The 114,017-nt window shown below is 61.7% G+C and carries 101 protein-coding genes and 1 pseudogene (2 of these 102 cut by a window edge); 56 read left to right on the top strand and 46 right to left on the bottom strand.

What is annotated here, in order from left to right:
* Positions 1-10 carry the 5' portion of a DUF2863 family protein gene (locus tag KI610_RS15340; RefSeq protein WP_226495832.1) on the bottom strand. The gene continues 1,163 nt to the left of window position 1, outside the view, so 10 of the gene's 1,173 nt are visible here — the first part of the coding sequence; its start codon is at positions 8-10; its stop codon lies beyond the left edge, outside the window.
* A 416-nt stretch (positions 11-426) separates the two neighbouring features.
* Here KI610_RS15340 and KI610_RS15335 point away from each other — a divergent pair, with 416 nt between their 5' ends.
* The 5 genes from KI610_RS15335 to eutC are packed head-to-tail and all read left to right on the top strand — an operon-like array spanning position 427 to position 4,808.
* Entirely contained in the window at positions 427-972 is a 546-nt protein-coding gene (locus KI610_RS15335) for a YbhB/YbcL family Raf kinase inhibitor-like protein (RefSeq protein WP_226495831.1), read from the top strand.
* 48 nt (positions 973-1,020) lie between these two features.
* On the top strand, positions 1,021-1,833 hold the full coding sequence (locus KI610_RS15330) for a helix-turn-helix transcriptional regulator (RefSeq protein ID WP_226495830.1): 813 nt from the start codon (positions 1,021-1,023) through the stop codon (positions 1,831-1,833).
* Between the two features lie 32 nt (positions 1,834-1,865).
* Positions 1,866-2,636: a peroxide stress protein YaaA gene (gene yaaA, locus KI610_RS15325; protein WP_226495829.1), complete on the top strand. Its 771-nt coding sequence runs from the start codon at positions 1,866-1,868 to the stop codon at positions 2,634-2,636.
* A 1-nt stretch (position 2,637) separates the two neighbouring features.
* Positions 2,638-4,026 carry an ethanolamine ammonia-lyase subunit EutB gene (locus KI610_RS15320; RefSeq protein ID WP_226495828.1) on the top strand — a complete coding sequence of 463 codons (1,389 nt, stop codon included), beginning with the start codon at positions 2,638-2,640 and terminating at the stop codon, positions 4,024-4,026.
* Entirely contained in the window at positions 4,023-4,808 is a 786-nt protein-coding gene (gene eutC / locus KI610_RS15315) for an ethanolamine ammonia-lyase subunit EutC (protein WP_226495827.1), read from the top strand. The genes KI610_RS15320 and eutC overlap by 4 nt, the downstream gene beginning before the upstream one ends.
* Before the next feature lie 109 nt (positions 4,809-4,917).
* On the opposite strand, the gene KI610_RS15310 is transcribed toward eutC, so the two are convergent.
* Genes KI610_RS15310 through KI610_RS15300 form a run of 3 tightly spaced genes read right to left on the bottom strand, consistent with a single transcriptional unit; the run spans position 4,918 to position 10,482 of the window.
* Positions 4,918-8,040, bottom strand: a complete 3,123-nt coding sequence (locus KI610_RS15310) for a hydrogenase maturation protease (protein WP_226495826.1) — start codon at positions 8,038-8,040, stop codon at positions 4,918-4,920.
* A complete protein-coding gene (locus KI610_RS15305) occupies positions 8,033-9,550 on the bottom strand; it encodes a nickel-dependent hydrogenase large subunit (protein WP_226495825.1) in 1,518 nt (505 codons plus the stop codon). Before KI610_RS15305 ends, KI610_RS15310 begins: the two co-directional genes overlap by 8 nt.
* Positions 9,547-10,482 carry an NADH-quinone oxidoreductase subunit B family protein gene (locus KI610_RS15300; protein ID WP_226495824.1) on the bottom strand — a complete coding sequence of 312 codons (936 nt, stop codon included), beginning with the start codon at positions 10,480-10,482 and terminating at the stop codon, positions 9,547-9,549. The genes KI610_RS15305 and KI610_RS15300 overlap by 4 nt, the downstream gene beginning before the upstream one ends.
* A gap of 262 nt (positions 10,483-10,744) precedes the next feature.
* Here KI610_RS15300 and KI610_RS15295 point away from each other — a divergent pair, with 262 nt between their 5' ends.
* Positions 10,745-11,701, top strand: coding sequence for an esterase/lipase family protein (locus tag KI610_RS15295; protein ID WP_226495823.1), 957 nt, complete (start codon positions 10,745-10,747; stop codon positions 11,699-11,701).
* A gap of 102 nt (positions 11,702-11,803) precedes the next feature.
* On the opposite strand, the gene KI610_RS15290 is transcribed toward KI610_RS15295, so the two are convergent.
* A complete protein-coding gene (locus tag KI610_RS15290) occupies positions 11,804-12,223 on the bottom strand; it encodes a putative toxin-antitoxin system toxin component, PIN family (RefSeq protein ID WP_226495822.1) in 420 nt (139 codons plus the stop codon).
* A gap of 183 nt (positions 12,224-12,406) precedes the next feature.
* On the opposite strand from KI610_RS15290, the gene pgm reads away from it, so the two are divergent.
* Positions 12,407-14,044: a phosphoglucomutase (alpha-D-glucose-1,6-bisphosphate-dependent) gene (pgm, locus tag KI610_RS15285; RefSeq protein WP_226495821.1), complete on the top strand. Its 1,638-nt coding sequence runs from the start codon at positions 12,407-12,409 to the stop codon at positions 14,042-14,044.
* Between the two features lie 251 nt (positions 14,045-14,295).
* On the opposite strand, the gene KI610_RS15280 is transcribed toward pgm, so the two are convergent.
* A complete protein-coding gene (locus KI610_RS15280; protein ID WP_226495820.1) occupies positions 14,296-17,040 on the bottom strand; it encodes an HD domain-containing phosphohydrolase in 2,745 nt (914 codons plus the stop codon).
* A 380-nt stretch (positions 17,041-17,420) separates the two neighbouring features.
* Between KI610_RS15280 and KI610_RS15275 the strand changes: the two genes are divergently transcribed.
* From KI610_RS15275 to KI610_RS15265, 3 genes are read left to right on the top strand one after another with little or no spacing between them, the layout of a single operon-like run.
* The gene (locus tag KI610_RS15275; RefSeq protein ID WP_226495819.1) at positions 17,421-18,380 is read left to right on the top strand and encodes a tRNA dihydrouridine synthase; all 960 of its coding nucleotides are present in this window, start codon (positions 17,421-17,423) and stop codon (positions 18,378-18,380) included.
* The gene (trmB, locus tag KI610_RS15270; RefSeq protein WP_226495818.1) at positions 18,377-19,057 is read left to right on the top strand and encodes a tRNA (guanine(46)-N(7))-methyltransferase TrmB; all 681 of its coding nucleotides are present in this window, start codon (positions 18,377-18,379) and stop codon (positions 19,055-19,057) included. The genes KI610_RS15275 and trmB overlap by 4 nt, the downstream gene beginning before the upstream one ends.
* The gene (locus tag KI610_RS15265; protein WP_226495817.1) at positions 19,054-19,377 is read left to right on the top strand and encodes a YkgJ family cysteine cluster protein; all 324 of its coding nucleotides are present in this window, start codon (positions 19,054-19,056) and stop codon (positions 19,375-19,377) included. The genes trmB and KI610_RS15265 overlap by 4 nt, the downstream gene beginning before the upstream one ends.
* A 90-nt stretch (positions 19,378-19,467) precedes the next feature.
* On the opposite strand, the gene KI610_RS15260 is transcribed toward KI610_RS15265, so the two are convergent.
* From KI610_RS15260 to KI610_RS15250, 3 genes are all read right to left on the bottom strand, one after another.
* Positions 19,468-19,881: a DUF3568 family protein gene (locus KI610_RS15260; protein WP_226495816.1), complete on the bottom strand. Its 414-nt coding sequence runs from the start codon at positions 19,879-19,881 to the stop codon at positions 19,468-19,470.
* 92 nt (positions 19,882-19,973) lie between these two features.
* Complete coding sequence (locus KI610_RS15255) at positions 19,974-21,146, bottom strand: vWA domain-containing protein (RefSeq protein ID WP_226495815.1); 1,173 nt, start codon at positions 21,144-21,146, stop codon at positions 19,974-19,976.
* Entirely contained in the window at positions 21,147-21,992 is an 846-nt protein-coding gene (locus tag KI610_RS15250; RefSeq protein WP_226495814.1) for an AAA family ATPase, read from the bottom strand.
* Between the two features lie 468 nt (positions 21,993-22,460).
* On the opposite strand from KI610_RS15250, the gene acnB reads away from it, so the two are divergent.
* The 5 genes and pseudogenes from acnB (at position 22,461) to KI610_RS15225 (ending at position 29,029) form a co-directional block, all read left to right on the top strand.
* Positions 22,461-25,049: a bifunctional aconitate hydratase 2/2-methylisocitrate dehydratase gene (gene acnB / locus KI610_RS15245; protein ID WP_226495813.1), complete on the top strand. Its 2,589-nt coding sequence runs from the start codon at positions 22,461-22,463 to the stop codon at positions 25,047-25,049.
* Positions 25,050-25,276: 227 nt separating this feature from the next.
* Positions 25,277-27,091, top strand: coding sequence for a hypothetical protein (locus KI610_RS15240; protein WP_226495812.1), 1,815 nt, complete (start codon positions 25,277-25,279; stop codon positions 27,089-27,091).
* Complete coding sequence (locus KI610_RS15235; protein WP_226495811.1) at positions 27,088-28,026, top strand: hypothetical protein; 939 nt, start codon at positions 27,088-27,090, stop codon at positions 28,024-28,026. The genes KI610_RS15240 and KI610_RS15235 overlap by 4 nt, the downstream gene beginning before the upstream one ends.
* 49 nt (positions 28,027-28,075) lie before the next feature.
* Positions 28,076-28,393, top strand: a pseudogene (locus KI610_RS15230) (aconitase family protein); the annotation flags it as partial.
* A 219-nt stretch (positions 28,394-28,612) separates the two neighbouring features.
* On the top strand, positions 28,613-29,029 hold the full coding sequence (locus KI610_RS15225; RefSeq protein WP_226495810.1) for a hypothetical protein: 417 nt from the start codon (positions 28,613-28,615) through the stop codon (positions 29,027-29,029).
* A gap of 27 nt (positions 29,030-29,056) precedes the next feature.
* Here the strand turns inward: KI610_RS15225 and KI610_RS15220 are convergent, their stop codons facing one another.
* A complete protein-coding gene (locus KI610_RS15220; RefSeq protein WP_226495809.1) occupies positions 29,057-29,509 on the bottom strand; it encodes a YaiI/YqxD family protein in 453 nt (150 codons plus the stop codon).
* A 162-nt stretch (positions 29,510-29,671) separates the two neighbouring features.
* Here KI610_RS15220 and KI610_RS15215 point away from each other — a divergent pair, with 162 nt between their 5' ends.
* Positions 29,672-30,958: a right-handed parallel beta-helix repeat-containing protein gene (locus KI610_RS15215; RefSeq protein WP_226495808.1), complete on the top strand. Its 1,287-nt coding sequence runs from the start codon at positions 29,672-29,674 to the stop codon at positions 30,956-30,958.
* Position 30,959: 1 nt separating this feature from the next.
* On the opposite strand, the gene asd is transcribed toward KI610_RS15215, so the two are convergent.
* Positions 30,960-31,808, bottom strand: a complete 849-nt coding sequence (asd, locus tag KI610_RS15210; RefSeq protein ID WP_226495807.1) for an archaetidylserine decarboxylase — start codon at positions 31,806-31,808, stop codon at positions 30,960-30,962.
* An 84-nt stretch (positions 31,809-31,892) separates the two neighbouring features.
* Positions 31,893-32,312 carry a VOC family protein gene (locus tag KI610_RS15205; RefSeq protein ID WP_226495806.1) on the bottom strand — a complete coding sequence of 140 codons (420 nt, stop codon included), beginning with the start codon at positions 32,310-32,312 and terminating at the stop codon, positions 31,893-31,895.
* Positions 32,313-32,408: 96 nt separating this feature from the next.
* On the opposite strand from KI610_RS15205, the gene KI610_RS15200 reads away from it, so the two are divergent.
* On the top strand, positions 32,409-33,104 hold the full coding sequence (locus tag KI610_RS15200) for a helix-turn-helix transcriptional regulator (RefSeq protein WP_226495805.1): 696 nt from the start codon (positions 32,409-32,411) through the stop codon (positions 33,102-33,104).
* On the opposite strand, the gene rlmF is transcribed toward KI610_RS15200, so the two are convergent.
* Positions 33,101-34,105, bottom strand: coding sequence for a 23S rRNA (adenine(1618)-N(6))-methyltransferase RlmF (gene rlmF / locus KI610_RS15195; RefSeq protein ID WP_226495804.1), 1,005 nt, complete (start codon positions 34,103-34,105; stop codon positions 33,101-33,103). The genes KI610_RS15200 and rlmF overlap by 4 nt on opposite strands.
* A 164-nt stretch (positions 34,106-34,269) precedes the next feature.
* Between rlmF and KI610_RS15190 the strand changes: the two genes are divergently transcribed.
* Positions 34,270-35,976 carry an AAA family ATPase gene (locus KI610_RS15190; RefSeq protein ID WP_226495803.1) on the top strand — a complete coding sequence of 569 codons (1,707 nt, stop codon included), beginning with the start codon at positions 34,270-34,272 and terminating at the stop codon, positions 35,974-35,976.
* A gap of 72 nt (positions 35,977-36,048) precedes the next feature.
* Here the strand turns inward: KI610_RS15190 and KI610_RS15185 are convergent, their stop codons facing one another.
* A complete protein-coding gene (locus tag KI610_RS15185; protein WP_226495802.1) occupies positions 36,049-36,513 on the bottom strand; it encodes a tetratricopeptide repeat protein in 465 nt (154 codons plus the stop codon).
* A gap of 83 nt (positions 36,514-36,596) precedes the next feature.
* Between KI610_RS15185 and KI610_RS15180 the strand changes: the two genes are divergently transcribed.
* On the top strand, positions 36,597-36,902 hold the full coding sequence (locus tag KI610_RS15180) for an antibiotic biosynthesis monooxygenase family protein (RefSeq protein ID WP_226495801.1): 306 nt from the start codon (positions 36,597-36,599) through the stop codon (positions 36,900-36,902).
* Here KI610_RS15180 and KI610_RS15175 read toward each other — a convergent pair.
* A complete protein-coding gene (locus tag KI610_RS15175; RefSeq protein ID WP_226495800.1) occupies positions 36,899-38,059 on the bottom strand; it encodes an NnrS family protein in 1,161 nt (386 codons plus the stop codon). The genes KI610_RS15180 and KI610_RS15175 overlap by 4 nt on opposite strands.
* Before the next feature lie 164 nt (positions 38,060-38,223).
* Between KI610_RS15175 and KI610_RS15170 the strand changes: the two genes are divergently transcribed.
* From KI610_RS15170 to KI610_RS15155, 4 genes are all read left to right on the top strand, one after another.
* Positions 38,224-39,468, top strand: coding sequence for a nitronate monooxygenase (locus KI610_RS15170; RefSeq protein WP_226498559.1), 1,245 nt, complete (start codon positions 38,224-38,226; stop codon positions 39,466-39,468).
* Positions 39,469-39,542: 74 nt separating this feature from the next.
* The gene (locus KI610_RS15165; protein WP_226495799.1) at positions 39,543-40,769 is read left to right on the top strand and encodes a hypothetical protein; all 1,227 of its coding nucleotides are present in this window, start codon (positions 39,543-39,545) and stop codon (positions 40,767-40,769) included.
* 4 nt (positions 40,770-40,773) lie between these two features.
* Positions 40,774-41,211, top strand: a complete 438-nt coding sequence (locus tag KI610_RS15160; protein ID WP_226495798.1) for a hypothetical protein — start codon at positions 40,774-40,776, stop codon at positions 41,209-41,211.
* A 165-nt stretch (positions 41,212-41,376) separates the two neighbouring features.
* Entirely contained in the window at positions 41,377-41,814 is a 438-nt protein-coding gene (locus tag KI610_RS15155; protein ID WP_226495797.1) for a CBS domain-containing protein, read from the top strand.
* Here KI610_RS15155 and KI610_RS15150 read toward each other — a convergent pair.
* The 3 genes from KI610_RS15150 to KI610_RS15140 form a co-directional block, all read right to left on the bottom strand.
* On the bottom strand, positions 41,811-42,536 hold the full coding sequence (locus KI610_RS15150; protein WP_226498558.1) for a tRNA pseudouridine(65) synthase TruC: 726 nt from the start codon (positions 42,534-42,536) through the stop codon (positions 41,811-41,813). The two genes, KI610_RS15155 and KI610_RS15150, sit on opposite strands and share 4 nt — an antisense overlap.
* 34 nt (positions 42,537-42,570) lie before the next feature.
* Positions 42,571-43,554, bottom strand: coding sequence for an HpcH/HpaI aldolase/citrate lyase family protein (locus KI610_RS15145; RefSeq protein ID WP_226495796.1), 984 nt, complete (start codon positions 43,552-43,554; stop codon positions 42,571-42,573).
* 77 nt (positions 43,555-43,631) lie between these two features.
* Positions 43,632-44,618 (bottom strand): malate dehydrogenase, encoded by a 987-nt coding sequence (locus KI610_RS15140; RefSeq protein ID WP_226495795.1) that lies wholly within the window; start codon positions 44,616-44,618, stop codon positions 43,632-43,634.
* A 197-nt stretch (positions 44,619-44,815) separates the two neighbouring features.
* On the opposite strand from KI610_RS15140, the gene KI610_RS15135 reads away from it, so the two are divergent.
* The 14 genes from KI610_RS15135 to KI610_RS15070 all read left to right on the top strand — a co-directional run bounded on the left by KI610_RS15135 (position 44,816) and on the right by KI610_RS15070 (position 59,785).
* Complete coding sequence (locus KI610_RS15135; protein WP_226495794.1) at positions 44,816-45,571, top strand: GntR family transcriptional regulator; 756 nt, start codon at positions 44,816-44,818, stop codon at positions 45,569-45,571.
* Positions 45,572-45,709: 138 nt separating this feature from the next.
* Complete coding sequence (gene sdhC / locus KI610_RS15130) at positions 45,710-46,096, top strand: succinate dehydrogenase, cytochrome b556 subunit (RefSeq protein ID WP_226495793.1); 387 nt, start codon at positions 45,710-45,712, stop codon at positions 46,094-46,096.
* The gene (gene sdhD, locus KI610_RS15125) at positions 46,093-46,440 is read left to right on the top strand and encodes a succinate dehydrogenase, hydrophobic membrane anchor protein (protein ID WP_226495792.1); all 348 of its coding nucleotides are present in this window, start codon (positions 46,093-46,095) and stop codon (positions 46,438-46,440) included. Before sdhC ends, sdhD begins: the two co-directional genes overlap by 4 nt.
* A 2-nt stretch (positions 46,441-46,442) precedes the next feature.
* Positions 46,443-48,227, top strand: coding sequence for a succinate dehydrogenase flavoprotein subunit (gene sdhA / locus KI610_RS15120; protein ID WP_226495791.1), 1,785 nt, complete (start codon positions 46,443-46,445; stop codon positions 48,225-48,227).
* Positions 48,228-48,239: 12 nt separating this feature from the next.
* Positions 48,240-48,950 carry a succinate dehydrogenase iron-sulfur subunit gene (locus KI610_RS15115; RefSeq protein ID WP_226495790.1) on the top strand — a complete coding sequence of 237 codons (711 nt, stop codon included), beginning with the start codon at positions 48,240-48,242 and terminating at the stop codon, positions 48,948-48,950.
* Positions 48,950-49,195 (top strand): FAD assembly factor SdhE, encoded by a 246-nt coding sequence (locus KI610_RS15110; RefSeq protein ID WP_226495789.1) that lies wholly within the window; start codon positions 48,950-48,952, stop codon positions 49,193-49,195. The genes KI610_RS15115 and KI610_RS15110 overlap by 1 nt, the downstream gene beginning before the upstream one ends.
* An 83-nt stretch (positions 49,196-49,278) precedes the next feature.
* A complete protein-coding gene (gene gltA / locus KI610_RS15105) occupies positions 49,279-50,577 on the top strand; it encodes a citrate synthase (RefSeq protein WP_226495788.1) in 1,299 nt (432 codons plus the stop codon).
* A gap of 105 nt (positions 50,578-50,682) precedes the next feature.
* The gene (locus KI610_RS15100; RefSeq protein ID WP_226495787.1) at positions 50,683-53,517 is read left to right on the top strand and encodes a 2-oxoglutarate dehydrogenase E1 component; all 2,835 of its coding nucleotides are present in this window, start codon (positions 50,683-50,685) and stop codon (positions 53,515-53,517) included.
* 24 nt (positions 53,518-53,541) lie between these two features.
* Positions 53,542-54,765 (top strand): 2-oxoglutarate dehydrogenase complex dihydrolipoyllysine-residue succinyltransferase, encoded by a 1,224-nt coding sequence (gene odhB / locus KI610_RS15095; RefSeq protein ID WP_226495786.1) that lies wholly within the window; start codon positions 53,542-53,544, stop codon positions 54,763-54,765.
* Between the two features lie 75 nt (positions 54,766-54,840).
* Positions 54,841-56,265, top strand: a complete 1,425-nt coding sequence (gene lpdA, locus KI610_RS15090; RefSeq protein ID WP_226495785.1) for a dihydrolipoyl dehydrogenase — start codon at positions 54,841-54,843, stop codon at positions 56,263-56,265.
* Between the two features lie 95 nt (positions 56,266-56,360).
* The gene (zapE, locus tag KI610_RS15085; protein ID WP_226495784.1) at positions 56,361-57,476 is read left to right on the top strand and encodes a cell division protein ZapE; all 1,116 of its coding nucleotides are present in this window, start codon (positions 56,361-56,363) and stop codon (positions 57,474-57,476) included.
* 4 nt (positions 57,477-57,480) lie between these two features.
* Positions 57,481-58,728 carry an HD domain-containing phosphohydrolase gene (locus tag KI610_RS15080; RefSeq protein ID WP_226495783.1) on the top strand — a complete coding sequence of 416 codons (1,248 nt, stop codon included), beginning with the start codon at positions 57,481-57,483 and terminating at the stop codon, positions 58,726-58,728.
* 26 nt (positions 58,729-58,754) lie between these two features.
* Positions 58,755-59,543 (top strand): hypothetical protein, encoded by a 789-nt coding sequence (locus KI610_RS15075; protein WP_226495782.1) that lies wholly within the window; start codon positions 58,755-58,757, stop codon positions 59,541-59,543.
* Entirely contained in the window at positions 59,540-59,785 is a 246-nt protein-coding gene (locus tag KI610_RS15070; protein WP_226495781.1) for a hypothetical protein, read from the top strand. The genes KI610_RS15075 and KI610_RS15070 overlap by 4 nt, the downstream gene beginning before the upstream one ends.
* 9 nt (positions 59,786-59,794) lie before the next feature.
* On the opposite strand, the gene KI610_RS15065 is transcribed toward KI610_RS15070, so the two are convergent.
* The 6 genes from KI610_RS15065 to KI610_RS15040 form a co-directional block, all read right to left on the bottom strand.
* Entirely contained in the window at positions 59,795-60,727 is a 933-nt protein-coding gene (locus tag KI610_RS15065) for a chitosanase (protein ID WP_226495780.1), read from the bottom strand.
* Positions 60,728-60,829: 102 nt separating this feature from the next.
* Positions 60,830-62,005: an iron-containing alcohol dehydrogenase gene (locus KI610_RS15060; RefSeq protein ID WP_226495779.1), complete on the bottom strand. Its 1,176-nt coding sequence runs from the start codon at positions 62,003-62,005 to the stop codon at positions 60,830-60,832.
* 34 nt (positions 62,006-62,039) lie between these two features.
* On the bottom strand, positions 62,040-63,041 hold the full coding sequence (locus tag KI610_RS15055) for an LLM class flavin-dependent oxidoreductase (protein WP_226495778.1): 1,002 nt from the start codon (positions 63,039-63,041) through the stop codon (positions 62,040-62,042).
* A complete protein-coding gene (locus KI610_RS15050; RefSeq protein WP_226495777.1) occupies positions 63,038-63,952 on the bottom strand; it encodes a DMT family transporter in 915 nt (304 codons plus the stop codon). Before KI610_RS15050 ends, KI610_RS15055 begins: the two co-directional genes overlap by 4 nt.
* A gap of 62 nt (positions 63,953-64,014) precedes the next feature.
* Positions 64,015-65,097: an alkene reductase gene (locus KI610_RS15045; RefSeq protein WP_226495776.1), complete on the bottom strand. Its 1,083-nt coding sequence runs from the start codon at positions 65,095-65,097 to the stop codon at positions 64,015-64,017.
* Between the two features lie 107 nt (positions 65,098-65,204).
* On the bottom strand, positions 65,205-65,789 hold the full coding sequence (locus tag KI610_RS15040; protein ID WP_226495775.1) for a TetR/AcrR family transcriptional regulator: 585 nt from the start codon (positions 65,787-65,789) through the stop codon (positions 65,205-65,207).
* A 266-nt stretch (positions 65,790-66,055) separates the two neighbouring features.
* Here KI610_RS15040 and KI610_RS15035 point away from each other — a divergent pair, with 266 nt between their 5' ends.
* Entirely contained in the window at positions 66,056-67,009 is a 954-nt protein-coding gene (locus KI610_RS15035; protein ID WP_226495774.1) for a toll/interleukin-1 receptor domain-containing protein, read from the top strand.
* 95 nt (positions 67,010-67,104) lie between these two features.
* Here KI610_RS15035 and KI610_RS15030 read toward each other — a convergent pair whose 3' ends face one another.
* From KI610_RS15030 to lysS, 4 genes are all read right to left on the bottom strand, one after another.
* Positions 67,105-68,376 (bottom strand): O-acetylhomoserine aminocarboxypropyltransferase/cysteine synthase family protein, encoded by a 1,272-nt coding sequence (locus KI610_RS15030; RefSeq protein WP_226495773.1) that lies wholly within the window; start codon positions 68,374-68,376, stop codon positions 67,105-67,107.
* A gap of 117 nt (positions 68,377-68,493) precedes the next feature.
* Complete coding sequence (mnmC, locus tag KI610_RS15025) at positions 68,494-70,428, bottom strand: bifunctional tRNA (5-methylaminomethyl-2-thiouridine)(34)-methyltransferase MnmD/FAD-dependent 5-carboxymethylaminomethyl-2-thiouridine(34) oxidoreductase MnmC (protein WP_226495772.1); 1,935 nt, start codon at positions 70,426-70,428, stop codon at positions 68,494-68,496.
* On the bottom strand, positions 70,428-70,919 hold the full coding sequence (locus KI610_RS15020) for a hypothetical protein (protein ID WP_226495771.1): 492 nt from the start codon (positions 70,917-70,919) through the stop codon (positions 70,428-70,430). Before KI610_RS15020 ends, mnmC begins: the two co-directional genes overlap by 1 nt.
* A 123-nt stretch (positions 70,920-71,042) precedes the next feature.
* Positions 71,043-72,548 (bottom strand): lysine--tRNA ligase, encoded by a 1,506-nt coding sequence (gene lysS, locus KI610_RS15015; RefSeq protein WP_226495770.1) that lies wholly within the window; start codon positions 72,546-72,548, stop codon positions 71,043-71,045.
* A gap of 757 nt (positions 72,549-73,305) precedes the next feature.
* Here lysS and KI610_RS15010 point away from each other — a divergent pair.
* From KI610_RS15010 to KI610_RS15000, 3 genes are all read left to right on the top strand, one after another.
* Positions 73,306-74,244: a nucleoside recognition domain-containing protein gene (locus KI610_RS15010; RefSeq protein WP_226495769.1), complete on the top strand. Its 939-nt coding sequence runs from the start codon at positions 73,306-73,308 to the stop codon at positions 74,242-74,244.
* A gap of 11 nt (positions 74,245-74,255) precedes the next feature.
* The gene (locus KI610_RS15005; protein WP_226495768.1) at positions 74,256-74,594 is read left to right on the top strand and encodes a hypothetical protein; all 339 of its coding nucleotides are present in this window, start codon (positions 74,256-74,258) and stop codon (positions 74,592-74,594) included.
* Between the two features lie 207 nt (positions 74,595-74,801).
* Positions 74,802-75,983 (top strand): acetylornithine transaminase, encoded by a 1,182-nt coding sequence (locus KI610_RS15000; protein WP_226495767.1) that lies wholly within the window; start codon positions 74,802-74,804, stop codon positions 75,981-75,983.
* 153 nt (positions 75,984-76,136) lie between these two features.
* Here KI610_RS15000 and KI610_RS14995 read toward each other — a convergent pair whose 3' ends face one another.
* The 3 genes from KI610_RS14995 to prfB all read right to left on the bottom strand — a co-directional run bounded on the left by KI610_RS14995 (position 76,137) and on the right by prfB (position 78,842).
* Positions 76,137-76,469, bottom strand: coding sequence for a cupin domain-containing protein (locus KI610_RS14995; RefSeq protein ID WP_226495766.1), 333 nt, complete (start codon positions 76,467-76,469; stop codon positions 76,137-76,139).
* Positions 76,470-76,471: 2 nt separating this feature from the next.
* Positions 76,472-77,719 (bottom strand): hypothetical protein, encoded by a 1,248-nt coding sequence (locus KI610_RS14990; protein WP_226495765.1) that lies wholly within the window; start codon positions 77,717-77,719, stop codon positions 76,472-76,474.
* A gap of 18 nt (positions 77,720-77,737) precedes the next feature.
* Positions 77,738-78,842 (bottom strand): peptide chain release factor 2 gene (prfB, locus tag KI610_RS14985; RefSeq protein ID WP_226495764.1). Its coding sequence is split into 2 segments (ribosomal slippage): positions 77,738-78,760 and positions 78,762-78,842, totalling 1,104 coding nucleotides; the frame shifts between segments, so codons are not numbered across the junction.
* A gap of 203 nt (positions 78,843-79,045) precedes the next feature.
* Here prfB and nifJ point away from each other — a divergent pair.
* The 4 genes from nifJ to KI610_RS14965 all read left to right on the top strand — a co-directional run bounded on the left by nifJ (position 79,046) and on the right by KI610_RS14965 (position 85,563).
* Complete coding sequence (gene nifJ / locus KI610_RS14980; RefSeq protein WP_226495763.1) at positions 79,046-82,681, top strand: pyruvate:ferredoxin (flavodoxin) oxidoreductase; 3,636 nt, start codon at positions 79,046-79,048, stop codon at positions 82,679-82,681.
* A complete protein-coding gene (locus KI610_RS14975) occupies positions 82,674-83,684 on the top strand; it encodes a dihydroorotate dehydrogenase-like protein (RefSeq protein WP_226495762.1) in 1,011 nt (336 codons plus the stop codon). Before nifJ ends, KI610_RS14975 begins: the two co-directional genes overlap by 8 nt.
* A 219-nt stretch (positions 83,685-83,903) precedes the next feature.
* Positions 83,904-84,800 carry a PEP-CTERM sorting domain-containing protein gene (locus KI610_RS14970; RefSeq protein WP_226495761.1) on the top strand — a complete coding sequence of 299 codons (897 nt, stop codon included), beginning with the start codon at positions 83,904-83,906 and terminating at the stop codon, positions 84,798-84,800.
* Positions 84,801-85,164: 364 nt separating this feature from the next.
* A complete protein-coding gene (locus KI610_RS14965; RefSeq protein WP_226495760.1) occupies positions 85,165-85,563 on the top strand; it encodes a DUF995 domain-containing protein in 399 nt (132 codons plus the stop codon).
* A gap of 60 nt (positions 85,564-85,623) precedes the next feature.
* On the opposite strand, the gene KI610_RS14960 is transcribed toward KI610_RS14965, so the two are convergent.
* The 5 genes from KI610_RS14960 to KI610_RS14940 are packed head-to-tail and all read right to left on the bottom strand — an operon-like array spanning position 85,624 to position 88,092.
* Positions 85,624-85,881 (bottom strand): hypothetical protein, encoded by a 258-nt coding sequence (locus KI610_RS14960; protein ID WP_226495759.1) that lies wholly within the window; start codon positions 85,879-85,881, stop codon positions 85,624-85,626.
* On the bottom strand, positions 85,878-86,429 hold the full coding sequence (locus KI610_RS14955) for a 3'-5' exoribonuclease domain-containing protein (RefSeq protein WP_226495758.1): 552 nt from the start codon (positions 86,427-86,429) through the stop codon (positions 85,878-85,880). Before KI610_RS14955 ends, KI610_RS14960 begins: the two co-directional genes overlap by 4 nt.
* Positions 86,426-86,893 (bottom strand): nuclear transport factor 2 family protein, encoded by a 468-nt coding sequence (locus KI610_RS14950; protein WP_226495757.1) that lies wholly within the window; start codon positions 86,891-86,893, stop codon positions 86,426-86,428. The genes KI610_RS14955 and KI610_RS14950 overlap by 4 nt, the downstream gene beginning before the upstream one ends.
* Before the next feature lie 9 nt (positions 86,894-86,902).
* A complete protein-coding gene (locus KI610_RS14945; RefSeq protein WP_226495756.1) occupies positions 86,903-87,520 on the bottom strand; it encodes a pyridoxamine 5'-phosphate oxidase family protein in 618 nt (205 codons plus the stop codon).
* A 29-nt stretch (positions 87,521-87,549) separates the two neighbouring features.
* Entirely contained in the window at positions 87,550-88,092 is a 543-nt protein-coding gene (locus KI610_RS14940) for a carboxymuconolactone decarboxylase family protein (RefSeq protein ID WP_226495755.1), read from the bottom strand.
* Between the two features lie 125 nt (positions 88,093-88,217).
* Here KI610_RS14940 and KI610_RS14935 point away from each other — a divergent pair, with 125 nt between their 5' ends.
* A complete protein-coding gene (locus KI610_RS14935; protein WP_226495754.1) occupies positions 88,218-89,126 on the top strand; it encodes a LysR substrate-binding domain-containing protein in 909 nt (302 codons plus the stop codon).
* 97 nt (positions 89,127-89,223) lie between these two features.
* Here the strand turns inward: KI610_RS14935 and recJ are convergent, their stop codons facing one another.
* Together recJ and KI610_RS14925 are read right to left on the bottom strand one after the other, a co-directional pair.
* Positions 89,224-90,912 (bottom strand): single-stranded-DNA-specific exonuclease RecJ, encoded by a 1,689-nt coding sequence (recJ, locus tag KI610_RS14930; protein WP_226495753.1) that lies wholly within the window; start codon positions 90,910-90,912, stop codon positions 89,224-89,226.
* Positions 90,909-91,946 (bottom strand): hypothetical protein, encoded by a 1,038-nt coding sequence (locus KI610_RS14925; RefSeq protein ID WP_226495752.1) that lies wholly within the window; start codon positions 91,944-91,946, stop codon positions 90,909-90,911. Before KI610_RS14925 ends, recJ begins: the two co-directional genes overlap by 4 nt.
* 69 nt (positions 91,947-92,015) lie before the next feature.
* On the opposite strand from KI610_RS14925, the gene KI610_RS14920 reads away from it, so the two are divergent.
* The 3 genes from KI610_RS14920 to KI610_RS14910 all read left to right on the top strand — a co-directional run bounded on the left by KI610_RS14920 (position 92,016) and on the right by KI610_RS14910 (position 96,031).
* Positions 92,016-93,263, top strand: coding sequence for a lipoprotein-releasing ABC transporter permease subunit (locus KI610_RS14920; protein ID WP_404827414.1), 1,248 nt, complete (start codon positions 92,016-92,018; stop codon positions 93,261-93,263).
* Positions 93,256-93,933, top strand: a complete 678-nt coding sequence (gene lolD / locus KI610_RS14915) for a lipoprotein-releasing ABC transporter ATP-binding protein LolD (protein WP_226495751.1) — start codon at positions 93,256-93,258, stop codon at positions 93,931-93,933. Before KI610_RS14920 ends, lolD begins: the two co-directional genes overlap by 8 nt.
* 82 nt (positions 93,934-94,015) lie before the next feature.
* Positions 94,016-96,031, top strand: a complete 2,016-nt coding sequence (locus KI610_RS14910) for a methyl-accepting chemotaxis protein (RefSeq protein ID WP_226495750.1) — start codon at positions 94,016-94,018, stop codon at positions 96,029-96,031.
* Here KI610_RS14910 and KI610_RS14905 read toward each other — a convergent pair.
* Positions 96,021-96,557 (bottom strand): DUF2062 domain-containing protein, encoded by a 537-nt coding sequence (locus KI610_RS14905; protein ID WP_226495749.1) that lies wholly within the window; start codon positions 96,555-96,557, stop codon positions 96,021-96,023. The two genes, KI610_RS14910 and KI610_RS14905, sit on opposite strands and share 11 nt — an antisense overlap.
* A gap of 17 nt (positions 96,558-96,574) precedes the next feature.
* Between KI610_RS14905 and KI610_RS14900 the strand changes: the two genes are divergently transcribed.
* Genes KI610_RS14900 through KI610_RS14890 form a run of 3 tightly spaced genes read left to right on the top strand, consistent with a single transcriptional unit; the run spans position 96,575 to position 100,557 of the window.
* Positions 96,575-98,902: a DNA internalization-related competence protein ComEC/Rec2 gene (locus KI610_RS14900; RefSeq protein WP_226495748.1), complete on the top strand. Its 2,328-nt coding sequence runs from the start codon at positions 96,575-96,577 to the stop codon at positions 98,900-98,902.
* A gap of 24 nt (positions 98,903-98,926) precedes the next feature.
* Positions 98,927-99,781 carry an alpha/beta fold hydrolase gene (locus KI610_RS14895; protein ID WP_226495747.1) on the top strand — a complete coding sequence of 285 codons (855 nt, stop codon included), beginning with the start codon at positions 98,927-98,929 and terminating at the stop codon, positions 99,779-99,781.
* Positions 99,778-100,557: an alpha/beta fold hydrolase gene (locus KI610_RS14890; RefSeq protein ID WP_226495746.1), complete on the top strand. Its 780-nt coding sequence runs from the start codon at positions 99,778-99,780 to the stop codon at positions 100,555-100,557. Before KI610_RS14895 ends, KI610_RS14890 begins: the two co-directional genes overlap by 4 nt.
* Here the strand turns inward: KI610_RS14890 and KI610_RS14885 are convergent.
* The 3 genes from KI610_RS14885 to KI610_RS14875 form a co-directional block, all read right to left on the bottom strand.
* On the bottom strand, positions 100,513-102,561 hold the full coding sequence (locus KI610_RS14885) for a PAS domain-containing hybrid sensor histidine kinase/response regulator (protein WP_226495745.1): 2,049 nt from the start codon (positions 102,559-102,561) through the stop codon (positions 100,513-100,515). The genes KI610_RS14890 and KI610_RS14885 overlap by 45 nt on opposite strands.
* A 134-nt stretch (positions 102,562-102,695) precedes the next feature.
* Positions 102,696-103,466 carry a M90 family metallopeptidase gene (locus KI610_RS14880; RefSeq protein WP_226495744.1) on the bottom strand — a complete coding sequence of 257 codons (771 nt, stop codon included), beginning with the start codon at positions 103,464-103,466 and terminating at the stop codon, positions 102,696-102,698.
* The gene (locus tag KI610_RS14875; protein ID WP_226495743.1) at positions 103,463-104,347 is read right to left on the bottom strand and encodes a DMT family transporter; all 885 of its coding nucleotides are present in this window, start codon (positions 104,345-104,347) and stop codon (positions 103,463-103,465) included. Before KI610_RS14875 ends, KI610_RS14880 begins: the two co-directional genes overlap by 4 nt.
* 97 nt (positions 104,348-104,444) lie before the next feature.
* On the opposite strand from KI610_RS14875, the gene KI610_RS14870 reads away from it, so the two are divergent.
* The 3 genes from KI610_RS14870 to KI610_RS14860 all read left to right on the top strand — a co-directional run bounded on the left by KI610_RS14870 (position 104,445) and on the right by KI610_RS14860 (position 107,822).
* Complete coding sequence (locus KI610_RS14870; RefSeq protein WP_226495742.1) at positions 104,445-106,667, top strand: RelA/SpoT family protein; 2,223 nt, start codon at positions 104,445-104,447, stop codon at positions 106,665-106,667.
* Between the two features lie 16 nt (positions 106,668-106,683).
* Positions 106,684-106,863 carry a LiaI-LiaF-like domain-containing protein gene (locus KI610_RS14865; protein ID WP_226495741.1) on the top strand — a complete coding sequence of 60 codons (180 nt, stop codon included), beginning with the start codon at positions 106,684-106,686 and terminating at the stop codon, positions 106,861-106,863.
* Positions 106,864-106,928: 65 nt separating this feature from the next.
* Positions 106,929-107,822, top strand: coding sequence for a hypothetical protein (locus KI610_RS14860; RefSeq protein ID WP_226495740.1), 894 nt, complete (start codon positions 106,929-106,931; stop codon positions 107,820-107,822).
* An 82-nt stretch (positions 107,823-107,904) separates the two neighbouring features.
* Here KI610_RS14860 and ppk1 read toward each other — a convergent pair whose 3' ends face one another.
* From ppk1 to KI610_RS14845, 3 genes are all read right to left on the bottom strand, one after another.
* Positions 107,905-109,986, bottom strand: a complete 2,082-nt coding sequence (gene ppk1, locus KI610_RS14855; protein ID WP_226495739.1) for a polyphosphate kinase 1 — start codon at positions 109,984-109,986, stop codon at positions 107,905-107,907.
* Between the two features lie 125 nt (positions 109,987-110,111).
* Positions 110,112-111,452, bottom strand: a complete 1,341-nt coding sequence (locus KI610_RS14850) for an isochorismate synthase (protein ID WP_226495738.1) — start codon at positions 111,450-111,452, stop codon at positions 110,112-110,114.
* Positions 111,449-112,714, bottom strand: coding sequence for a class I adenylate-forming enzyme family protein (locus KI610_RS14845; protein WP_226495737.1), 1,266 nt, complete (start codon positions 112,712-112,714; stop codon positions 111,449-111,451). Before KI610_RS14845 ends, KI610_RS14850 begins: the two co-directional genes overlap by 4 nt.
* A gap of 123 nt (positions 112,715-112,837) precedes the next feature.
* On the opposite strand from KI610_RS14845, the gene KI610_RS14840 reads away from it, so the two are divergent.
* The gene (locus KI610_RS14840; RefSeq protein ID WP_226495736.1) at positions 112,838-113,377 is read left to right on the top strand and encodes a TlpA family protein disulfide reductase; all 540 of its coding nucleotides are present in this window, start codon (positions 112,838-112,840) and stop codon (positions 113,375-113,377) included.
* 13 nt (positions 113,378-113,390) lie between these two features.
* Here the strand turns inward: KI610_RS14840 and KI610_RS14835 are convergent, their stop codons facing one another.
* Positions 113,391-114,017, bottom strand: partial view of a hypothetical protein gene (locus tag KI610_RS14835; RefSeq protein WP_226495735.1) — the 3' portion only. 60 nt of this gene lie beyond the right edge of the window; the window shows 627 of its 687 coding nt (coding positions 61-687); its start codon lies beyond the right edge, outside the window; its stop codon occupies positions 113,391-113,393.

Here is a 114,017-nt window from a genome sequence, read left to right as displayed (position 1 = left end):
TGCGTTTCATCGGGTGTCCAGAAAATTCAAAGTTGGGATTTTAACAGGGGGGCGGGGTAGCGTCGCAGGATCGATGGTCGGGATTTCATCCTAGAAACCGCAGTTGACCGCTTTCCCATCCTTTGAGAGCCGCATGAAATCTGACGTTTGTGCCTTTGCTGTGATTCATCCATTGGGTGACAGCGCTACGTGGCCGCTGGCACATTTGGTCGGGCGTCCGGCTTTGTCGCTCCTTCTTGCAGGCATGAGCCTGCCGCGGCGTCGCTTCGCGCCGGCCATCCCGCCCAAACGCACCAACAGCCACGTCCAACTGAGGTTTCTAGGATCATCGTGAGCGAATCGGGACAATCCTTGCGCGCCACGAAGCGGCGTCGAAAGGGCCGGGCGGGCAGACTGATGGCTCCCGTCACTGCAAGGAGCCTTTTCATGAAAACCTTATTTCGCGTCACGCTGGTTACCGCCCTGTTGGCCTGCGGCCTGGCCCGTGCCGATGATTTTCGCCTGGTCGTCGAGGCCGGACCGGATGGTCGGCTGGCGCCGGCGCATTACGCCAATGTCTTCGGCTGCAACGGCGGCAACGTCTCGCCGGCCTTGAATTGGTCGGGTGCGCCGGCCGGGACGCGCAGTTTTGTCGTGACCATGTACGACCCGGATGCACCGACCGGGTCTGGCTGGTGGCATTGGGTGGTCGCCAACCTGCCGGCCGCTGCCGATCATCTGGATCCGGCGGCCGGCAATCCCGGCGGCGCACTGCCGGCCGGCGCCCGCGCCATCGCCGGCGACAACGGGGAGTCTGCTTATCTCGGCAGTTGCCCGCCGGTCGGCCAGACGCACCGCTACGTCTTCACCGTGCATGCGCTCAAGGTCGACAAGCTTGATCTGCCGGCCAATGCGACGCCGGCACTGGTTGGCTTCATGGCCTGGGCCAACGGCCTCGGCAAGGCAAGCGTGACCCTGCTCGGTTCGCGTTAACATGGGCGAAAAGGCCGGCATGCCGCCGGCCTTCCCGGAGAAAAAAGCATGCAGCCAACCATAGTCCAGCGCGCCGGTATTGCCGTCTCGGGCAGCATCGTCCAGCGCCAGCCTTTGCAGTTCCGGCGGCTGTGGATCGACCTGCCGACGCTGGTCCTGGTCGAATCCGGCTACAAGATTCTGCACGGCGAGGCCGGCACCTTCCGCGTCGAGGCCGGTCAGGCGGTGGCGTTGGCCGGTGGCCAGTCGTTTGACATCACCAATTATCTCGGCGAGGCGCCGAGCTATCGCGCCCGCTGGCTGGCCTGGGAGCGCGGCCTGCTCGAACGGTGGCGGGCGCCGACGGCCGGCGAACGGCCGCAGTCGGTGGTGACGCTGGGCAAGGTGGCGCCGGCCTTTGCCGATGCTTTCACGGCATTGACGCAATCATTCGACGATGCGGCGCTGCCGGATGCGGTGGTCGCTCATCGGGCGCTGGAAATGCTGGTCTGGCTGGAGGGTGCTGGTCGCCTGTTGCTCGACGACGCGAGCCTGGCGCCGCGCGTGCGTCGTCTGCTCGCTGGTGATCCGGCGCATGACTGGCGTTCGCCCGAAGTGGCTGGCCATTTCGCCATGAGCGAGGCCAGCCTGCGCCGCCATCTGGCTGCCGAGGACAGTTCGTTGTCCGAAATCCTGCTCGACGTGCGCATGTCGACGGCGCTCACTCTGCTGCAGTCGACCGCGCAGCCGGTGACGCGCATCGCCGGCGAGGTCGGCTACCAGTCGCCGTCGCAGTTCGCCGTACGCTTTCGCCGCCGTTTCGGCTGTTCGCCCAGCGACATCCGCCGCGACAGTCCGCGTGGCCGGGTCGCCCTCGCGTAAAATCGAGGCATTGCCAACCCGCGCCAACGACCATGCTGATTTTCCTGTCCCCCGCCAAATCGCTTGATTACAAGACCCCGCCGCACGTCGCCACGCACACGCAGCCGGCTTACCTGAAGCACTCGGAAGCCTTGATCAAAAAGCTGCGCAAATTGTCGCCGGCCGATATCGCCAATTTGATGGACCTCTCCGATCCGCTGGCGTTGCTCAATTTCAACCGCTACGCCGACTGGTCGCTGCCCTTCACGCCGGAAAACGCCAAGCAGGCAGTGCTCGCCTTCGACGGCGATGTTTACGATGGCCTGGCGGCGAAAACGCTGGGCGCCGAGGATCTCGACTTCGCCCAGCAGCGCGTGCGCATCCTGTCCGGACTCTACGGCATCCTCAAGCCGCTCGACCTCATGCAGCCCTACCGGCTGGAAATGGGCACCAAGTTCGCCAACAAGGCCGGCAAGGATCTCTACGCCTACTGGGGCGAGCGTCTGCTCGAGGCGATCAATGCCGAGTTGGCCGACATGCCGCGACCGGTCGCGGTCAACCTCGCTTCCGAGGAGTATTTCAAGGCCGCCGTCGGCCGCAAGATCAACGGCACGGTGATCCAGCCGGTGTTCGAGGACTGGAAGAACGGTAAGTACAAGATCATCAGCTTCTACGCCAAGCGTGCGCGCGGCTTGATGACGCGCTACGCCGTGTTGAACCGGCTGAGCGAGCCGGAAGGGCTCAAGGATTTTGATAGCGACGGCTACGCTTTCGCGCCCGAAGCATCCGACGACAAGAGCTGGGTGTTCCGCCGGCGTCAATGACATGAACTATCGGGCCAGCGTCGGTTCGCAAGGTTATCGCTTCGCCGATCTGCGCGAGGTAATGGCCAAGGCCAGCCCGGCCCGTTCCGGCGACGCGCTGGCCGGCATTGCCGCGCAGAGTGCGGCCGAGCGGATGGCAGCCCGGCTGGTGCTGGCCGATCTGCCCTTGCGCTGCTTTCTCGACGCGGCGCTGATCCCCTACGAAATCGACGAAGTCACCCGGCTGATCGTCGATAGTCACGACGCCGCGGCCTTCGCGCCGGTCGCGTCGCTGACGGTGGGCGAATTCCGCGAATGGCTGCTCGACGAGACGACGGGGGAAGCCGAACTGGCCGCGCTGGCGCCCGGCATCACGCCGGAGATGGCTGCTGCCGTCAGCAAGCTGATGCGCAATCAGGATCTCATCGCGGTGGCCCGCAAGTGCCGGGTCGTCACCGCCTTCCGCGACACCATCGGCCTGCCCGGCCGGCTAGCTGTGCGCCTGCAGCCGAATCATCCGACCGACGACGCCAGCGGCATTGCCGCTTCGATGCTCGACGGCCTGATGTACGGCGTCGGCGACGCGGTGATCGGCATCAACCCGGCTTCGGACAGCCTGCCGGCGCTGGCCAGCTTGTGGCGCATGCTCGACGAACTGATCGGCCGTTTCCAGATTCCGACGCAATCCTGCGTGCTGACCCATGTCAGCAGCCAGATCCGCGCCATCGAGGCGGGACTGCCGGTCGATCTGGTCTTCCAGTCCATCGCCGGCACCGAGGCGGCCAATGCCGGCTTCGGCATCAATCTGGCCCTGCTACAGGAGGCGCGCGAGGCGGCCTTGTCGCTCAAGCGCGGAACGGTCGGCGACAACGTCATGTATTTCGAAACCGGGCAGGGCAGCGCCCTGTCGGCCAACGCCCACCACGGCGTCGACCAGCAGACCTGCGAGGCCCGCGCTTACGCCGTGGCCCGGCATTTCAAGCCGTTGCTGGTCAATACCGTGGTCGGTTTCATCGGCCCTGAATACCTCTACGACGGCAAGCAGATCATCCGCGCCGGGCTGGAAGACCATTTCTGCGGCAAGCTGCTCGGGCTGCCGATGGGCTGCGACATCTGCTACACCAACCACGCCGAGGCCGATCAGGACGACATCGACAACCTGCTCGTGCTGCTCGGTACGGCCGGGGTCAATTTCATCATGGGCGTGCCGGGGGCCGACGACATCATGCTCAATTACCAGAGCACCTCCTTCCACGACCAGCTGTTCGTCCGTCAGGCGCTCGGTTTGCAGCGGGCGCCGGAATTCGAAGCCTGGCTGGCGAGCATGGGTTTGACCGACGGGGCCGGGCGCCTGCTGCCAGCCAGTCCCGATCATCGACTGCTGGCCGACCTGCGGCGGCGCCTGCCATGAGCCGTCCGGACCCCTGGCAAGCGCTGGCGACGCTGACCGCTGCCCGCATCGCCCTGGGCCGTGCCGGCAACAGCCTGCCGACCGCCGCCGTGCTCAGTTTCGATGTCGCCCATGCCCTGGCCCGCGACGCCGTGCATCAGGCGCTTGATGTCGACGGGCTGGTTACCCGCTGGCGCCAGATGGGCGGGGCAGAACCGCTCGTTGTCCATAGCCGGGCCATCAACCGCCACACCTATCTGCAACGCCCCGACCTCGGCCGCAGTCTCGACGAGGCCAGCGCCGCGATGCTTCTCGCCCAGTGCCTCCCCGAGGTGCCCGATGTGGCCATCGTGATCGCCGACGGGCTCTCGGCAACCGCCGTACATGAGAACGCCTTGCCGCTGCTGGGCGCCCTGCTGCCCCTGCTCGACGGCTTGCGTATCGCGCCGCCGGTCATCGCCCGCCAGGGCCGGGTGGCGCTCGGTGACGAAGTTGGCGCTGTGCTGCGGGCTCGGCTGGTCCTCGTCATCCTGGGCGAGCGACCGGGCCTTTCATCGCCGGATAGCCTCGGCGCCTACCTGACTTTCGCGCCGAAGATCGGCCGGCTCGATGCCGAGCGCAATTGCCTTTCCAACATCCGCCCGGCCGGGCTGACACCGGCCGCCGCTTCAGTCAAGCTGGCCTGGCTGATTCGTGCCGCCCTGGCTCGGCAATTGACCGGCATCGGTTTGAAGGATGACAGCGAAACCCAGGCGCTGCCTGCGGAGCCGGTGTTTTCGCCATGCCTGAAAGCCGAGCGCTGAGGCAGGAAGCAGGCGAGGTGGCCGGCGCGCCAGCCATTTCAATTTTGGCCGTTTTTTCCGGTTGACCGTGGCAAACATGGCCAAGCGCCGGAATCATGGCCTGCGTCGCTTATTGCCCCAGTTTCTGCAGCAAGCTCGCAATTCGGGCTGTTTCGGCGAACAAGGGCTCGAGCATGGACGGCAGCCGGTCGCTTGTCGGCTCCTTCAGTTCGGCCTCGACCGTCGCGGCGAGATTGCCCAGGTGTTCCATGCCCAGATTGCGGGCGATGCCTTTGAGCGTATGGGCCAGACGTAGCGCGTCGACCTGCTGGTTTTTGCCAAGGGCGGTGCGCAGGTTCGTTTCGAAGCGGATGCCATGGCTGTCGCGGAATTTGATCAGCATGCTCCGATAAAAATTGACCTTGTTGCCCATCAGTTTTAGGCCGTTTTCGATGTCGATGCCCGGCAGGTCGAGCATCCAGGCGGGTTCCAGCGTCGGTTCCGCCCTCGGCGTGACGGGGATGGCGGCATTCATCCCGGGCTGGAGCAAATCGCTGATCAGGTGCAGCAGCTTGTCGAGATCGACCGGCTTGGTAACGCGGGCGCTCATGCCGGCCTCCATGCACTGCAGGCGGTCGTGTTCGAGGGCGCCGGCGGTCAGGGCGATGATCGGCAGGTCGGCGTATTCCGGCTCGGCGCGCAACAGGCGGGTGGCGGTGAAGCCGTCCATGATCGGCATCTGGCAATCCATCAGGACGAGGTCCGGGCGTTTCTGGCGAATGGCAGCGATGGCCTGCTTGCCGTCGCAGGCCAGGCGGATCTTGAGGCCGGCCATGCCGAGCAGTTCCTGCATGAGATCGCGGTTGAGGTCTACGTCGTCGACGACGAGGATGTCGGCGCCGCGCAGGTGGGGGACGCTGGCAATGTCGGGCAGGCCGTTCGCCGGGGGCAACACCGGGAGCGCCGGCAAGTGCAGCGGCACGGCCAGCGCTGAATAAAGGCTCCGGAGGCTGGCTGGCTTGTGCAGCACGGCGTCGGCCACGTGGTTTTCCATGAAGGGCAGCGTGGCGCTGTTGTGCGGTGCCAGGAGGATCAGGGCCGGCGCCTGCGGGCCGATGGTCTGGCGGATGGCCGTGATGGTTTCGACGCCGCTCATGCCGGAAGGCAGCTGCCAATCGATCAGCACTGCCAGGTAATCGGCTGATGGTTCGCTCAATTGGCTCAGCGCGGCTTGACCGCTGGCGCAGGTTTCTGCCTGCAAGCCCAGTTGCAGTACCTGTTTGCCCAGCGTTTCGGCCAGCAGCGGGTTGTCGTCGACGATCAGCACTGTGCGCCCGGCGTGGGCGGCCAGGCGCGTGGCGAGTTCGGCCGCCGGCTGCGGGGCGTTCGGCACGCTCTGAAGGCTGGCTGTGAAGTGGAAGGTGCTGCCGCGCCCGGGTTCGCTGTCCAGCCAGATGCGGCCGTTCATCAGTTCGACGAGGCGGCGGGATATGACCAGGCCGAGGCCGGAACCGCCGTAGCGCCGGGTTGTCGAGGTATCGGCCTGACTGAAGGCGGAAAACAGGATGTCCTGCTCGGCCGGCGAAATGCCGATGCCTTCGTCGCCGACCGAAAAACGGAGCCGGGACAGCGCATCGTCGCCGGACTCAAGCCGGCATTCGAGGCGCAGGGTGCCTTTTTCCGAAAACTTGATGGCGTTGCCGAGCAGGTTGATGATGACCTGCTTGAGTCGCAGCGGATCGCCGACGAAACTGCCGGGCACCTCGGGCCCGATATCGACGCAGAGTTCCAGCCCCTTTTCTTCGATGCGCTCGATGAGCAGGTCGGTGATTTCGTCGATCAGGGCGGGCAGTTCGAAAGGCACCTGCTCGATGTCCAGCTTGCCGGCCTCGATGCGCGAAAAGTCGAGGATGTCGTTGATGATGCCGAGCAGGTGGTGGGCGGCCAGGCGAATCTTGGCCAGATACTGTCCCTGCTGGACGTTGAGCGGCGTGCGCAGGCACAGGTCGGAAAGACCGAGGATGGCGGTGAGCGGTGTCCGCACCTCGTGCGACATGTTTGACAGGAAATTGCTCTTGGCCTGGCTGGCCTGCTCGGCTTGTTCCTTGGCCGTACGCAGATCGTGCGTTTGCTCATTGACCATCGCCGTCAGATTGTCGCGGTGATCGCGCAGGTCTTGGGCTGTTTCGTGGAGCAGGCGCTCGTTGTCGCGCAGGGCCTTTTCGCGGTCCTTGAGCACGGCGATATTGCTTGCGACGACGACGGCGCCCTCCAGTTTGCCGGCCTGGCTGTGGATCAGGCTGGCGTGGACGAGATAGGGCAGCGTCTCGTTTTTGTCATCGGCCGGCGTCTCGGCTCGGCGGAAATTGAGTTCGGCTTCAAAGCGCCCGCCGGCGGCGCGAATGGCGTTGAGCAGCAGCGGCGTGCCGCGATTGGCCGGCAGCATCCGGCGCAACTGCTGGCGGCCGGGTTCGGGCAGGCAGTCTTCGAAATAGTGGCCGACCAGGGCGTCCGACGCGTAGCCCAGTTCCTTGGTGAGCAGGCTGTTGGCGCGGATGACCCGGCCGTCCGGGCCGAGCATGACGAAAATTTCGGCCATGGTGCCGATGGCCCGCTCCAGCGCGCCGTGCAGCTGGGCCAGTTCCTGCGAGCGAAGCTGCAGTTCGTCCTGCTGTCTTTCCTGTTCGGCGATGAGCAGTTCGAGCGCTTCGGTGCTTTTGATCAGCTCGCTTTCCAGCGCCAGATTGGCCTGGCGCAAACTGTCCAGTTCGTCTGCCAATTCGCAGTTCTGGCCAAATGCCGCGGGTGCCTGGCAAAGGCGAATGACATCGGTGGCTTCGGCGACGGCCGCGGCAACTTCCAGCGACAGGCCGGGCGAAAAGGTTTTAACCGGGCCGATCTCGACGGCAATGACCTCAATCACCGGTGGCTTCGCAATCATCTCGCGGACAGCCGCCAGCAAGTAGCCGACGCCAGCGCCATGGCCGCCGCTGCCAGCGTTTTCGACTGGTACGTTGCGGGCATTCAGGAGGCGCAGCTTGCCGGGATTGGCTCCGGCCATGGCGTCTACGATGACTACGTGGCCGCAGTCTTCAAACAGGTGCAGGGCATCCAGCCCGCGCGTGCCGCAATCGATGACCCTGACCTCCGGTGGCAGCTTGACCCGCTTGAGCGCCAGGCTGACGGCCGGGCCGAAGCCGTCGTCGCCATGCAGCGGGTTGCCGAAGCAGAGGATGCGCATGCTTTCAGACATTGAAATGCGTTTTTTTGTGGCTGCCGATGAAATGCACGGTGCACACCAGGCACGGGTCGTGGGAGCGGACGATGTGGCCGATCTCCACCGGATTTTCCGGGTCTGCTACCGGCAGGCCGATGATGCTCTGTTCCCAGTGGCCGTGGCAGCCGGCGCTGTCGCGCGGCGAGGCGTTCCAGGCGGTCGGCGTGACGATCTGGTATTTGTCGATGAGCCCATCCTTGATGCGCAGCCAGTGGCCGAGCCCACCGCGCGCCGCCTCGACCAGGCCATAACTTTCGCCATCCGGCCAGACATCGATTTTCGGGTCGATGAAATGCGGCTCGTCCAATTTCATTTTTAGCTGTTTTTTCGTGTTGACCGTAGCATTGAGCAGCCAGCCAGCCCTGCGCAGGCGGGCGAACTGGCGCAGCCAGGTGTTGTCACCCTCGCTGGCCAGCAGGTCGGTGATGAGCGGCTCTCCGGCGATGCGCAGCTCGGCCAGCGGCCCGGTCTGCACCACCTTGTCGCCATAGCGCGGCGCCTTGGCCCAGGTGTAGCGGTCGCTGCCCGGCTGATGATCGGGGATGGTTTCGCCGGCCCACGGGTGGCGCCCGCCGGGGTAATCGAGGAACCAGCTGTGGCGGACGTGTTCGTTGATCTGCAGGTGGTCGAGCGGCTCGACCTGCTGCGTGTCGGCGTTGAAAAAACCGGCCGGCAATTCGCTGCCGGCGCCGTCGGGCCGATGATTGACGCCGTAGCTTAGCAGGTGGCCAGTGCCGGCGCCGAGCTTGTGCAGGCCGATGTCGCGGCCGAAACGGTTGAACAGGCCGAGGGCGCTGCGCTGCCGCGCCGGGCTGGCGGCCATCCAGCGGAACAGCGCTTCGCCGGAATCAAGCGCCAGCCATTCGTCGAGGTCGCCGCCGATTACGGCCTGCTCGAACCACGCGCGCACGCTGGCCAGAATGTCGCGCGTATCCATCAGCCGGCGGGCATTGGCCGGCTGGGTGATGCCGCCGGGCAGCATGTAGGTCGAGTGCGGCCACTGGCCGCCGAAGATGGCGACGATGCCGATCATTTCGCGCGTGCTCTTCAGGCAGCCGCGCACGACGCTGCCCTTGAGCGGGGCGAAAGCCTCGGTCAGTTCAGCCGCCAGCGGGTGGCCAGCGTAGAGCGGGTTGCAGAAATCCGGCGTGAAAAACAGGAAACTCTGGCGCAGGTCGCTTTGCAGCGTCTCGGCCATCAGGCACAGGTTGCGAACGAGCACGGCGTGGGCCGGCGGCGTGATGTTGGCGATCTGTTCCAGCGCCAGCGTAGCCGCATAAAGGTGGGCGGTGCCGCAAATGCCGCAGACGCGCGGCGTGATGACCAGCGCGTCACGCGGCGCCCGGCCGATCATGATCTGCTCGAAACCGCGATACAGCGTGCCGACGCAGCGCGCGTCGACGACCACGCCGTCTTCAAGGTCGAGCTGGAATTCGAGGTCGCCCTCGACGCGGTTGAGGTCGATATCGACGGTGACGCGGGTCATGGTTCCATCTCGCGCTTGACGACCCGCTCGGGTGCTGCAGCGCGGGCCAGATTTTTGTAGGCCATGTACTTGGCTCGGGCGACGCCGAGCGGCAGAAATTTCGGCACGGCGCCGATTTTGGGCGTCACGAACAGGTCGCGGTTGGCCGGGAAATCGGGGGAAGTGCAGCCGAAGCAGGGCACACCAGCCCGCGTCTTGCTGCTGTGGCCGTTCCACAGTTCGGTATTGCACGGCGCCAGGGTTTGCGGGCCGCGGCAGCCGAGGCTGAAGAACATGCAGCCGCGGCCGCCGAGCACTTCGTCCTCGATGTCGTACTCGTGGTACTCGTTGCGTGTGCAGCCCTGATGGACGAGGCTGGCGAAGAAGGCGGCCGGCCGGTTGAGGGTGTCGAGCTGGAGCGCTTCGCCCTCGGCCAGCATGGCCAGCACCTTGGTCATCGTGTTCGGGTGGGCCGGGCAGCCGGCGACGTTGATGACGGGCTGGCCGCTGCGCGCCCGCCAGTCGGCGCCGAGCAGGCCGCCCGGCTGGTCTTTGAGGAATTGCAGGCCGGTGCAGTCGGTCGGGTTCGGCCCGGCAGCATGCACGCCGCCGAAAGCGGCGCAGGTGCCCATGGCCACGACATGGGTGGCCAGCGGCGCCAGCTCGCGAATGATGTCGATCTTGGCGCGGCCTTTCCAGGTGTCGTACTGGCCGCTGCCGTCCGGCCCGGTCATCAGGCTGCCTTCGATGCACAGGATGTCGAGTTTTTGGCGGCCGCTGGTGATCGCCTCAAGCACTTGTCCGAAGCGCGTATCGGCGGTCAGTGACGGATGCCAGAGCAGGTTCAGGTCATATTGCTGGAGCAGGTTTTCCAGGCTGGGCCGGTCGGCGCAGAGCAAGGCCATGCTTTCGCCGCTGCAGGCACCGGCTTGCATCCAGACGAGATTCACCATGCTGACTCTCCTTTCGCCAACAGACGCTTGCGCGGGCTTGTCGACGGGTAATTCCTGTTATAGGCCTAAAGATATAACATTATTGTTAATACCGGCAAAAACTAAATTGTTTCTGCTCCTTTGCGTCAAGTCGCCAGCAAGAGCGATGCTGCCACCGCTCCTTGTTATTCCATTTTGCCAGCCGCAAAATGCGCTGCCGGATCGAGCTTTGCCACCGCGCAGTTCGATCGTTCATCCCCGCCCTATCAGTCAGGTGTCCAACATGGTTCGCATCGCTTTCTTCATGGTCGCCGTCAGTCTTCTCGGTGGCTGCGCGACGCGCCAGGCGATCACTGCGCTCGATCTCGAACCCGGCCGCCAGCCGCCGCCCAGCATCACCGTCAACATTCCCGGCCTGGGCCCGTGCACGGACAACCCGGACCGGCGCTTGCATTTTGATGCGAGCCAGCCGATCAACGTGCTGGTCCATGGCTGTTTCGGTTCGTCGGGCCAGTTTCGCGGCCTGGCCCAGGTACTGGCCTTCCACGGCCAGCAATCGGCCTGCTTTACCTACGATGACCGCGCCAAACTGGCGCACAGTGCGGCTGCATTGAGGACGGCAATCGAGCAACTGGCCGAGCAATCGCATGTGCCGCAGGTGACGGTGATCGGTCACAGCCAGGGCGCGCTGATCGCCCGCGGCTCACTGACCGCATCGACCCGTACGCCGCACGTCGATTTGCGCCTAGTCACCGTCTCGGGTCCATTTTCGGGAATAGAGTCCGCCCGCACCTGTGGCAAATCCTGGTTGTACCCGCTGACGCTCGGGCTGCTGCCCTTGAGTTGCTACGTGGCGACCGGGCCGAAGTGGGCAGACATCACGTACTCGTCGCGGTTCATTCGCGAGCCGGGCGCATTGACCGATCAAGTCGCCAGCTATCTGAAAATCGATACCGATGAGCGCGATACCTGTCGCCATGAGGAGAACGGCCGCTGCATCGAGGACGACGACATTTTCTCGCTGGCCGAGCAGCGCAATGCCATGGTTGAAGACGATCATCGGTTAAAGCGCGTCGAAGTGCAGGCCGGACATGTCGAGATCGTTGGTGACAAGCGCGTTGCGCCAATGAAATTGATCGCTGTCTTGCAGGAGTATGGCGTCGTTCGTCCGACCGAGCCGGCGCGTACCTCGGCATTCAACTTGCTGCTCTCGCGGATATATGAAATTGACGGGAAGTAGCGCCAACTCGAACCGCCCCTGCATTTCCCTTTTTGATTTTTGCCATTTTTTCCGGTTGACCGTGGGATTCTGTACCGGCGCCCACCCGGGGCTAATTTTGTCTCACGTTGCCAGCAATGCCGATGCCGCTGCTGGTTTGACGATCTGGAAACCAAGGCTAGTCCGTCCGCGCAATCTGAGCAGCGCCTTGTCCTTGCTGACCAGCAGGTTGGCGCCGCAGCGGGCGGCCAGTTCAAGGAACTTCTGGTCGTCCCTGTCCTTGCAGCGCGGCAGCTTCGGCGCTTCGCCTGCGGGGAAAACCTCGACCAGCCCGGTGTAGCGTGCATAGCGCTCGGCCATCATGTCCGGCGTCAGCTTGAGTTGCGGATAGGTCAGCACGCGTTGCAGCTCATCAAGCGTGCGGGCGTCGACGACGCATTGAATCCGCCCAGCCTCCAGCGCCGCCATGATCGGCACGGCATCGGTGTTGCCCCAGTGAAAGAGGTCGAGGACGACATTGGTATCGAGAACTAAGCGCAGCATGGGGCGGGATTATATGCGCCAGGGCACAGTTCCTGCCGGCGGTTAGGTGCAGAATCCAGCCGCCGGTCGTCCCGTTGTTGAGCGCGAAATACTTGCCGGTCATAAACCTTTGTTACCATGTCGTCCCCGCTGCCGGCAGATGCTCGGCAAGCGGCCTGAAATCCTCCACCACAGGACATCACCATGGCGCATCCCCTTGCCGGCCAGCCGGCCCCGAAATCCAGCCTGACCGACATTCCCGCCCTGCTGGCAGCTTACCGAAATCTGCCGGACGCCAGCGATCCGGCCCAGCGCGTCGCCTTTGGCACGAGCGGCCATCGCGGCACGGCCTTCAATGGCAGTTTCAACGAGGCGCACATTCTCGCCATCGCCCAGGCCGTCGCCGAATACCGCGCCCAAGCCGGCATCCGCGGCCCGCTCTTCCTCGGCAAGGACACCCACGCGCTGTCCGGCCCGGCCCAGCAGACCGCCCTCGAAGTTCTCGCCGCCAACGGCGTGCTGACGCATCTCCAAGCCGATGACGGCTACACGCCGACGCCGGTCATTTCGCGCGCCATCCTCGTCCATAACGCCGGCAATCCGGCCGACCGTGCCGACGGCATCGTCATCACGCCCTCGCACAATCCGCCGCAGGATGGCGGCATCAAGTACAACCCGCCGCACGGCGGCCCGGCCGACACCGATGTCACCGGCTGGATCGAGCAGCGCGCCAACGCCCTGCTGGCCGACGGCAATCGCGGCGTCAAGCGGCTTCCCTACGCACAGGCCCTGGCCGCACCGACGACCCGGGCGGTCGACCTGGTGACGCCCTACATCGCCGAACTCGGCGAAGTCATCGACATGGAGGCGATTCGCCGGGCCAAACTGCGCATCGGCGTCGATCCGCTGGGCGGCGCGGCCGTCGCCTACTGGCTGCCGATTGCCGAGCTATACGGCCTCGACATCGAGGTGGTCAATCCGGCGGTCGATCCGGCCTTCGGCTTCATGACCCTCGATCACGACGGCAAGATCCGCATGGACTGTTCCAGCCCCTACGCCATGGCCAGCCTGGTTGCCCTCAAGGACCGTTTCGACATCGCCTGGGGCAACGATGCCGACGTCGACCGCCACGGCATCGTCACGCCCTCGCTAGGCCTGGTCAATCCCAACCATTACCTCGCCGTCGCTATCCAGTACCTGCTGTCCCATCGGCCGCAATGGTCGGCGGCCTCGGCGGTCGGCAAGACCCTGGTGTCGAGCGGCCTGATCGACCGCGTCGTCGCCGGCCTGGGGCGCACGCTCTACGAGGTGCCGGTCGGCTTCAAATGGTTCTCGGCCGGCCTGCTCGACGGCAGCATCTGCTTCGGCGGCGAAGAAAGCGCCGGCGCCAGCTTCCTCAAGCGTGACGGCACGGTGTGGACGACCGACAAGGACGGCATCATCCTCGGCCTGCTCGCCGCCGAAATCACCGCCGTCACCGGCCAGGACCCGGGCCGCCATTACCAGGAACTCGCCGCGCGTTACGGCACGCCGTACTACACCCGCATCGACGCCCCGGCCAGCTGCGAACAAAAGGCCGCCTTCAAGCAACTGACCGGCGACAAGGTCAGCGCCGCCAGCCTGGCCGGCGAAGCCATCACCGCCCGCCTGACCACAGCCCCCGGCAACGGCGCCGCCATCGGCGGCCTCAAAGTAAGCACCGCCAACGGCTGGTTCGCCGCCCGCCCATCGGGTACCGAAGACATCTACAAGCTCTACGCCGAAAGCTTCAAGAGCGCCGAACACCTCGCCGAACTGGTCTGCGAGGCGCAGGCCATCGTTACGGCAGCGCTGGCGGGGTAAGGGGGGGCGGACTGCTTCGTGCCCTTTGCGGACGTAGCCAGATTTAGCAAGCGGTCTTTCAGGAACGTAGAGCTAACCGGTGCTGCGCGGCTTTATCGCGCAGCGTCCAGCGACCGCAGGGTTAGGCACGATTCCTCCTGAGGCGTGTTATCAGTAAGCGGCTGCCCGTCGCTCACTGATAATGCGCCCTAGGGTGGCGTCCGCAGCTCCCTGTTGGCGGGGGCTGGCTCAATCGGATACGCACGGTTTTGCTAGGCTGGTCTAGCCTGCCTCGTAGCCAGGAATTGCGACGCATAGCGGGCTGGAATCTCCGACTGGGCGAACAACTCAAACAGTTCGACGTCAAGGTGCCCTCCTTGTGCCATATGGCGCATGATGTCCAGTGATTCATCGATGCTTTTCCCCTGTTTGTAGGGGCGGTCGGTTGCAGTCAGTGCTTCAAATACGTCAGCAATGGCCATCATGCGCGCCGGGATGCTCATGGAAGCGGCCGGGATGGCTCTGGGATAACCCTTGCTATCGGTCCGCTCGTGGTGACCGCCGGCTATTTCCGGCACGGCCTTCAAGTGCCGAGGGAAGGGCATGGCTTCCAGCATTTTGATGGTCAGTACGATGTGCTCGTTGATCTTGTAACGTTCTTCGTCGGTCAATGTGCCTCGTTGGATGGCTAGATTCTTCACTTCGCCATGGTCGTAGAGCAGTTCCGGCACCTGCATCCGGAACCCCCACGGGTTGTCATCGGCAAATGATTGTCCTTGCGGACGCGCGATTTGATGCTCGGGTTGGTCGCTGAGCAGATATTCCCGGGTTGGCAATGATTCGCTGCTCCTGCCGCAACGGCGGCGCATTTCATCGTGCGACAGGCCGAGGCGGTCGTCGATGGTCCGTGTCCAGGTTCTTGTCGCGATCTGCCTGATGCGTGCAAGAGCATCGTCTGACATCTTTTCACTGCCCAGATTGCACTCGGCGACAAACGCAAAATCCTCATCCAGGGCATTTAATTCGACGGCGAGTTGCTCGGCTTCGATGGCGGGCAGTCCTTGCGGGTATGCCGCTTTCCAGTGAGTCAGTTCCGCCTCCCGTTTGCAAACCTCGAAACGCGTCCGGACTTCGTGAATCCGGTCGTACAGCGTCTCCAGTTTGGTAGCCTTATCGACAACATACTCGGGAGTGACAACCTTGCCACAGTCATGCAACCAGGCCGCGATGTGAACTGCTTCGCGCATCTCGTCGTCGATTTCGAAATCGGCAACGCAGGGTGCATCGCTGTTGGCGGCCAGTTCAACCAACCATTCCGTCAGGATGGGAACGCGGTGGCAGTGGCCGCCCGTATGCGGGCTTTTGGCATCCACCGCTTCTGCCAGCAGCTTGATGAAAGATTCAAAGAGCTGCTTTTGCTGAACAACCAATTCTCGTGATTCCAGCGTCAAGGCAGCAAAACCGGAAAGCGCTTCGACAAAACTGCGGTGATGTTCGCTGAATGCTTCCTGGCGTTCAATGATGAGAAGTCCCAGCAGTTGCCCTCGCCGGCCGGATAAGGGCAGCATCAGTGCGTAGCGTCCATTAATGGGCTCATCCAGACGAAAGTGGGCATCGCCTTTTTCCTCGAGTTGTCTCAGGTACTTCGATAACCAATCGTTCCCGTTTCGATCACCGCGCTGTGCACGTAAAGTCCAGTTCGTGCCGTCCTGGATGTAGAGCCAGGCAAACTCGCCCTGGGCAGCCTCGCTTGTTTCTTCAACGACCATCGGCAGCAATTTGTCGAGGTCCGCTTCGCGCGAAACTTTTTCCAGTAAGCGCAAAAAATTCGCGGTGCTCGCCCGAGCGCGCTCAAGCCCGGTTTCCAGTTGGGCAATTTCGGCAATACGGGTTTTGGATTGATCAAACTGCCGGAAATCAAAATTGACCAGTGCATTGGCTCGGTCTGCGAGAGTCTGGAATACGAAAGAGATCCGGTCCGAATTGCGTTGCGCAATTAGCAGGGTAAGAAGCGTTATCAGCAAGGTGAGGGCCAGCAAAAAATTGCGCAGCTTTTGGGCCTTCGCCAAGAGGCGGTCACGTGGAACGGCAACATGGAGGAATATGTCTTCATATTTCTGCAGCTTGACATTTGCCGTGCCCATCCACCAAGACTGACCATCCGGATCGACCATCCACTTCAGGTCTTTACCGTCAGCAATGCCCCCTTTTTCGACCAAGCCCTTGAAGAAGTCGTTGGCACTGCTTTCGTTAAGGTTGGCGGAAATGATTGCTCCGGTTTGTTCAAACAGGCCAATATAGCCTGCATAGGAGGTTGCCATTCTGGCCAGTTCCTCTTGCAGGGATTCGAGACTGATGTCCATCGCAATCACCCAGCCATCGTGCATGTCGTTGGCGAGAGTGATACCGATTTTCCCAGAGGTATAAAACTTGTAGGTTTCGGTACGCAATACCCCGCTGTTTTGACGACTTGCCTGATACCAGGGTCTGTTACGCGGGTCATAGTTTTCAGTGCCCGGCACCTGCTTGCGCTCCAGAATACGGAGCTTGTCATCCAGATAGATCCAGTCCTGGGCTTCGCCCCGGCTCTTGTCAACCCTTTGCACTTGTACCAGCCAGCGCGCCTCCGGGCTCGCCTTGAATTTGGTGTGGTCCCACTCATCCCTGAGTGCCCGCAGCAATAGAAGCTGTCCTTGAGGGCCACCAACATAGACACTGTTGAGCATCGGTTGATCGAGCAATATCGAAGTTTGTGCGGAAAGGCGGTCCATCCAGTCCTTTTCCTGGCCCGTTTTCAAGTCGGGTACGTTGGAAAGGAGTTTCAGCAATGTGGTAGCCGGGAGCAACAAATGATTCATGGCGGCGCCGGACTCATTGGTTATCAACCTTAACGCTGCTTCTGCCTCATCCTCCGCGACCTTGCTCATCAAGACATAACCACCAAGAGTAAAGGCCAGGCCTATCAGAAGAACAAGTCCCCCCATCTGGTACTGAAAGTATCGGCGGATTTTGATCATGGCATATCCTTTGAAGGGGGTGAGTTCTGGCCCGGATGTACTCTTGCCGCGTTTCCTGGGGGGGGCTTTAGCCTGCGCGAGTAATTTACCTGATTTTCTGCGGGTGATTTGGCGTAGATGGAGGTGCCGTCAGAATCGCGCTGGTTTTGGCAAATGCTGTCACCGGCTTTAGCCGATGCTGGTTTTTTTCAATCAAGCATCATACGGACAGAGCCAACGTCCGCTATGCAGCGCTTTCTTAAGGAGCCGCTTCTGGCCGATGTCTGCCAATTCAAATCGTTCCCAGCTTCCCTGATCTTCGCGTCTTCCCGGTCTCGCCAACTCGCCAGCGTCGGCAGCTTATAATTCGCCCCTTCCTTTTTCGACCCGGATTTCGCCGCATGTCCCGCATTCTTCTTGCCCCCATGGAAGGACTCGCTGACGATTTGTTGCGCGGCGTGCTGACGGCCATTGGCGGCTACGACTGGGGCATCTGCGAATTTGTCCGGGTCTCGGCCAATGTGCTGCCGGCCAAGACCTACGAGCGGATTTGTCCAGAACTGATGAATGGCAGCAAGACGGCGGCCGGGACGCCGATGCGCGTCCAGTTGCTCGGTTCCGATCCGTTTTTGATGGCCGCGAATGCGGCGCGGCTGGTGACGCTCAACCCGGCTGGCATTGACCTCAATTTTGGTTGCCCGGCACCGACGGTGAATCGCCATCGCGGCGGGGCTGCCCTGCTCGGCGAGCCGGAGTTGCTGCACGAAATCACCAGCGCCGTGCGCGCCGTGGTGCCGGCGCACATTCCGTTTACCGCCAAGATGCGCCTTGGTATCGACAACACCAGCCGGGCCGTCGACAACGCTCAGGCGCTGGTCGCCGCCGGCATCGACGAACTGATCGTGCATGGCCGGACCAAGGCTGATGGTTATCGCCCGCCGGCCCGCTGGGAGTGGATCGACCGGGTGCGCGCCGCCATCGATATTCCGCTGATCGCCAACGGCGAGGTGTGGACCGTCGAAGATTTCCGCAACTGCCAGGCAGCGACCGGTTGTGCCGACATCATGGTTGGTCGCGGCGCGGTGGCTGACCCGCTGCTGGCGCGGCGCGTGCGTGGCGAGGAAACCGGTGGCTGGGTGGAAATCCGGCCGGCCGTTGGCGACTATTGGCTGGGCGTGCGCAAGAAAGTGGTGGCGGTGCATGCTGGCGGCCGGCTCAAGCAATGGCTGGCGATGATGCGGCGCCATTACCCGGAGGCCGAAGCGCTTTATGACCGGCTGCGGCCGATCAAGGGTGCGGCTGATATCGATGCGGCGCTGGTCGCTGAGGGCCTGCTGACGCCGGAACGGCTGGCGGCATGATGGGCGAACCCGTGTCTGGTAACTCCCGTTTCATCTCCAGCGCCCAGGAAGGACCGCACCGCGACCTCGAAGCGCTCGTCCGCCGCCATATGGCGCACCCGTTCAGGAAGCCGGTTGCCGATTACAACCGCGAGGCCTTTGCCCTGGCGATGGCGGCCCGCGAGGCGTGGAATCCGCAGGCGCCGCTGATTCTCGACGCCGGTTGCGGCGTTGGCTGGAGCACGCAGCGCATCGCCGAAACCTTCCCCGACCATTTCGTATTTGGCGTCGATCAGTCGGTCGACCGAATCAGCCGTGGCAAACCCTTGCCGATGCCGGCCAATGCCTTGCTGATCCGCGCCGATCTGGTCGATTTCTGGCGCCTGTTGGCCGATAACGGCGTTCGTCTCGCCCGCCATTACAACCTCTACCCGAACCCGTGGCCGAAGATCGGCCATCTGGCCCGGCGCTGGCAAGGCCACGCGGTGTTTCCGGTGTGGCGCGAACTGGGCGGCGAAGTCGAATGCCGCAGCAACTGGCGTATTTACATCGAGGAAATGGCCCAGGCGCTGAGCCTGCTCAGCGGCCAGCCGGTCATCGCCGAACCGTGGCAGACGGCCGACCCGATAACGCCCTTCGAAAAGAAATATCTCGCCTCCGGCCACGAGCTTTGGCGCTGCCGGGCCAGCCTGCCATGAGCGTTTGCCAGACCTGCGGCGCCTGCTGTGCCAGCCTGCGCGTCGATTTCCACCCGGCTGAGCTGGCCGGCGGTGCCTTTGCCTGGGGGCAGGGCGTGCCGGTGGAAATGACTGTGCCGGTAACGCCGGCCATCGTCCGCCTGTGCGGCACCGACGCCAGCCCGCCGCGCTGCGTGGCGCTGGCCGGCGAGGTTGGCGTGGCGGTGCAATGCACGATTTACGATGTACGCCCGTCGCCTTGCCGGGAGTTCGATACCGAACATGCGGCCTGCAACAAGGCCCGGCAACGCTGCGGGCTTCCGCCGCTGCCGCGCGCGTAGTCCCGCAACCGCTGGCTGGTCCTTGCTACGGTCAACCGGAAAAAATGCCCAAAAGTGAAATACGCCGCCGATGGCCGGCGGCAACGAGGTTCAACCGCGGCCGACGGCTGCTTCAGTCTGTTTGGTAATTTCCGCCGCAGTTGCGGCGTCGACCGTCAGGCCACTCTGGTTGCGGGCCACGGTGCGCATGAGCGTCGTGCTCGGGGTGACGATTTCAAGTTCGATTTCAATGCTGCGATCCCCCGCTTTGGCCGTGATGCGTTGGCCCAGTTCGGTCTTCTCGGTAGTGCCGGGCTTGATCGACATCTTCTTCAAGGCGGCAAGCACGGCAACGCGGACGCGGGGGAGGGGCGCGGTGAAGGTTCGCGAGGCCTGGCCGTTGGTGTGATGGGAGAAAATCGCGCCGGCACCGACGCCCGCTGCAGAAATGATCGCAGGGGCACATCCCGTCGCGCCCAGGACGAAGCCGAAAATCAGGAGTGCTGTGGAAAATTGGCGAAACATGGGCTGGCACCAAAAATTAGGCACGGAGATGTTACGTCGATTAGCTCATTTTGTGGGTTTTTTTCACACAAAACGAGGTGGTGTTCAAGCGACTATTTCGACAAGCTCCGCATCGCCCGCTCCAGGCCGTCGATGGTGAGCGGAAACATGCGTTTGCCGAGCAATTGCTCGATCATCTGGATCGACGGCGTGTAGGTCCAATGCGCCTCCGCCAGAGGGTTGAGCCAGGCGGCGTGGGGCCAGGTGGCGAGCAGGCGTTCGAGCCAGACGGCGCCGGCTTCTTCGTTCCAGTGTTCGACGCTGCCGCCGGGGCGGGCGATTTCGTAGGGGCTCATGCTGGCGTCGCCGACGAAGACGAGTTTGTAGTCGGGTCCGTAGGTGTGGATGACGTCCCAGGTCGACAGCTTTTCGCCATGGCGGCGGCGATTGTCCTTCCACACGCCTTCGTAAACGCAGTTGTGGAAGTAGAAATATTCGAGATGCTTGAACTCGGCACGGGCGGCGGAGAACAGTTCTTCGCAGGCCTGGATGTGGTCATCCATCGAGCCGCCGATGTCGAGGAAGAGCAGGACCTTGACGGCGTTGTGACGCTCGGGCCGGAGGTGCAGGTCGAGCCAGCCGCCGTTGCGGGCGGTGCCGGCGATGGTCCCGTCGAGGTCGAGTTCGGTGGCTGCCCCCTTGCGGGCAAAGCGACGCAGGCGGCGCAGGGCGACCTTGATGTTGCGGATGCCAAGATCGACCGAGTCGTCGAGGTTGCGGAATTCGCGCTGGTCCCAGACTTTGATTGCCGTGCGATTGCCGACCGATTCGCCGCCGATGCGCACGCCTTCAGGGTTGTAGCCGCCGTGGCCGTAGGGCGAGGTGCCGGCGGTGCCGATCCACTTGCTACCGCCGGGGTGGCGTTCCTTCTGCTCGGCCAGGCGTTCTTTTAGCTGCTCGAATATTTTCTCGTAGCTGAGTTTCTGCAGCTTGAGGCGGTCGGCTTCGGAAAGGTGCTTGCGGGCCGCCAGTTCCAGCCATTCTTCCGGTACTTCCGGTGCGAAGCCGGGCAGGGCTTCGATACCGCGAAAATACTCGCCGAAGGCGCGGTCGAAACGGTCGTAAAGCGCTTCGTCCTTGACCAGAATGGCGCGTGAAATGAGGTAAAAATCGTCCAGGCTGCCGCTGACCAGCCGGGCCTCGAGCGCTTCGAGCAGGGCCAGCAGTTCGTTGGTGGAAACCGGCAGCTGGCGGGATTTCAGATGCAGGAAAAAATCGACGAGCATTTACGGCTGCTTGCGGCGCGCCATGAAAGCCAGGCGTTCGAAGAGATGGACGTCTTGTTCGTTCTTGAGCAGGGCGCCGTGCAGCGGCGGGATGGCGTCCTTCGCTTCCTTGGCGCGCAGGGCTTCGGGCGGGATGTCTTCGGCCAGCAGCAGCTTGAGCCAGTCGATCAGTTCGCTGGTCGATGGTTTTTTCTTGAGGCCGGGGACGTCGCGCAGGTCGAAGAAGACTTCCAGCGCCTCCTTGAGCAGTTCGTGCTTGAGGACCGGGAAATGGACGGCGACGATGCGCTGCATGGTCTCCTTGTCCGGGAACTTGATGTAGTGGAAGAAGCAGCGGCGCAGGAAGGCGTCGGGCAGCTCCTTTTCGTTGTTGGAGGTGATGATGATCAGCGGCCGGTGCTTGGCCTTGATCGTGCGGTGCAGCTCGTAGCAATGGAATTCCATGCGGTCGAGTTCGCGCAGCAGGTCGTTGGGGAATTCGATGTCGGCCTTGTCGATCTCGTCGATCAGGACGACCGACGGCTCGTCGCACTCGAAGGCCTGCCACAGCACGCCGTGCACGATGTAGTGCGAGATGTCCTCGACGCGCGGGTCGCCGAGTTGAGAGTCACGCAGGCGGGAAACGGCGTCGTATTCGTAGAGGCCCTGCTGCGCCTTGGTCGTCGATTTGATGTGCCACTGGAACAGCGGCATGTTCAGCGTGCGGGCGACTTCCTCGGCGAGCAGCGTCTTGCCGGTGCCCGGCTCGCCCTTGATGAGCAGCGGGCGTTGCAGGGCGATGGCGGCGTTGACCGCCAGCGTCAGGTCGCGTGTCGCGACGTAGGTATCGGTGCCTTGGAATTTCATGTCGATGGCCGGTTGGGTGATGGCACAAATTGTACGGGCAAAGCGATGGCGCGCGACCGCGGTCGCGCACCGGCGGGGCGGTTGCCACGGTCAACCGGAAAAAATGCCCGAAAATGAAACGACCGCTGCCCGGTCAATGATGCGCCGCAGCAAATCGGGCATGGGGAAAACGCCCACCATAAGCACTCTTTATCCCCATTCGAGTCGGACAAGGCTGTGGATAAGCTCGGGACAGATGCTGCAATGCGTTGAGCGACAAGGCTTTTAGGGGTGATGCCTAAAAATTGGGCAATTTGTCCTTGGCCAGCGTTTTGCGCCATCCGGGTCTAGCCTTGCAGGTGATATAACATATAAAATATATAAGACCCGCAAGTCACGGTTGATGGCCCGGTTTTCGAACTATCGGGCGACCGCCGTTGTCGTAGAATATTCGTTTTCCAGAGCAACCCTTTACGAAAGGAAGTCGCCGTGCTTGAAGCCTATCGCGCCCACGTCGCAGAACGTGCAGCCCTCGGTATCCCCCCGCTGCCGCTGTCGAAGCAACAGACCACCGAACTGGTCGCCCTGCTGAAAAATCCGCCGAAGGGCGAAGAAGCCGCCCTGGTCGAGCTGATCACCTACCGCGTTCCGGCCGGTGTTGATGATGCTGCCAAGGTCAAGGCCGAGTTCCTGGCCAAGGTTGCCAAGGGTGAAGAAGCCTGCGCCCTGATTTCCAAGGAAAAAGCTACCGAACTGCTCGGCACCATGCTCGGCGGTTACAACGTCAAGCCGCTCATCGACCTGCTCGGCTGCGCCACCTGCGGCACCGTTGCCGCCGAAGGCCTGAAGAAGACCCTGCTGGTTTTCGACTTCTTCCACGATGTCGCCGAGCTGGCCAAGGCTGGTAACGCCAACGCCAAGGCTGTGATGCAGTCGTGGGCTGACGCCGAGTGGTTCACCTCGCGTCCGGAAGTTCCGGCTTCGCAGAAGCTGACCGTCTTCAAGGTTACCGGCGAAACCAATACCGACGACCTGTCGCCGGCGCCGGATGCCTGGTCGCGTCCTGACATCCCGCTGCACGCCCTGGCCATGCTCAAGAACCCGCGTCCGGGTATTGAAGCCGACGAGCCGGGTTCGCGCGGTCCGTTGAAGCAACTGGAAAAGCTGGCTGCCAAGGGCAACCTGATCGCCTACGTCGGTGACGTGGTCGGTACCGGTTCCTCGCGCAAGTCCGCCACCAACTCGGTGCTGTGGTTCACCGGCGAAGACATCCCGTTCGTGCCGAACAAGCGTTTCGGCGGTTTCTGCCTGGGTTCCAAGATTGCCCCGATCTTCTTCAACACCATGGAAGATGCCGGCGCCCTGCCGATCGAAATCGATTGCAGCGCAATGGACATGGGCGACGAGATCGAACTGAAGGTCGATCAGGCCACCGGCAAGGTCACCGCCACCAAGAACGGTGCCGTGATTGCCGAATCGCAACTGAAGACCCTGGTCATCATGGACGAAGTCCGCGCTGGCGGCCGTATCCCCCTGATCATCGGTCGTGGCCTGACCACCAAGGCGCGCGAATTCCTCGGCCTGCCGCAATCCACGCTGTTCCGCCTGCCGCAAAACCCGGCCGACGACGGCAAGGGTTACTCGCTGGCCCAGAAGATGGTTGGCAAGGCCTGTGGCGTGACCGGCATCCTGCCGGGCACCTACTGCGAGCCGAAGATGACCACCGTTGGTTCGCAAGACACCACCGGCCCGATGACGCGCGACGAACTGAAAGACCTGGCCTGCCTCGGCTTCTCCGCCGACCTCGTCATGCAGTCCTTCTGCCACACCGCGGCCTATCCGAAGCTGGTCGACGTGCGCATGCACCGCGAACTGCCGTCCTTCATCTCGACCCGTGGCGGCGTTGCGCTGCGTCCGGGCGACGGCGTCATCCACTCCTGGCTGAACCGCCTGCTGCTGCCGGATACCGTCGGTACCGGTGGTGACTCGCACACCCGTTTCCCGATCGGCATCTCCTTCCCGGCCGGTTCCGGTCTGGTCGCCTTTGCCGCCGCCACCGGCGTCATGCCGCTCGACATGCCGGAATCCGTGCTGGTCCGCTTCAAGGGCGAAATGCAACCGGGCATCACCCTGCGTGACCTGGTCAATGCCATCCCGCTGTACGCCATCAAGGCTGGTCTGCTGACTGTCGAGAAGAAGGGCAAGATCAACGTCTTCTCTGGCCGCATCCTGGAAATCGAAGGCCTGCCGAACCTCAAGGTCGAACAGGCTTTCGAGCTGTCCGATGCTGCCGCCGAGCGTTCCGCTGCCGCCTGTGCCGTCGCCCTGAACAAGGAACCGATGGTCGAGTACATGCGTTCCAACATCACCCTGATGAAGTGGATGATCGCCGAAGGCTACGCCGATGCCCGCACCCTGAAGCGCCGCATCAACGCCATGGAAGACTGGATCGCCAACGGCACGCTGCTCAAGGCTGATGCCAACGCCCAGTACGCCGCGGTCATCGAAATCGACCTGGCCGAAGTCACCGAGCCGATCCTGGCCTGCCCGAACGATCCGGACGACGTCAAGATTCTGTCCGAAGTCGCCGGCGCCAAGATCGACGAAGTTTTCATCGGCTCCTGCATGACCAACATCGGCCACTTCCGTGCCGCCGGCAAGGTCCTCGAAGGCAAGTCCGACATCCCGACCCGTCTGTGGATCGCTCCGCCGACCAAGATGGATGCGCTGATCCTGACCGAAGAAGGCTACTACGGTGTCCTCGGCAAGTCCGGCGCGCGCATGGAAATGCCGGGCTGCTCGCTGTGCATGGGCAACCAGGCACAGATCCGCAAGGGCTCCACCGCGATCTCCACCTCCACCCGCAACTTCCCGAACCGCCTCGGTATCGATACTCAGGTTTATCTCGGTTCCGCCGAACTGGCCGCCATGTGCGCCCTGGCCGGCCGCATCGTGACGGTGCCGGAATACATGGAGCAGATCAAACTGGTGAATGCCAAGGCCGGTGAAGTCTATCGCTACATGAACTTCGACCAGATTCCGGAGTTTGTGGAACAGGCGGCGACTGTAGAGATGTAATTTCGGTTTTGGCCGGAATTTCCGGTCGACCGTAGCAAGATGAAAAAGCCCCCGTCGGGAAACTGGCGGAGGCTTTTTGCATGATCGGAGGTCGGCATGCGTGAGACAACTCCCCAATTCTCGAAGCCAATTCATGTGTGAAGTTAGCTGACCATGCTTTAAGGTAGCTAGCGTTCATCGGTTTGTGCGAAGTTCGACAAGCGTTTGTCATGTGCAATAATTGGCCGATGAATTTTTTCACCCTGTACCGTTGGTCTCCCGGATCGATGTCTTGGCGCGCAATCTTGCGGTTCGGATTGGCACTGGTTATCGGAGTTGACATTGGATCGGCTAGTGCGGAGTGGCCGCCATCGGCTGGCTGGCTGGCGGCGCGGGGTGATCCTAAGGGCATTTTCGTTATCGATGCCGCCAAGGGTAATATCGTCAAGGCGTTTCCTGCTGCATCAGCCGAGCGGGCGCAGTCCGGCCGATTGTTGCCGGCAACGGAAACCATTGTTTCTACCAATGCCCGGCTGATGGCGATCAGTCAGCCGAATGGCGGCGTCCAGGTCTGGGATCTATCCCTTGATCGGCTCGTTTGGCGGCATGCAGGTGCCAGGGCGATTGGTTTTCTGGGGAGCGATGGGCGCCGGATTGCGGTATTGATCCGTCCGCCAGGCGCTTCGACGGTCGAGTTCGCGGTTTGGCAAATGGACGCCGACCGAAAGGTCTTTAATCAAATCGTTTCGGCGAATATCCAGGCAGTGCCACAGGCACTGGGATCGGAACGTTTCGCCGTATTTACGACCGACCAGCGTGAAATATGGGTTTGGGACGATGTGCCGGGCGTGCTGCGGCCGGTGCCCTTGCCTGACAAGGCATTGGTGGATGAACCCGAGATACGTTGGCCATCGAACGGCGAATTCCGGAGCATGGTGCTGGCGCCGGATGGGCGGACCCTCGTTTTTGGCGGCTACATGCTGCGCCTGCGCAGCATGGATCTTGCTGCCTGGACAGCGCCCCGGCGCTACGATTACCCGGATGGTTCCCTGGGCCAGTTCTACCCCCTGGGGGTCAGCGCGGACGGCCGCTACCTGCTGGCATGGAACCAGTCCGAGTTCCTGCAGTTCGATCTTGTCGCCGGCTCTCTGGCGCACAAGTGGACGGTCTATTCCGACGAGATTCGGACTTTTCCTCGGCCGAAAGGTCTGTGGTTGAGCAGGCAGGATGCGAATCACATCCACGCACGTCTGGCGGGCTACCCGGAGGTGAGCCGCGACGGGCGACTGCTGGCCATCTGGGATTACGTGCTCAAGGTTCCTGTTGTCTTCGATATCACCCGATCCCCGCCGCAAGAGGTTTCTCCGCCGCGCAGGGGCGTTCCCGCATGTGACGCGAGCACCCGTACCTGTGGCAACGGAATCGAGGGCGGGCGCAGGGGGCATATCCGCTTTATCGAACCCGGCGGCGATCTCGTGGTTCTCGCCATAGGCGGACGCGTCGATGCCGATGCGCTTTGGCGTTTTGATCGCCTGGGCAAGCGGGGACAAATGTTGCCCTGGCCGACGGTGGCGGAACAAGTTGCTGCGCTGCCACCGCCGATCACTGAAGAGCCCCTGGCGCGCGGCAAGGGGGCATGCGGATCGCCTCCGAATGGTGATTGCCGTGGTGAGCCAACGGTGCCAACGCGGCAGGTTTGGCCATCATGGGCGCATCCCGGCACCGAGCGCCCGATGACGTCGGCGCCAGGATTGTGCGCGCGGCTGCTCGAAGACAAGCTGGCCATTGTCGGCGTGCGCCACGAGGTGGATGGTCGCTTTGTCGGAATCCGGCTTGTCGGGCGCACCTTGCCACCGAAAGAATCCTGGCCGTTTGCGCCGGGCGATGTGCTCTTCAACGGAGGATGGTGCCCGGATAGCGGTTGTGACGACCGCGAATTTCAGCAGGCACTTTGGCGCACCTGTTCCTCCTTCCGTCTAGTGCGCGATGTTCGTCTCGAGGTCGGCTCCGCGGAACCGGCGCGCAATCGCGTACTGGTCCTGACCTCGAGGAGTGGGCAATGAACTTTCGCATAGGCCCCGGCAGCACCCTGATCGCAGGACTCGCCTTGTTCGCTTGTAGCCTCGCGGGTTGCGAACGTGTGGTAGCCGAGCGGCGGGTAACGTGGCAGGTGGCGGACCCGCTGGTCGTCGATGCCAGATCGATCAAGGATTCGTGGGATCGCAGAGGTGAGCGCTCAGGTGTCATCTGGGCGCCTGCCCAGATCGTCGCTGACGAGGTGGCCTATGCCCAACGTGCGGCACCATTGCCGGCCGGAAGCTTGCTGCGGGTTGAGGTCAAGGTTCTTCCGCCCATCGATTGCGAAGCCAATCCGGATCACAATCGGGCTACGCCGAGGGGATTGGCGGCCTACCCCGAGCGCATGGCGCCAGAATCCCTGTCTGCCTTGGGAGATGCCGGCGGCTCGCAGGAGCTATGGATCGTGCCGGCGCGAATCAGCAGAGGGTCCGGGTTTCCTGTCAACTACCGCCCGTTGGCACTGGATTATGGAGAGACATACGACGGCCCGTCCTTCAATCTCGGGCCATTCTGGTTCGGCACGCCATTGCGGCAGGCCGGCATCCGACGCTGGGTGTATTTCCCGGCAATCCAGGACTGTGCCGGGTATGTCGAGGCCAATGCGATCGATCTGCCGGCCAAGCTATTCGAGGCGCATCATGGAACTCAAGGACATGACCCAAGTACCACATTGACCATTAGCGCGCTAACACCCGTGCTCGCTCGCGTGGTGGAGGTCTGTCCGGCTCGAATCGAGGAGCGTGAAGAGCATTTGAGCGTGCTGCGCGGGCCGCAAACTAACGACTTGCGCCTCCTTGTTGATATGTGGCGTTACACGGGGAAAGTCACCGGCATGTGCGCCGGTGGCGAGAAAACCTTTTTCGCGGCCTCACGGTCTGTCATAGATCAGCCTTGGTCCGGTGGGCCATTTTGGGACTGATTGCGCTACTTCCTTGTGGGCCTTTGTCTCCGCCACCGGCTTGATGCCCCTGGGCAAGTCCGGCGCCCGCATGGAAATGCCGGGCTGCTCGCTGTGTATGGGCAACCAGGCACAGATCCGCAAGGGCTCCACCGCGATCTCCACCTCCACCCGCAACTTCCCGAACCGCCTCGGTATCGACACCCAGGTGTACCTCGGTTCCGCCGAACTGGCCGCCATGTGTGCCCTGGCCGGCCGTATCGTGACCGTTCCGGAATACATGGAGCAGATCAAGCTGGTGAACGCCAAGGCCGGTGAAGTCTATCGCTACATGAACTTCGACCAGATTCCGGAGTTTGTCGAACAGGCGGCTACCGTCGAGATGTAATTTCGGTTTTGGCCGGAATTTCCGGTCGACCGTAGCAATCAAAAAAATCCCCCGCCGGGAAACTGGTTGGGGATTTTTTCTTTTCGAGGCCTGTCCAACCGCGTACCCCCTTGGTAGACCTATGGCTTGCACTAGATGTTGAAGCAGGGGCGGTGGATGTACTATCTTTAATGAATAGTATCGAAGCATTTTTCGATTAACCCTTTGCCAAGGTGGTGTATGGCTTACGAGCTTGTCTGGGAACCTGACGGTGTGATCAAGAAATTTTCGGGGACTGTTTCCGCCCGGGAGTTCATTGAAGCTGTCGAAAATGTTCAGGGCGACTTTCGCTTTGACGATGCCCGCTATGTCATCAATGATTTTTTGGCCGTGACGAAACACGAACTTTCGGAGGATGTGCTGACCGAGGTCGCCGTGCTTCAATATGGTGCCTTTGCCTCGAATCCGAATTGCCGGATTGTCTTCGTGACGACCGAAGAGGCCTTGGCGACGCGCATCAGGAATACGCCGGCCGTGGCTGGCCTCATTTCCTATCAGACGGAAGTCTGCCCGACAGTTTCGGCGGCGCGGGACTGGCTGGACAGCCAACCCCAGTTGCATCTGATGAGCAACGTGATGGGTTTTCGCATCAATTAGCCAACTGCCGGCGCTGTCGGCAGGGCTTCAGACCGTCGGAATTCTGGCCAGAAAGCGATCGAGCTGGTTGGCGAAGGCCTGCCGGTCAGCCTGACTGAAGGCGCTGGGGCCGCCGGTTTCGACGCCGGCGCCGCGCAGTTCTTCCATGAAATTTCGCATGGTCAGGCGTTCCTGAATGGTCGCCGTGGTGTACATCTCGCCCCGCGGGTTGAGCGCGTGGGCACCACGCGCTATGACCAGCGAGGCGAGCGGGATGTCGGCGGTGACGACGAGATCGCCGGCTGTGAGTTGATCGACGATGTGCGCATCGGCCACATCGAAGCCGCTCGGCACCTGGATGGCGCGGATGAACTTCGATGGCGGCGTGCGCAGCATCTGGTTGGCGACCAGGATGGTCTGGATCTGCCGACGCTCGGCGGCGCGGAAGATGATTTCCTTGATGACGCCGGGGCAGGCGTCGGCATCGACCCAGATTTGCATGGCGGTGGTGACTTTGTGTTTTGCTCAAGACGCGCAGTTTGCCACGTCGGGCCGGGTTGACAAATGCATCTCGCCTGCCGTCTCATGGTGAGCCCCGGTTCTTGTCGAACTTCTCGTCGACTATCCGGTTTTGCGGCGCTCCCCAAACGCCCGGAGAAAACCATGATCCAAGAATTTTTCCGTTACCGCGTGCGACCTCTTGCCATGGTGCTGCTGCTTGCCATGCAAGGTGGTTGGGCATTTGCCCAAATTCCCGACAAGTTGCCGCCGGCGCCGGATTATCTCGGCGAAATTCGCCGTTCGCCCGACGGTCAGTTGAAAACGGTTGCCGCTGATCCGACGCTGGCTGCCATCGCCGCCAAGCCGGCGACGATGGTCGTCGGGCCGGGCGAGAAAATCACCACGATCACCGAGGCGGCCCGGTTGGCGCAGGATGGCGAGGTCATCGAGATTCGTCCGGGCGATTACCACGGTCAACCGGTAATTTGGGCCAAAAATGAAATCATCATCCGTGGCGTTGGCGCCCGGCCGGTCATGCTGGCCGATGGCAAGAGCGCCGAGGGCAAGGCGATCTGGGTTGTGCGCGGCGGCAAGGTGCGGATCGAGAACATCGAGTTTCGCGGCGCCCGGGTGGCCAGCCTCAACGGCGCCGGCATCCGCTTCGAAAAGGGAAATTTGACGGTCCAGTCCTGCGCCTTCTTCGACAACGAAATGGGGATCTTGACGGCGAATTCGCCAGAGCAGAGCCTGGAAGTCGTCGATAGCGAATTCGGCGATGCGCCGCGCCATCCGGGTGACCTGCACCATCTGCTCTACGTCGGCGGGATCGGCAAGTTCGTGCTGCGTGGCAGTCGCTTCTCAAACGGCTATCTCGGCCATCTGGTCAAATCGCGGGCCCGTGAGAATCACATCCTGTACAACATGCTGGTCGATGGAGCCGGTGGGCGAGCCTCCTACGAACTCGAGTTCCCGAACGGCGGCCTCGCCTACGTCATCGGCAACGCCATCGGCCAGAGTGCCGGGACGGACAACCCGAGCATCGTTGCCTACGGCGCCGAAGGCCGGCGCTGGCCGGACAACGCGCTATACATGGCGCACAACACGCTGATCAACGACAGCCATGCCGGTAAATTTCTGAACGTTTTTGGCGAAAAGATCGGGGCGGATGTCGAGGTCTGGCTGCTCAACAACCTGATGGTCGGGCCGGGCGATCTTTACAAGCCGGCGCAGGGGCGGTTCGATGGCAACCGTCTGGTGGCGCGTGGCGATCTGATTGAAACGAGTGGTGTACCGCTGCGCCTGACCAATATGTCGCCGCTACGTGGTGCAGTCAGGCCACCGGGGCTGGCAAGAGGTGTTGAATTGATGCCGAGCGCGGAATTTCGGTTCCCGGTCGGCAGCCGCCCGATGCGCCCGAACAGCATGCTGGCACCGGGGGCTTTCCAGTAATTTAGACGGGCTTGGCGCCCATCGCCTCGCCCATCTGGATGGCGCCGGTCGGCACCCAGTCCGGGTTGAAGGCCAGCGTGTCCTTCGGGAAGAGCATGACGACCGTCGAGCCGAGCAGGAAGCGGCCCATTTCCTCGCCTTTTTTGAGCACGATGTTCTGCTCGTCGTAGCGCCATTCGCGCACGACGCCCGGGCGTGGCGGATTGACCATGCCGTGCCAGACGGTGGCCATGCTGCCGACGATGGTGGCGCCGACCAGGGTCAGTACGAATGGGCCGAATGCGGATTCAAAAACGCAGACGACGCGTTCGTTGCGTGCGAACAGGCCGGGTACGCCGCGCGCTGTGGTCGGATTGACCGAAAACAGCTCGCCGGGCACGTAGATCATGCGCGTCAGCTTGCCGGCGCATGGCATGTGGATGCGGTGGTAGTCGCGCGGGCTCAGGTAGAGCGTGGCGAAGCTGCCGTTCTCGAATTGTTTGGCCAGTTCGCGGTCGCCGCCGACCAGTGCGGTGGTCGAGTAGCTGTGGCCCTTGGCCTGGAAAATCTGGTCGCGGGCGATGGGGCCGAACTGGCTGATCGCGCCATCGACCGGGCTGATGAAAGCTGCGTCGGCCTGTGGGCGGGCGCCTTCCTTGAGCGGCCGCGTGAAGAATTCGTTGAAGCTCTTGTAGCTGGCGATGTCCGGATTGGCCGCCTCGGCCATATTGACGTTGTAACGGCCGACGAACCAGCGGATGACTCTGGTCGTCAGGCTGCCGGCTTCTTTTGAGGCCAGCTTGCCGGCGAGGGCGGTCAAGGCCTGTTTCGGGATCAGGTATTGGGGCAGGACGGCAAGGCGGTCGGACATGGATAAGCCAGGGAAACGGAAGCCCGCAATTATACGGGCTAGCCGGTTGGCAATCCTATTGTCGCCAGACTGCCGGAGCTGGCCTCAGTCCTTCGAGTAGAGGCCGACCCGGTTGCCTTCGCAGTCAATGAACAGGGCGATGTGGCCGATGTTATTGCCGAGATCGGTCTTGCCCATGACGACCTGGCCGCCGGCGGGCGGAATACGCGCCAGCACGACATTGAGGTCGGCGCCGCCGTCGAGGTAGATCAGCGTGCCGTTGTCGCGCGGCTGCAGCTGCGGCATGGCGACTAGGGCGCCGCTCGGGTAGGGCTCGGCGTAGGGGAAGATGGCCATGGCGATACCACCGCAGGTATCGCGGCGCAGTTCGATGGCGAGGATGTTCTGGTAAAAGGCGACGGCCCGATCGAGGTTGGTGGTGGCGATTTCGAACCAGCGCAACGGATTGTCCATGATTTTTTCTCCGGAAATGTTCAGCGGCGGGATGCCGTTGATGCGCTGCATTCTGCTCGGGGGCTCCTGACAGCATGGTGTCAGGAGGCTTGTCATGGCCTGCGAAACGGCGTGCTATGCTGAAATTCCCGTTTTCCCCGTCATGACATGCGCCCGGCCGACCGACTGTTCCAGATCATCCTGCTCCTTCGCAATGGGCGCGTCGTTACCGCCGCCACCTTGGCCGAAACGCTGGAGGTTTCCGAACGGACCATCTACCGCGATATCGCCGATCTAGTGAAATCCGGCGCGCCGATTGATGGCGAGGCGGGCGTCGGTTATCGCCTGCGCCGTGGTTACCAGGTGCCGCCGCTGATGTTTACCGGCGATGAACTGGAGGCGCTGGTCGTCGGCGCCAAGCTGGTTCGGGCCTGGGGGGATTCTGCCCTGGGCAAGGCGGCGGAACAGGCGATGGCACGTATCGAGGCGGTTTTGCCGCGGGCGCTGGAAGCTCGCGTCAATGCCTCAAGCCGGCGTTTTCTGGCGCTCGATTGCCTGCAGCCGGCGCCCTTGCGCGAGCCGATGGCCTTGTTGCGGTCCGGCATGGAAAGCGGCCGCAAGGTGACGGTGAGTTACCGGCGGGCCGACGGCGAAATTTCGCAACGCACGTTATGGCCGCTCGGCCTGGTTTTCTGGGGGCATTGCTGGACGCTTGGCGCCTGGTGCGAGTTGCGCCAGGGCTTTCGAACTTTCCGGGTTGATCGCATCCAGGCGGCCGAGCTGATCGAGGCAACTTTCGACGACCGTTACGGCCATCTCTGGCGCGACTACCTGGCCACGGCGCGCGGCGAGGGTGAAGCCTAGTCCGCGCTGTCGCTGACCGGGAAGGCCGGTTGGGCGTCGGGTGCCGTGGTGCCGAAGGCGGGGGCGGATGACCAGTGTTCCTTGCGCCATTTCTCGCGTTCGCCGTTGCCAAAGAAGCTCCAGGCGATCAGGCGGCTTTGCTTCTGTCCCTGGGCCATCGGGATGATGCGAGATTCGACGACCTTGGCCTTCTTGAGCGCTAATTCGATGTGCGGCAGGTTGTCGCCTTGCGAGAGCAGGCTGGTGAACCACATGACGCGCTTCGGGATGTTGCAGCTTTGCTCGATCATCAGTTTGACGAAGGCGCGTTCGCCACCGTTGCACCACAGTTCGGCACCGCCGCCGCCGAAGTTGAGGCGTGGCTCGACCGCACCGCGCTTGGCGCCCGGCTTGTTGAGGTTGTTCCACTTGCGCTGGCTGACGGCGTGCACGTCATCCGGCGAGTTGTGGAAGGGCGGGTTGCAGATCGACAGGTCGAAGACTTCGCCGGAGCGCAGCAGGCCCGTGAAAATGTTCTCCCAGACGGTCTGGTGGCGCAGTTCGATCTCGCCATCGAGTTCGGGGTTTTTGGCGATGATGGCGGCGGCATTGGCCAGCGCGGCCTCGTCGATATCGACGCCGAGGAAGGACCAGCCGTATTCGGCGTGGCCAATCAGCGGATAGACCAGGTTGGCGCCGGTGCCGATGTCGAGCACACGCACACCGGGGCCGCTCGGGATGTTCTTCTTGTTGCAGGTGGCGAGCAGGTCGGCGACGCTGTGGATGTAGTCGGCGCGGCCGGGGATCGGCGGGCACAGGTAGCCGGCCGGGATGTCCCAGCCCTTGACGCCGTAGTGATGCATGAGGATCGCCCGGTTGAGCATCTTGACCGCGGTCGGGTTGGCGAAATCGATGCTCGGCGTGCCGGCAACGGTGGTCTTGATGTGCTTGGCGAGCGCCGCCGAGGTGGCGGCCAGCGCGGCGAAATCATAGCCAGCGGCGTTCTTGTTGCGGGGATGCATGGTGGTCCTTCCTACAGCGGGGACGGGATTGTCCCACGAAAGTGTCGCCAACACGACAACGGCCGATTCGGCATGACTTTGATTTTTGGCCGTTTTTTCCGGTTGACCGTGGCGGCACAAAACTCGCTAGGGCAGTGCTATCGCTCAACAAAGGGAGGCAGCCCATGAAGCTGCAAATCGACCGGCGGCACATCGAACCGATGATGCAGTCTTTTCCGCGACTGGAATTTGTGCGCGAGCAATTGCGCTTCGGCAATCGCGTCGAGGTCTCGTTCAACCAGCTTGAGGACGGCGAGCTCGATCTGCTGCAAAGCCTCTACGCGGCGGGCGATAGCGAATTGCGGGCGCGGGCGGCGCAGATCGCGACCTTGCGCCAGGCCTTGCACGAAGGCGGCCGTCGCTTCGAGGCCGAGGAGCTGGAGATGGCGGTGCCGGCCATCGCCCGTTATCTGGCCGAGAATGCCTCGCGCGGCTGGCTGTTTTCGGCCGGCATTACCGGCAAGCCGCTGGCCTACGTGGTGACGCGGCTCGACTTCACGCCGCCTTCCGAGGAGGAAACTGGCAAGATCTTCGTCGAGCTCAAGGCCAACGCCAAGGCGCGGCTGGCGACGGCTACGCTGCGCATTTCCGGTCCCGATATCGCCGGCCGGACCATCCCGGAAGTCTTTGCCACCAAAGGTTTCGTCAAGGAAACGCCGGCCTTGCTGGCCAGCTACGACGAAGGCGTCGAACGTTATTTCGACTGGCGCGGGCAGTACGGCGGGCAGTTTTCCGGGACCGGCGTCGGCTACTTTGCCGAGAACCCGACGGCGACCCACCGCGATACCGATTACTCACGCAAGGACATGATTATTTTGTCGTCCACGGGCAGCCCGGCGCGGCTGGTCAACGACGAGAGCATTCTCGGCGAACGCGTGCTGGCGCTCGATGCGACGGGCGACATCATGGCTAAGTTCGTCCGCCGCGTGCAGCGCAATTCGCGGCTGTCCGGCAAGGAGGAGGCGGAGATCGAGGAAACCCAGGCCGGCATCGCCAAGGGCCTGTTCACCGAACTGCCGGTGCACTTTTACATGCTGATGTTCCACCTCGACCTGCACCATTACGTCTGGGTGCACGTCGATGACATGGAACCCTATGCCTACCAGCCGGAACTCAAGACCAAGCTCGTCCTGCCGCCCGAACAGACCGATCTGATCGACATCCTGACCGCCGAGATGGACGTGCTCATGGACGACATCGTGTCAGGCAAGTCGGGTGGGACGACCGTGTTGTGCGCCGGGCCACCCGGCGTGGGCAAGACGCTGACGGCCGAGGTGTATTCCGAGATCATTCGGCGGCCGCTTTACCGCGTCCATTCGGGACAACTCGGGCTCAACGTCGCGGCCATGGAAGTGGCGCTCAAGGAAGTGCTGACCCGCGCCCAGCGCTGGGGGGCGGTCATGCTCATCGACGAGGCCGATGTTTACATCAAGAAGCGCGACGACAACATCACGATGAACGCCGTCGTCGGCGTGTTTTTGCGCGTGCTGGAGTATTTCAACGGGTTACTTTTCCTGACGACCAACCGCGTCGACGACATCGACGAGGCCATCGTCTCGCGCTGCATTGCGCTGATCCGTTTTTATCCGCCGGACCGCGTCGACCGCAAGAAGATCTGGGGCGTCATGGCGGCGCAGTTCGGACTGAATCTGCCGGCTGACCTGCACGACCGTTTGCCTGATATTTTCCCGAAAGCATCTGGCCGTGACATCAAGGGGCTGGCCAAGCTGGTGGCGAAATACTGCAGCCAGAAAGCCTTGCCGCCGACGGAGGACGTCTTCCGCCGCTGCTCGATGTTCCGGGCCATGGATCAGGCGGAGGTGGCGGCCTGATCATCTCGATTTTGGCCGAAATTTCCGGTTGACCGTGGGATTGCTACGGTCAACCGGAAAAAATGGCGAAAATCAAACAGCGAGCAGGGTTTCGTCGATCAAGGCTGCAATGACCGAGCCGCCGACGCCGTCTTCGGGGTCCAGTGCCAGAACGCGCTTGATAGCCGCTTCGGCCTTGGCCGGCTGGCCGTTGCGCAGATGGATGAAGGCCAGGGCCTTGAGCGCGGCGAGCGCGCTGCCGGGGGCGGATTGCCAGAGCAGCCAGTTGTCCGGCAGGCCGGCCTGATCGGCGGCGGCTGCGAGCCAGCCTTGAGCGGCGCTCAACGCCTTGTCGAATTGCCGACAGCGGTTGTAGTGTTTCACCAGACAGCGATGCGCCGGCAGCGCATCCGGGGCCATGGCGAGGGCGGTCAGAAAAGCATTTTCGGCCAGTTCCGGATGGGTGAAATGGGCGGCAACGCCTTGTTGCAGCAGGTGGTCTACGGCCGGCGGCAGTTGGCCGAAATCGAGTTTGTCGTCGTTATCGAATGCGTTCATGGTGGTTGCTGTCAGGATTGCGGTATCTCTGAATAAGCAACAAGCATGCGCAGATTTTGTTGAGCACTTTCCAGGGAGCTTCCATGTTTCTCGCCATGAACCGTTTTCGCATCGCCCTCGGCAAGGAGGACGATTTCGTCGCCCACTGGCGCAACCGCAACAGCTACCTCAGCGAGGTGCCCGGTTTCGTCTCCTTCAACCTGTTGCGCGGCGATACCAACGAAGAGCGCACGCTGTTCGCCTCGCACACCGTCTGGGACTCGGAGCAATCCTTTGCTGACTGGACGCAGTCGGACGCCTTCCGCAAGGCGCACATGCAGGCCGGCCAGTCGCCGCGCGATTTCTACCTCGGCCCGCCGCAACTGGAGTTGTTCGAAGCCGTGCTTTAGTGCTCGCGACCGTCGATGCGCGGCTGGAGCAGAATCGGAATGTAGCGCCAGGCGAGGATGCTGAAGGCGACGAACCAGCAAGTCGCCGACAGGTGTATCCAGCCGAGATAGCTGGCCGGGGCAAATTGCGGGACGACGATGCGGGCAACCAGGGCAAAGAGCATGATGACCAGCACGAGCTTGTCAGCGCGGTCGAAGACGACCTTGCGCCCGGTGTGGCCCTTGGAAATGCGGATGATCATGCCCGGAATGACCAGGCCCATGGTGCCGAAGGTGAACAGATGGACGGACACCGAGCCGACCCAGACAAAGCTCATGACGTGGCCGAGCGCTTCGATCAACAGTTGGGCGACGATGCACAGGTAGCCGATGTACATGACGCCGATGTCGAGCCGCTTGAACGCCAGTTGTGGCTTCCAGTAGAAAAAGCGGATGGCGAGCAGGGCGGCGAGGGTTAGCGAGATGGCGGCGGTTAGCGGCCGGGGCAGGGCAAATTCCAGCACCAGCACAAGGCCGAGCAGCTTGATCGCCATGTCCAGCGCCGGATGGCGCAGGATCTGCGCCTGGAAGGCCGCCTTCATGAAACCGGTCAGCGTCCGTTCGAGCATGACCAGAAAGGCCAGGCGGAAGAGGGCCATGGCCATGCTGTAGCCGGCGGGAAATTCGCCACCTTCGAGCATGAGGTATTTGGCCAGCAGAAAGCCGGGCAACATGACGAGGAAAAAGGCGTTGTCGCGGTAGCTGTCCGTCTCGCGATGGCGGATCAGCGTCCACAGCAGCATGGCAACGATGCTGCCGAGAAAGAGATTGTTGCTCAGCAGGAACAGGGCTTTCGGCCAGCTTCCGCCAAAGGTCATGCCGATCCGCTCGATGATCCAGGCGGCGGCTAGCAGTGCGAGCGCCGGGCCGTGGTAGCCGCGGATATTGACCCAGTTCTTGGTCGAGGTGAGCAGGAAGCCGCCGAGCACCGCCCAGCCGAAGCCGAAGAACATTTCATGGGCGTGCCACTGGACGGAGCTGAAGCTGGCCACCGGCGCTTCAATGGCGCCACTGAAGATCAGTGCCCAGGCGACCGGCAGGATCATCCCGGCCAGGCAGGCCAGCGTGAAGAAAGGTCGAAATCCGACCAGCCAGAACGGGTGAGTTGAGAAACGCATGTGAACCTATCGGCAGAGAGTCGATCGAAGTAGCAAGTTTAGCCACAGTCGGCCTGGCGAAACTTGATTTATCCCCGGCTCGTCACGCATCGGTCTTAACATTGGCGTAAAATCCGCCACTTGGCCGCGAGCGAGGGGACCGGCCGGTATTCATAAGGACAATGATGAAGCGTGTGGACGATTTCCGCTTGCGGCTTGGCAAGCACGAGCTAGTACCAATCATGATCGGCGGCATGGGAGTTGATATTTCGAGCGCCGATCTGGCCGTCGAGGTCGCCCGTCTGGGTGGCGTCGGCCACATCTCCGACGCGATGATCAAGACCGTGTCGGATCGTCGCTACAAGACCAAGTTCGTCAAGGACAAGCTCGCGCTTTACAAGTACAACGTCGAGAACGAAGACAAGTCATCGGTCAAGTTCGATCTCGGCAAGCTGGTTGAAGCCACCCGCCTGCACGTTGAAGCAGCCATGTCGCGCAAGACCGGCAGCGGCATGATCTTCATCAACTGCATGGAAAAGCTGACCATGAATGCGCCGAAAGAGACGCTCAAGGTCCGCATGGAAGCAGCGATGGATGCCGGTATCGAAGGCATTACGCTGGCGGCTGGCTTGCACCTTGGCTCCTTCGCGCTGATCGAAGAGCACCCGCGTTTCCGTGATGTCCAACTCGGCATCATCGTTTCCTCGGTGCGCGCCCTGCAGTTGTTCCTGAAAAAGAGCTTGCGCACCGGTCGCCTGCCCGACTACATCGTCGTCGAAGGCCCGCTGGCCGGCGGTCACCTCGGCTTCGGCATGGACTGGGCGAAGTACGATCTGGCGACCATCGTCGCCGAAGTGATGCAGTTCCTGAAGAACGAGCACCTCGATATTCCGGTCATTCCAGCCGGCGGTATTTTTACCGGTTCCGATGCGACGGCCTTTCTCGAGGCCGGTGCCGCTGCTGTCCAGGTGGCGACCCGCTTCACCGTTTCCGAAGAATGCGGCCTGCCGGACAAGGTCAAGCAGGAATACTTCAAGGCCAGCGAAGACGACATCGAGGTCAACCAGATTTCGCCGACCGGCTACCCGATGCGCATGATCAAGAGCAGCCCGGGCATCGGCGACGGCATCCGCCCGAACTGCGAAGCCTACGGCTACCTGCTCGACGCCAACGGCAAGTGCGCCTACGTCACGTCCTACAATCGCGAAGTGGCTTTGCATCCCGAAGCCCGCAAGATTGCGGTGATGGACAAGACCTGCCTGTGTACCCACATGCGCAACTTCGACATCTGGACCTGCGGTCAACTGACCTACCGGCTCAAGGACACGACGCGCAAGGCAGCCGATGGCAGCTATCAGCTGCTGACCGCTGAACACATCTTCAAGGACTATCAGTTCAGCACTGAACAGAAGATCGCCTTGCCGGAATAACCGCCAACCGGGCCGCGCGGGAATGACACTTCCCGCGTGGTCAGTCCGCTTCGAGTGCTGACGAAAATCACGACATGATGATTGCCAATCTACTTCGCCGGGCTGCGCGGGTGTGTCCGCTCAACAGGTCGCTTCTGGTTCTTGCCGGTTCGGCATTCCTCGCCGTCACACCGCCGGTCATGGCCGATGCCGATTCGGCCTTCAGCCTGAATGGATTCGGAACCTTTGGCCTGGCCCGAACGACTACCGACAACGTCGAATTCGTTCGCGATATTTCGCAGCCCAGGGGTATCAGCAAGGAGTGGAGCCCTCTGATCGACAGTGTGCTCGGCCTGCAAGCGGCCTGGCGTGTCAGTCCGCAGTTCGAGGCAGTGGTTCAGGCAACCAGTCGTTATCGCTACGACAAGACTTTTACCCCCGATATTTCGTGGGCCTTCATCAAGTACAACCCGACACCCAACCTGAGCCTGCGGGCCGGCCGGCTGGGCACTGAATTCTTCATGATGGCTGATTCGCGCTGGGTCGGTTATTCCTTCCTGACGGTTCGTCCCCCCGGCGATTATTTCTGGTATTTGCCTTTCTACAGCATCCATGGCGCCGATGCGGCGATCACCGTCCCGCTAGGGGAAAGCGTCCTGCGGGCCAAGGCTTTTTACGGCCATTCGAATGGCAAGATTCCCTTGGCCGATGAGCAGTGGGATATCTCCGGTTCCCCGATGGTCGGCGGCTATCTCGAATACCAGTACGGCCCGTGGCAGGTACGGGGAAGCTACGCCAACATCCATTTCAAGCGCGATTTGCCCATTGCCCAGGTCTTGAAAAAGCAATTTGGCCTCACCCTGAATCCCCTCGATGCGGCCTTCCTGGCAACGCACGATACGCGAACCCATTATTACTCGTTGGGTCTGGTCTACGATCGCGGCCCCTGGCAGGCGCAATTGATGCTGAACCACATCGAACAGGGGAGCAGCGCTCTGCAGTCCTCCGATGGTGGCTATGCGCTGGTCGGCTACCGGGTTGGCGAAGTTACGCCGTATCTCGGTTATTCCTGGGTGCTCTCCAAGTCGCGTGGCAATGCGCCCAGCGCAGTTGCTGCTTATGTCATGCAGGATTCGCGTTCCGACCAGCAAACCACCTTTGCCGGCATGCGCTGGGATGTCGTTCGCAATGTTGCCGTCAAGGCGCAATGGGATGGCATCCGTGGCGACGCATCTTCGCTTTTCCCTTATCGCCAGGACAACCGGGCGGGCTGGGATGGCGAAATGGATGTCTTCTCGCTGACGCTGGATTTTGTCTTCTGAAGCCATGCCATTTCGTCGCCTGATCCTTCTCGGCTCGATTTTCTGGCTGCTGGTTCAGCCGGCAGCGGAGGTGCGCGCCGAACTGGTTGTCGTCGTCAATGCCCGCTGTGGCGTGGCAGCGATGACGCGCAACGAGGTCATCAACATATTCTTCGGGCGCAATCGGCAGTACTTCAACGGTATCGAGGCGCAACCGGTGGATCTCTCCGATACGCATCCGGACAGGCTCCGTTTTTATGGTTTGCTGGTCGGCAAGGACTTGTCGGAAATCAACGCCTACTGGTCAAGGCAGGTGTTTTCCGGGCGCATGCAGCCACCGGCCAAGGTGGGTTCGACCGAAGAGGTGCTGAAATGGGTGGTCTCTCATCCGGGCGGGATTGGTTTTGTCGATCTGGCCAAGGCCGATGCACGGGTTCGCGTGGTTTACGAACTGACCCCGTGAGCAAAAAAACTGGAGATTTGATTGAACGTTGAGCTGATCGGCATGGTCATCATCTTTATAGCCATTGCGGTGATTGTCATCAAGCTGGGGTAATCTTCGCATGTGCTGTGCTTCCCGGCGAAATGGGAGCACTCACAGGTTTTTACAACAACGAAGGAGACAAACATGCCAAGTCGTATCATCAGCAACATCATCGCCGGCCAAACTGTCGTTTCGGCTGCCAAGGAAAGTACGGTCCGCTCAGCATGCAGTCTGATGGCCCAGAAGCGGGTTGGTGCCATGCTGGTCGTTGAGAACAATCGGATCGTCGGTATTTTTACCGAGCGGGATGCACTCAACAAGGTTCTGGCCGGCAATCTGGATCCGGATAAAACTATTTTGTCGCAGGTCATGGTCGCCAATCCGCAAACGATTCGTGCCGACAAGCCTCTGGGCTATGCCTTGCAATTCATGGTTGATGGCGGTTTCCGCCATGTGCCGGTGGTCGATCAGAATGGCGCGCCGCTGGGCATGGTTTCCGCTCGCGATGCCTTGGGTCAGGACATGGTCCAGCTTGAGCGCGACCTGAAATTCAGGGAGCATCTCGAGGAAAATATCGCCTAGTTAGCCTTCAAGGGCCAGCCAAAAAGCGCCAGTGTGGCGGCGAATTCGCCGGACACTGGCGCTTTTATTTCCAGGCGCCGGCCATCGAGCGGATGGTTGAAGCTCATGCCGACACAAGCCAGCAACAGGCGATGGCAGCCGAGATGCTCGGCAAAGTAACGATTGTGTCGTCCCTTGCCATAGGTCGCATCGCCAATGATCGGGTGGGCGATGTGTTTCAGGTGGCGCCTGATCTGGTGACGGCGGCCGGTGACCGGTTCGAGTGCGAGCAGGGCGTAGCGGCTGCTCGGATAGCGATCAACCTCAATTGGCAGTTCAATTTCAGCCAGTTTCCGGAAGTGCGTTAGTGCTGATTGCGCCTCGGTGCTGCTCCGTTCACCCTGGAATTCGTATGCGTCGCGTTGGCGGGATAGGGCGTGGTCTATGCTGCCCGATTCTGGTGGGTAACCTCGGACGACGGCCAGATAGCGCTTCTCCACCGTTCCCGCTTCGAATTGTCGGCCGAGCTGGCTGGCAATTTCCTTGCTCAGGCCGAAGAGCAAGACGCCCGAGGTGCCCCGGTCAAGACGGTGGGCGGGCCAGACGTACTGGTCGATCTGGTTGCGCAGGATTTGAATCACAAAACGCGTTTCGTGACGGTCGATTTCCGAGCGGTGAACGAGCAGACCGGGTGGTTTGTCGATGACGACGATCTGCTCGTCACGATAGAGGATGGGCAGCAGCGGCTCCGCCTCAGTGCTACGGTCAACCGGAAATTCAGGCAAAAAAGCGAATCCTCGCTGCCGTCGGAATGTCCATTCCCGTCACGTGGGCGCGGTCGAGCAACTCCCAGTAGTAGCGATAAGAAGCCCGGTCGTGCAGCTTGCCATCATGCTGGATCGGGCCCCAATCCTTGTCCTGGGCGGCGATCAGGATCTCGGCGGCAGCCTGGACTTCGGAGAAATCGGGGCGCATGGCTTCGACGATGGGCACGATCTGGTTCGGGTGGATGCTCCACATGCGTAGATAGCCGAATTCCTGTCGGGCGCGCCGGGCATCGTTGCGGATGTATTCGATGTCTTTCAGCTCTGTAGTCACATTGTGTGATGGCACGACACCGCAGGCCAGCCCAGCGGCGCTGATCTCGCACTTGGCACGGGCGACCAGCGGGTGATCGAACTGGCCGGGACTTTTCATTGCACTACCAGGGATGGCGCCGTGGTGGCCGGAGACGAAATCCATCAGGCCGAAATCGAGACTCTCGACGCCGGGCAGGGCGGCGATTTCCCAGACTTCGCGCAAGGCACCATGAGTTTCGATCAGTACATGGACCGGAATCCTGCGGTCAACGCCAAAATTCTGCTCAATTTCGCGCAAGGCTTCGATCTGCACCTGGACGTCGCCGGCGCTGCAAGGTTTGGGCAGGGTGATGAACGGGAGTCTGCTACCCGCAATGCCGACCAGGATTTCCATGTCCTGCCGCCAGTGCGGATGGGTGACGTCATGCACGCGCGCGCCGACACGATTGAAATGGTTGTCGTCGCTCATGATCACGCCCGCTGCCATTTCTGCATGCTCACGCTCGGCGCCGGCATGGGCGCCGTCTTCGCAATCGCAAGTGATGTCGAAGATCGGGCCGAGTTCAATCTGCTGCTGCAGCGCCTTCTTCATCAGCTTTTCGGAGCCGGCGTAATGATCGACAGCGGGCAGGATGGGGAAGGGCTTCTCGCCGGAAAAAAGAACTGCTTTCGGATGGCGCATGGTTTTCGAATCCGTAAACTAAAAAGGCCGCGGTATTTTACCGCGGCCTTTAAATGAAGCTGGGGACTAATGCTGGATTACAGCATGTCCTTGACGGCTTCGGCTTCGTCGGTCAGTTCCTTGAGCGTGAAGTTGATCTTCTCACGGCTGTACTCGTCGATTTCCAGACCCTGGATGATCTTGAACGAACCACCCTTGCACTCGCACGGGAAGCCGAAAACGATACCAGCCGGGATGCCGTAGGAGCCGTCAGACGGCACGCCCAGGGTAACCCATTCGTCGGAACCGAGCACCCAGTCACGGATGTGGTCGATGGCGGCGTTGGCAGCGGAAGCAGCCGAAGACAGGCCGCGGGCTTCGATGATGGCAGCGCCGCGCTTGCCGACGGTCGGCAGGAAGACGTCGTTGTTCCAGGCGTGATCGTTGATCAGGGCCTTGACGCTGTCACCATTGGAGGTGGTGTTGCGGTAGTCGGCGTACATCGTCGGGGAGTGGTTGCCCCAAACGACCAGCTTCTTCAGGGAAGCAACCGGACGGCCGATCTTGTTGGCCAGTTGCGACAGGGCGCGGTTGTGGTCCAGACGCAGCATGCCGTGGTAGTTGTTCGGGTTGGTGCGGCCGACCTTCTTGGCAGCAGCAGCGGCGATGAAGGCGTTGGTGTTGCAGGGGTTGCCGACGACCAGAACCTTGACGTTCTCGTTGGCGTTCTCGGCGATGGCCTTGCCCTGAACGGTGAAGATGGCGCCATTGGCGGTCAGCAGGTCAGCGCGTTCCATACCCTTGGTGCGCGGACGGGCGCCAACCAGCAGGCAGACGTCGGCATCCTTGAAGGCGACATTCGGGTCATCGGTGGCAACCATGCCGGCGAGCAGCGGGAAGGCGCAGTCTTCCAGCTCCATCATGACGCCCTTGACGGCTTGCTGAGCTTGCGGCAAGTCGAGCAACTGAAGGATGACCGGCTGGTCTTTGCCGAGCATTTCGCCGGAGGCGATGCGGAACAGCAGGCTATAACCGATCTGGCCGGCGGCGCCGGTAATGGCAACGCGCATGGGGGCTTTGGACATGTATCGCTCCTGTTTGAAACAGCGTGGTTGAAATTGTTCGTATTTGCCCGAATACCTGCTTTTTTTGCTTCCTTGCGTCAGCAGGCACGAGAACTCAAGATGGTAAAAGTTCAGCGTCTGGCTGTCAATTCATCATCTGTCTTATATAAGACAACTTTTCGTGGACGGTAAGCCCGAAATGTGCTGAAATTTGGACCATGACTCGTGACGCCTCTCGTCCTGCTCCCCGCCTAAGTTCTCCAACTTTCAGTCCCCTCTATCGCCAGATCAAGGATTTCTTGATTCGTAGCCTGGAGGAGGGTGAGTGGGGTCCGGGCGATGCAATACCGAGTGAAGGGGAGTTGGCAACGCGATTCAACGTTAGTCAGGGGACGGTGCGCAAGGCTATTGACGAAATGGCCGCCGAAAATATGTTGGTTCGGCGTCAGGGTAAAGGTACGTTTGTCGCAACGCATAGCGACCCGCGTTCCTTTTATCGTTTCCTGAGGCTGGTGCCAGATGATGGCAAGGCGGCACATGCAGTCAGCGATCCGTTCTTTTGCGAAACCATCGATGCGACACCAGAGGTGGCTGCAGTCCTCGGTTTGCAGGCGGGCGACAAAGTGGTTCACGTCAAGCGTCTGCTGCGTTTCAGTGGCGAGCCGGTGGTTTTTGATCAGATTTATCTGGTTGCTGACCTGTTCAACGGCTTGACACTTGAGGGCTTGCGCGGCGGTGAGCGTTCCCTGTATAGCCTGTTCGAAAGCGATTTTGGCGTGCGCATGATCCACGCTGAAGAACGCTTGCGCGCAGTTGGGGCGGATGCTCAAAGTGCGGGCATGATTGGTGTTCCTTTTGGGGAGCCTCTTCTGCTCGTTGAGAGAACGGCCTACACCTATGGCAATAAACCGGTGGAGTGGCGGCGTGGGCTTTATTACACGCGGCAGCACTACTACCGGAATGATCTGGGGTGAGAGAGAAAGCAGTACTTTGGAATTAGGTCGGAAAGCGCCTCGCAAGGCACGTTCCACATAGTTTTGAATGTATAATTACAGTTCTTTTCAAACCACGTAAAAGCGGATAACCGCATCTTCACGCGAGGGATGACGTTCATGGCAGAAATGACCATCAAGAAACGTCCAAAAAACTTGGACTTGACTACAATAAAGTTGCCGCTGCCGGGCAAGGTTTCAATTCTTCATCGTGTCAGCGGTGCGGGCTTGTTTCTTTGTATCCCGGTGTTGCTCTGGCTCTTCGGCGCCAGTTTGGGCTCCCCTGAAAGTTTTGCTACCTTCAAGTCGATTGCTGGAATGTTGCCTGTCAAGGTGATTCTGGCTGGTCTTCTTTGGTCATTTGTTCATCACTTCTGTGCTGGCATCCGCTTCTTGTTGCTCGATCTGCATGTCGGTATCGAGAAAGAGGCTGCTCGCAAATCGGCGGGTGTCGTCCTTGCTGTCAGCATTCCGCTGACCCTGATTCTCTGGGGGGTGTTGCTGTGATCAACCGCAATGTTGTCGGAGCCCACTACGGCTTGAAGGACTGGATCATCCAGCGCGCAACGGCTGTCATCATGGCGGTCTACTCGGTGTTGATCGCCGCAGTGCTTTTGGTTGTGCGTCCGTCGACCTTCGAGGCCTGGCAGGGCGTATTCGCTAATGGCGTCATCAAGTTCCTGACCTTCCTTTTCTTCGTCAGTCTGTTCTACCACGCCTGGATTGGCGTGCGTGACATCTGGATGGACTACGTGAAGCCGACCGGTTTGCGCCTGTCCCTGCACGTTCTGACCGCTGCTGCGCTGGTGGGTTACACCGCGTGGGCTGCTGCGATTCTCTGGAGGCTGTAAGCGTGAGTATTCCTGTTCTCAAGTTTGATGCGGTGATCGTCGGTGCTGGTGGTGCCGGTCTGCGTTCCGCGATCCAATTGTCCGAAGCCGGCCTGAAAACGGCTGTTCTTTCCAAGGTCTTTCCGACCCGTTCGCACACTGTTGCGGCACAGGGCGGTGTTGCTGCCTCGCTCGGCAACTCCGAGGAAGATCACTGGACGTGGCACATGTACGATACCGTCAAGGGTTCCGACTGGCTCGGCGACCAGGACGCGATCGAATTCATGTGCAAGAAGGCCAACGAAGTGGTCGTCGAGCTCGAGCACTACGGCATGCCGTTTGACCGTACCGACGACGGCAAGATCTATCAGCGCCCGTTCGGTGGTCACATGTCGAACTTTGGCGAAAAGCCGGTTCGTCGCTCCTGCGCTGCCGCTGATCGTACCGGTCACGCCATGCTGCATGCGATGTATCAGCGCAATGTCAAGGCCAATACGCAGTTCTTCGTCGAGTGGATGGCGCTGGACCTGATCCGTGACGAAGAAGGTCATGTCCTCGGCGTTACGGCCATGGAAATGGAAACCGGCCAGGTTGTGATCTTCCATGCTCGCGCCACCATTTTCGCGACTGGTGGTGCTGGCCGCATCTACTACTCTTCGACCAATGCCTTCATCAATACCGGAGACGGTCTCGGTATGGCTGCCCGCGCTGGTATTCCGCTCGAAGACATGGAATTCTGGCAGTTCCACCCGACCGGCGTAGCTGGTGCGGGTGTGCTGATTACCGAAGGTGTGCGCGGTGAAGGCGGCATCCTGCGTAATTCCAGCAAGGAACGCTTTATGGAGCGCTACGCGCCGAACGCCAAGGATCTGGCCTCGCGTGACGTGGTTTCCCGTGCCATGACAACCGAAATCAAGGAAGGGCGCGGTTGTGGTGTCAACAAGGACTACGTCCTGCTCGACATCACCCACCTCGACCCCGCCACCATCATGAAGCGCCTGCCAGGCATCCACGAAATCGGTTTACAGTTCGCTGGCGTTGATTGCCTGAAGGAGCCGTTGCCGGTTGTTCCGACCTGTCACTATCAGATGGGTGGTATTCCGACCCATTACTCCGGTCGTGTCGTGATGCCGAAGGGTGACGACATGAATTCCGTTGTTCCCGGCTTCTACGCCGGCGGCGAGTGCGCCTGCGCCTCGGTGCACGGTGCCAATCGTCTCGGTACCAACTCGTTGCTCGATCTGCTGGTCTTCGGCAAGTCGGCTGGTGACTCCGCTGTTGAAGACCTCAAGGCTGGCCGTGCCCACCGCGATCTTCCGAAGGATGTCGCCGACAGGACTCTGGCTCGTATCAGTGCACTGGATAATCGGAAGGGTGGTGCCAATGTGCACGAAACCCGTCTGGCCATGCAGCGCACCATGCAGGATCACGCCGGCGTGTTCCGTTTCAGCGATCTGCTGAAGGAAGGTGTCAGCAAGATTCTCGAAGTCGAAAAGGCAGCTCGTAACCTGGAGATCAAGGACAAGTCGATGGCCTGGAATACGGCCCGGACCGAAGCTCTCGAAATGGAAAATCTCATCGAAGTCGCCAAGGCCACGATGATTTCCGCCGAGGCTCGCAAGGAGTCCCGTGGAGCCCATGTGCGCGACGATGCTCCGGATAGCGCCGAGTTCCCGAATGGCCGTAACGATGCCGTGTGGCTCAAGCACACACTGTTCTCGCCGGTGGATAACTCGATCTGCTACAAGCCAGTCAACATGCAACCCCTGTCCGTCGAGCCCGTTGAGCTCAAGACGCGCTCGTACTAATTGGAGTTGAGAATGAGCAAACGCATGGTTCAATTCAGTATCTATCGCTACGATCCGGACAAGGATGACGCGCCTTACATGCAGGACATCTCGGTGGAACTGGAGCCGACTGACCGCAAACTGCTGGACGCGTTGACCAAACTGAAAGCCAAGGATGACGCGATTTCCTATCGTCGCTCGTGCCGTGAGGGTGTGTGTGGCTCGGATGCCATGAACATCAATGGAAAGAACGGCTTGGCTTGCCTGACCGATATCGACAGCTTGAAGCAGCCGATCGTGCTGCGTCCGTTGCCGGGCCTGCCAGTCATTCGCGACCTGATCGTCGATATGACCCAGTTCTTCAAGCAGTATCACTCGATCAAGCCTTACCTGATCAACAACGATCCGCCGCCGGAACGCGAACGTCTGCAGTCGCCAGAAGATCGCGAAGAGCTGAATGGTCTGTATGAGTGCATTCTGTGTGCCTGCTGTTCCACGTCCTGCCCGTCGTTCTGGTGGAATCCGGACAAGTTCGTCGGCCCGGCCGGTCTGCTGGCGGCTTACCGTTTCATCGCCGATACGCGCGATCAGGCAACCAACGAGCGTCTCGACAACCTCGAGGATCCGTATCGCCTGTTCCGTTGCCATTCCATCATGAACTGTGTTGACGTGTGCCCGAAGGGTCTGAACCCGACTAAGGCCATTGGCAAGATCAAGGACATGATGGTTCGTCGCGCCGTCTGATGGAAAGAGCGGACTACGAACGTCTGCGCTGGCGTTGTATTCGTCGTGCGCTTCTCGAACTTGACATCACCCTGACACGTTTTCTGGATAGTGGCGAGTTTGAAAAGCTTAACGATGATCAGCAACAGGCGTTTGTGGTGCTTGCTGACATGGAGGATTACGATCTCTGGGACTTGCTGACTGGCAAGGCAGAGATCGATGATCCTCGCTTGGCGCACATGGTGACGCTAATTCGTAAGAGTTGAGTAAGGTTTACAATCTATCTTTGGAATGTTGACCGCTTTTTTGGCATTGCAGTTACAACCAACACCTGTAAAGGGATGACTCCATGACGACTGAACGCAAGGCAATTTTGACAATCGATGGACAGGCTCCCGTCGACTTCCAGATCATGACCCCGACGCACGGCAACGATTGTGTCGATATCCGCACCTTGGGTGCCAAGACCGGCTTGTTTACTTATGACTCCGGCTTCCTTTCTACCGCTAGCTGCAAGTCAACGGTTACCTTCATTGACGGTGACAAAGGCGAATTGCTCTATCGCGGCTATCCGATCGAGCAGTTGGCTGAGAATTGCAACTTCCTCGAAGTCACCTATCTGTTGAAAAACGGCGAACTGCCGAATGCCAAACAGAAAACCGCTTTCGAAAGCACCATCAAGAATCACACGATGGTGCACGAGCAGTTGACCAAGTTCTATTCCGGCTTCCGTCGCGATGCTCACCCGATGGCTGTCATGACTGGCGTTGTTGGCGCACTGTCGGCCTTCTATCACGATGCCATGGACTTCTCGGATGCCGAGCATCGGAATGTCAGCTTCAACCGCCTTGTCGCCAAGATGCCGACCATCGTCGCCATGGCTTACAAGTACAACACCGGTGCGCCGTTCATGTATCCGGACAACGATCTGGATTACACCGCCAACTTCATGCGCATGATGTTCGGCAACCCGTGCGAGAAATACAAGCCGAATCCGGTTCTGGTCAATGCACTCGACACTATCTTCACACTGCACGCTGACCACGAACAAAATGCGTCGACCTCGACGGTTCGTCTGGCTGGTTCGTCCGGTGCCAATCCTTTTGCCTGTATTGCAGCTGGTATTGCCTGTCTGTGGGGCCCGGCGCACGGCGGCGCCAACGAAGCCTGTCTGCAGATGCTTGAGCAGATTGGTGACGTTTCCAAGGTTGGTGAATACATCAATCGCGCCAAGGACAAGAACGACTCCTTCAAGCTCATGGGTTTCGGTCACCGCGTTTACAAGAACTTCGACCCGCGTGCCAAGCTCATGCGCAAGGTGTGCTTCGATGTTCTTTCCGAACTCGGCCTGCAGAACGATCGCCTGTTCAAGCTGGCGATGGAACTGGAAAAGATCGCTCTGGAAGACCCGTACTTCGTCGAGAAGAAGCTCTACCCGAACGTCGACTTCTACTCTGGTATCGTCCAGAAGGCCATCGGCATTCCGACAGAAATGTTCACCTGCATCTTCGCCCTGGCCCGTACGGTCGGCTGGATGACGCAGTGGGAAGAAATGATCACCGATCCGGAATACAAGATCGGTCGTCCGCGTCAGTTGTACATGGGTGCAGCGAAGCGCGACGTCGTGCCGCTCGCCCAACGCGGCTAAGAAAGAAACTGGGCGGCCGTGTGGCCGCCCTTTTTTTACCTGCGGAAACTTGTGATCAAGCTATCTGTGGCTACAGTGGAAAAAAATACCCTTGAGGGGATGCCTATGACTACGATGAACAATTTATTCGACAGCACGATGTATTTTGGCGGCAATGCGCCGTTTGTCGAAGAGCTGTATGAAAACTACCTGAACAACCCGACTGCCGTGCCCGAAGAGTGGCGCGAATATTTTGACCGCCTGGCGCAGATGCCGGGCTTCGTTGCCCGCGACGTTGCCCATGCTCCGGTTATTTCCGCCTTTGCGGAATTGGCCAAGGATGGCGGCTTCCGTCCTGCGCCTGTTGCTGGTGGCGACAACAAGAAGCAATCGGCCGTTGGCCAGTTGGTCACCGCCTATCGTTCGATGGGTACCCGCTGGGCTGATCTAGATCCGCTCAAGCGTTTGGCCCGTCCGAATATTGATGAGCTGGAGCCATCTTTTTACGGCTTCACTGATGCCGACCTGAATCAATCGTTCAACGTCGGTTCCCTTAAGGGGCTCCCGGAATCAGCCAAGCTTGGCGATATTCTTGAAACCCTCAAGCAGACTTATTGCGGCACCGTTGGCGTCGAGTACATGTACATGTCCGACTACAACGAAAAGCGCTGGCTGCAGGAGCGTCTCGAGGGCATCCGCTCGCGTCCGACCTACAGCGCCGACCAGAAAAAACGTCTTCTCGAGCGCTTGACTGCAGCCGAGACGCTGGAACGTTACCTGCATACCAAGTACGTTGGTCAGAAGCGCTTCTCATTGGAAGGCGGCGAGTCGTTGATCGTTTCCATGGACGAAGCTATCCGTGTTGGCGGCAAACTGGGAATCGACGAAGTCGTCATCGGCATGGCCCACCGTGGCCGTCTGAACGTATTGGTCAATACCCTGGGCAAGGCCCCGTCGATGCTCTTCGCTGAATTCGAAGGCAAGAAGAAGAGCGATCTGTCGGCTGGCGACGTCAAGTACCACATGGGCTTCTCCTCCGATGTGTCGACCCCGGGAGGCCCCTGCCACCTGACCCTCGCTTTCAATCCGTCGCACCTCGAAATCGTCAACCCGGTCGTCGAAGGCTCGGTTTATGCACGCCAGGTTCGTCGGGGTGAAGAAGGCAAATCCAAGGTGCTGCCGGTGGTTGTTCATGGCGACTCCGCCGTGGCCGGCCAGGGCGTCAACCAGGAAATGCTCAACTTCGCCCAGACCCGCGGCTACGGCACGGGCGGCACGCTGCACATCGTCGTCAACAACCAGATCGGCTTCACCACCAGCGACCCCCGCGACTACCGCTCCGGCCACTACTGCACCGATATCTTCAAGATGGCCGATGCGCCCATTTTCCACGTCAACGGTGACGATCCGGAAGCTGTTGCGCTGGTCACCCAGTTGGCCATCGAGTTCCGTCAGCAGTTCAAGAAGGACGTCGTCGTCGACATCATCTGCTTCCGCAAGCTTGGTCACAACGAGCAGGATGAGCCGATGGTCACACAGCCGCTGATGTACAAGATCATCAGCAAGCACCCGGGTACCCGCAAGGTTTACGGCGACAAGCTGATTGCCGAAGGCGTCTTGCCGGCTGATGGCCCGGATCAGATGATTGCCCAGTACCGCGAACACCTTGACAAGGGTGAGTTGCTGTACAACCCGGTGCTGGCTGGCTACAAGCATCCGAACACCATCGACTGGACGCCTTTCCTGACCAAGAGCTACATGGAAACCTGCGACACCACGGTGCCGATGAAGGAACTCCAGCGTCTGTCGAAGCGCCTGACGACTTTCCCGGAAGGCTATACGCTGCATTCCCGCGTCAAGAAGATTGCCGAAGATCGCGCCGCCATGGGCGAGGGCAAGCTGCCGGTCGACTGGGGCATGGCCGAGAATCTTGCTTACGCATCCTTGCTGGTTTCTGGCTACGGCGTGCGTATCTCCGGTGAGGACGTTGGTCGAGGTACCTTCTTCCACCGCCATGCTGCCTTCCATGACCAGAATCGGTCAAACTGGGATGAGGGCACCTACTACCCACTGAAGAATCTGCAGGAAAAGCAGGCTGGCTTCCAGTGCTACGACTCCGTGCTGTCCGAAGAAGCTGTTCTGGCTTTCGACTACGGCTACGCCTCGGCCAATCCGTACGAAATGGTGATCTGGGAAGGTCAGTTCGGCGACTTTGCCAACGGCGCCCAGGTGGTCATTGACCAGTTCATTGCTTCCGGTGAGGCCAAGTGGGGTCGTGCCTGTGGTCTGGTCATGCTGCTGCCGCACGGTTATGAAGGTCAGGGTCCGGAACACTCTTCAGCCCGCCTCGAGCGCTACATGCAGCTTTGTGCCGAAATGAACATGGAAGTCTGTGTGCCGACCACGGCTGCACAGGTATTCCACATGCTGCGTCGTCAGGGTGTCCGCATGCAGCGTAAGCCGCTTATCGTCATGACGCCGAAGTCGCTGCTTCGTCACAAGGATGCTGCTTCCAGCATGGAAGAACTGGCTACCGGCGAGTTCAAGCGTGTCATCGGCGAAGTCGACGAGATTGATGCCAAGAAGGTCAAGCGCGTCATCCTGTGCTGCGGCAAGGTTTATTACGATCTGGTAGCAGCCCGTCGTGAGAAGAAAATCACCGACATCGCCATCGTTCGTGTCGAACAGCTCTATCCTTTCCCGAAGGATTCGCTCGAGAAAGAACTGGCCAAGTATCCGAAGGCGACCGAAATTGTCTGGACCCAGGAAGAGCCGCGCAATCAGGGCGCCTGGTACTGGATTGCCTCGCGTCACCATCTGGATACCCAGTTGGGCGTCAAACAGAAGATGTTGCTGGTGTCTCGTCCGGCTTCCTCTTCCCCGGCAGTTGGCTATCTGGCCAAGCACAACGAGCAACAAAAGGCACTGATCGAGTCCGCACTGGGCAAGATCGAGTACTGATAACTACAGCAGAGTGGAGTCACTATGAGCATTATCGAAGTTCAAGTTCCCCAGCTTTCCGAGTCCGTCGCCGAAGGCACGCTCGCTTCCTGGAAAAAGAAAATCGGCGAGGCCGTTGCTCGCGACGAAATCCTGATCGACATCGAAACCGACAAGGTCGTTCTCGAAGTTCCGTCGCCGGCTGCTGGCGTTCTGGTCGAAATCATCAAGGCTGACGGCGAAACCGTTGTCTCAGGTGAGTTGATCGCCCGCATCGATACCGAAGCCAAGGCTGGCGCTGCTGCCCCGGCTGCTGAAGCCCCGAAGGCTGCTGCCGCTGCTGCTCCGGTTGCCGCTGCTGCCGCGCCGGCTGGTACGGCCAGCCCGTCGGCCCGCAAGATCCTCGACGAAAAGGGCGTTGCTGCCGCTGACGTCGCCGGCTCTGGTCGTGGCGGTCGCGTCACCAAGGAAGATGCCGTTGCTGCTGCGCCGAAGTCTGGTCCGGTCGCTGCTCCGGCTGCTGCCAAGGCTGCCATGCCGACGCCGCCGGTTGCTGTTGCCCTCGGCGATCGTACCGAGCAGCGCGTGCCGATGTCCCGTCTGCGTGCCCGCATCGCCGAGCGCCTGCTGCAATCGCAGCAAACCAACGCCATCCTGACCACGTTCAACGAAGTGAACATGGGCCCGATGATGGCGCTGCGCAAGCAGTACGGCGAGAAGTTCGAAAAGACCCATGGCGTTCGCCTCGGCTTCATGGGCTTCTTCGTCAAGGCTGCCTGTGCTGCCCTGCAGAAGTTCCCGATCCTCAACGCTTCGGTCGATGGCAATGACATCGTCTACCACGGCTTCATCGACATCGGTATCGCTGTTGGTTCGCCACGTGGCCTGGTTGTGCCGATCATCCGCAATGCGGACCAGATGAGCATCGCCGAAATCGAGAAGAAGATTGCCGAATTCGGTGCCAAGGCCAAGGACGGCAAGCTGACCATCGAAGACCTGACCGGTGGCACCTTCTCGATCTCTAACGGTGGCATCTTCGGTTCGATGATGTCCACCCCGATCATCAACCCGCCGCAGTCTGCGATCCTCGGCATCCATGCCACCAAGGACCGCGCCATGGTTGAAAACGGTCAAGTCGTTGTGCGTCCGATGAACTATCTGGCCATGTCCTACGATCACCGCATCATCGACGGCCGCGAAGCCGTCCTCGGTCTGGTGACCATGAAGGAAGCGCTGGAAGATCCGTCCCGCCTGCTGCTCGGCGTCTAATCGACGTTGGCCGGCGCCAGTGTCCCGCAAAGGGCGCTGGCGCTTTTGCACATCTGAAATCTGAAAGGTTTACACATGTCCAAGCAATTTGACGTGCTCGTTATCGGCGGTGGCCCCGGCGGCTATGTCGCGGCCATTCGCGCGGCCCAGCTCGGCTTCTCCGCCGCCTGCTGCGAATCCAATCCGTATGCCGACCCCAAGGGCGAACCGCGCCTCGGCGGCACCTGTCTGAACGTCGGCTGCATCCCTTCCAAGGCACTGCTGCACACCTCGCACCTCTTCGAGGAAGCCGGTCACAGTTTTGAGGGCCAGGGTATCAAGGTTGGCAAAGCCACCATCGACGTGCCGGTCATGAAGGGCCGCAAGGACACCATCGTTACCCAGCTGACCTCCGGTATCAAGGGCTTGTTCAAGAAGAACAAGGTCACCATGCTCAACGGTCATGGTTCCTTTGTCGGCAAGGAAGGCGATCTGTACAAGGTCAAAGTTGGCACCGATGAGGTGCTGGCCAAGCAGGTCATCATCGCGACCGGTTCCAAGCCGCGTCACCTGCCGAACGTGCCGGTCGACAACAAGATCGTCATGGACAACGAAGGCGCCCTGAATCAGGAATCCGTGCCCAAGAAGCTGGCCATCATCGGTGCCGGCGTCATCGGTCTGGAAATGGGTTCGGTCTGGCGTCGCGTCGGTTCCGAAGTCACCATCCTCGAAGCAATGCCCGACTTTCTGGCTTTTGCCGATCAGGACATCGCCAAGGAAGCGCTCAAGCTGTTCACCAAGCAGGGTCTGAACATCCAGACCGGCGTCAAGATTGGCGATATCAAGACGACCAAGAAGGGCGTCTCGATTGCCTACGAAACGAAGGACGGCAAGGCAGAGAAGCTCGACGCCGACCGCCTGATCGTGTCGATCGGTCGCATCCCGAACACCGACGGCCTGAATGCGGAAGCGGTTGGCCTCAAGCTGACTGATCGCGGCATGGTTGAAGTCGATGGCCATTGCAAGACCAACCTCCCGGGCATCTGGGCCGTTGGTGACGTCGTGCGCGGCCCGATGCTGGCGCACAAGGCCATGGAAGAGGGCGTCATGGTTGCCGAATTGATGGCCGGTCAGGCTGGCCACTGCAACTTCGACACCATTCCGGGCGTCATCTACACCGCACCGGAAATCGCCTGGGTCGGCAAGAGCGAGCAGCAGCTCAAGGCTGATGGCGTCGCCTACAAGGTTGGCAAAATCCCGTTCATGGCCAACGGCCGTGCGCTCGGCATGGGCGAGCCATCCGGCTTCGTCAAGATGCTGGCCTGCGCGCAGACCGACCGCATCCTTGGCGTCCATATCATTGGCGTCAATGCCTCTGAGCTGATTTCCGAAGCCGTTGTGGCGATGGAATTCGGTGGCGCTTCCGAAGATCTGGCGCGCATCTGCCACGCTCACCCGACCTTGTCGGAAGCGGTGCACGAAGCGGCCCTGGCTTGCGACAAGCGTCCGCTGCACTTTTAAGCTGACTCTTCTTTGCCAGAAAGGCGGGTTGCGGCAACGCACCCGCCTTTTTCTTTGGCAGAATACGTTTTTACCCCCAATACTGATTCACCAAAATGCCCCATAAAAAACTCAATGTCGCCGCGCAGGGCATGCTCGACGCCTATAAAAACCTGCTTGATGCCCGTGGCTATATGGCCGATGCTGCCCAGATGACGGCGGCAATGGCCTTGCAGAACCTTTATACAAATTTGCTATTTTTTAAGGTTGACCGTGGCAGCACCTTCAAGCGCCTGCTGTCGCCGCCCAAGCCGCCGAAAGGCGTCTATTTCTGGGGCGGGGTTGGGCGCGGCAAGAGCTTCCTGATGGATTGCTTTTACGACTCGGTGCCTTATCGGCGCAAGCGTCGCATTCACTTCCATGCCTTCATGCAGCAGATCCATCATGACCTCGAAAAATACAAGGGCGAACCGGACCCGATGTTGAGGCTGGCCGAGCAGATCGCCAAGGAAGTGCGTCTCCTGTGTTTTGATGAGTTCCACGTTTCCGACATCGCCGACGCCATGATTCTTGGCCGTCTGATGGATGGCCTGTTTGCCCAGGGGGTCATCATCGTGATGACTTCCAACTATCCGCCGGACATGCTGTATCCGAACGGCCTGCACCGCGAAAGCTTTCTGCCGACCATCGCGCTGCTCAACAAGCATCTCGATGTCTTCGAGGTCGATGCCGGAACCGACTACCGTTTGCGGGCGCTGGAACAGGTCGAGATCTATCATTACCCGGCCGACGCCACGGCTGAAAAAAAGATGCTCGACTACTTCAAAATGGTTGCCGGCGAGGATGGCAAGAAGGGCGGCCATATCGAGGTGCTGGGCCGCGACATCGATACCGTGCGGCGCGGCCATGGTGTCATATGGTTCGATTTTCGCACCCTGTGTGGCGGCCCGCGTTCGCAGAACGACTATCTCGAAATCGCCCGTGGATACCACACCGTGCTCCTCTCTCATGTGCCGAAAATGACCATGCACCAAGCCTCGGAGGCGCGTCGCTTCACGTGGCTGGTCGACGTTTTCTACGATCACAAGGTCAAACTCATCATCACTGCCGACTGCGCGGCTGACGGGCTCTACACCGAGGGCACGCAGGCCAGTGAGTTTGCTCGCACGGTGAGCCGGCTGACCGAAATGAATTCCAGGGAGTACCTGGCCTTGCCCCACGCTGTGGCCTGATCAGATGACCGAAACCTTGCTTCCCGCCGATCTGGCCATCGATCTTCGACAGTTGGTGATGACCATCGCCAACACCGTCGATCTGGTCGGTGTCGACGATGTCATGCACGGCCGCCGGGTTGGCATGCTGGCGCGCGAAATGGCCATCCGCATGGGGTGGAGCGAGGCCGACCAGCTGATTCTTTACGATGCCGGCCTACTGCACGATTGCGGCGTGTCGTCGACGCGGGTGCACCATCGCCTGGTCGTCGATCTCGAATGGAGCGGCGCCGAAGAGCATTGCATTCGCGGCGACGAATTGCTCGCCAATTTTCCGCCGCTGGCCCATCTGGCCCCGATCATCCGTTATCACCACAGTGCCTGGGAATGGCTGGTAACGCAGAGCCTACCGGGTGATACGGCGCGTTTCGCCAACCTGATCTATTTGGCCGACCGCATCGATGTCCTGGCTGCGCCCTACCATGCCGACCAGAGCGTGCTGTCGCACGCCGACGAAATTCGCACCCGTCTGGCTTCGGCGCGCGGGCGTCTGTTTTCGCCCGAACTGCTCGATGCCTTCGGGCTGATCTCGCAGGAAGAGGCTTTCTGGCTGGCCATGCAGCCGGAATGGGTGCAGCAATATCAGGTCGAGATGGAGTCGCATGGCGATCTGAAGATGATCGGCTGGTCCGAGTTCAAGCAGTGTGCGACCATTTTTTCGCGCATCATCGACGCCAAATCGCCCTACACGGAGCAGCATTCGCAAGGCGTTGCACGGCTGTCGCGTTACTTGGCCGAAAGACTGGGGCTCAATGTCATCACTTGCGAAAAAATCGAAGTGGCCGGTTTGCTGCACGATATCGGCAAGCTGCAGATTCCCGACGAGATCATCGAAGGTGAAAGTGCCTTGACGGCGCATGAGTTCGACATCATGAAGAGCCACAGCTACGGGACGCTGCAGGTCCTCAAGCGGCTCCATGCCATTGCCGAAATCGCCCGTTGGGCTTCGCTGCATCACGAAACGCCGGATGGCCACGGTTATCCGTTCCACATCGGTGGCGCCGCGCTGCCCATCGAGGCGCGCATCATCAATGTCGCCGATATCTTTCAGGCGCTGGCGCAGGACCGTCCTTATCGCAAATCAATGACACCGGCCCAGATATTGGCCATCCTTCAAGAGCGCGCCGATCTGGGACGCGCCGATCCGGGCGTCGTCGGCCTGGTTGCCGAAGATGTGGCCGAATGCTACCGGGTCGCCATCTGCCTCGATTGACCCTTAATGCCGCTGGGAGAACGTCCATGATGCTGCGCATTCTTTGCCTGCTGGCCTGCCTGTTCAGTACCTCGCTGTGGGCCCAGCAGATGGAAGTCATCGAGCTCAGGAGCAAGAACGTCGATGAGGTGCTGCCGGTTCTGTTGCCGCTGGTCGAGCCTGGCGGCACGCTGACCGGCATGAACAACCAGCTTTTCCTCAAGGCCTCGCCGCGCAATCGGGCCGATATCAAACGGGCGCTGGCGGTCATCGACAAACCGGCCCGGCGCCTCATCATTCGCGTTTCGCAAAACCGTCAGGCCGAAGACAGCACGCGCGGTGCCGAGGCGAGCGGCCAGGTCGTGCTCGGTAGCACCCGGCGTAGCACGGTCGGAGCGACTGTGTGGGATACCAAGAGTGTGCGTGGCGAAAGTGCGGCGCAGATGGTGCAGACCGTCGAAGGCGGCCAGGCTTTCATCCAGGTCGGCCGTTCGCTGCCTCTCCCGATGCGCCAGGTTGTCGTTGGCCCCGGCGGCACAGTGATCAATGAAAACGTGGTTTATCAGGATGTCGGCCGAGGTTTTTACGCCGTGCCGCGCGTGAACGGCAACCGGGTGACGCTCGACATCAGCCAGCAGGCGGCCAGTCAGGGCGGCTATGGCAGCATCAACAACCAGCGCCTGTCGACGACGGTTTCCGGGCGGCTCGGCGAATGGATAGAACTCGGCGGCAGCGGTCGCCAGGCCAGCGGCAATCAGGGCGGCGCGCTCACTCTTTCAACAAGCGACGCGCGTGACAATCGCTCAATCTGGCTGATGGTAGAGGAAGTTGAATGAGCGATCTGAAACGACATATCGGGCAAAAAGTGGCGCTCGCCACCTCGATATTTTGCGCCCTGCTGGCCGTGCCGGCCTTCGGCGTGTTCATCTGGCTGTGGCTGGAGCGCGGCCTGGCCGACACCTGGGTGCCGAGCGCCCTGGCCTCGGTGGGCTTCCTCGGCGCCTGTGCCGTCGTGCTCTACGTCACGAGCCGGCCGCAGCCGCACTTGCCGCCAGAGGAAGGGCAACCCGAAGCCTGAGTCGGGTTATCAGGCAATCAGGTGAGCAATCAGAGTGCCGTCGGCGACGCCGGTGGCCGGTAAGCCTGTCTTTGCCTGAAACTGCTTGAGCAGATTGGCGCTGGTCTGGCCAAAAATGCCGTCGGCCTTGATCGGGACACCTTGCTCGGAAAGCCCGAGTTGCACCAGACGGACATCAAGGCCGCGGGCCAGTGGGCTTTGCAGCGCGATGCTGCGGGTGCCGGGTTGCGGGCCGTCATAGCAACCGGGCGGGGTGGCGCGCAGGGTGCTCAACGAAATCTCGGCGCCGCGGATGACGAGCGGCAGTTCCAGCCCCCAGTAGCCTTGCTCGATCAGGCGCTGGAAAGCATCCATCCGGTAAGCCGTCTTGCGCAAATCGCTGCGCGGATGGTTGGTCAGCCAGGCGCGCCGGGTCGCGACGTAGGCCGCGATCCACTTCTTTTCACCGAGCGCCGCGAGGCTGCCGGCCTGCGCCATGGTGCGGTCGCGCATGGCTTTCCACGAGCCGTGCACGGTGCTGTCGTAGACCACTGCAGTGCCGAGGGCAGAGGTGATACCGAGGTTGGCGGCGATGCGGGCGGCCGTCTGCCAGTAAACCTCATCAAAAAACTGATCCTGGGTTTCGCGCATGACCGGATCGTCGGCCGTGGCGCGGAGCAGATTGTGCAGGCGTAGCTCGTCGTCGAGGCTGAGGTCGATGGCCTCGAAACGCGGCAGCCAGGGCGACAGCCGTGGCCCGAAACGGGCGCCGTCATTGGTGCAGTAGCGCTGCAGCAGGTTGAGCAGATTGCCCGATGCCAGCGTCGTTTGCGAGCGCCCGAAGGTGAGGTGGCCGGTGTCGCCGGGAATGACGGTGACGCTGCCGTAGTCGCCGAGCACGACGCCGGTTTCGAACAGGTTGACGATGGATTGCGCCGTTTGCTTCTGAGTCGGGGTCAGCATGGTGATACTCCTTCCGTCCAGATTGGTCGGCTGATCATATTCCAATTTACCGATCAGGGTAGCACCATGGCATGCCCATCCCGGCGCCAAACGCGTTTCAGATCAATTGTTTGTCTGCTCCTGTTTCGTGCAGGCGGCGCGGATGATGCGTTCGGTTTTCGCCTCGTCGAGTTCGGCATGGCCGCCCAGGGCGGCATTGCCGTGGTCGCGCAGGGCCTGCATGACGCGGGCTGCAGCGTCGGGGTCGCTGACATCGGTGTCGGACAGATGGACCGGCATGTTCAGGCTGCGGTAGAAGGCTTCGATCGCGGCGATGGTTTCCCCGGCGCTCGGCTGGCTCAGCCCGAAGACGTTGCGGCCCATCTGCTCGAGTTTGGCCCGCTTGGCTTCGATCGTTTCGCGCAACAGCCAGGGCTGGATGATCGCCAGGGTACGGCCGTGGTCGATGCCGTACAGGGCGGTCAGCTCGACGGCCATGCGGTGCGTCGCCCAGTCCACCGGAACGCCCAGGCCGATGATGCCGCACAGTGCCTGATTGGCCGACCACATCATGTTTTGCCGCCAGGTCGTTTCGTGGCGCTGCGCGAAGTTGTCGGCCAGTGTCTTCAGCGCCTTCATCACGGCTTCGGCATAGCCGTCCTGGACGAGGGCGCCGACCGGGTAGGTCAGGTATTGCTCGCAGACATGAACGAAGGCATCGACGAGGCCGTTTTCCAGTTGTCGATCGGGCAGGCTGGCCATCACATCCGGGTTGAGAATGGCGAAGCGCGGCCGGGCCGGCGGCACGAAGAAAACGCGCTTTTCATGCGTGGCCTTGCGGGTCACGACGGCGCCGGCATTCGATTCCGAGCCGGTGGCCGGCAGGGTCAGTACGACGCCGACCGGCAGGGCTTTGGTCGGGACATGTTTGCCGCTGACGATGTCCCAGCCGTCCCCGTCGTAGAGCGCTGCGCAGGCGACGTACTTGGCGCCGTCGGCGACCGAGCCGCCGCCAACGCCGAGAATGAATTCTATTTTTTGCTCTTTTATCCGGTTGACCGTAGCAGTCAGCGTTTCGAGCGTCGGGTTCGGCTCGACGCCGCCAAATTCGACCACGGTGTGCCCGGCCAGGGCCGCAAGAACCTGCGCATGGACGCCGTTCTGCTTGATCGAACCACCGCCGTAAAGCAGCAGTACTTTGGCATCGCGTGGAATCAGCTCGGCCAGCTTGGCAAAGCTGTTCGGGCCGAAGTGGATTTGCGTCGGGTTGTGGTAACTGAATTCGAAAATGTGCGGCATTGCTCGTCTCCTTGGCTTGGCGCTGAACAGCGGCTTATTGTGCGAAAAAACTGGCGGTGATTTCAAGTGAACGCAGGCGCAGGGCCGGGTCGAAAATGTCGCTGACCAGGATCATTTCGTCGGCCCTGGTCGCTTCTTTCAGCGCCAGCAGGCCAGCGCGCACCGTGTCCGGTCCGCCGACGACGGCAGCACCGAGAAAATCGGCGATGCCAGAACGTTCCTGTGGATGCAGGCTGCTCAGGTACTCTGCAACCGGCGGTGGCAGGCAGCGCCGATCGCCGCGCAGGATGCCGAGGACGCGCTGGTAGGTGCTGCTGGCCAGGAACTCCGCTTCGTCGTCAGTTGTCGCGGCAATCACCGGCACGCCGATCATCACGTAGGGCTTGTCGAGTTTGGCCGAGGGGCGGAAATTGCGCCGATAGATGTCGATGGCCGGCAACAGCATGGCCGGCGCGAAATGCGAGGCGAAGGAATAGGGCAGGCCGCGTTCGGCCGCCAGGCGGGCGGAAAAGAGGCTCGAGCCAAGCAGCCAGATCGGCACTTCAGTGCCGTTGCCGGGCACTGCGACGACCATCTGGCCCGGCAAACGGGGGCCGAGCAACTGCTGCAGTTCGCTGACTGCCCGCGGGAACTCGGCTTCCGTTTCGATGCGGTCGCGGCGCAGCGCGCGCATGGTCATCTGGTCGGTGCCCGGGGCACGACCGAGGCCAAGATCGATCCGGCCGGGATAAATTTCGGCCAGCGTGCCGAAGGCCTCGGCGACGACCAGCGGCGCATGGTTGGGCAGCATGATGCCGCCCGAACCGACGCGGATGCGGCTGGTCGCCCCGGCAATGTAGCCGACCAGCACGGCCGTCGCCGAACTGGCGATGCCCGGCATGTTGTGATGTTCGGCCAGCCAGTAGCGGGTGAAGCCGAGCTGCTCGACATGGCGGGCCGTATCGCGGGCGATGGCCAGCGCCTCGGCCGTCGTGCCGCCCTCGCGGATGGCGACGAGGTCGAGCATCGAAAGTTTGGTTTCGTGCAGGGTGTTCATGCTGCCTCCTCAATCTGTTTTGCCGGATCGCGCCGGCTCGCTGCCCAGCCGAGCAGGGAAAGCAGGGCCAGGCCGCTGCCGATCAGCAAAATGCCGGCGATTTCGCTGCCCTTGAAAGCCTCGCCAAATGTAAGGCGCGACGAAAGAATGGCCACCACCGGCGTACCAAGTACCGACAGGCTGGCCTCCCAGGCCGGCACGCGGTCGAGAATGTAGATCCACAGCCACCAGCACATCGCAGTGCTGGCGACCGACATGAAGATCAGGATGCCAACGTAACTGACGGTCCATTCAGTTGGGTGTTCGGGCACGATGAAGGCGAGCAGGATGAGCGGCACGGCGCCGACGATCATCTGCCAGGTGGTCAGGGTCAGCAGGTCGACCGGCGTTTTGCCACGCAGGCGCTTGATCAGAATGGTGCCGGTCGCCCAGCACAGTGCCGCCATGAGGCCGAGGAACTTGCTGAACAGGCTGGCGTGCATGTCCCACGGTTCGATGATCAGCAGCAATCCGCCCAGCGTGCTCGCCGCCGCCAGCCACTGCTTGCCGCGCACGCGCTCGCCGAGGATGGGCCAGGCGAGCAGCAACGTCCAGATCGGCATGGTGAAAATCAATACCGCCGTCTTGCCCGGGCCACCCTCAACCAGCGCCCAGGTCTGGAAAATCATGAAGCCCGAGACTTGCGCCAGGCCGATGGCGATGGTCTGGCGCGGGGCGACCAGCTTCAGCTTGCGGCCGCTCAGGCGCAGCGCGATGACCAGCGCCAGCGCGGCGCCGACGCAGCGCTCGGCGGCAAAGGCGAAGGGCGGCGCGTAGGCCAGGCCCTGCTTGGCGAGCACCCAGGTGTAGCCCCAGGTCAGCGAGAGGACGATCAGGGCCAGCGCGGGCAGCCAACGACGGTATTCGGACATGGTGTTTCCGGAAATCGGCCCCGGCCGGCGATTGGCCGGTCGGGGTCATGGTTATAAAGAAATCAGGCAGCCAGCGCCGGGTAGTCGGTGTAACCCTCGGCCCCGCCGCCATACAGCTTGTCGGCCTGCAGTTCGTTGAGCGGCAGGTCATCCTTCAGGCGACGGACGAGGTCCGGCGTGCTGATGAACGAGCGGCCAAAGGCAACCAGGTCGGCCTTGCCGGCCGCGACATTCTCGATGGCCAAGTCACGCGAGTAGCCGTTGTTGAGCATCCAGGCACCGGGGAAAGCGCGATGCAGCGCTTCGTAGTCGAAAGCCTTGGCCTCGGGTGTGCGCGTGCCGCCGGTTTCGCCTTCGATGACGTGAAGATAGGCCAGGCCGAACGGCGCCAGCTGTTCGACGACATAGCCGTAAAGCGCCTGCGGATCGCTGTCGAGCGGCGCCGTGAAGGTCGTCATCGGGCTCAGGCGAATGCCGGTGCGGCCGGCACCGATTTCCTTGGTAATCGCTTCGACGACTTCAAGCAGCAGGCGGGCGCGGTTGGCGATGCTGCCGCCGTAAGGGCCGCTGCGGTCATTGACGCTATCGCGCAGGAACTGCTCGATCAGGTAGGTGTTGGCGGCATGCAGCTCGACGCCATCAAAGCCCGCATCGATGGCGTTGCGCGCGGCGCGACGGTAATCCTCGATCAGGCCGGGGATTTCATCGTCGCGCAGGGCGCGCGGCGTGGACACCGGGACGAAGCCGTCGCTGGTAAAGGTCGAGGCGTTCGCGACCTTGTCGGTCGACGACACCGGCGCCGCGCCATCCGGCAGCAGCGAGGTGTGCGAAATGCGCCCGACGTGCCACAACTGCAGCACGATCTTGCCGCCGGCGGCATGCACAGCATCGGTCACCTGGCGCCAGCCGGCGATCTGTTCCGGGCTGTGGATGCCCGGGGTGGCAAGGTAGCCCTGGGCCATCGGGCTGATCTGGCTGGCCTCGGCGATGATCAGGCCGGCCGTGGCGCGCTGGCGGTAATACTCGACGGTCAGCGGTCCGGCAACATTGCCGGCGATGGCGCGGTTGCGCGTCAGCGGTGCCATGACGATGCGGTTGGAGAGGGCGATATCGCCGATTTGGATCGGGTCGAACAGGGAAGTCATGTTGAATCTCCTGATGGGTAACTGATGAAAATTAGACTGGTCGTCTAGTGTTTCGGGTTAAAAATTGGCCGCAACAGCATGCGGCCTGTGGTCGGATGTTCAATGATTCAAGGTGTCAGCAACTGTCTGGTAAAGCGCATAGCGTTTTCGAGGGCCTGGCTGTTGCGGTGCAGCTTGCCGAGCAGGCTGGCGCCCAGCCAGAGTTGGTAGAGCAATTGCGCGGTCGGCCGGGCTTCGAGCGCCGGCAGCGAGCCATCGGCGACGCCGCCTTCAATGGCGCCGGCGATGCGGTCCACAATGCGGTCGGTTCCGTCGCGCAAGGTCAGGCGCATGGCATCCGACAGGTCGGAGACCTCGGCGGCAAGCTTGACGACCAGGCATTTCTGCTCGGCGCATTCAGTGCACTGCTTGTCCACCCAGCGCTGCCAGTAGCGCATCAGACGTTCGTGACCCGATGTTGCTTCGAGCGCAAACAGACTGTCGATATCGGCTAGATAGCGCCCGAAGTAGTCTTCGAGCAGGGCCTTGCCGTAGTCTTCCTTGGATTCGAAATAGTGATAAAACGACCCCTTCGGCACGCCGGCGGCCTTCAGCAATTCGTTCAAACCCACGCTGGCAAAGCCTTTCCCTGCAAAAATGCCGAGACCGGTGTCGAGAATGTGCTGACGCGTATTGTCGTGACGAGTGTTCATGGGAAGTAGTTTGCCAACAAATAGACCAGTCGTCTAGTGTTTTTGTTGCTACGTCTAACATGATTGCTTTGCAATTACCGGCTACCTGCCAAGGGACTTCCAGGACATCGTTCTCTAGCGAACATTGCTACATTCTAGGTGTATGCTGATGTGCTGGGTTTTCGTTGCATCTGATACAAACGGTGCCGCTGAGTTATACGACACGCGTTGGAACTGTGGCGAAATACCGTTTTCCTATATCAAAGCAATAAGCAAAAGGCCCTTCAATGACTCCAAAGGTATTCATCAGCCACGCCAGCGAAGACAAGTCGCGCTTCGTGACGGCGTTTGCAACTCAGCTACGGGCGAATGGCGTTGACGCATGGTTGGACCGCTGGGAGATGCTGCCGGGTGACAGCCTCGTAGATAAGATATTCGAAGAGGGTCTCAAGGATGCCAACGCGGTAATCATAGTTCTTTCGAACAACAGCGTTGCGAAGCCATGGGTATCGGAAGAGCTAAACGCGAGCATGGTATCCCGTATATCTAAAGGCACGAAAATCATCCCGGTCGTCATCGATAGTTGCGATGTGCCGGAAGCGCTGAAGTCGACGTTATGGGAGCGTATCGAAGATACAAATTACTTCGATGTGCCGCTAAAACGCATATTGGCGGCGATATTTGAAGTCCGAGAGAAACCGCTTCTCGGTAACCCCCCCGAGTTTGTTCAACGGGCATTCCAACGCATTGATAACCTTTCAAGCGTAGATACATTTGTGTTGAAGCGAGTGGCGGAGTACGACTTGGAAACAAATTCTCATATCGTTGAGCCCGAGAATATTTTCACTGATCTTGACGCGCTTGGTCTTACGAAAGATCAGGTGTCTGAATCAATTGAGATACTAGGCTCCGACGGATACTTCGAGTTGTCCCGCTATTTCGGCGGAGGCCCGGATCGGTATGGTTGCCATATTCGCGTAACGCGATACGGCCTCGAACAGTACTGCTTATCCGAAGTCGAAAAATATGATCAGCTAAAAGAACAGTGCGCGGGACTGGTAGTAAATGAGGATGTATGCGACAACGAAACTTTGGCGGCGAAGACGGGGGAGAAACCACGACTAATAGAGCATATTTTGGATATTTTCGAGTCCAATGATCTGATCAAAGTCACGAAATTCATGGGGGGCAACATTTCGATCCATCACGTCCATCCGAAGTTTCGGAGAATGCTGTCTTGATTCCGTATAAAACAAATCGCTGTAGCTGACGCTTGACCCGCTGCTTCAAAACAAAAACCCGGCACTAGGCCGGGTTTTTGTTGCGTGCCTTTTGATCAGGCGGCGTTGAGCGCCTGATCCAGATCGGCGATCAGGTCGTCGATGTGCTCGATGCCGACCGACAGGCGGATCATGTCTTCGGAAACGCCGGCCTTGGCCAGTTCTTCCGGCGACAGTTGGCGGTGCGTGGTCGATGCCGGGTGGCAGGCGAGGGTCTTGCAGTCGCCGATGTTGACGAGGCGGGTGACGAGTTGCAGCGCATCCTGGAACTTGCCGCCAGCCACGCTGCCGCCCTTGACGCCGAAGTTGAGGATGCCGGAGGCGCGGCCGCCCATGTATTTCTGGACCAGCGCGTGGTCCTTGTGGTCGGGCAGACCGGCGTAATTGACCCAACTGCATTTCGGGTGGCTCTTGAGGAAATTGGCGATCTTGAGCGAGTTTTCGCAGATGCGGTCCATGCGCAGGGCCAGTGTTTCGATGCCTTGCAGGATCAGGAAGGCGTTGAACGGGCTGATGGCGGCGCCCATGTTGCGCAGCGGCACGACGCGGGCGCGGCCGATGTAGGCGGCGGGGCCGAGGGCTTCGGTGTAGACGACGCCGTGGTAGGAGACGTCCGGCTCGTTGAGGCGCTTGAACTTGGCTTTGTGCTCGGCCCACGGGAATTTGCCGCTGTCGACGATGATGCCGCCGAGGCTGTTGCCGTGGCCGCCGAGGTACTTGGTCAGGGCGTGCACAACGATGTCGGCGCCGTGCTCGAAGGGGCGGCACAGGTAGGGCGAGGGGACGGTGTTGTCGACGATGACTGGCACGCCATGCTTGTGGGCGATTTCGGCGAGCTTTTCGAAATCGACGACATTGCCGAGCGGGTTGCCGACGGATTCGCAGAAGACGGCCTTGGTCTTGGCGTCGATGAGCTTTTCAAATGCCGCCGGATCGCGGTAGTCGGCGAAGCGGACGTCGATGCCGTATTGCGGCAGGGTGTGGGCGAACAGGTTGTAGGTGCCGCCGTACAGCGTGCTCGAGGTGACGATGTTGTCGCCGGCCTCGGCGATGGTCTGGATCGCGGCGGTGATGGCCGCCATGCCGGAGGCCAAGGCCAGCGCGGCAATGCCGCCTTCCATTTCGGCGACGCGCTTTTCGAGCACGTCCTGCGTCGGGTTCATGATGCGCGTGTAGATGTTGCCGGCAACCTTGAGGTCGAACAGGTCGGCGCCATGCTGGGTGCTGTCGAAGGCGTACGAGGTCGTCTGGTAGATGGGGACGGCGACGGCCTTGGTGGTCGGGTCCGGGCTGTAGCCGCCGTGGACGGCGATGGTTTCGATCTTCATGCGAGCGTCTCTCTTGATGTTGTTGTGGAAAAAGGGATGTCGGGAAACAGGCTGCCTAGCTTAGCGCGCCGGGCGCCGGGCGCCAATATCGATGTCTTCTATTGATATGCCCAAACGTCATGCTGCCGGTTCGCTGGCTTCTTCGTCGCCGGGAAAGGTCTCGGCTGAATGACGCGCTGCCTTGATCATGAAGCGGCCGGGGTCGAGGGCATCGACGAGGTCGCGTTCGAGGGGCAGCGGCTCGCCTTCGATCTGGCTGAGCAGCAGGTCGGCCATCAGCGCCGACCACACGATGCCGCGCGCGCCGAAACCCTGGACGCACCACAGGCCGGGCTGGCGCGGAATGTTGTGGAGGCGCGTGTTGGGCGTCGCGGCCAGGATGTCCGGTACGGCGCCGACGATGGGCAGGCGGTCCGGCGACATCGGGCGGAAGCCGACGCGGCCATGCAGCGCGGCCGGGTCGATGTGGGTGGCGAAGTCGGGCAGGGTCAGGCGGAGGCGGGCAAGGTTGTCGCGGTGGTCGCTTTCGCGCTCATTGGTGTCGTCGTCTTCGTAGGACAGCGAGGCGCCAATCAATTGCGTGCCGTCGACTTCGGGGATGGCGTAGCCGACCTGGAAAAGAACGGCCTTGAGCGGCGTGCCGGCCGCCGCTGGCAAATGACTGACCTGGCCGCGTCCGGAACGTTGCGGTAGCCAGGCGAATTGCTCGAAGCGCGGGGCGGCGGCGCCGCTGGCCATGATCAGCACGGGAGCTTCGGCCAGAATATTGCCGGCCGCATCGAGCGCCTGCCATTCCGTTTTTGGCCGAAAAATCCGGTTGACCGTGGCATTGAAGCGGGTCGTTATTTTTTCGGGAAAAGCGGCCAGTGCGGCTTGGCAAACCGAGGGCGGTTGCACCCAGCCGCCATTCGGGAACCACCAGCCACCGATATTTACGGGTTGGCCGAGCAGTTGGCTGGCTTCTTCCCTGTCGACGAAACGGAGAAGGTCAGGCGGCAAGCTGAGTTGTTCGACGGCACGTTTTTGCTGCGCTTCGTGCTCCGGTTCGCGCGCCAGATGCAGCACGCCGCAGGGCGACCAGCGGGCGTCGGGCAGGCTGGCGAGCAGGGCGCGGGTGGCGAGAAATCCGGCGCGGGTGAGGCGGGAGAGGCGGTTGTCGTCGGCGCTGGGCAGCGGGCGCAGCATGCCGGCCAGGTTGCTCGAGGCGCCGGTAGCCGGGGCATCAGCCTGCTCAAGTACGGTGACCTGCCAGCCGGCGGCGGCCAGCGCGTAGGCCGTGGCGCTGCCGGCAATGCCGGCGCCGATGACGATGGCCCGGCGATCCGTCGGCGCGACGTGACGATCCGGCCGGCGCGAACGGAAGCGGCCGACCAGCATTTGCCGCTTGCCGACCGGGCCGGGGCGTTTTTCGACGTCGAACTCGGCGTCTTTCAATGCCTGGCGGACGTGGCCGGCGACCGTCCACGTGGCGATGGTGGCGCCCGGCGCGGTCAGTCTGGCCAGGCCCTTGCAGAATTGCGGCGACCACAATTCCGGATTCTTTTGCGGCGAAAAACCGTCGAGGAAAAAGGTATCGACCGAGGCGTCGATGTTGCGCAGTTGCGTCGCGGCGTCGCCGAAAAGCAGCGTCAAAATGACCTGCCCGCCGTCGAGATGCAGCCGGTGCATGCCGGGCACCAGCGGCGGCCAGTGTTTTTGCACTTCCGCCGCCAGTTTGCCGAATTCCGGCCAGGCTTGCTGGCAGGTGGCGAGGTCTGCCACGGTCAACGGGAATTTTTCGCAAGAAATGAAATGCAGTCGCCGGCAGCGCTGCGGGTCGTCCCGCCAGGCCTGCCAGGCGGCGAGGAAGTTCAGCCCGGTGCCGAAGCCTGTTTCGAGGATGACGAAGCGATCGCGCCCTTGCCAGCGTTGCGGCAGTTCATTGCCGGCGAGAAAGACATGCCGGGCCTGCGTCGGGCCGCCGAGGGCGGAGTGGTAAACGTCGTCGAAGGCAGCGGAGTAGGGCGTGCCGTAGGCGACGAATTCGATTTTGGCGGGCTGCAGCTTGTCCACTAATGCAGGCGCGAGATGTCTATGGCTGGCGTGACGCTCGCTGGCACCGGGGCGTCGTCGAGGGCCAAATTCCATTGCGCATGCTCGGCACCGGCGCGCAGCATGGCGCACAAGGTTTGCAGCAACTCGATGTTCATGGCGAGCTGAAAACTGCGCTCCCGGCCTTCGCGGAAGATCAGGTTAAAGGTGCCATCGCTCAGGGTGTCGACCTTGAGTTCGCTACTGAGCAGTGGCGTCGAACCGAGCGGGTAGGTGGCGTTTTCGTCGGAAAAAGCCTGATCAAAGTTGACCGCCTCGTCGGCCGGAGTCTCGCCAACAATCTGCGTCGCCACCGCCTGCTTCCCGGCCAGCCGGGACAGGTGCGGCCACACTTCGCGCAGGAAACGCCGGGTCAGCCAGATACGGTATTCCTCGTCGTCCTGCGTGGAAATGCGTAGAAGCAGACGATCCTGTACTTGGTCGCAAGCAACTTGAAGCTGACGAATTTGCATCAGAAATTACCAGGAAAACTCGATGATCGAGCGAGCGCCGGCGAGACAAGGCGCAGCCGACCGCCGCATAGCTAGACTATGCAAGATCGGTTGCAACGCCGTATCGCCAAGCGCAGCCGATCATCATTCGGGGCGCATGGAGGGGAACAGGATCACGTCGCGAATCGCTGCTGCATCGGTCAGCAGCATGATCAGCCGATCAATCCCGATCCCACACCCGCCAGTCGGCGGCAGCCCGTATTCCAGCGCCCGAATGAAATCAGCGTCGTAATACATCGCCTCTTCATCCCCGGCATCCTTCGCCTTCATCTGTTCCTGGAAGCGCGCCGCCTGATCTTCGGCATCGTTCAACTCGGAGAAACCATTGGCAATTTCCCGCCCAACAATGAACAGCTCAAAGCGCTCGGTGATTTCCGGATTGGAATTGGAAGCACGAGCCAGCGGAGAAACTTCAACCGGATAATCGATGATGAAGGTCGGCTCCCAGCACTGGGCTTCGGCGCAGGCTTCGAACAGTTGCAGTTGCAGGCTGCCCAGGCCGCCCGGCTTGAGCGGCTCGCCAAAGGCCTTGATCTTGGTCTTGAGAAATTCGACATCGGCCAGTTGCTCGTCGGTGAAAGACGGCTGCTGGCGCTGGATGGCCTGGTTGATGGTCAGGCGATGGAAAGGCTTGGACAGGTCGAGCTCGCGGCCCTGATAGATGAAGACTTCCTTGCCCAGCGCCTCGCGCGCGGCGTGGCGGAGCAGGCCTTCGGTGAAGTCCATGAGCGTGTGGTAATTCGCATACGCCTCGTAGAACTCCATCATCGTGAATTCGGGGTTGTGGCGCGGGCTCAAACCTTCGTTGCGGAAGTTGCGGTTGATTTCGAAGACCTTCTCGAAACCACCGACAACGAGGCGCTTGAGGTAGAGCTCCGGGGCGATGCGCAGGAACTGCTGCATGTCGAGCGCGTTGTGGTGCGTGACAAACGGCTTGGCCGAGGCGCCGCCGGGGATCGGGTGCATCATCGGCGTTTCGACTTCCATGAAGCCGTGGCCGGTCATGTAGTTGCGGATGGCGGCGACGATGTCGGAGCGGGCGCGGAAGGTGGCGCGCGTTTCCTCGTTCATGATCAGGTCGACGTAACGCTGGCGATACTTCATTTCCTGATCGGCCAGGCCGTGGAACTTGTCCGGCAGCGGGCGCAGCGACTTGGTCAGCAGGCGGATTTCGGCGGCCTGGATGGACAGCTCGCCGGTCTTGGTCTTCATCAGGATGCCGCTGACGCCAATAATGTCGCCTAGGTCCCAGGTCTTGAAGTCGGCATAGACTTCTTCGCCGACGCGGTCACGGGTGATGTAAAGCTGGATGCGGCCCGACAGATCCTGAATGGTGGCGAAGGAAGCCTTGCCCATGACCCGCTTGAGCATCATGCGGCCGGCGACCTTGACCTCGACCGGCAGACCTTCGAGTTCTTCCGCCGTCTTGGCGCCATAGCCTTCGAGGACTTTCGCGGCGGTGTTCTCGCGCTGGAAGTCGTTCGGGAAGGCTTTCCCGGTCTTTCGCCACTCGGCCAGTTTGGCGCGGCGCTCGGCGATGAGCTGGTTTTCGTCCTGCTGGACCGGGGCTTGCTGTTCGGGGTTGGACATGAAGAATCCTTGGGGAAATGGGGGGTGCTTCAGGCAAAAGCCTAGAACCGGTGATTTTCGCCGATTTATGGTCCTTGGGACAAGGTTCGCTGCTCTTGTTTTGTAGCGGATGGCTGGCGATTTCCCGATTATTGGCATGGGGTTCCGCCTTGCTGGCGGGCGTACTTTCTTTTGCTTCGCCAAAAGAAAGTAGCCAAAGAAAAGGCGACCCCGAGGGCGGCGCCGGGCTTTGCCCGGTCCCTTGCGCTACTCGGAAGGCCGGGCGGCTGCGGAACTCGGGCTTCGCCCTCAGACAGTCCTCGCCGACTGCCCCCGGCCTTCCTGCGTTGCTCAGCGCCTTCCACGGGGGCCCCAAAGGCGTCCATGCTCAACCGTTTTGCCCCAAGAATTGCATTCCTACGGTCAACCGGAAAAAACAGCCAAAAATGGAATCTGCTATTCAGGCACCCAAGCTCAAGCACGGATCGTTTTACCGGGCCCCTTGAGAGGTGCCGAGCAACGCAGGGGCTGGCGGATAAAGGGCGAGGACTGTCTGAGGGCGAAGCCCGAGTTCCGCAGCCCCCGCCAGTCCCGAGTAGCGCAGGGAACCGGCGCAGCCGGCACCGACCCAGGGTCGCCTTCTTCTTTGGCTACTTTCTTCTTGGCGAAGCAAGAAGAAAGTACGCCCGCCAACAAGGCGGAACCCCAAGCCAATTCAGAGGGCCAAGAGAAATCGCCAATACAACCCAACCCTCACGCCAATGCAATAATCCCCCTTATGGAAATCCTCATCGAAATCATCCTCAAAGCCGGCCGTTCCGCCGTCGAACTGGCCTTCTTCGTCCTGCTCCCCGTCATGGTCGTCATGCTCTCGCTCATGCGCCTGCTCGAAGCGCGCGGTGTGCTGGACTGGGTCGTCGCCCGTCTCGCCCCGTTGCTCAAACCGGTCGGCCTGACCGGGCTGGGCGTCTTCGCCGCCTTGCAGATCAACTTTGTGAGCTTCGCCGCACCGATGGCGACGCTGACCATGATGGAACAGCGTGGCGCCTCCGACCGCCACATCGCCGCCACGCTGGCCATGGTTTTCGCCATGTCGCAGGCCAACGCGGCGCTGCCGATGATGACCATGGGCCTCGATCTGGCGCTGACCCTGACCTATTCGCTGATCGGTGGCCTGACCGCTGCAGCGGCGACCTATTACCTGTTCGGCCGGACGTTATCGAACAGCGAAAGCCGGCTTGATGAAACCCTGCATCATCCGGTTGCCGAGAGCGCCAAGGGGGTGCTCGATGTCATCAACCGGGCCGGGGCTGAAGCTTTCAAGCTCTCCGTCGGCGCCATTCCGATGCTCGTGCTGTCGCTGGTCGTCGTTACCGCGCTGCGTACCAGCGGCGCCATCGATGCGCTGACCCGCCTGCTGGCACCTGTTCTCACCGCCGCTTCCATCGACAGCGCGCTGATCTTGCCGACACTAACCAAGTACATCGCCGGTGGCACAGCGATGATGGGTGTCATGGACGAAATGCGCAAAGCCGGCCAGATCAGCGTCGAACTGCTCAACGCCAGCGCCGGCTTCCTGATTTCCCCCTTCGACCTGCCCGGTGTGGCCGTGCTGATTTCCGCCGGGCCGCGCATTGCTGCTGTCTGGAAACCGGCTGCCCTCGGTGCTTGTATCGGTATCGCTGTACGCACCGTCGGACATATACTCGCTGTATGAACCGACCAAAATTGACCCGCTTGATCCTGGCTGCCAGCGCCGGCCTGATGATCGCCAGCGCCTCTGCTGCTTCCTTGAACCTGCTCGGTTTCGACGACATGTCCTGCGCTGCATGGAGCAAATCGAAGGATGACCCCGACCAGCGCGCCGCCTACGTCGTCTGGGTGCGCGGCTTTTTGACGGGACACAACTACGCTTTGCCGAACCAGCAGGTTTCGAGTTTTTCCAGCAGCACGTTGGAACTGAAACTGAATCAATACTGCAGCCGGAGTCCGACTGGCATGATCAGCGATGCCGCGATGCGCATGAGCGACGAGCTTTCCGGACGCAATCAGCCGATCAAGAAATAGCAGGCACTCGCGCGATCTTTTGTGCTGGCAACATATGTGAACGTCTGGTTAAGTTACTTCAAACGAACTTTTGCAAGTGCTTTGATTTCACTCCGTCCATTTGCCTTGGCGGCGACTCCTGGCCGATTGGCGAGCTCGCTGCAGCCTCGCGTAATTCGGTAATATCGCGGGCTTAGCATTCCAGTTCCCTTCCACGGAAATCCGACCATGCAATACCACGCCGCCAATACCGATTCCCTGATGAGCATCACCAACCGTCCCGACCTCGTTTTCGAGCGCGGCGAAGGGTCATGGCTGTACGATCATCAGGGCAAGGCCTACCTCGACTTCATCCAGGGCTGGGCGGTGAATACGCTTGGTCATTGCCCGCCGGAAATCGCTGCGGCACTGGCCGCCCAGGCCGGCAAGCTGATCAACCCGAGCCCGGCTTTCTACAACGGGCCGATGATCGAACTGGCCGGTCTGCTCACCGCCAACTCGGTGTTCGACCGCGTCTTCTTCGCCAACACCGGCGCCGAGGCCAACGAGGGGGCGATCAAGCTGGCGCGCAAGTGGGGCCGCCTGCACAAGGATGGTGCCTACGAGATCATCACCTTCGGCCATTCCTTCCACGGCCGCACGCTGGCCACCATGTCGGCTTCCGGCAAGGCTGGTTGGGACACGATTTACGCGCCGCAGGTGCCGGGCTTCCCGAAAGCGACTTACAACGACATTGCTACGGTCAACGAGAAAATCGGGCCAAAAACGGTAGCCGTCATGCTCGAACCGGTGCAGGGCGAGGGCGGGGTGATCCCGGCAGACATCGAATTCCTCAAGGCGCTGCGTGAGCTGACCACGGCGCGCGGCATCCTGCTCATCGTCGATGAAGTGCAGACCGGCATGGGCCGCACCGGCAAGCTGTTCGCCTACGAACACGCCGGCATCACGCCGGACATCATGACGCTGGCCAAGGGCATCGGCGGCGGCGTGCCGCTGGCGGCGCTGCTGGCGCGCGAGGAAATCTGCTGCTTCGAACCGGGCGATCAGGGCGGCACCTACAACGGCAATCCGCTCATGACGGCGGTTGGCGCGGCGGTGTTGAAGCGCCTGCTGACACCGGGTTTCCTGGCCGGGGTCGAGGCGCGTGGTCAATATCTGTCGAAGCGGCTGCTCGAACTTTCCGCCAAGCATGGCTTGTCGGGCGAACGCGGTTCCGGCCTGTTGCGCGCCTTGGTGCTGGCTGACGAGCGCGGCCCCGACATCGTTCGCCGGGCGCTTGAGGGCGGACCGACAGGCCTGCTCCTCAACTCGCCGCGCCCCAATCTGCTGCGCTTCATGCCGGCGCTGAATGTGACCGAGGCCGAGATCGACCAGATGATTGCCATGCTCGACGCCCTGCTGCAGGGCTGAAACAGGAGCCAGCCAGCGCCCCCGGAACACCCGGAGCGGGCGCTCGGGCCGGGCTGCATCATCTCGGCGATGCTCGATTTCGCCTTGATCTCCACGCGGAAGCCTTGTCCGTGACCTGGCGAACAGCCACGACGGGATTTGTTTGCCGGATACTTATTTCTCGGCCGCGTAATGAACGGCCAGCCAGACCGTTGGCTGCTCCGGGTCTGTCCACTCCACCCGATGCCGGCGATGCGGGGCGATGTCGATGAAATCGCCGGGGTTGAGCCGGACAGGTTCCGGCGAGTCTTCGAAGCGCAGGGTCGCCTGACCTTGCAGGACGACCACCCATTCACCCTCGGGCTGGTCGTACCAGAAGCCCTCCGGGCTGCACTGGCCGGTCGACACAATGCGTTCGATGCGCAGGCCGGGGCGGTTGAGCAGATTTGAAAATTGCTCATTTTTTCCGGTTGACCGTGGGATTGCGGCAAACAGGTTGTCCGACATCGTCACTCCGGTTTATAGAGCGGCAGGGCATCGAGGCGGCGTTCGATTTCCGCCGTCAGTTGCCGATAGGCCGGGCTGCTCGTGTTGCCGAACTGGCGCCGGAAGTCGGCGGCGCTGATCGATTCCGGCAGGTCGCTGATGACGGGGACGAGGTCGCCGTCGGTCAATTCCTTTTCGAGTTGCGTGTTGAGGCGCGAGTCGTTGCGGTTGAGCAATTCGCCGAAACGGGTGCCGGCCCGGTCGGCAGCCAGGTCGGCGAAGGAGAAGCCGCTGCCATGGCGGGCATCGGCCATTTCCTTGTAGACGCCGATGGCGTCGGCCACCGGTTCGCCAGCCCAGGCGGCGAGGGTGGCCGAAACCACGAAGTGCTGGGCGGTATCGCCGCGGCCGGCCAGCATCAGCGTCACGGGGCGAAGCTGTGGCCACTGGCGGGCTTCGGGAATGAGCGAGGCGATGTTTTTCTCGGCCAGGTAAACGCCAAGCACGAGCAGGGCCGCGCGGCGGTTTTCGTGCTGATCGGCGCCGTTGATGTCGAGCACGGTACGCATGACGCTGGCCAACGGAACGGGACGCCCGGGTGCGTGGTGGTCGAACAGGGCGGCCAGCGATTCGTGAGCGGAGCGGATGCGAGCCAGATCGTCCGGCTTGAAGGCGATGGACCGGGCGCGGTCGAGCAGGGCCGGTTCCCAGACGTAGGCGACGACAATGCGCTGACGCTGCGGGTCGAAGATCAATTCGCGGATGGCCTGGCGGGCCAGCGTCCATTCCGGCCCGTAGCCGGCGCCCTGAACGGCAGTGGCGAGCATGAATTCAAGGAATTGCGGTGGAATCGGCAAACTGCCCATGGATGCCGCGACGATTTTCGGTTCGCCCTTTCCCTCGCGGAACGTGGCGCGCAAATTGAGGTAACGCTCGCCCGGCAGCAGCGGCACGCGTGCGCTGAGGCGGACTTCGGCCGTTTCCTCGCCGAGCGCCAGGGCGCCGCGGCCACGCAGGCTGCGGCCGGCCAGATAATTGATGCCTTCATCGATAAGTGCCGCGGGGATCGCCGTCCGCCGTGCTTCGCCCGACTGCAGGCGGCGCGGATCGTTGGTGTGAAACAGCCAGCGCGCCTGATTGACGGCGGCCTGCGAGATGGTTTCGCTACGCTCGACCAGCGGTTTGCCGTCGAGCGCGGCCAGCAACAGCCCACCGATGGCCAGCCCGAGCAGTAGCAGCGTGCCGGCCAGCCAGGCAAGGAGGCGAGTCATGGCTGACTCACCGCCTGCTTAAACGCCCTGTTTCAGGCTGGCTTCGATGAACGGATCGAGATCGCCATCGAGGACACCTTGCGTGTTGCCGGTTTCGTGGTTGGTGCGCAGATCCTTGATACGGCTCTGGTCGAGCACGTAGGAGCGGATTTGGTGGCCCCAGCCGATGTCCGACTTGGCATCTTCGAGTTTCTGCTGTTCGGCCTGTTGCTTGCGCAGTTCGAACTCGTAGATGCGGGCGCGCAGCATTTGCCAGGCTTCGTCGCGGTTGCGGTGCTGCGAACGGTCGTTCTGGCACTGGACAACGATGCCGGTCGGGACGTGGGTCAGACGCACGGCGGAGTCGGTCTTGTTGATGTGCTGACCGCCGGCGCCGGAAGCGCGGTAGGTGTCGGTGCGGACGTCGGACGGATTGATGTTGATCTCGATCGAATCATCGACTTCGGGGAAGACGAAGATGCTGGTGAACGAGGTGTGGCGGCGGGCGGCCGAGTCGAACGGTGATTTGCGGACCAAGCGGTGGATGCCGGTTTCGGTGCGCAGCGTGCCGTAGGCGTAGTCGCCGGTGAACTTGACGGTGGCGCCCTTGATGCCGGCGACTTCACCTTCGGATTCTTCCATGACTTCCACGGCGAACCCTTTTTTCTCGCCATATTTCAAATACATGCGCAACAGCATCGAGGCCCAGTCCTGGGCTTCGGTACCGCCGGCGCCGGCCTGGATTTCCAGGAAGCAGGGGCTGGGGTCCATCGGATTGTTGAACATGCGGCGGAATTCGAGGGCGGCGACCTTGGCTTCGATTGCGGCGTTATCGGCCTCGACTGAAAGCAGCGTCTCTTCGTCGCCATCTTCCTTGCCCATGTCGAACAGTTCGCGGCCGTCGTCGAGGCCGGACTGGACTTCTTCGAGCACCAGCACGATGTTTTCCAGCGATTTCTTCTCGCGCCCGAGTTCCTGGGCGCGCTTGGCGTCGTCCCAGATCTTCGGGTCTTCCATCTCCTGGGTGAGGAGGGTCAGGCGCTCGCGTTTCTGATCGTAGTCAAAGATACCTCCGCAGCTCGGCGGCGCGCTGCGCCAGATCGTCGAGCTTGTAGGAGATGCTGTTGATGTGTTCGGCTTCCATGGTCGGGCGTCCAGATACTTGAAAACCGGACATTATAAAGCTTTAGGTGGCCCAATCATGTGGCGTTTTGGTAGGCATTTTTTTCGTCTCCGATGGCATAACTCCCCGCCACACGGGCGTAGAATGGGGTTGTTGCGCCGCAACATTAAGAGGAGAGGAGAGTACTCTCCCTGGGCGGCACACATTTCGGGGCTGGACTGAACATGAACAAGATGCTGACCATCGACGGCAATGAAGCCGTCGCCAACGTGGCCTACCGCGTTTCCGAAGTGATCGCGATTTACCCGATCACCCCCTCGTCCGGCATGGGCGAACTGTCCGACGAATGGGCCGCCCAAGGCAAAACCAATGTCTGGGACTGCGTGCCGCGCGTCGTCGAACTGCAGTCCGAAGGTGGCGCCGCCGGCACTGTCCACGGCGCCCTGCAGGCCGGTTCGCTGGCGACGACCTTCACGGCGTCGCAGGGCCTGCTGCTGATGATCCCCAATATGTACAAGATCGCCGGCGAACTGACGCCGACGGTCTTCCACGTCGCCGCCCGTGCCATCGCGACGCACGCGCTGTCGATTTTCGGCGACCACTCCGATGTGATGGCGACGCGCGGCACCGGCTTCGCGCTGCTTTCGTCCAATTCGGTGCAGGAAGCGCAGGACATGGCGGCCATCGCCTCGGCCGCGACGCTGGCCGGCCGCCTGCCGGTGCTGCATTTCTTCGACGGTTTCCGCACCTCGCACGAGGTGGCGAAGATTACCGGTGTCGACGACGACGTCCTGCGCAAAATGATGCCGCAGGAGCTGATCGCCGCCTTGCGTCACCGCTCGCTGTCGCCGGAACACCCGGTGCTGCGCGGCAGTTCGCAGAATCCCGACGTCTTCTTCCAGGCCCGCGAAGCGCAGAACCCGTGGTTCGATGCTTTTCCGGGCGTCGTCCAGCAGGCCATGGACCGCTACGCGGAGCTGACCGGGCGGCAATACAAGTTGTTCGACTACGTCGGCGCTCCCGACGCTGAGCGCGTCATCATCATGATGGGCTCGGGAGCGGAAACAGCGCAGGAGACGGTCGAACACCTCAACCGTCAGGGCGAGAAGGTCGGCCTGCTCAAGGTTCGCCTTTACCGCCCGTGGGCGCCGGCGGCGCTGCTCGCTGCCTTGCCGGTGACGACCAAGGCTATTGCCGTACTCGACCGCTGCAAGGAGCCGGGCTCCGATGGTGAGCCGCTGTTCAAGGATGTGCTGGTTGCGCTGGCCGAAAATGTCGGTAGCGAGTCACCGCGCTTTGCCACCTTGCCGAAAGTGCTCGGCGGGCGTTACGGGCTGGCTTCCAAGGAATTCACGCCGGCTATGGTTTTTGCCGTGTTTTTCCGGTTGACCGTGGGAATGGGCAAGCGCCACTTCACCATCGGCATCAACGATGACGTAACGCATCTGTCGTTGCCCACCGATCCGGCTTTCCGCACCGATGCCGTGCGCCAGACCTTCGGCGCCGTGTTCTATGGCCTGGGTTCGGACGGCACCGTTTCGGCCAACAAGAATTCGATCAAGATCATCGGCGACGAAACCGATCTGCACGCGCAAGGCTATTTCGTATACGACTCGAAAAAGTCGGGAGCGATGACCGTCTCGCACCTGCGCTTCGGCTCGCAGCCGATCCGCGCCACCTACCTGACCGGTGAGGGCGACGCCAAGTTCATCGCCTGCCACCAGCCGCTGTTCCTGGAAACCCACGACCTGCTGGCCCACGCCGCGCCGGGCGCCGTCTTTCTGCTCAACTCGCCGCTCCCGGCCGACAAGGTTTGGGCGACGCTGCCAGTTGCCATGCAGCAGCAGATGATCGCCAAGCGCATTCGCTTTCATGTCATCGACGCCTATCAGGTCGCTCTCGAAGCCGACATGGGCCGGCGCATCAACACGGTCATGCAGACCTGCTTCTTCGCCATTTCCGGCATCCTGCCGCAGGACGAGGCCATCGCCGCGATCAAGCATGCTGTTGAAAAGACCTACGGCCGCAAGGGCCGGCGCATCGCCGAGCTGAATTACAAGGCTATCGACAAGACCCTGGTCTGCCTGCATGAAGTGCCAGTGCCGGCCGAGTTCGCTGCTTCTGAAATTTGCATTCCCGAACGCACCGTTCAACAAGCTTCCGAATTCGTTCGCAAGTTGACGCTGCCGATGATCGCCGGCAAGGGCGACAGCCTGCCGGTGTCGGTCTTCCCCGTCGATGGTACCTTCCCGACCGGCACCGCCAAGTACGAAAAGCGCAATCTTGCGCTGCAAATCCCGGTCCTCGAAACCGATCTGTGCACGCAGTGCGGCAAGTGCGTTTTTGTCTGCCCGCATTCGGCCATCCGCGCCAAGGCTTACCCGGCCGAACTTGCCGATAGCGCGCCAGCGACGTTCAAGACCATGGCCATCCGCAGCAAGGATTACCCGGCCGGCTGGAAGATGAGCTACCAGGTGGCGCCCGAGGATTGCACGGGCTGCACACTGTGCGTCGAGGTCTGCCCGATTCGCGACAAGTCCAACGTTTCGCGCAAGGCCCTCAACATGGCCGAACAGGCCCCGCTGCGCGCACCGGAAGCTGAAAACTGGGATTTCTTCCTCAAGCTGCCCGATTACGACCGCACGGTTGCCAAGCGCAACACCATTCCCGGCTCGATGTTGTTGCAGCCGATGTTCGAGTTTTCCGGCGCCTGCGTCGGTTGCGGCGAAACGCCGTACATCCGGCTGGCCACGCAGCTCTTCGGCGACCGCATGCTGGTCGCCAACGCCACGGGCTGTTCGTCGATCTACGGCGGCAACCTGCCGACCACGCCGTACACCACCGATGCCAACGGCCGCGGCCCGGCCTGGAGCAATTCGCTGTTCGAGGACAACGCCGAGTTCGGTCTCGGCATGCGCCTGGCCACCAACCAGCTGGCCGAGACGGCACGCGTGCAGTTACGGGCCATGGCCCTGGAAATCGGCGATGCCCAGGTTCAGGCGCTGCTCAATGCAGACCAGACAAGTGAAGCCGGCATTCATGACCAGCGTCAACGGGTGTCTCAACTGCAGGCAAAACTGTCGGCCATTGGCACACCCGCCGCCGACCATCTCGCTGCCGTCGCTGAATACCTGATCCGGCGCAGCGTGTGGATCATCGGCGGCGATGGCTGGGCCTACGACATCGGCTTCGGTGGCCTCGACCATGTGCTGTCGTCGGGAGAGGACGTCAATATTCTCGTCCTCGATACCGAGGTCTATTCCAACACCGGCGGCCAGAACTCCAAGGCGACGCCACGCGGCGCCGTCGCCAAGTTCGCCGCCGGCGGCCAGCCCAACCGCAAGAAGGATCTGGCGCGCATCGCCATCGACTACGAAAACGTCTACGTCGCCCAGGTTGCCTACGGCGCCAAGGATGTCCATACGCTGAAGGCCTTCCTCGATGCCGAAAGCTATCCCGGCGTCTCGATCATCATCGCCTACAGCCCGTGTATTGCGCATGGTGTCGATCTGTCGAACAACCATCGCCAGCAGGATCTGGCCGTGAAGTCCGGCCACTGGCCGTTGCTCCGCTACGACCCGCGCCGGCGTCAGCAGGGCGAGAATCCGCTAACGGTCGATAGCGCCGCCCCGAGCATCCCGTTCAGCGATTTCGCCCGTAATGAGGCGCGCTTTACAATCCTCGAGCGACTGAAGCCGGACGCTTCGGTCTACTTCATGGCCCAAGCCGGCAAGGACGCCCGCCTGCGCCATCAGGAATATGTCGAACTCTCGGAAATGGTGCTGCCCGAAGCTGCCATCGACGAGAAAGTCAAAGAGGCCCAGGAGGCCGCAGACAAGAAGGAAGCGCCCAATGCCTGATCTGTCCACGACCTACCTCGGCCTGCACCTCAAGAACCCGCTGGTGCCGTCATCGAGCCCGCTCAGCCATGACCTCGACGCCGTGCTGCACCTCGAAGATGCCGGCGCGGCAGCCATCGTCATGCATTCGCTGTTCGAGGAGGATGTCCGCCACGACGAGCGGATGATCGACCGCTTCCTGGTCCATCCCGACACCTTCGGCGAATCGGCCGGCCACCTGCCTTTCGGTCACGACTACCAGAGCCGGCTCGACAGCTATCTCGAAAAAATCCTGCGCCTCAAGTCGCGCCTGTCCATCCCCGTCGTCGCCAGCCTCAACGGCTCAACGCTCAACGGCTGGGTCGAACTGGGCAAGGAACTGGAATCGGCCGGCGCCGATGCACTCGAACTCAACGCCTGGTACATGCCAAGCGACCCCAAGGTCTCCGGCGCCGCCATCGAGGACCATCATCTTTCCTTGCTGCAGGAACTGAAGACCGTGGTGAGCATTCCGGTCGGCATGAAACTCTCGCCCTTCTTCTCCTCGCTGCCGCATTTCGTCCATCAGGCCGAAGCGGCCGGGGCAGCCGGCATTTCGCTGTTCAACCGCTTCTTCCAGCCCGATATCGATCTGGAAACGCTCAGCGTAGTGGACCGCGTGCAGCTGTCATCCTCGGCCGACACCCTGCTCGCCATGCGCTGGATCGCCATCCTGCGCGGCAGTACAAAGCTGTCGCTGGCCGCCACCGGCGGCGTGCACACGGCGCAAGATGCCCTCAAGATGCTGCTCGCCGGCGCCGACGTCGTGCACATGGCCAGCGCCCTGCTAAAACAAGGCCCGCAGGCCCTCAGCGAAGTCCTGCAAGGCATGACCAACTGGCTGCGCGAGCGCGAGTACACCTCGGTCGCGCAAATGAAAGGCTCGATGAGCCAGCAGAATTCACCGAACCCTAGCACCTTCGCCCGGGCTTCCTACTTGCACGTGCTGAATTCGTTTGTGCCGCCGGCTGGAGTGCGCTACTAGCGGTGATCTCCGCCGCATGGGCGCCCTATCGCCTTGTGATGTCGGGTTATTTTACAAATGCCCATTTTTGATTTATGAAAATGCCATTTTGGCCCTCTGGGAGGGCTTATCGGCTGGTTGTTTATTCCATGCGATTTTTAAGTGGCACGGGTTGTGCTATGTGATTGTCGAAACCGATAAATTCGATATGCGGTTTCTGAAAAGCACAAGGTGAAAAAAATGAAATCGCTAAAATCAAAATCCCTCTCTGTACTTTCCGTTGCTCTGCTGACCTGCACGGTTTGGGCAAATGCAGCGCAAGCAGCTACGTGTACGCTGGATAGCGTCACGATCACCAGCATAGAGACGAGTCCGGTAGATGGTGCCGGGGTGATTTTTTCGGGTTCCCAAGCGGCTACTGGCTGTGAGGGAACGATTAAAGTCGGCGGGGTCAATGGCGATGGAACCCTTTCAACCGATGAGAATATCGGTCGTGAGGGAGACGGCCTACTCAACGGCGAGAATGCAGCGGTTCTCACCGGCAACAGATTCCTGACCACTTCGGCAGATCAAATGCTTGATCTTGATGGCGATAGCTATGCAACGGATCCTGGCTGGATCAAGCTGGCCAAAAGTAATTACGACGAAAAGCTTGGGGTATGGACAGCTGTTGAATATCCGTCGAATCCCAAGGATGCGAATGGTGACTCTTTGATCGAGCAGGTCTTGACGGTCAAGTTTTCCTGCACCAACGCTAGTTGCACGGCCGGCGAATGGGTATTGGTGACGACAACGGACATTATCCAGAAAGTTCAGGAAGTGCTTGGCAGAAATTCGTTTGATCATCTGGCTTTTGTCCTTCATTCCGGCCAGGATGGATTCGCTGTTTACGATTTCAATTTCAATATTCTTGGCCAAGGTTTGACGGGATTTGATTTTGTAACACCCTATTCTTTCGCTGGCGACTGGAATACTGACGATTTCACCAACCCTCACGGAGCGGCTCAAGCGATTTCATACATTTCAGTTTGGGCACGGGATCCGGCGTCCACGAACGATGTTCCGGAGCCCGCGAGTCTTGCCCTGCTTGGAATGGGGCTTCTTGGTGTTGCAGCAATTCGGCGCAGGAAAAACTAATCCCTATCGGGTAGTTCATTCAGAGGCGCCTGCGGGCGCCTCTTGCGTTTTTCGGCAACAACATCGGAAAGCCCACGGTTTCCCATTTGGGTATCGGCTTACCCAACCACTGACCAACTGTAGTGGGCACAACTGAGCCGTTGGTCAATCGCTTTTTATACGATTCGTCATCGATCAACAGTTTTTCAATTTTGGCCGTTTTTTCCGGTTGACCGTAGCAATCGTCGATTGAGGCTACGTGCGATGTTGGTCAGTAAATCTCTCCACCCCCGGCTCTGGATAAGCATATTATCGAGAACGATTTGCTGTTGTCGCAGTCTCGATTGTCATGTTGAAGTGGTTGTCTCTTCTGGAGGGAAATGCCATGTCAAAACTTGCATTTGCGGTCCTTGGAAGCATTGTCGCAATTAGCGCGTTTGCACAGGATGGTGCCGTCAAGATGACGCGGGACGAGTTGCTGTCTTTCCTCCCGGGAACCAAGGTGACTCACGTCTCGCAGGCTGGCAGTGAGCGCCATTGGACGAACGAGCCGGATGGCAGTTTGTATGCGAACTCGAACAACAAAACCTACGGCAGCGCTACTGGATCCCAGACCGCGGGCCAGGCGGGAAAGTGGAAAGTCAGTGATGAAGGCAAGTACTGCATCGACATAGATTGGAAGAAAGTCAGCGAGAAATGGTGTTTCCATGTCCTCAAAGGCGAGGGCGACATTTATTACCTGCACAGAGTGGCCGAAAAGAACAAGATCATTTTCGCCAAGTAAGCGATTTATCGCCAAGCCTCTGGTGGTCGGCGTTTTGCCGACTGCAATGACTTCGCTGAATTACTTCGTGGCTTCCAGATGTTCCACCATCAACTGCGGGCTTCCGACGCCCATGTATTCGTTGATCGCCAGCCGGTAGGCGAGGCGGGTGCGGTTGCCGGGCTGGGTGCTGAAGTTGAACTGGATGGCCTCGATGCGGGTGTCGCCTTTGCGCACGGGCTGTTTGAGGTGTTTGTCCTTGAGTGCAACTCTACGTGTAGCGGCTTGATGGTCGGTCGGCAATGGGTGATGCGAATCAGTGCTCGTTTGAGGGGTCATGATTTCAACATGTTGGAAAAGAGCAGGCCTTGTTCTATCGCATCGTCGAGGGCGATGTGCATATGTGGCGATGGGTCGAACCAGTCTGCGGGCATCGAAGCTCTGCCACATTGGTGGTAGGGCTTGCGCAGGATGGCCATGGCGTAGGTTTTGATGTCGATAACCGAATATCCGAATGGATTTTCGCCGGCATAGTGGTTGAGATACCAGAGCACAAAGGGGAAGTCGAAGGCAGCCGGGTAGGCGACGAAGACAGGTTTTCCGGGCAGCGCCTTCAGCCAGGCGGCGTATCGGATTATCGCCGTTTCGGGGGCTTCGGGATTGACCCGGCAGGTGGCCCAGGCTTCGGGCTGGGTGGCCCACCAAGCCATGGTGTGCTGGTCCGGCTCGCTGTCCGGCGGCGTTTCCAGATTGGCTGAGAACGTCGCCAGCAACTGTTTGTCAGCGGTGAAGACGGCCGAGCCGATACTGAGCATGGCGTTCTTGCCGACGATCGGGCCATCGGTTTCGATATCGGTGCTGACATACAATTCGCGCGTTGGATTCATAGTCCGAGGTCGCTCAGGGACGGATGGTCATCGGGGCGCCGGCCGAGCGGCCAGAAGAACTTTCGTTCGCTCGCGTTGATAGGCAGGTCGTTGATGCTGGCGAAGCGTCGCAGCATGAAGCCGTGTTCGTTGAATTCCCAGTTTTCGTTGCCATAGGCACGAAACCATTGGCCTGTCTCGTCACGGTATTCATAGGCGAAACGCACCGCGATGCGGTTGTCGGTGACGGCCCAAAGTTCCTTGATCAGGCGGTAGTCCAATTCCTTTTGCCATTTGCGTGTCAGGAATTGATGCACCTGCTCGCGCCCGACCGGGAATTCGGTCCGATTGCGCCAGCGCGTGTCGTCGGTATAGACCAGCACGACGCGGTCTGGGTCGCGGCTGTTCCAGGCGTCCTCGGCCAGTCGGACTTTCTGGGCGGCGCTGTCGGCGGTGAACGGCGGCAGGGGTGGTTTGGTTTCCATCATGCTTCCTTATCTATTGCTGCTTAGTCGTTTGATCTCGGCTTCCAGTTCGGCAATTTTCGCGTCGCGGCTTTGCAGTGCCCTGGACACATCACCGGCTTCGAGGCGTTGCGGGATATGTTGCGAGCAGTTGGCATCCCAGACTTCGACGGTGAACACTATGGCCTGTTCGCTTCTTGCCCTGTAGTTTTGCGGCATCAGTCGGTCGGTCAGCGCCCTGTCGTCCTCGACGACGCGGGCGGTTCCCCACAGCTTGAAACGTTGCTGCGTTGCGTAGTCGATCAGGAAGAGATGCGCCCTGGGGTTCTCGACCAGATTGCCGCTGGTGATGTATTGCCGGTTACCGTTGAAATCCGCGAAGGCAATGGTCTGTTCATCGAGCACAACCAGAAAGCCGGGCGGCCCGCCGCGGTGCTGGATGTAAGGCTGGCCGTCGCGGTTGGCCGTGGCGAGAAAGACGCTGGTTTGTTGTCCGATGAATTCGGCGAGATCGCCGCTGATCGTCGTCGCCCAGCCGCCCAGACTTTCCATGCGGGCATAGGCATCGCGCGAACCTTTGCGGGATTGGATAGCCTTGACGCCGGGCGTGAAGGCGATATCGCTGGCGATTTTGCGTTCCTGGCTCATGGCTATCCGCTCCGTAAATGTGAACCGGTTTATTGAAATGGATGGACGACCGGGAAGTCGATGTCCGTCCGGGCGACGTTATTGACGTAGTTGGTCAGCGTGTTGAGGGCGACCAGCAAAACGATCTCGATGACCTCGGCTTCATTGAAGCCGGCGGCTTTGATCTCGGCCAGATCGGCGTCGGCGACATGGCCGCGCGTGCCGACGACGCGTGTGGCGAAGCGCAGGGCGGCGGCGGCCTTGGGGTCGGTCGAGTTGCCACGACGATTGGCGTCGAGTTCGGCGGCGTCGAGCTTGGCCAGATTGCTGCCGAGATAGGTGTGGGCCGACAGGCAATAAGCGCAGCCGTTGAGTTCGGCCACTGCCAGGGCGATCCGCTCGCTGGTCTGGGCGCCGATGCTGCCTTTGCCGAGTGCGCCGTTCAGGCTCAAGCAGCCTTCCAGGGCCGCCGGGCTGTGGCCGACGACTTTCATCAGGTTGGGGACGACGCCGAGTTGGCGCAGGACGGCCTCGAGCAGCGGCAAAGAGGCGGACGGGGTTTGATCGGTTGAGGGAATGCTGATGCGTGACATGGAAGTTCTCCGGTTTGATTCACCGTGCGGGTTGCGCAGTGCCTGAAACGCATCTTGCTCGTATGTATGAAATAGAAGAATATCCATATTTCGCAATTTATTATTGCAAATAATGGAATTATAAAATGGACCGGCTTTACTCGATGGGCGTCTTTGTTGCTGTGGCCGAAGAGGAGAGTTTCGCCGCCGCGGCGCGTCGGCTGGCCATGTCGCCGCCCGCTGTGACGCGGACCATAGCGGCGCTGGAGGCGCATCTCGGGGTCAAGCTGTTGTCCCGGACGACGCGCTTTGTTCGGACCACCGATGCCGGTCAGCGCTATCTGGAAAGCGCCCGCCGCATTCTGGCCGAGGCCGACGAGGCCGACGAGGCGGCGGCCGGCGTTCACGCCACGGTGCGTGGACAATTGGTCGTCACGGCGCCGGTCCTTTTCGGCAGCATGCACGTCATGCCGGGTATCGTCGAATTCCTGGCGCGTTACCCGGAGGTTTCGGTCAGCGCGGCCTATGTCGACCGGGTGGTCAATCTGCTCGAGGAGGGCATCGATGTCGGCGTCCGTATTGGCGAGCTACCCGATTCGACGATGCGCGCCGTTCCGGTCGGGTCGGTCCGTCGCGTCATTTGCGCTGCGCCAGACTACCTGGCCCGCCACCCCGAGTTGAGGGAGCCGAGCGATCTGGCAGGGCAGACCATCATCTCGGCCAGCGCGGTATCGCCGGGCACCGAATGGCGCCTGGGCGACGGCAAGCGGCAATTCAGCGTCAAGCTTCGGCCGCGCCTGACTGTCAGCAACAATGCGGCGGCCATCGAGGCGGCGCTGATGGGCTTTGGCGTGACGCGTCTGATGTCCTACCAGGTGGCGGGCCATCTGGCGACGGGGAAACTGATCAGCTTGTTTGCCGCCGACGAGCCGCCGGCGCTGCCCGTCCACATCATTCACCTCGAAGGCCGGCAAGCCTCCGCCAAAGTTCGTGCGCTGGTCGATGTGCTGGTTGAGCGGTTGCGTGGCAATGCCGCCCTGGACTATCGGGAATAGCCGCTCTGCCTTTGGCTAATCCAGCCTGGCCGGATTTCGATTTTGGCCGTTTTTTCCGGTTGACCGTAGCAATGGCGCCGCAAATACCAAATTGCGGCTACTCCAGGTGCTCCACCATCAACTGCGGGCTTTCGACGCCCATGTATTCGTTGATCGCCAGCCGGTAGGCGAGGCGGGTGCGGTTGCCGGGCTGGGTGCTGAAATTGAACTGGATGGCGTCGATGCGGGTATCGCCCTTGCGCAGGCGCAGCTTGAGGTGTTTTTCCTTGAGCACGCGTTGCTGTTCGACGTCGAAATCGTCCATGAACAGCGGCGCCGGGAAGCCCTGGCCCCAGATTTCGTTTTCGAGCAGGCGGGCGGTCGCCAGGGAAATGTAGCTGCCTTCGAGGTTGCCGTCGGTTTCCAGCGTGCGGGTCAGGTCGGCCGGGGCGAGCAGTTCGCCGGCGACTTCGGCGAACAGGGATTTGAATTTTTCGAAGTTTTCGGCGTTGACCGTAGCACCGGCGGCCATGGCGTGGCCGCCGAAGCGGATGAGCAGGCCGGGAGCGCGTTTGGCGACGAGGTCGAGGGCGTCGCGCAGGTGCAGGCCGGGGATCGAGCGGCCGGAGCCTTTGACGATGCCGCCTTCGCCGGGCGCGAAGGCGAACACCGGGCGGTGCAGCTTGTCCTTGATGCGCGAGGCGAGGATGCCGACGACGCCTTCGTGCCAGCTTTCGTCGAACATCGCGATGCCGGGCGCAGCGTCATTGGCGTCGAGCGATTCGAGCAGGATCAGCGCCTGTTCCTGCATACCGGATTCGATTTCGCGGCGTTCGCGGTTGAGGGTGTCGAGTTCCTGGGCGATCTGCAGGGCGCGGCTGGCGTCGTCGGTGAGCAGGCATTCGACGCCGAGGCGCATGTCGGCCAGGCGGCCGGCGGCATTGAGGCGCGGGCCGAGGATGAAGCCGAGATCCATCGCCGTCGCCTTCTTCGGATCGCGGCCGGCGGCCTTGAACAGGGCGGCGATGCCGGCCTGCATCTGGCCGGCGCGCATGCGCTTGAGGCCCTGGCTGACGAGGATGCGGTTGTTGCGGTCGAGCTTGACGACGTCGGCGACGGTGCCCAGCGCGACGAGGTCGAGCAGGTTGGCGAAGTTGGGTTCCGGGCGTTCGGCAAAATAACCGCGTTCGCGCAGTTCGGCCCGCAAGGCGAGCATGACGTAGAACATGACGCCGACGCCGGCGATGCATTTCGACGGGAAATCGCAGCCGGGCTGGTTGGGATTGACGATGCAGTCTGCGGCCGGGAGCGTTTCGGCCGGCAGGTGGTGGTCGGTGATGAGCGTGGCGATGCCGTGCTGCTGGGCGCGGGCGACGCCTTCGAGCGAGGCGATGCCGTTGTCGACGGTGATGATGAGGTCGGGCGACTGCTGGGCAGCGACATCGACGATTTCCGGCGACAGGCCGTAGCCGAGCTTGAAGCGGTCGGGCAGCAGGAAATTGACATCGGCGCCGAGCGCCTTCAAAGCGCGCATGCCGACGGCCGTGGCGGTGGCGCCGTCGCAGTCGTAGTCGCCGATGATCAGCATCTTGGCCTCGGCTTCGATGGCGTCGGCCAGCAACTGGGCGGCGGCGGTGGCGTTGGTCAGCGCGGTGGGCGGGATCAGCGACTTCAGTTCGTAGTCGAGTTCGGACTTGTCCTTGATGCCGCGCGCGGCGTAGAGCCGGGCGAGCAGCGGGTGCAGGCCCTGTTGTTCGAGTTGCCAGACGATGCGCTGCGGTGCGCTGCGGGTGGTGATGTTGGTCACGGGCTTGTTCCTTCGGCCAGCTCTTGTGCAATGGCTTGTAGCGGGCGGCTCTTGCGCCAGAATTTCCAGCGGTCCTTGCCGTGCAGCGTCCAGGTCAGCTGGCCGTAGATGGTCGGGGCGACGATGCTCAGGGTTTCGATCTTGCCGCCGAGCGCGGCGCGCAGCGGGACGAACCAGTCGCGTTCGAGCGCGGCGAAGGCGTTGCGCCAGTCGTCGCTGTTTTCGTAGAGAACCGGCGGCAGCAAGGTGTCGAGCAGGACCAGCGGGTTGTCGTTGGGCGCCGAGTCGGCGAGCAGGGCGCTCAGGCCGGCCGGGCAGGGCGGGGCCTCGATGCCGGCGGCGAGCGCCAGGCCGGTGGCCAGCGGATTGTCGCTGCACACGGCGGAAAATTGCGGTGCCGGCACGTCGCCCAGCGGCCCGCCGCCCCACAGCCAGACGCTGTTGACAGCCGGTTTGCCTTCGGCCTGGCGGCGCTCGTTGACCGGGTGGCCATGCAGGAACATCTGCACTTCGTTGAGCCAGCGGTTGAGCCGGCCATTCTTGTCGGTCAGGTCGCTATCGAGGCGACGGCCGGCAATGGTTGAAATCGGGGCAAATTTCTCGTTGACCGTGGCATTCAGCTGCAAATACCAGCGGCGGGCCGTGGCGACATGAAAGCGCCCGATGTCGGCAAATTCGGAGTTCAGCGATGCGGTGATGGCATGCGCTTCGTCGAGTTCGAGCTCGAAGGCGCCGGCATCGGCGAGGACGATGCGTTCGTGGTGGAAACGCAGATGCACGGGGTCGGCGCACAGCCAGTGGCCGTCGCCGGGCTGATTTTTTTCGACTTCGCCGAGCAGGCGGAGGACGCCGAAAGGTGCGTCGGTCAGCCCGAAGCAGTCGGCCAGCACGTTTTCAAATGCCCGGCGCGGCAGGCGGGAAAATTCGGCGTGGGCGGTCAGCCATTCGAAGCCGGGGGCGGCCAGTTTGCCCAGGGTCAGTTGGTCGTTCGGTTCGGGCCAGATCAGTTCGGGGACAAGCAGGGTAAGGCGCACGGGCGGCAGGCAAGGGGTTGGCGGGCAAAAAGTGTACCATAGCGACTTTCCCCGCCCGGTGTTATCCGCATGGCATTGCCTTACGAACTTTTGATCGGCCTGCGCTATACGCGCGCCAAAAAGCGCAATCATTTCATTTCATTCATTTCCCTGATTTCGATGCTCGGCATTGGCCTCGGCGTCGCCGCGCTGATCGTCGTCCTATCGGTCATGAACGGCTTCCAGAAGGAGTTGCGGACACGCATTCTCGGTGTCGCCTCGCACATCCAGATCACCGGCATCAACGGCGAGTTGCCGAACTGGCAACTGGTCGCCGAACAGGCCGCCAAGCACCCGGAAGTCCGCGCTAGCGCGCCGTTCGTCCAGTCGCAGGGGATGTTTAGCGTGGACGGCACGGTCAAGGGCACGCTGGTGCGCGGCATCCTGCCCGACCAGGAAGACCGCGTCGCCGATTTCCGCAAGACCATCCAGAGCGGCAGCCTCGACGACCTGCGGCCAGGCGAGTTCGGCGTCGTGCTGGGCTCCGACCTCGCCCGTTCGCTGCGCGTGTTCACCGGCGACAAGCTGACGCTCATCGCGCCGCAGGGCACGGTCACGCCGGCTGGCGTCATGCCGCGGCTGAAGTCCTTCAAGGTGGTCGGCATCTTCGAGGTCGGTATGTTCGAGTATGACTCGGGGCTGGCTCTGATCCATCTTGAAGACGCGCAAAAGCTCTACCAGATGGAGGACCGGGTGACCGGTGTCCGGCTCAAGGTCGACGATCTCTTCCAGGCGCCGCGCATCGCCCGCGACCTGGTCCGCTACATCGACGCCGACGCCTACCTGAGCGACTGGACGAAGAGCCACGCCAATTTCTTCCGCGCCGTGGCGATCGAGAAGAACATGATGTTCATCATCCTCTCGCTGATCGTCGCCGTGGCCGCCTTCAACCTCGTGTCGACGCTGGTCATGGCGGTCACCGACAAGCAGGCCGACATCGCCATCCTGCGCACGCTGGGGGCGCGGCCGCTGTCGATCATGGCCGTCTTTGTCGTGCAGGGCGCACTGGTCGGCTTCATCGGGCTCGGCATGGGGATCGTCGGCGGCGTACTGCTGGCGCTCAACATCGATGTCGTCGTGCCCTTCATCGAGCAGATGCTCGGCGTGCATTTCCTCTCGAAGGAGGTCTATTACATCTCCGACCTGCCTTCCGAATTGCAATGGGGCGACGTCTGGGGTGTCACGCTGATTGCCTTCGTGCTCGCCTTGCTGGCAACGCTTTATCCCAGTTGGCGGGCTTCCCGCGTTAATCCGGCAGAGGCCCTGCGCTATGAGTGAACCGATTCTGATCGCCCGCGGCCTGTCCAAGGTGTTTCGTGGCGGCGGGCTGGAAGTGCCTGTGCTCTCCGGGGTTGACCTGCAGGTCAACCCCGGCGAAACGGTCGCCGTGGTGGGCGCGTCCGGTTCCGGCAAGAGCACCCTGCTGCACCTCCTGGGCGGGCTGGATACGCCAACGGCCGGCGATGTGACCCTGATGGGCCGCGATTTCTCTTCACTCGGCGAAGTTGCCCGCGGCGACTGGCGCAACCGGCACCTCGGTTTCGTCTATCAGTTCCACCATCTGCTGGCCGAGTTCTCGGCGCTCGAAAACGTTGCCATGCCCTTGCTGATTCGCCGCATGGAACGCGGCGCGGCGCTGGCCAAGGCGGGCGAGATACTAACCGCCGTCGGCCTCGGCCACCGGGTAGAGCATCGCCCCGGCGAACTTTCCGGTGGCGAGCGCCAGCGCGCCGCCATCGCCCGCGCCCTGGTCAGCGATCCGTCATGTTTGCTGGCCGATGAACCAACCGGCAATCTCGACAGTCATACCGCGTCAGTCGTGTTTGGCCTGCTGATCGATCGGGTGCGCGAGCAGCAGGCGAGCCTGATCGTGGTAACGCACGATCAGAGACTGGCGGCACAGGCGGATCGAGTACTTCATTTAACTGACGGCATTCTTTGTGAATAGTTTGATAAGTGTCAGATAATGTAAAATATGACTAAATTAACATAGTTCTATTGCCAGCGGCGTAACGCCGAGGAGACCTGAAATGCAATTCCTTTTTTCCCCGGCTGTTGCCCTGATGAACCGGCTTCGCTACAACAGCAAGTTTTTGCTGCTCGGTTCGGCAGTGTTGGTTGTCATGCTGGTCCTGATGTATTCCGTTTATTCGTCACTGAGTCGGGATATCGAATCAGCCAGGGGAGAACTGGCCGGGCTGGAGATCATCAAGCCGGTCAATCAGATGGCGCAGGTGATGCAGCAGCATCGCGGATTGTCGGCCGGGGTGCTCAACGGCAACGAGGCCATGAAGGACAAGCGGGCCGCCAAGGAAAAAGAGGTATCGGCTGCCGTCGCCGCCGTCGCAGCGGCCCTTCCTTCCCAATTGCGTGAAGCGGCCGCCTGGAAGGCGATTCGCCAGGACTGGGAGACGATTGCCGCCCAGGGCCTGACCTGGACGCCGCCGGAGAACATCAAGCGCCACACGGTCATGATCGGCAATGTGCTGCAGTTCATGGTGACGGTTGCCGACGAGACCCAACTGACGCTCGATCCGGTCATGGATACCTACTACGCCATGGATACCCTGGTCACCAAGATGCCGGCCATGCTCGAGCAGATGGGGATCACGCGGGCCCGGGGCACCGGCCTGCTGACGAAGAAAGAGCTGTCGTCGCAGCAACGGGTTGATCTTGCTTCGATCCTGGCGCAGATGGAAGGCACGCTGCGCGCCCAGAATATCAATCTGGAAAAGGTGGTGCGCTACTCGTCCGTGCCTCAGGAAGGACTTTCCGAGCGGACCAAGGAGTTTTCTGTCGGGGCTGAAAAGATTTTTGCCTTGGTCCGTGACGATATCCTCGGGGAAAAATACGCCACAGCACCGCAGGATTACTTTGCGCAGACCACCCAGGTCATCGACCTTGGCTACAAGGTCATATTCGACACGCTGATTCCGCAATTCGAGCTTCAATTGCACAAGCGGCTGGCGCAATCGCGCCAGGTCCTGGCCTTCGAAATTGCCCTGGCAGCGGGCATTGCCCTGCTTGTCGCCTATCTCGGCATTGGTACTTATTATTCGGTCATCAACAGCGTCGGCGAGTTTTCCCGCGGTGCCAGCCGCCTGGCCGATGGCGACCTGACGGCCGAGTTCGACACCCATGGCGTCGATGAACTGCACGCTGCTGGCAAGGACTTCAACGGCATGGCAGCGGCTTTCCGCAAGTTGCTCGGCGGCATTCAGGGCGATGTCCGGCAACTCAACCAGGCGGCCGAACAACTAGCCACGTCCAGCCAGCAGATTTCTGCCGGCACGGCGGCGCAAAGCGATTCCGCTTCGAGCATGGCGGCCGCGGTCGAGGAAATGACGGTCGGTATCGATCACATTTCCCGGAATGCGCAGGATGCGCAGCTTTACTCGCGGGAGTCGGACGAGGTCGCGACGCGGGGTGGCAAGATCGTCCAGTCCGTGGTCGATGAAATCCAGGGCATCGCGCTGACCGTCAATGAATCGGCCGCCGCCGTCGAGGCGCTGGGCGAGCAGTCCGGACAGATTTCGGCCATCGTCGGCACCATCAAGGATATTGCCGACCAGACCAACCTGTTGGCGCTTAATGCCGCCATCGAGGCGGCGCGGGCCGGCGAATCGGGCCGCGGTTTTGCCGTGGTGGCCGATGAGGTCAGGAAGCTGGCGGAACGGACGACCAAGTCGACCCATGAGATTTCCGCCATGATATTGGCCGTTCAGTCAGGCACGGCGACGGCGGTGTCGAGCATGAAAGAGGGCGTTTCCCGGGTGTCGTCCGGAGTCGAGCAGGCACGCCTGGCTGGAGAGGCCATCGGCCAGGTTCAGGCCCAGTCGCGCCAGGTGCTCAATGCCGTTTCCGAAATCACCAACGCGCTGCGCGAACAGGCGGCAGCGAGCACCGAGATCGCCCAGAACGTCGAGCGGATCGCCCAGATGGCCGAGGAGAACAATGCGGCCGCCAGCGGCAATGCCGAGACTTCGGATACGTTGCGCAAGCTGTCGCATGCGCTGACCACGGCCATCGCCCGCTTCAGGACCTGAGTTTTTTCCGGCGCCGCCAGGCGCTGATCAGGTAGGCCCGCCACGCCGTGCGTGTGGCGAAGTAGCCGATGATCGCCAGTCCGCTGGCGAGCAGGATCAGGCCGATGCCCAGCGGCTTGGCAACCGCCAGCATCCAGGTCTGCATCGCCGTGCTCCAGCCGATGAAATCGGTGGCGCTGAAGGCTGGCGGCGTAATGAATCCGTTGCTTTCGCCAATGCCCAGCCGGCCGACCTGGTAGGCCAGCAGGTAGAGTGGAACGATGGTGAACGGGTTGGTGTAGAGCGTCACCAGCATGGCCAGCGGCAGGTTGACGCGAAAGACCAGTGCACAGGCCGCGGCGCCGAGCATTTGCAGTGGGCCGGGAATGAGCCCGCAGAACAGGCCGGCCGCCACCGCGCCAGCCGCCGAATGGCGATTCAGATGCCATAGCCGCGGGTGCAGCAACGACGACTCGAACGGCTTCAACCAGCGGTTGTTACGGATGGTCTGGTGATCGGGCAGGTATTTTTTCAGGGTCCGGCGCATGCCCTTATTATTGCAGCATGCGCCTGAATATTCTCGCCTTCGCCGCCGGTATCCTCGGTGTGCAGATGCAGCCGGAACTGCCCGGCTGGGCGCTGTGGGCGGTTGCCGGCGGGTTGTTGGTGCTGCCCCGGTTGCGCTGGTCGGGCTGGCCCTTACGTCTTCTCGCGCTGCTCGGTTGTCTGGCGCTCGGGGTGGCGTGGGGCGCCTGGCGGGCCGATATTCGGCTGGCCGATGAGCTTGGCGCCGACTGGGAGGGACGCGATGTCGACGTGGTCGGCGTTGTCGCCGGTTTGCCACAGGATTTCAGCAACGGTACGCGTTTCGAATTTGACGTAAATTTCCGGTTGACCGTAGCAACCGAGAAACCCGTTGTTCCCGAGCGGATCATGCTCTCCTGGTATCAGGGCCGGCGCGACGACGAGCAATTCGAACGATTGCAGGTCCGGCCCGGCGAGCGCTGGCGTTTCACTGTTCGCCTGAAACGGCCGCACGGCAACGCCAATCCGGGCGGCTTCGATTACGAAGCCTGGCTGCTCGAACGCAACATCCGGGCGACCGGCTACATCCGCCCGAATCCGCCGCAGCGCCTCGACGCCATGGTCTGGCAGCCGGACTACGCCATCGAGCGGCTACGCCACGCCATCCGTGATTCATTTGTCCGGATTCTGCCGGAAGAAAGTTATCCGTGGGCCGGCGTTCTTGTGGCGCTGGTCATTGGTGATCAGAAGGCGATTCAGGGCGATCTTTGGACGACCTTCAACCGGACGGGGACGACCCATCTGATGAGCATTTCCGGGCTGCATGTGACGATGGTCGCTGCCCTGTTCGGCTGGCTCGTGTCGTTTGCCTGGCGGCGCATACCGGCACTGGCCTTGCGCTTGCCGGCGCAGAAGGCGGGGCTGCTCGCTGCCTGCCTCGGTGCCTTCGCCTATGCGCTGCTCGCCGGCTTTGCCGTGCCGGCTCAGCGTACGCTGTACATGTTGCTCGTCGCCGCGGCCGCCATGCTTTCGGGGCGCCTCGTGGCGCCGAGTCGAATCCTTTGCCTGGCCTTGCTTGTCGTGCTGCTGTTCGATCCATGGTCAGTTTTGGCGGCTGGTTTCTGGCTGTCGTTCGGCGCGGTAGGCGCCTTGCTTTACATCGGATCAGCCGCTGTCGGCGAGGCGACTGACCGCTGGGCCAAAATCCGCGCCTGGGGCGTCGTGCAGTGGGCGGCGACGCTTGCTTCGTTGCCCATCCTGCTCCTCGTTTTCCAGCAATTCTCGTTGGTCTCGCCGTTGGCCAATGCGCTGGCCATTCCGGTGATCAGTTTCGTCGTCACGCCGCTCGCGCTGCTCGGTGCCCTCGTGCCGTGGTGGCCTATCCTTGGGCTGGCGCATCAGGTCATGGCCTGGCTCATGGTTTTTCTCGACTGGTGCGCCACTTGGCCGGTCTGGCTGGCCCCAGCACCACCGCTATGGGCAGCTTTGACAGCTGGCGTTGGCGTCGCGATCTGCCTGTTGCCACGCGGCTTGCCCGGGCGACTGCTGGGTGTCTTCCTGTTCGTGCCGGCCTTGTTCTGGCCGGTGGAAAAGCCAGCCGAGGGCGAAGCGTGGATCAGTGTGCTCGATGTCGGGCAGGGGCTGGCCAGCGTCATCCGGACGCGCGAACACACGCTGATCTACGATCCCGGGCCGCTCTACAGCGCCGAATCGGATGCCGGGCAGCGCGTCGTCGTGCCCTATTTGCGGGCGCAGGGTATCGGCCATATCGATGTGTTGATGGTCACGCATCGCGATACCGATCACTCCGGCGGCACGGCCTCGGTCCGGGCGGCGCTGGCGGTGGATGAGGTTTATTCGTCGGTGGCCGGTATCGGTGGTCGGCAGTGCATGGCCGGTCAGCGCTGGGTGTGGGATGGGGTCGTATTCGAGGTGTTGCACCCGGCGGCCGAGGCTTACAGCGGCAACAGCAAGCCGAATCACCTGTCCTGCGTCCTGCGCCTCGAAGCCGGGGGCCGGCGCATGTTGCTGACCTCCGACATCGAAGCGCCCGACGAGGCAGCCTTGCTCCTACGCTATCCGGACGGACTGGTGGCCGATGTACTGCTCATGCCGCACCATGGTTCAAAAACGTCGTCGACACCGGCCTTCCTGCAGGCAGTCGGGGCAGCGCAGACGGTTATCCCGGTAGGCTATCGCAATCGTTTCGGCCATCCGAAAGCCGAGGTATTGGCCAGGCATGAGGCGATGGGCACGACTATCTGGCGAACCGACCGCGATGGTGCCGTGCGTATCCGGCTGGCCGATGGCGGCATGACCTTGTCAGGATGGCGGCTAGAACATCGCCGGTATTGGCATGGCCGGTGATACATTTGAGGTGGAGGAACCAACATGCAATTCAAGCAACAGATCGTGCAATGCCTCGGGCCGTCAGGTCTGCACCGGATGGCCTACACCGAGTGGGGCGCCCGCGATAATCCGCGCGTGCTGATCTGCGTGCATGGGCTGACCCGCAACGGCCGCGATTTCGATGCGCTGGCCGAAGCCATGTCGGGGCACTACCGCGTCATTTGTCCGGACGTCGTCGGTCGCGGCCAGAGCGGCCATTTGAGCGACCCGGCGGCTTACGCCATCCCCCAATACGTCGCCGACATGGTGACGCTGATCGCCCGCCTGAACGTAGAGAGCGTGCATTGGCTCGGCACCTCGATGGGCGGCCTGATCGGCATGGCGCTCGCCGCTCAGGAAGGCACCCCGATCCGCAAGATGGTACTCAATGATGTCGGGCCGGTGCTTACCGCCGAATCGCTGCAGCGCATCGGCACCTATGTCGGCGCCGACCCGGACTGGGCGACTTTCGAGGAGGCGCTGGCCTTCGTCAAATTCGTCAGCGAGCCCTTCGGTGCGCTGACCGAGGCGCAGTGGTATCACCTGACCGAAACCAGCGTTGCCCAGGGCGCCGATGGTCGCTGGCGTTTCCGCTACGACCCGCGCATCGCCGAGCCGTTCCGTGCCGCTTTCGCCGACAAGGATGTCAACCTCTGGCCGCTCTACGAGCAGATCAAGTGCCCGACGCTGGTCATTCGCGGTGCCCAGTCGGACCTGCTGACCCGCGAGACATGGCAAAAAATGGCATCCTGCGGTCCACAGGCGGAACTGGCTGAAATCGAAGGCGTCGGTCATGCGCCGATGTTCCAGTCGGCTGATCAGATCGCCATCGTTCGTGACTTCCTGTTGAGCGCATGAAGCACATTGTTGTTCAAGGGCTGACGCTCGAATATCGCGATTACCCGGCTACCGCAGAAGGTCGCCCGACCTTGTTGCTGCTCCACGAGGGCCTTGGTTGCGTCAGCATGTGGCGGCATTTTCCGGAAAAGCTGGCGGCAGCCACCGGTTGCCGATTGATCGTCTGGTCGCGCGCCGGCTATGGCGGTTCAGAGGCTTACCCGGAGCCACGCACACCGCGCTACATGCACCGCGAGGGCGAGGAAGTATTGCCGGCCCTGCTCGCCGCGCTGGAGATCGAACGACCGCTACTGATTGGCCACAGCGATGGGGGCAGCATCGCGCTGATCTTCGCCGGCGCTTTCCCGGAGGTGCCGCTCGGCGTTGCCGTCATGGCCCCGCACGAGTTTGTCGAAGACGTCACGCTGGCCGGTATCCGCGAGGCCAGGACGGCCTGGCAAACGACTGATCTACCGAAAAAACTGGCGCGTTATCATCATGCGCAGACCGAGCGGGTGTTCAGCGACTGGAACGACACATGGTTGTCGCCGGCCTTCCGCGACTGGAATATCGAGGGCTATCTGCCGAAGATCCGCTGCCCGCTGCTCGCCATCCAGGGCGAGGACGACGAGTACGCGACGATGCGCCAGATCGATGCGATAGCCGAGCAGGTGCCCGGTACCCAGTTGCTCAAATTGGCCCAATGCGGTCACTCGCCGCACCGCGATCAGGAGGCGGCGGTATTGGCCGCCTTAGCTGCCTTCGCAGCTAAGTTCCGAGTCGGCCCGACGTTCTGAATCGGCCTTTTCCAGCCAGTTGAGTAGCGTGGCAAACAACAGATCGGGGCTGGCCGGTTTGGTGATGAAATCGTTCATGCCGGCGGCCAGGCAAAGAGCGCGATCCTCGGCATAGGCATTGGCCGTCATGGCGATGACCGGCACCTGCCGGCCATTGGCCAGGGCGCGAATCAGGCGGGTGGCTGCCAGCCCATCCAGGGTTGGCATCTGGACATCCATGAGGATCAGGTCGTAATTGTTGTGGCGGACCAGGTCGACTGCCTGTCCGCCGTCTTCGGCGGTCTCGACGCATAGCCCGGCCTCGGCCAGAAACTGCTCGGCAATCTCGCGGTTGATCGGTTCATCCTCGACGAGCAGGATGCGACGTCCCGGATAGTCCCGGGTCAGCCGGGTTTCTGGATGGCTCGCGGCGACGTCCGGGATCTTCGGGAGAGCCTGGCTCCCCTTTTTCAGGCGAACGGTGAACCAGAAAATACTGCCTTGGCCCGGTGTGCTGCTGGCCCCGGCCGTACCACCCATGCGCTCGGCCAGTTTGCGGGTGATCGCCAGTCCGAGGCCGGTTCCGCCGTATTTTCGGGTCAGTGTGTTGTCGGCCTGTTCGAAGGCCGCAAACAATCTGGGCATCGCTTCGGCCGGGATGCCGATGCCGCTGTCCTCGACCTCGAAACGCAGCACGGCGCCATCCGCCTCGTCGGTCAGCAGGCGGACACGCAGGATGACCTTGCCGGCATCGGTAAATTTGACGGCATTGGCGGCGTAGTTGAGCAGAGCCTGTTGCAGTGCAGTCGGGTCGCCCTGCAAATTGGGCGGCAGTTCATCGCTTTCGCTGGACAGGTTCAGGTGCTTGGCCTGGGCGGCGGTTTGCAGCATGGCCATGACGTTATCGAGAACCTGACCGATGTGGAGGGGCGTTTCGGCGAGAACGAGTTTCCCGGCCTCGATCTTCGACAGTTCGAGAATGGCGTTGATGATGCCGAGCAAGTGTTGGCCAGCATTCTCCAGCTTGTCGAGCTGTCCGGCCTGCGTCGGGGTCAGACCGCCGCGTCGGATCAGATGGGCCATGCCGGTGACGGCATTGAGCGGCGTCCGGATTTCGTGGCTCATGTTGGCGAGAAAGGCGCTTTTCGCGATGCTGGCCGCTTCGGCCGCTTCCTTGGCGTGCGAGAGTTCGGCCGTGCGCTCGGCAACCAGTTGTTCGAGGCGGTCGCGATGCTTGGCCAGTTCATCCTGGGCGGCCTTGGCCTCGGTCACGTCGCGCGTGATGGAAAGCAGGCAGGGCTGGCCGTTGAAGGTCATCGGCGAGACCGAGAACATGCCCCAGAAAATTTCGCCAGTCTTTTTGCGAAAGCGGGCTTCGAAGTTGATCTTGGATTTTTTCTCGCGTAGTTTCAGACTGAAATTCTGGCGATCCTGCGGATCGGCCCAGATCGACATTTCCAGCGAACTGCGGCCGATCAATTCCTGGCGCGTGTAGCCAGTCATGTTGAGGAAGGCCTGGTTAACGTCGACGTAGATGCCTTCCTCCTGGCTGGTAATGGCGATGGCGTCGAGCGTCGTCTCGAAGGCCGTGGCGTAGAGCCTTTCGCTGTCTTCCCTGGCCTGCTGCGAGCGGACGATGTCGCTAATGTCGCGGAAGAACCACACGCGGCCCATGTAGCGTCCATCGTCGCCCCGCAGCGCCGCCGAATGACGATGGAGTGTGCGTCCATCCTTGAGCGGGATATTGCAGTCGTCTTTCAGGTTCGGGTCGGCATAAAGGGTGCGGATACGCGCCAGGAAGGGTTCGCAGTCACGGACACGGGCCAGCACCTGTTCGAGAATCGGGGTGTCGGAGGTGCCGATCAATGCCTCGAGCGGCGCGGCCGGGCAGGGAATGTTCCATACCGCGAAGAAGCGTTCGTTGATCGAGGCCAGCGTGTTTTCCGGGGTGACGACCAGAATGCCACCCGGTGCCTCATTGAGGATGGCGCCATGCAAGGTGGTACGAAAGGATTCGCTGGGCATTTCGAATGGCATCGAACGAGTTTTTTGGGCAGGTCGGTTATGACCAACATCATACCCCTGTCAGGGGTGTGGGAATTCGCCTTGCCGCTGGCTCGCCTGCTGTTCAGGTGGTTGTCGGCCGAGGCAGGGCGCGGTTAATGGTCAGGTCGGCTGGTCAACCGGCGGGTCAGCGGATCCTGAAGGTAGTAGCGACAGAGCAGGCCGTAAATAGCCGGATATTCGCCAGCGACGATGTCGGGGATGTCGAAAAAACTCTCGGAGAGCACAGCGAAAAATTCGGCGGGGTCGGTGCTGGCGTAGGGATCGATCGGCGTATCTTCGCCGCCGTCCACGCGTTGGCAAAAATCGTCGTAAGCGGCCGAGAATTTGGCCTCCCACTCCGTTTCGGTGATGCCCGAATGCAGCGCCGGCATGCCGTCCGCCTCGCCGTTGAGCATGTCCAGCTTGTGGGCGAATTCGTGGATCACGACGTTGTAGCCGTCGCCGGCCATCTGCACGTCGTGCCAGGAAATGATCAGCGGGCCACCTTCCCAGGCTTCGCCGGAGAGCACGTCGTCGTATTCATGGACGACGCCGGATTCGTCCTCGATGCGGCGCGGTACGACGAATTCGTCGGGGTAGACGACGATGCCGACCCATTCGCGGTAGGCACCCAGCCCGAGCTTGAGGATGGGCAGGCAGCCCTGGGCGGCGATCGAAACGCAGATTTCGTCGGTCAGATCGAGGCCTCCGGCGGTGCTGAATTCCTTCTCGGCGAGGAAGGCTTCGGCTTTCATTTTCAGCTCTTTTTTCTCGTTGACCGTGAGATCGTCGAGAAAGGGCAGGGCAGCGACGGTGCTCGCCCACAAGGCGTCGGGAATCTCCGCTACCTTCTTGCCGCGCAACCTGTCGAGCCAACGTTTCATTTTTTCATGGTCAGCCAGATGCCCGAGAAAATCAGGGCGATGCCGAAGTAGTGATACCAGAACGGAACTTCTCCGAGGAACATGAAGGAGAGCAGCGTACCGAAAACCGGCATGAGGTGGATGAACAGGCTGGCTTTATTGGCGCCGACTTCGGCGACGCCCTTGTTGTAGAAAATGTAGCCGAGGAAGCTCGGGAAGAGGCCGACGTAGGCCAGCGCGGTCAGCGAGCCGAGGTGCAGGTTGATGTGCCGGCCTTGTGCCAGTTCCCAGGCGTAAGCAGGGCCGAGGGCGCAGAGGCCGATGGCGGTGGTGGCGCCGAGCATCAGCATCGGATGCACGCCGGCCGGGCGCCAGGCCAGGGCGACGGTGTAGATGGCCCAGTCGAGCACGGCGACGAGCATCCAGACGTCGCCGACGTTGAGGTTGAGATGAGCGAGCACGGCCAGGTCGCCACGTGACACGATGGTCAGCGCACCGCACAGCGAAATGACGACGCCGATGCCTTCGACCCGGCGCAGGTGCTTGCCGAGGAAGGCCCAGGAAATGGCGATGGTGGCGATCGGCACGAAGGAGTTGAGCAGTGCCGCATTGGTCGCGCTGGTGTCCTGCAGGGCGATGTAGGCAAAGGTGTTGTAGCCGCCGACACCGAGCAGGCCGAGCACGAGCAGGGGGCGCCAGCCTTTTTTCAGTAGCGGCCATTGGGCTTTGAGGTGGGGCAGGGCCAGTGGCAGGATCAGTGCGAAGGCGATGGCCCAGCGCCAGAAAGCGAAGCCCAGCGGCGGAATGTCGCCACGGGCACCACGGCCGACCACCATGTTTCCGGACCAGAAAAGAACGGTCAGGATCAGCAGCAGATAGGGGTTGGCGAACAGTTTTTTCATGGTCGCCGGATTATGCCTGATCGGGCTGCGGCGGTGGGTGCCGGCCAATTTGCCGCTCGCTGCGCCGGTCTTGGGAGATCGGTCTTATAATTGCGGCATGGTTTCCGTCGTCCATTCCGTCGCCTCGCAAAGCGACTTCGAACAGTTCCTGGTCACGTTGGCTGAGGGCTTGGCCCCGGCCGATGCGGAACGTCTAAAATCCGCCGTCGAGTACGCTTGGACCACCTACGGCGAACGCTCGCTGGGCAGCGGCGAGCGCATCTGGTCGCACGCGCTGGGCATGGCGGTGATCATTACCGGCCTCAAGCTCGATGTCGAATCACGCATTGCCGCGCTGCTCTTCGCCATTCCGGCCCAGGATGAGCACGGCATCGCCAGCATCGAAACGCGCTTCGGCAAGCCGGCGGCGCATCTCGTGCAGGGCATTTCGCGCCTAAACAAGTTGCGGCCGATTGCCAAGGGTTTTGTCGCCACCAACGTCGAGGCCGGCGAAGTCAATCCGGTCGAGATGAAGGCGCAGATCGAAGTGCTGCGCAAGATGCTGCTGGCCATGGTCGAGGACATTCGCGTCGTCCTGCTGCGTCTGGCCAGCCGGACGCAGACCCTGCGTTTTTATGCGTCCAATCCGGACGACTTGCGCGTTCAGGTGGCGCGTGAAACGCTCGAGCTCTATTCGCCGCTGGCCAACCGGCTCGGCGTCTGGGAGTTGAAGTGGGAACTGGAGGATCTGTCCTTCCGCTTCATCCATCCGGATACCTACAAGAAACTGGCCAAGCTGCTCGACGAAAAACGCAGCGAACGCGAGCAGTTCATCGTCGATGCCGTGGCCAAAGTCCGCGATGAACTCGAAGCGGCCGGCGTGCATAACGCCGAGATCTACGGCCGGCCGAAACACATCTACAGCATCTGGAACAAGATGCGCAAAAAAGGCGTCGAGTTCTCCGAGGTCTATGACGTGCGCGCCCTGCGCATCATTGTCGATGACCTGCGCGAGTGCTACACCGCGCTCGGCATCGTGCACAACCTGTGGCTGCCGATCCCCAAGGAATTTGACGACTACATCTCGAATCCCAAGGGCAACAACTACCGCTCGCTGCATACCGCCGTGCGCTGTCCGGACGGGCGCAGCCTGGAAATCCAGATCCGTACCTGGGAAATGCACAAGCACGCCGAACTCGGCGTCGCCGCTCACTGGCGCTACAAGGAAGGCAGCAAGCGGACGACCGAGGACGATTACGACGAAAAAATCGCCTGGCTGCGTCAACTGCTGACCTGGAAGGACGAAGTCGCCGACAGCTCGGACTGGGTCAAACATTACAAGCAGGCGGCGCTCGACGAGACGATTTACGTCATCACGCCGCAAGGCAAGGTCGTCGATCTGCCGGCCGGCTCGACGCCGGTCGATTTCGCCTACCGCGTGCATACCGATCTCGGCCACCGTTGCCGGGGCGCCAAGATCGCCGGGCATCTCGTACCGCTCAACACGGCGCTCGAAACCGGGCAGGAAGTCGAGATCGTTACCGCCAAGGTCGGCGGCCCGTCGCGCGACTGGCTCAATCCGCTGCTCGGCTACATCCACACCAAGAGTGCCCGGGTCAAGGTGCGCGCCTGGTTCTCCAATCTGGCGCTCGAAGAAACGCTGAGCGAAGGCCGTGGCCTGATCGCCAAGGAATTGCAGCGGGCCGGCCAGACCGGGGCGAATATCGAGGAGTTGTCGCACAAGCTCGGTTTTGCCAAGGCCGACGACCTGTACATCGCTGCCGCCCGTGGCGACCTCAACCAGCGGCAATTCCAGTCCGTTGCCAAGGGCGGCGACCTGCTGGCCGAAACCCAGTTGCCGGATGAAGTGCTGGCCAAGCCGAGCAAGCCTGTCCAGGGCAACCAGGGCATCCTGATCGTCGGCGTCGACAAGCTGCTGACCCAGCTCGCCCGTTGCTGCAAGCCGGCGCCGCCCGATGAAATCCAGGGTTTCATCACGCGTGGCAAGGGCATTTCCATCCACCGCATGGACTGCCCCAATTTTTCCAATCTCGCTGCACTGCATCCGGAACGGGTCATTGAGACCGATTGGGGCCTGACGACGACCGGCGTCTTTGCCGCCGACATCATTGTCGACGCCCATGACCGTCAAGGCCTGCTGCGCGACATTTCCGAGATATTCACCCGCGAGCGGCTCAATGTCATCGGCGTCAACACCCAGTCCAAGCAGGGCAAGGCGCACATGAGCTTTACCGTCGAGATCACCAACCTGCAGCAAATGCAGAAGACGCTGACCCTCATCCACGAGGTCGAAGGCGTCGTCGGCGTACGCCGCGCCTGATCGTCAGGGAGTCCGCATGAAAGGCAACTTCGCAGCCATCGCCCTGATCGCCATCGGCGCCATCGCGCTGGCCGTCAATCTCGACCTGTTTGAGCTGGACTTGGTCGGGCTGATCAAGAAATGGTGGCCGCTGGTGCTGATCGTGCTCGGGGTTGGGCTATTCTTCACGCCGGATGACGGCGGGAAGCGCAGCTGACTCAGCCGCTTGTCTGTGTTGCAGGACCGACCGGGGGTGCCAGCGCATTCCGCTAGCCGTTTTGCATGGGCTCGGCAGTAGAATCCGGTTCACTATCCCTTGTCGTCTGCGTGCGTATGCCTTTGCCTGAAACGCATTTCCTGTTCTGCCGACCGCTTGCGCTGGCGCTGGCTGCGCTTTGTTTGCTCGCCGTCGCGCCGCCGGCGCCCGCCGCAGAGCTGTCGACGGCGGCCCGGTCGCGGCTGTTTCTGGACAAGAAGGATCCCCCGCCGAAAGTCACGCCCATGAAATGGGATCAGCCGGAGAATTACGACAGTCCGGCCAGCCTGGTCGAGGAGCTGCCACCAGCCGTCCTTGAGCTGTTGGGCTTCACGCCGTTGCGCATCGAGCCGGCACCACCCACGACGCCGCGCATCCAGGTCATCGCCACCGGTTTGGTGTCCGCGGAAAATGGTGTCAAGGCGGGTTTGTCCTTCGCGCGCCGGGCTGCGCCTGACGGTGTGTGCCGGGTGTTCGTGTCGAAAGAGACGGCTGTCGCCCTGGACGATACAACCTTCGTGCAATGGCACGAGCGGGCCCATTGCGACCGGGGCTACAAGGACAGGGAACTGGAGGAGAGCAAGGCCAATGTCCAGGGTTACTTGATGATGGCCAAGACGGGGGACCTTTGGTACGCCTGGCAGTCCATCGATAATCGGGCGCGTCTCGTTGGCAACAACCAGCCGTTTTTTGCGCCCTACCTGTTGGGCTACCGGGTGGCCAGTTCAACCATCCTGCCACTATTGAAACGGCGCGGAGGGCCAAAGCAGGAGCTGGGGTACGAGCTCGTCGCGCTTCTCACAGGCATGAGTGAGCGACAGGTCAATGCCCTCTCCATGCTGTTGGTCGAGGACGCCAAGCGCAAACAGCTCGATGGCAAGCCCTGGACGCCTTTTAAGAGCGGGGCTGCGCCGGATTGATTGCGGCCTGCAGGCCGCATTTCATTTTTCGCTGTTTTTTCCGGTTGACCGTAGCAAGCCCGGTTGACCGTGGAAGTCCCGATCAGCTGGTGCCCAGTGTCACCATCAGTTCGCCCTGGGCATTATGCGGTTTGCTGCGTGTCGAGCGGCGACGCTGGTAGTTGCCTTGGCCGTTCATGTCCCAGCCCTGCTGGTTGTCGGCCAGGTAGAACTTGAGGCCTTCGTTGATGACGCGCTTCTTGAGCTTGGGGTCGAGGATGGGGAAGGCGAGTTCGATGCGCTTGAAGAAATTGCGGTCCATCCAGTCGGCGCTGGAGAGATAGACGGTTTCCTTGCCACCGGCCAGGAAGTAGAAAATCCGGTGGTGTTCGAGGAAGCGGCCGATGATCGAACGCACGCGAATCTTGTCGGAAAGCCCGGGAACGCCGGGGCGCAGGGCGCAGACGCCGCGGATGATGAGGTCGATCTCGACGCCGGCCTGCGACGCCTGGTAGAGCGCATCGATGACTTCCGGTTCGAGCAGCGAATTCATCTTGGCGACGATGCGCCCCTTGCCGCCGGCTTTGGCGGTTTCTGCTTCGGCAAGAATGCCGGCAACGACATTTTGCTGCAGTGTGAACGGTGCCTGCCACAGGTGTTTGAGTGTGCGCGCCTTGCCCAGTCCGGTCAGTTGCTTGAACACTTCGCTGACGTCGTTGGTGATTTCCTCGTTGGCCGTCATCAGGCCGAAGTCGGAATAGAGGCGGGCGGTGCGCGGGTGGTAGTTGCCGGTGCCGAGGTGGGCGTAGCGCTTGAGGCCGCCGTCTTCGCGGCGCACGATGAGCAGCGCCTTGGCGTGCGTCTTGTAGCCGACGACGCCATAAACGACGTGGGCGCCGACGTCTTCGAGCTTGGTCGCCCAGCTGATATTGGCTTCCTCGTCAAAGCGCGCCATCAGTTCGACGACGACGGTGACTTCCTTGCCGTTCTGGGCAGCGCGGATCAGCGATTCCATGAGCACCGAGTCGGTGCCGGTGCGGTACACCGTCATCTTGATGGCGACCACCTGCGGGTCGGTCGCCGCCTGGTTGAGAAACTCGATGACCGGCGCGAAGGACTGATAGGGGTGATGGAGCAGGACGTCGGTCTTGCGGATGGTGTCGAAAATATTGACACCCTTGCCGACGACCTTGGGCAGGCCGGGTACGAAGGGGCGGAATTTCATGTCCGGGCGATCAACCCAGTCCGGCACTTGCATGAGGCGGACCAGATTGACCGGACCATTGACGCGGAAAAGATCGGATGGCTTGAGGGCAAACTGGGCGAGGAGGAATTCGGCCATCGCCTCGGAGCAGTTGTTGGCGACTTCAAGACGCACGGCATTGCCGAAATGGCGTTGCGGCAACTCGCCCTGCAGCTTGGTGCGCAGGTTGGTGACTTCTTCTTCGTCGACGAAGAGGTCGGAATTGCGCGTGGCGCGGAACTGGTAGCAGCCGAGGACGGTCATGCCGGTGAATAGTTCGCCGACGAATTCATGCAGGATCGACGACAGGAAAACGAAGCCGTATTCACAGCCGGCCAGTTCCTCCGGCAAGCGGATAACGCGCGGCAGGACGCGCGGTGCCTGGACGATGGCGGCGTTGGAACTGCGTCCGAAGGCATCCTTGCCTTCGAGTTCGATGGCAAAGTTCAAACTCTTGTTGAGCACTTTCGGGAAGGGGTGCGACGGGTCTAGTCCGATCGGCGTCAGCACCGGCACCATTTCGCGGATGAAATAATTGCGGATCCACTCGCGCTGCGCCTCGTTCCACGTCGACCGGCGCAGGAAGCGGATGCCTTCGTTGGCCAGTGCCGGCAGGATGATGTCGTTGAGGTGCTGGTACTGCTCGGTGACGATGGCGTGCGCCTCGGCCGAGACCAGCCGGTAGGCCTCCTGGGCCGTCTTGCCGTCGGTGGTGGTGACGGTGGCGTGCGCCTTGACCTGCTCCTTGAGGCCAGCCATGCGGATTTCGAAGAATTCGTCGAGGTTGCTCGAGACGATGCACAGGAAACGCAGGCGTTCGAGCAGTGGCATGCGCTCGTCCTCGGCCTGGGCCAGAACGCGCCGGTTGAAGGCGAGCAAACCGAGTTCGCGGTTGAGGTAATTTTCGGTCGGGAAGCGGGGTTTGGGCAGCGGATGGGTCATCGCGTCATCTCCATGTTTTTTCTGAAGTATAGGCTTTAAGTCCATCATTTTGTTGCACTAAGATTACGGTGCGATGACACTCGACGGCTGTTTGCCACGGTCAACCGGAAATTTTGGCCAAATTCTCAGGCGCGAAGACTGTCGTCGGATTCCGGCCTGATCGACGGGGCCAGTGCGGCGAGCAGGGTGCCCAGCTTGGCGGTGGTTTCTGCCAGTTCGTGCGCGGCGTCCGAACCGGCGACGATGCCGGCGCCGGCCTGCAATTCGGCCGTGTTCCCGGCGAGCAGGGCCGAACGCAGGGCGACCGAGAACTCGCCGTCGCCCTCCGCCGTCAGCAGGCCGATAGCGCCGCTGTACCAGCCGCTGCGCTGCTCGTTGTGGGCGGCCAGCCAGGCCTGCGCGGCGGCGACCGGAAAGCCGCCGATGGCCGGCGTCGGATGCAAGGCGCGGACCAGTTCGAACAGCGTCGTCCCCGGGCGGACGGTAGCGGCCACCCGGCTGCGCAGATGGAGCAGTTGGCCGGCCGCGTGTTCCTGGGCTGGTTCGGCCAGCGGCGGCGTGGCGCAGAAAGGTGCTAGCGCCGCACAGACGGCCTGAACGACCAGAGCCTGTTCGTGGCGGTTCTTGGTTTCGGACAGGGCCAGCGAGCCGGGCCACGAGGTGCCGGCCAGCGCATCGGCATCGACGCGGTTGCCGGCGAGGCGGACCAGCCGCTCCGGTGTTGCGCCGACGAAGCTGTGCTGGCCGTTGCCGTGGGCATAGACGAGGCTGGCCGGTTGTTGCGTGAGCAGTTGGCCGAGCACCGAGGCCGCCGAAAACGGGCTATCGGCCTCGATTTTCCGGCTGCGGGCGAGGACGATTTTATCGACCCGGCCGGCCTCGATGTCGCGCAGCGCGGCGTTGACGCGGCCGATCCAGGCTCGTTCGGCCAGCGTTTCGGGGCGGCTCGGGCGTTGGCGCGGGGTGCTGGCGATGGCCGGCGTAGCGAGCCATTGCGGCCATTCGGCGGCGCTCTGGGCAAGGCGGCCGGCTGGGGCGCTGAACGTCACCGAACATTCGCCAGCGACCGATTCGAGCAGGATGGCCGGGATGGCGAGCAGGGCGTTGGGCAGCGGCGCGTTGTTGCCGGCATCGAAGGCGAAACCTGCGAAAGCGAAGGCCGGGCCGTTGCGCCGCCAATCGCGGCAAAAGCCGGCGAAAGCGTTGTCGAGGGCGGCCAGCCGGTTGGGGCCGGCGCTCGTGACGTGTAGAGCGTGGCCGATGGCCAGACGATATTCGTGGTGGTCCGGGCGGGCACGGTACCAGTAGGGGGCGTCGGCCGGCAGCAGCGGCAGCCAGTCGGACTCGGCGCGGCCGAGCGAGAGACGCAGGCTGACCGGCGCCGAGGCCGGGGCGCCGGCGGCCAGCGCTTCCAGCCGGGCCAGCGTTGCCGGGGCGCTCAGGCAGCGGCGCAGGGTGTGGATCATTGAGCGGCCTCGGCGGCGAGACGGCGTAGCGCGGCCCGTTCGAGCTTGCCGGTGGGGTTGCGCGGCAGGCGCTCGACGGCGTGGATTTGGCGCGGCAAGGCGGCCGATGGCAGATGACGGCGGGCGTGGGCGATCAGGTCGTCCGGGGCGACGGGGCCGACGACGAGGGCGACGACGAGGTCGCCCCAGACCGGGTCGGGCCGGCCGGTGACGGCGACATCGAGGACGCCGGGGCAGGCGGCGAGGCAGGATTCGATTTCCTGCGGATGCACGTTGCGGCCGCCGCTGATCAGCATGTCGTCGGCTCGGCCGAGGATGGTCAGGCGACCGGCGGCGTCGATCAGGCCGAGGTCGCCGGTGGTCAGCCAACCGTCGGCGTCGATGCCGCTGCCGTCGAGATAGCTGCGCATGACCTGCGGGCCGCGCACCTGCAGGCGGCCGTCGGCGCCGATGCGGATGTCGTGGCCGGGCATCGGCCGGCCGACCAGGCCTTCATGCCAGTCGCCGTCAGCCGGGTCGAAGGTGGCGAACTGGGCCGCCGTTTCGCTCATGCCGTAGCTCGGGTAGAGCGGCCAGCCGGCAGCCACGGCCCGGTCGTAGAGTGATTGCGTCAGCGCGGCGCCGCCGATCAGCGCAACGCGCAGGCTGGCCGGCGGTTTGGCGCCGAGGTCGAGGAGCCGGGCGAGCATGGCCGGGACCAGCGAAATGTGGGTGACCGACAGGGCGACGAGGTCGGCGGCAACTTGCTCGGTGACGAAGCCGTCGTGGAGCAGCACGCCGGCGCCAGCCCGGGCACAGCGCCACAAAATGGACTGGCCGCCGATGTGGTAGAGCGGCAGGCAGTTGAGCCAGAGATCGCCGGGGTGCAGCGGCAGGCGTTCGTTCGAGTTGGCGGCAGCGGCGTCGAGCTGGGCGTTGCCGAGCAGCACGGCGCGCGGCTTGCCCTCGCTGCCGCTGGTCGCGATGATCAGGGCGACGTCGGCCGGTGGCTGTTTGATCGCCGGGGGCGCACTTCCACGGTCAACCGGAAAAAACGGCCAATTTTGAAAACTGCAGGCGTAGGCGTGGCGGGCCAGATGCAGGCTGTCGCCGGCTTCGATGATGGTTCCTGGGCGGTTGGCGAGCTGGCCAGCGAGATTTTCGCTAGCGGCGAACAGATCGGCAAAGCTCAGGCAGTGGCCGGCAACCAGCAATGCGGCGCTATGCGGATGTTCGCTCGCGGCCTGCCGGAGATGCTGAGCCAGAGATGTGGGGGCTGCCATAAGCATTCGATTATAAATAGACGCTGCCTCGTTGAAGGCAAGACAGATCAAGAAAATGCCTTACGATGACAGCCTTCGATGGGGCGGCGTGCCCCGCGTGGAGACGATTTGATGGAGTTTGGCATGCGTCGGAAAGGTTGGGGATTTTTATCGATGAAGGCCCTGGTGATCGGCCTTTGTGTGATGCAGTTTGCCGGCAGTGCGGCGGCCGGGACGCCGGGCGAAATTCCTGTCGGCGCCTTGCTGCCCGAGGCTCAGCTCAATGCACTGGTCGGCGGCGCTGCGAAGTTATCGTCCTTTCGCGGCAAGCCTCTGCTGATCAACGTCTGGGCCAGCTGGTGCGGGCCCTGCCGGGCCGAGATGGGATCGATCGAACGCTTGTATCAGCGCTACGGCAGCAAGGGATTCAACGTTGTCGGCATTTCAACCGACGACGATCAGGCGGCCGCCGCCAAATTCGTCAAGATTTCCGGCGTCAGCTTCCCGAATTACATCGACCGCAATCTGGTTCTCGAAAACATGCTCGGTGCCAACCGCTTGCCGCTCACCGTGCTGGTCGACGGCGAAGGTCGGGTGATCAAGAAAATTGCCGGCTCGCGTGCCTGGGATGGCCCGGAAGCGATCAATCTGGTTACGCAGGCTTTTCGCCTGAAGGCGCAGTAACGCGCGCCAGTACTCAGTAGGTATACATCACGAAGACACCGCCACCCAGATCCGGGCTGGCGTTGGAATAGCCGGACACAAGATAGCCCTGCAATTTCCAGTTCGGGTCCAGCTTGTGGGTGACGAAGCCGGTCACTTCGCGGATAGGTGCACCGCCGTCCTGAACTTTTTGCCGGAAATCGTAGCTCAAGCCCAGCGCACTTGCCTGGGATGCCCGGAAAGACCAGCCCAGTGAGGCGTAGAACGGGTCTTTCAGATCGGTGCCGTCGGGGTCGCCCATTTTCTTGTAACCCAGGGTGCCGAACAGCGTGTGTTTGTCCAGTGTCCGATAGACCTCGGTCTGCACCGAATAGTCGTTTTCGCCGGTGCCCAGTCCCTTGTTCTCATCGGCCGTCGCCAGCTTGACTTTGGCGCCCAGCTCGACGAGCCAGGGGCCTTGCTGCAGCGCGCTCCAGCTGCCGGTCAGCACGATGTCGCCGAGGCCGGTTTCCTTCCTGCGCGTGCCTTGCCCGTTGGTCAGCGTGACCCGGTCGGCGCCAGCGCCGGAAACAGAAGAAGGGCCGCTCGTTTCGACGTAGGGAATCGTCGCGCGCAAAGTCCAGTCGCCGGTTTCATATTTCACGCCGAAAGGCATGTAGAG

This window comes from Ferribacterium limneticum, assembly GCF_020510565.1.
GTDB classification, from domain to species: domain Bacteria; phylum Pseudomonadota; class Gammaproteobacteria; order Burkholderiales; family Rhodocyclaceae; genus Azonexus; species Azonexus limneticus_B.
Note: the sequence above shows the minus strand (reverse complement) of the source record. Positions and strands in the feature narration are given on the sequence as shown.

Bases quoted from the DNA above. Each gene is read 5' to 3' on its own strand.
- KI610_RS15190 (WP_226495803.1), top strand. From the start codon at position 34,270: ATGAAGCTGCAAATCGACCGGCGGCACATCGAACCGATGATGCAGTCT.
- KI610_RS15160 (WP_226495798.1), top strand. From the start codon at position 40,774: ATGCCATTTCGTCGCCTGATCCTTCTCGGCTCGATTTTCTGGCTGCTG.
- trmB (WP_226495818.1), top strand. From the start codon at position 18,377: ATGATGGGCGAACCCGTGTCTGGTAACTCCCGTTTCATCTCCAGCGCC.
- odhB (WP_226495786.1), top strand. From the start codon at position 53,542: ATGAGCATTATCGAAGTTCAAGTTCCCCAGCTTTCCGAGTCCGTCGCC.
- KI610_RS15170 (WP_226498559.1), top strand. From the start codon at position 38,224: ATGAAGCGTGTGGACGATTTCCGCTTGCGGCTTGGCAAGCACGAGCTA.
- asd (WP_226495807.1), bottom strand. From the start codon at position 31,808: ATGTCCGACCGCCTTGCCGTCCTGCCCCAATACCTGATCCCGAAACAG.
- ppk1 (WP_226495739.1), bottom strand. From the start codon at position 109,986: ATGACCCATCCGCTGCCCAAACCCCGCTTCCCGACCGAAAATTACCTC.
- KI610_RS15255 (WP_226495815.1), bottom strand. From the start codon at position 21,146: ATGCTCGTCGATTTTTTCCTGCATCTGAAATCCCGCCAGCTGCCGGTT.
- KI610_RS14900 (WP_226495748.1), top strand. From the start codon at position 96,575: ATGCGCCTGAATATTCTCGCCTTCGCCGCCGGTATCCTCGGTGTGCAG.
- sdhC (WP_226495793.1), top strand. From the start codon at position 45,710: ATGGCAGAAATGACCATCAAGAAACGTCCAAAAAACTTGGACTTGACT.
- KI610_RS15055 (WP_226495778.1), bottom strand. From the start codon at position 63,041: ATGAACACCCTGCACGAAACCAAACTTTCGATGCTCGACCTCGTCGCC.
- KI610_RS14845 (WP_226495737.1), bottom strand. From the start codon at position 112,714: ATGGCAGCCCCCACATCTCTGGCTCAGCATCTCCGGCAGGCCGCGAGC.
- KI610_RS14850 (WP_226495738.1), bottom strand. From the start codon at position 111,452: ATGATCCACACCCTGCGCCGCTGCCTGAGCGCCCCGGCAACGCTGGCC.
- KI610_RS15235 (WP_226495811.1), top strand. From the start codon at position 27,088: ATGAACTTTCGCATAGGCCCCGGCAGCACCCTGATCGCAGGACTCGCC.
- KI610_RS15305 (WP_226495825.1), bottom strand. From the start codon at position 9,550: ATGACCCGCGTCACCGTCGATATCGACCTCAACCGCGTCGAGGGCGAC.
- KI610_RS14890 (WP_226495746.1), top strand. From the start codon at position 99,778: ATGAAGCACATTGTTGTTCAAGGGCTGACGCTCGAATATCGCGATTAC.
- lpdA (WP_226495785.1), top strand. From the start codon at position 54,841: ATGTCCAAGCAATTTGACGTGCTCGTTATCGGCGGTGGCCCCGGCGGC.
- KI610_RS15080 (WP_226495783.1), top strand. From the start codon at position 57,481: ATGACCGAAACCTTGCTTCCCGCCGATCTGGCCATCGATCTTCGACAG.
- KI610_RS14885 (WP_226495745.1), bottom strand. From the start codon at position 102,561: ATGCCCAGCGAATCCTTTCGTACCACCTTGCATGGCGCCATCCTCAAT.
- KI610_RS15265 (WP_226495817.1), top strand. From the start codon at position 19,054: ATGAGCGTTTGCCAGACCTGCGGCGCCTGCTGTGCCAGCCTGCGCGTC.
- KI610_RS14935 (WP_226495754.1), top strand. From the start codon at position 88,218: ATGGACCGGCTTTACTCGATGGGCGTCTTTGTTGCTGTGGCCGAAGAG.
- KI610_RS15115 (WP_226495790.1), top strand. From the start codon at position 48,240: ATGAGCAAACGCATGGTTCAATTCAGTATCTATCGCTACGATCCGGAC.
- KI610_RS14940 (WP_226495755.1), bottom strand. From the start codon at position 88,092: ATGTCACGCATCAGCATTCCCTCAACCGATCAAACCCCGTCCGCCTCT.
- KI610_RS15320 (WP_226495828.1), top strand. From the start codon at position 2,638: ATGAACTATCGGGCCAGCGTCGGTTCGCAAGGTTATCGCTTCGCCGAT.
- KI610_RS15050 (WP_226495777.1), bottom strand. From the start codon at position 63,952: ATGTCCGAATACCGTCGTTGGCTGCCCGCGCTGGCCCTGATCGTCCTC.
- KI610_RS14905 (WP_226495749.1), bottom strand. From the start codon at position 96,557: ATGCGCCGGACCCTGAAAAAATACCTGCCCGATCACCAGACCATCCGT.
- KI610_RS14865 (WP_226495741.1), top strand. From the start codon at position 106,684: ATGAAAGGCAACTTCGCAGCCATCGCCCTGATCGCCATCGGCGCCATC.
- KI610_RS15335 (WP_226495831.1), top strand. From the start codon at position 427: ATGAAAACCTTATTTCGCGTCACGCTGGTTACCGCCCTGTTGGCCTGC.
- KI610_RS14950 (WP_226495757.1), bottom strand. From the start codon at position 86,893: ATGGAAACCAAACCACCCCTGCCGCCGTTCACCGCCGACAGCGCCGCC.
- KI610_RS15260 (WP_226495816.1), bottom strand. From the start codon at position 19,881: ATGTTTCGCCAATTTTCCACAGCACTCCTGATTTTCGGCTTCGTCCTG.
- KI610_RS15035 (WP_226495774.1), top strand. From the start codon at position 66,056: ATGACTCCAAAGGTATTCATCAGCCACGCCAGCGAAGACAAGTCGCGC.
- KI610_RS15000 (WP_226495767.1), top strand. From the start codon at position 74,802: ATGCAATACCACGCCGCCAATACCGATTCCCTGATGAGCATCACCAAC.
- KI610_RS15040 (WP_226495775.1), bottom strand. From the start codon at position 65,789: ATGAACACTCGTCACGACAATACGCGTCAGCACATTCTCGACACCGGT.
- KI610_RS14990 (WP_226495765.1), bottom strand. From the start codon at position 77,719: ATGACTCGCCTCCTTGCCTGGCTGGCCGGCACGCTGCTACTGCTCGGG.
- KI610_RS15300 (WP_226495824.1), bottom strand. From the start codon at position 10,482: ATGGTGAATCTCGTCTGGATGCAAGCCGGTGCCTGCAGCGGCGAAAGC.
- KI610_RS15155 (WP_226495797.1), top strand. From the start codon at position 41,377: ATGCCAAGTCGTATCATCAGCAACATCATCGCCGGCCAAACTGTCGTT.
- yaaA (WP_226495829.1), top strand. From the start codon at position 1,866: ATGCTGATTTTCCTGTCCCCCGCCAAATCGCTTGATTACAAGACCCCG.
- lolD (WP_226495751.1), top strand. From the start codon at position 93,256: ATGAGTGAACCGATTCTGATCGCCCGCGGCCTGTCCAAGGTGTTTCGT.
- KI610_RS15200 (WP_226495805.1), top strand. From the start codon at position 32,409: ATGCGCCCGGCCGACCGACTGTTCCAGATCATCCTGCTCCTTCGCAAT.
- KI610_RS14870 (WP_226495742.1), top strand. From the start codon at position 104,445: ATGGTTTCCGTCGTCCATTCCGTCGCCTCGCAAAGCGACTTCGAACAG.
- KI610_RS15165 (WP_226495799.1), top strand. From the start codon at position 39,543: ATGATGATTGCCAATCTACTTCGCCGGGCTGCGCGGGTGTGTCCGCTC.
- KI610_RS15135 (WP_226495794.1), top strand. From the start codon at position 44,816: ATGACTCGTGACGCCTCTCGTCCTGCTCCCCGCCTAAGTTCTCCAACT.
- KI610_RS15110 (WP_226495789.1), top strand. From the start codon at position 48,950: ATGGAAAGAGCGGACTACGAACGTCTGCGCTGGCGTTGTATTCGTCGT.
- KI610_RS15240 (WP_226495812.1), top strand. From the start codon at position 25,277: ATGAATTTTTTCACCCTGTACCGTTGGTCTCCCGGATCGATGTCTTGG.
- KI610_RS15145 (WP_226495796.1), bottom strand. From the start codon at position 43,554: ATGCGCCATCCGAAAGCAGTTCTTTTTTCCGGCGAGAAGCCCTTCCCC.
- KI610_RS15075 (WP_226495782.1), top strand. From the start codon at position 58,755: ATGATGCTGCGCATTCTTTGCCTGCTGGCCTGCCTGTTCAGTACCTCG.
- KI610_RS14895 (WP_226495747.1), top strand. From the start codon at position 98,927: ATGCAATTCAAGCAACAGATCGTGCAATGCCTCGGGCCGTCAGGTCTG.
- lysS (WP_226495770.1), bottom strand. From the start codon at position 72,548: ATGTCCAACCCCGAACAGCAAGCCCCGGTCCAGCAGGACGAAAACCAG.
- KI610_RS15060 (WP_226495779.1), bottom strand. From the start codon at position 62,005: ATGCCGCACATTTTCGAATTCAGTTACCACAACCCGACGCAAATCCAC.
- KI610_RS14970 (WP_226495761.1), top strand. From the start codon at position 83,904: ATGAAATCGCTAAAATCAAAATCCCTCTCTGTACTTTCCGTTGCTCTG.
- nifJ (WP_226495763.1), top strand. From the start codon at position 79,046: ATGAACAAGATGCTGACCATCGACGGCAATGAAGCCGTCGCCAACGTG.
- eutC (WP_226495827.1), top strand. From the start codon at position 4,023: ATGAGCCGTCCGGACCCCTGGCAAGCGCTGGCGACGCTGACCGCTGCC.
- KI610_RS15225 (WP_226495810.1), top strand. From the start codon at position 28,613: ATGGCTTACGAGCTTGTCTGGGAACCTGACGGTGTGATCAAGAAATTT.
- KI610_RS14875 (WP_226495743.1), bottom strand. From the start codon at position 104,347: ATGAAAAAACTGTTCGCCAACCCCTATCTGCTGCTGATCCTGACCGTT.
- KI610_RS15185 (WP_226495802.1), bottom strand. From the start codon at position 36,513: ATGAACGCATTCGATAACGACGACAAACTCGATTTCGGCCAACTGCCG.
- KI610_RS15045 (WP_226495776.1), bottom strand. From the start codon at position 65,097: ATGACTTCCCTGTTCGACCCGATCCAAATCGGCGATATCGCCCTCTCC.
- KI610_RS15100 (WP_226495787.1), top strand. From the start codon at position 50,683: ATGACTACGATGAACAATTTATTCGACAGCACGATGTATTTTGGCGGC.
- KI610_RS14945 (WP_226495756.1), bottom strand. From the start codon at position 87,520: ATGAGCCAGGAACGCAAAATCGCCAGCGATATCGCCTTCACGCCCGGC.
- KI610_RS15020 (WP_226495771.1), bottom strand. From the start codon at position 70,919: ATGCAAATTCGTCAGCTTCAAGTTGCTTGCGACCAAGTACAGGATCGT.
- rlmF (WP_226495804.1), bottom strand. From the start codon at position 34,105: ATGCATCCCCGCAACAAGAACGCCGCTGGCTATGATTTCGCCGCGCTG.
- KI610_RS15180 (WP_226495801.1), top strand. From the start codon at position 36,597: ATGTTTCTCGCCATGAACCGTTTTCGCATCGCCCTCGGCAAGGAGGAC.
- KI610_RS15295 (WP_226495823.1), top strand. From the start codon at position 10,745: ATGGTTCGCATCGCTTTCTTCATGGTCGCCGTCAGTCTTCTCGGTGGC.
- KI610_RS14975 (WP_226495762.1), top strand. From the start codon at position 82,674: ATGCCTGATCTGTCCACGACCTACCTCGGCCTGCACCTCAAGAACCCG.
- KI610_RS15290 (WP_226495822.1), bottom strand. From the start codon at position 12,223: ATGCTGCGCTTAGTTCTCGATACCAATGTCGTCCTCGACCTCTTTCAC.
- KI610_RS14960 (WP_226495759.1), bottom strand. From the start codon at position 85,881: ATGACCCCTCAAACGAGCACTGATTCGCATCACCCATTGCCGACCGAC.
- KI610_RS14910 (WP_226495750.1), top strand. From the start codon at position 94,016: ATGCAATTCCTTTTTTCCCCGGCTGTTGCCCTGATGAACCGGCTTCGC.
- KI610_RS14920 (WP_404827414.1), top strand. From the start codon at position 92,016: ATGGCATTGCCTTACGAACTTTTGATCGGCCTGCGCTATACGCGCGCC.
- KI610_RS15065 (WP_226495780.1), bottom strand. From the start codon at position 60,727: ATGCTGACCCCGACTCAGAAGCAAACGGCGCAATCCATCGTCAACCTG.
- KI610_RS15175 (WP_226495800.1), bottom strand. From the start codon at position 38,059: ATGCGTTTCTCAACTCACCCGTTCTGGCTGGTCGGATTTCGACCTTTC.
- KI610_RS15070 (WP_226495781.1), top strand. From the start codon at position 59,540: ATGAGCGATCTGAAACGACATATCGGGCAAAAAGTGGCGCTCGCCACC.
- KI610_RS15030 (WP_226495773.1), bottom strand. From the start codon at position 68,376: ATGAAGATCGAAACCATCGCCGTCCACGGCGGCTACAGCCCGGACCCG.
- KI610_RS15140 (WP_226495795.1), bottom strand. From the start codon at position 44,618: ATGTCCAAAGCCCCCATGCGCGTTGCCATTACCGGCGCCGCCGGCCAG.
- KI610_RS15330 (WP_226495830.1), top strand. From the start codon at position 1,021: ATGCAGCCAACCATAGTCCAGCGCGCCGGTATTGCCGTCTCGGGCAGC.
- pgm (WP_226495821.1), top strand. From the start codon at position 12,407: ATGGCGCATCCCCTTGCCGGCCAGCCGGCCCCGAAATCCAGCCTGACC.
- gltA (WP_226495788.1), top strand. From the start codon at position 49,279: ATGACGACTGAACGCAAGGCAATTTTGACAATCGATGGACAGGCTCCC.
- KI610_RS14880 (WP_226495744.1), bottom strand. From the start codon at position 103,466: ATGAAACGTTGGCTCGACAGGTTGCGCGGCAAGAAGGTAGCGGAGATT.
- KI610_RS15280 (WP_226495820.1), bottom strand. From the start codon at position 17,040: ATGATCAAAATCCGCCGATACTTTCAGTACCAGATGGGGGGACTTGTT.
- KI610_RS14840 (WP_226495736.1), top strand. From the start codon at position 112,838: ATGCGTCGGAAAGGTTGGGGATTTTTATCGATGAAGGCCCTGGTGATC.
- KI610_RS14965 (WP_226495760.1), top strand. From the start codon at position 85,165: ATGTCAAAACTTGCATTTGCGGTCCTTGGAAGCATTGTCGCAATTAGC.
- zapE (WP_226495784.1), top strand. From the start codon at position 56,361: ATGCCCCATAAAAAACTCAATGTCGCCGCGCAGGGCATGCTCGACGCC.
- KI610_RS15010 (WP_226495769.1), top strand. From the start codon at position 73,306: ATGGAAATCCTCATCGAAATCATCCTCAAAGCCGGCCGTTCCGCCGTC.
- KI610_RS14955 (WP_226495758.1), bottom strand. From the start codon at position 86,429: ATGAATCCAACGCGCGAATTGTATGTCAGCACCGATATCGAAACCGAT.
- KI610_RS15215 (WP_226495808.1), top strand. From the start codon at position 29,672: ATGATCCAAGAATTTTTCCGTTACCGCGTGCGACCTCTTGCCATGGTG.
- KI610_RS15250 (WP_226495814.1), bottom strand. From the start codon at position 21,992: ATGAAATTCCAAGGCACCGATACCTACGTCGCGACACGCGACCTGACG.
- KI610_RS15205 (WP_226495806.1), bottom strand. From the start codon at position 32,312: ATGCAGCGCATCAACGGCATCCCGCCGCTGAACATTTCCGGAGAAAAA.
- KI610_RS15220 (WP_226495809.1), bottom strand. From the start codon at position 29,509: ATGCAAATCTGGGTCGATGCCGACGCCTGCCCCGGCGTCATCAAGGAA.
- KI610_RS15275 (WP_226495819.1), top strand. From the start codon at position 17,421: ATGTCCCGCATTCTTCTTGCCCCCATGGAAGGACTCGCTGACGATTTG.
- KI610_RS15310 (WP_226495826.1), bottom strand. From the start codon at position 8,040: ATGTCTGAAAGCATGCGCATCCTCTGCTTCGGCAACCCGCTGCATGGC.
- KI610_RS14860 (WP_226495740.1), top strand. From the start codon at position 106,929: ATGGGCTCGGCAGTAGAATCCGGTTCACTATCCCTTGTCGTCTGCGTG.
- KI610_RS14995 (WP_226495766.1), bottom strand. From the start codon at position 76,469: ATGTCGGACAACCTGTTTGCCGCAATCCCACGGTCAACCGGAAAAAAT.